102 protein-coding genes and 4 pseudogenes (1 of these 106 cut by a window edge) are annotated in these 113,799 nt (G+C 69.9%); 50 read left to right on the forward strand and 56 right to left on the reverse strand.

Annotation, left to right across the window (positions count from 1 at the left end; genetic code table 11):
- Positions 1 to 353: 353 nt before the first annotated feature.
- Positions 354 to 1,115: an isoprenyl transferase gene (locus tag IEZ15_RS02350; protein WP_114249276.1), complete on the reverse strand. Its 762-nt coding sequence runs from the start codon at positions 1,113 to 1,115 to the stop codon at positions 354 to 356.
- A 200-nt stretch (positions 1,116 to 1,315) separates the two neighbouring features.
- Here IEZ15_RS02350 and mgrA point away from each other — a divergent pair, with 200 nt between their 5' ends.
- Positions 1,316 to 2,356, forward strand: coding sequence for an L-glyceraldehyde 3-phosphate reductase (mgrA, locus tag IEZ15_RS02355; protein WP_114246401.1), 1,041 nt, complete (start codon positions 1,316 to 1,318; stop codon positions 2,354 to 2,356).
- A 224-nt stretch (positions 2,357 to 2,580) separates the two neighbouring features.
- On the opposite strand, the gene IEZ15_RS02360 is transcribed toward mgrA, so the two are convergent.
- Complete coding sequence (locus IEZ15_RS02360) at positions 2,581 to 3,108, reverse strand: hypothetical protein (RefSeq protein ID WP_114246400.1); 528 nt, start codon at positions 3,106 to 3,108, stop codon at positions 2,581 to 2,583.
- A 51-nt stretch (positions 3,109 to 3,159) separates the two neighbouring features.
- Between IEZ15_RS02360 and IEZ15_RS02365 the strand changes: the two genes are divergently transcribed.
- A complete protein-coding gene (locus tag IEZ15_RS02365) occupies positions 3,160 to 4,311 on the forward strand; it encodes a winged helix DNA-binding domain-containing protein (RefSeq protein WP_189273713.1) in 1,152 nt (383 codons plus the stop codon).
- A gap of 99 nt (positions 4,312 to 4,410) precedes the next feature.
- On the opposite strand, the gene IEZ15_RS02370 is transcribed toward IEZ15_RS02365, so the two are convergent.
- The 3 genes from IEZ15_RS02370 to IEZ15_RS02380 form a co-directional block, all read right to left on the reverse strand.
- Positions 4,411 to 4,869, reverse strand: a complete 459-nt coding sequence (locus tag IEZ15_RS02370) for a hypothetical protein (protein ID WP_189273715.1) — start codon at positions 4,867 to 4,869, stop codon at positions 4,411 to 4,413.
- Between the two features lie 67 nt (positions 4,870 to 4,936).
- On the reverse strand, positions 4,937 to 5,740 hold the full coding sequence (locus tag IEZ15_RS02375) for a class I SAM-dependent methyltransferase (RefSeq protein ID WP_189273717.1): 804 nt from the start codon (positions 5,738 to 5,740) through the stop codon (positions 4,937 to 4,939).
- 74 nt (positions 5,741 to 5,814) lie between these two features.
- Positions 5,815 to 6,624 (reverse strand): prepilin peptidase, encoded by an 810-nt coding sequence (locus tag IEZ15_RS02380; RefSeq protein WP_373302481.1) that lies wholly within the window; start codon positions 6,622 to 6,624, stop codon positions 5,815 to 5,817.
- Between the two features lie 103 nt (positions 6,625 to 6,727).
- Here IEZ15_RS02380 and IEZ15_RS02385 point away from each other — a divergent pair, with 103 nt between their 5' ends.
- Positions 6,728 to 7,111 (forward strand): DUF192 domain-containing protein, encoded by a 384-nt coding sequence (locus tag IEZ15_RS02385; RefSeq protein WP_093896779.1) that lies wholly within the window; start codon positions 6,728 to 6,730, stop codon positions 7,109 to 7,111.
- Positions 7,112 to 7,386: 275 nt separating this feature from the next.
- On the opposite strand, the gene IEZ15_RS02395 is transcribed toward IEZ15_RS02385, so the two are convergent.
- Both IEZ15_RS02395 and IEZ15_RS02400 read right to left on the reverse strand, forming a co-directional pair.
- Positions 7,387 to 8,622 carry a putative hexosyltransferase gene (locus IEZ15_RS02395; protein ID WP_114246395.1) on the reverse strand — a complete coding sequence of 412 codons (1,236 nt, stop codon included), beginning with the start codon at positions 8,620 to 8,622 and terminating at the stop codon, positions 7,387 to 7,389.
- 61 nt (positions 8,623 to 8,683) lie between these two features.
- Positions 8,684 to 9,268, reverse strand: coding sequence for a helix-turn-helix domain-containing protein (locus tag IEZ15_RS02400; RefSeq protein WP_229845691.1), 585 nt, complete (start codon positions 9,266 to 9,268; stop codon positions 8,684 to 8,686).
- Positions 9,269 to 9,489: 221 nt separating this feature from the next.
- Between IEZ15_RS02400 and IEZ15_RS02405 the strand changes: the two genes are divergently transcribed.
- The 5 genes from IEZ15_RS02405 to IEZ15_RS02425 all read left to right on the forward strand — a co-directional run bounded on the left by IEZ15_RS02405 (position 9,490) and on the right by IEZ15_RS02425 (position 15,368).
- Positions 9,490 to 10,638: a zinc-binding dehydrogenase gene (locus IEZ15_RS02405; RefSeq protein ID WP_229845692.1), complete on the forward strand. Its 1,149-nt coding sequence runs from the start codon at positions 9,490 to 9,492 to the stop codon at positions 10,636 to 10,638.
- Positions 10,635 to 12,065 (forward strand): APC family permease, encoded by a 1,431-nt coding sequence (locus tag IEZ15_RS02410; protein ID WP_114246393.1) that lies wholly within the window; start codon positions 10,635 to 10,637, stop codon positions 12,063 to 12,065. The genes IEZ15_RS02405 and IEZ15_RS02410 overlap by 4 nt, the downstream gene beginning before the upstream one ends.
- A gap of 189 nt (positions 12,066 to 12,254) precedes the next feature.
- On the forward strand, positions 12,255 to 14,252 hold the full coding sequence (locus IEZ15_RS02415; RefSeq protein WP_189273721.1) for a hypothetical protein: 1,998 nt from the start codon (positions 12,255 to 12,257) through the stop codon (positions 14,250 to 14,252).
- A gap of 61 nt (positions 14,253 to 14,313) precedes the next feature.
- Positions 14,314 to 14,898 carry a hypothetical protein gene (locus IEZ15_RS02420; protein ID WP_373302476.1) on the forward strand — a complete coding sequence of 195 codons (585 nt, stop codon included), beginning with the start codon at positions 14,314 to 14,316 and terminating at the stop codon, positions 14,896 to 14,898.
- Positions 14,899 to 14,918: 20 nt separating this feature from the next.
- The gene (locus IEZ15_RS02425; RefSeq protein ID WP_189273723.1) at positions 14,919 to 15,368 is read left to right on the forward strand and encodes a DUF3592 domain-containing protein; all 450 of its coding nucleotides are present in this window, start codon (positions 14,919 to 14,921) and stop codon (positions 15,366 to 15,368) included.
- Positions 15,369 to 15,382: 14 nt separating this feature from the next.
- Here IEZ15_RS02425 and IEZ15_RS02430 read toward each other — a convergent pair whose 3' ends face one another.
- The 3 genes from IEZ15_RS02430 to IEZ15_RS02440 form a co-directional block, all read right to left on the reverse strand.
- Positions 15,383 to 16,111, reverse strand: coding sequence for a hypothetical protein (locus IEZ15_RS02430; protein ID WP_189273724.1), 729 nt, complete (start codon positions 16,109 to 16,111; stop codon positions 15,383 to 15,385).
- Between the two features lie 57 nt (positions 16,112 to 16,168).
- Positions 16,169 to 18,559: a Tox-REase-5 domain-containing protein gene (locus tag IEZ15_RS02435; protein WP_229845693.1), complete on the reverse strand. Its 2,391-nt coding sequence runs from the start codon at positions 18,557 to 18,559 to the stop codon at positions 16,169 to 16,171.
- A 217-nt stretch (positions 18,560 to 18,776) separates the two neighbouring features.
- On the reverse strand, positions 18,777 to 19,370 hold the full coding sequence (locus IEZ15_RS02440; protein WP_189273728.1) for a hypothetical protein: 594 nt from the start codon (positions 19,368 to 19,370) through the stop codon (positions 18,777 to 18,779).
- 221 nt (positions 19,371 to 19,591) lie between these two features.
- On the opposite strand from IEZ15_RS02440, the gene IEZ15_RS02445 reads away from it, so the two are divergent.
- On the forward strand, positions 19,592 to 20,095 hold the full coding sequence (locus IEZ15_RS02445) for a DinB family protein (RefSeq protein WP_114246388.1): 504 nt from the start codon (positions 19,592 to 19,594) through the stop codon (positions 20,093 to 20,095).
- Positions 20,096 to 20,129: 34 nt separating this feature from the next.
- Here the strand turns inward: IEZ15_RS02445 and IEZ15_RS02450 are convergent, their stop codons facing one another.
- The 3 genes from IEZ15_RS02450 to IEZ15_RS02460 form a co-directional block, all read right to left on the reverse strand.
- Positions 20,130 to 20,948, reverse strand: a complete 819-nt coding sequence (locus IEZ15_RS02450; protein ID WP_189273730.1) for an isocitrate lyase/PEP mutase family protein — start codon at positions 20,946 to 20,948, stop codon at positions 20,130 to 20,132.
- A gap of 67 nt (positions 20,949 to 21,015) precedes the next feature.
- Positions 21,016 to 22,200, reverse strand: coding sequence for a PP2C family protein-serine/threonine phosphatase (locus IEZ15_RS02455; RefSeq protein WP_189273732.1), 1,185 nt, complete (start codon positions 22,198 to 22,200; stop codon positions 21,016 to 21,018).
- Positions 22,201 to 22,462: 262 nt separating this feature from the next.
- Entirely contained in the window at positions 22,463 to 23,332 is an 870-nt protein-coding gene (locus tag IEZ15_RS02460; protein WP_373302478.1) for an LLM class F420-dependent oxidoreductase, read from the reverse strand.
- Positions 23,333 to 23,883: 551 nt separating this feature from the next.
- On the opposite strand from IEZ15_RS02460, the gene IEZ15_RS02465 reads away from it, so the two are divergent.
- From IEZ15_RS02465 to IEZ15_RS02490, 6 genes are all read left to right on the forward strand, one after another.
- Positions 23,884 to 24,402, forward strand: a complete 519-nt coding sequence (locus tag IEZ15_RS02465) for a hypothetical protein (protein WP_189273736.1) — start codon at positions 23,884 to 23,886, stop codon at positions 24,400 to 24,402.
- 82 nt (positions 24,403 to 24,484) lie between these two features.
- Positions 24,485 to 25,327, forward strand: coding sequence for a DUF4097 family beta strand repeat-containing protein (locus IEZ15_RS02470; RefSeq protein WP_189273738.1), 843 nt, complete (start codon positions 24,485 to 24,487; stop codon positions 25,325 to 25,327).
- Between the two features lie 74 nt (positions 25,328 to 25,401).
- Entirely contained in the window at positions 25,402 to 26,472 is a 1,071-nt protein-coding gene (locus IEZ15_RS02475) for an ATP-binding cassette domain-containing protein (protein ID WP_229845694.1), read from the forward strand.
- Positions 26,469 to 27,260, forward strand: coding sequence for an ABC transporter permease (locus tag IEZ15_RS02480; protein WP_189273740.1), 792 nt, complete (start codon positions 26,469 to 26,471; stop codon positions 27,258 to 27,260). Before IEZ15_RS02475 ends, IEZ15_RS02480 begins: the two co-directional genes overlap by 4 nt.
- A gap of 265 nt (positions 27,261 to 27,525) precedes the next feature.
- On the forward strand, positions 27,526 to 30,126 hold the full coding sequence (locus IEZ15_RS02485) for an MDR family MFS transporter (RefSeq protein WP_189273742.1): 2,601 nt from the start codon (positions 27,526 to 27,528) through the stop codon (positions 30,124 to 30,126).
- 275 nt (positions 30,127 to 30,401) lie between these two features.
- Positions 30,402 to 30,983 carry a hypothetical protein gene (locus IEZ15_RS02490; protein ID WP_189273745.1) on the forward strand — a complete coding sequence of 194 codons (582 nt, stop codon included), beginning with the start codon at positions 30,402 to 30,404 and terminating at the stop codon, positions 30,981 to 30,983.
- A gap of 185 nt (positions 30,984 to 31,168) precedes the next feature.
- Here IEZ15_RS02490 and IEZ15_RS46335 read toward each other — a convergent pair whose 3' ends face one another.
- Positions 31,169 to 31,291 carry a hypothetical protein gene (locus IEZ15_RS46335; RefSeq protein WP_268250331.1) on the reverse strand — a complete coding sequence of 41 codons (123 nt, stop codon included), beginning with the start codon at positions 31,289 to 31,291 and terminating at the stop codon, positions 31,169 to 31,171.
- A gap of 27 nt (positions 31,292 to 31,318) precedes the next feature.
- On the opposite strand from IEZ15_RS46335, the gene IEZ15_RS02495 reads away from it, so the two are divergent.
- Complete coding sequence (locus IEZ15_RS02495) at positions 31,319 to 31,504, forward strand: hypothetical protein (RefSeq protein WP_189273746.1); 186 nt, start codon at positions 31,319 to 31,321, stop codon at positions 31,502 to 31,504.
- A 12-nt stretch (positions 31,505 to 31,516) separates the two neighbouring features.
- Here the strand turns inward: IEZ15_RS02495 and IEZ15_RS02500 are convergent, their stop codons facing one another.
- Both IEZ15_RS02500 and IEZ15_RS02505 read right to left on the reverse strand, forming a co-directional pair.
- Positions 31,517 to 31,789 (reverse strand): HNH endonuclease, encoded by a 273-nt coding sequence (locus tag IEZ15_RS02500; protein ID WP_189273756.1) that lies wholly within the window; start codon positions 31,787 to 31,789, stop codon positions 31,517 to 31,519.
- 13 nt (positions 31,790 to 31,802) lie between these two features.
- Entirely contained in the window at positions 31,803 to 32,057 is a 255-nt protein-coding gene (locus IEZ15_RS02505) for a hypothetical protein (protein WP_189273758.1), read from the reverse strand.
- 495 nt (positions 32,058 to 32,552) lie between these two features.
- Between IEZ15_RS02505 and IEZ15_RS02515 the strand changes: the two genes are divergently transcribed.
- Complete coding sequence (locus IEZ15_RS02515; protein WP_189273762.1) at positions 32,553 to 32,741, forward strand: hypothetical protein; 189 nt, start codon at positions 32,553 to 32,555, stop codon at positions 32,739 to 32,741.
- Positions 32,742 to 32,751: 10 nt separating this feature from the next.
- On the opposite strand, the gene IEZ15_RS02520 is transcribed toward IEZ15_RS02515, so the two are convergent.
- The 3 genes from IEZ15_RS02520 to IEZ15_RS46340 form a co-directional block, all read right to left on the reverse strand.
- Positions 32,752 to 33,084 carry an NUDIX domain-containing protein gene (locus IEZ15_RS02520; protein ID WP_189273975.1) on the reverse strand — a complete coding sequence of 111 codons (333 nt, stop codon included), beginning with the start codon at positions 33,082 to 33,084 and terminating at the stop codon, positions 32,752 to 32,754.
- A 370-nt stretch (positions 33,085 to 33,454) separates the two neighbouring features.
- Positions 33,455 to 34,129, reverse strand: coding sequence for a DUF6193 family natural product biosynthesis protein (locus IEZ15_RS02525; protein ID WP_189273764.1), 675 nt, complete (start codon positions 34,127 to 34,129; stop codon positions 33,455 to 33,457).
- A gap of 274 nt (positions 34,130 to 34,403) precedes the next feature.
- Entirely contained in the window at positions 34,404 to 34,526 is a 123-nt protein-coding gene (locus IEZ15_RS46340) for a hypothetical protein (protein ID WP_268250332.1), read from the reverse strand.
- Positions 34,527 to 34,809: 283 nt separating this feature from the next.
- Here IEZ15_RS46340 and IEZ15_RS02535 point away from each other — a divergent pair, with 283 nt between their 5' ends.
- Complete coding sequence (locus IEZ15_RS02535; RefSeq protein ID WP_189273767.1) at positions 34,810 to 35,001, forward strand: hypothetical protein; 192 nt, start codon at positions 34,810 to 34,812, stop codon at positions 34,999 to 35,001.
- A gap of 177 nt (positions 35,002 to 35,178) precedes the next feature.
- On the opposite strand, the gene IEZ15_RS02540 is transcribed toward IEZ15_RS02535, so the two are convergent.
- Positions 35,179 to 35,712: an ATP-binding protein gene (locus IEZ15_RS02540; RefSeq protein ID WP_189273768.1), complete on the reverse strand. Its 534-nt coding sequence runs from the start codon at positions 35,710 to 35,712 to the stop codon at positions 35,179 to 35,181.
- 317 nt (positions 35,713 to 36,029) lie between these two features.
- Here IEZ15_RS02540 and IEZ15_RS02545 point away from each other — a divergent pair, with 317 nt between their 5' ends.
- On the forward strand, positions 36,030 to 36,881 hold the full coding sequence (locus tag IEZ15_RS02545; protein WP_189273770.1) for a helix-turn-helix domain-containing protein: 852 nt from the start codon (positions 36,030 to 36,032) through the stop codon (positions 36,879 to 36,881).
- 11 nt (positions 36,882 to 36,892) lie between these two features.
- Positions 36,893 to 37,084 (forward strand): hypothetical protein, encoded by a 192-nt coding sequence (locus IEZ15_RS02550; RefSeq protein ID WP_189273772.1) that lies wholly within the window; start codon positions 36,893 to 36,895, stop codon positions 37,082 to 37,084.
- Positions 37,085 to 37,141: 57 nt separating this feature from the next.
- On the opposite strand, the gene IEZ15_RS02555 is transcribed toward IEZ15_RS02550, so the two are convergent.
- The 14 genes and pseudogenes from IEZ15_RS02555 to IEZ15_RS02620 all read right to left on the reverse strand — a co-directional run bounded on the left by IEZ15_RS02555 (position 37,142) and on the right by IEZ15_RS02620 (position 49,140).
- Positions 37,142 to 37,792: an OmpA family protein gene (locus IEZ15_RS02555; RefSeq protein ID WP_189273977.1), complete on the reverse strand. Its 651-nt coding sequence runs from the start codon at positions 37,790 to 37,792 to the stop codon at positions 37,142 to 37,144.
- Positions 37,793 to 37,800: 8 nt separating this feature from the next.
- Entirely contained in the window at positions 37,801 to 38,415 is a 615-nt protein-coding gene (locus tag IEZ15_RS02560) for a hypothetical protein (protein ID WP_189273774.1), read from the reverse strand.
- A 31-nt stretch (positions 38,416 to 38,446) separates the two neighbouring features.
- A complete protein-coding gene (locus IEZ15_RS02565; protein WP_189273776.1) occupies positions 38,447 to 39,058 on the reverse strand; it encodes a pilus assembly protein TadG-related protein in 612 nt (203 codons plus the stop codon).
- Positions 39,058 to 39,288, reverse strand: a complete 231-nt coding sequence (locus tag IEZ15_RS02570; protein WP_189273778.1) for a hypothetical protein — start codon at positions 39,286 to 39,288, stop codon at positions 39,058 to 39,060. The genes IEZ15_RS02565 and IEZ15_RS02570 overlap by 1 nt, the downstream gene beginning before the upstream one ends.
- A gap of 245 nt (positions 39,289 to 39,533) precedes the next feature.
- The gene (locus tag IEZ15_RS02575) at positions 39,534 to 40,643 is read right to left on the reverse strand and encodes a response regulator transcription factor (RefSeq protein ID WP_189273780.1); all 1,110 of its coding nucleotides are present in this window, start codon (positions 40,641 to 40,643) and stop codon (positions 39,534 to 39,536) included.
- Between the two features lie 56 nt (positions 40,644 to 40,699).
- Positions 40,700 to 42,022: a sensor histidine kinase gene (locus IEZ15_RS02580; protein ID WP_189273782.1), complete on the reverse strand. Its 1,323-nt coding sequence runs from the start codon at positions 42,020 to 42,022 to the stop codon at positions 40,700 to 40,702.
- Between the two features lie 51 nt (positions 42,023 to 42,073).
- Complete coding sequence (locus IEZ15_RS02585; RefSeq protein WP_189273979.1) at positions 42,074 to 42,961, reverse strand: DUF5936 domain-containing protein; 888 nt, start codon at positions 42,959 to 42,961, stop codon at positions 42,074 to 42,076.
- Between the two features lie 14 nt (positions 42,962 to 42,975).
- Complete coding sequence (locus IEZ15_RS02590; RefSeq protein ID WP_189273784.1) at positions 42,976 to 43,914, reverse strand: type II secretion system F family protein; 939 nt, start codon at positions 43,912 to 43,914, stop codon at positions 42,976 to 42,978.
- A gap of 10 nt (positions 43,915 to 43,924) precedes the next feature.
- Positions 43,925 to 45,224: pseudogene (locus IEZ15_RS02595) on the reverse strand (TadA family conjugal transfer-associated ATPase).
- Positions 45,225 to 45,293: 69 nt separating this feature from the next.
- Positions 45,294 to 45,686: a TadE/TadG family type IV pilus assembly protein gene (locus tag IEZ15_RS02600; RefSeq protein ID WP_229845695.1), complete on the reverse strand. Its 393-nt coding sequence runs from the start codon at positions 45,684 to 45,686 to the stop codon at positions 45,294 to 45,296.
- A 3-nt stretch (positions 45,687 to 45,689) separates the two neighbouring features.
- Positions 45,690 to 46,163 (reverse strand): TadE family protein, encoded by a 474-nt coding sequence (locus IEZ15_RS02605; RefSeq protein WP_189273786.1) that lies wholly within the window; start codon positions 46,161 to 46,163, stop codon positions 45,690 to 45,692.
- A 3-nt stretch (positions 46,164 to 46,166) separates the two neighbouring features.
- Positions 46,167 to 47,483, reverse strand: coding sequence for a CpaE/TadZ family protein (locus tag IEZ15_RS02610; protein WP_189273789.1), 1,317 nt, complete (start codon positions 47,481 to 47,483; stop codon positions 46,167 to 46,169).
- Between the two features lie 7 nt (positions 47,484 to 47,490).
- A complete protein-coding gene (cpaB, locus tag IEZ15_RS02615) occupies positions 47,491 to 48,198 on the reverse strand; it encodes a Flp pilus assembly protein CpaB (protein WP_114246363.1) in 708 nt (235 codons plus the stop codon).
- 75 nt (positions 48,199 to 48,273) lie between these two features.
- Positions 48,274 to 49,140 carry a hypothetical protein gene (locus tag IEZ15_RS02620; RefSeq protein ID WP_189273790.1) on the reverse strand — a complete coding sequence of 289 codons (867 nt, stop codon included), beginning with the start codon at positions 49,138 to 49,140 and terminating at the stop codon, positions 48,274 to 48,276.
- Between the two features lie 764 nt (positions 49,141 to 49,904).
- Between IEZ15_RS02620 and IEZ15_RS02625 the strand changes: the two genes are divergently transcribed.
- The 7 genes from IEZ15_RS02625 (at position 49,905) to IEZ15_RS02655 (ending at position 57,867) form a co-directional block, all read left to right on the forward strand.
- Positions 49,905 to 51,572: a chitinase gene (locus IEZ15_RS02625; protein WP_189273983.1), complete on the forward strand. Its 1,668-nt coding sequence runs from the start codon at positions 49,905 to 49,907 to the stop codon at positions 51,570 to 51,572.
- 174 nt (positions 51,573 to 51,746) lie between these two features.
- Positions 51,747 to 53,831, forward strand: a complete 2,085-nt coding sequence (locus tag IEZ15_RS02630) for a serine/threonine-protein kinase (RefSeq protein ID WP_189273792.1) — start codon at positions 51,747 to 51,749, stop codon at positions 53,829 to 53,831.
- Between the two features lie 73 nt (positions 53,832 to 53,904).
- Complete coding sequence (locus tag IEZ15_RS02635; protein ID WP_189273794.1) at positions 53,905 to 54,168, forward strand: hypothetical protein; 264 nt, start codon at positions 53,905 to 53,907, stop codon at positions 54,166 to 54,168.
- Between the two features lie 171 nt (positions 54,169 to 54,339).
- Positions 54,340 to 54,846, forward strand: a complete 507-nt coding sequence (locus IEZ15_RS02640; protein ID WP_114246358.1) for a SigE family RNA polymerase sigma factor — start codon at positions 54,340 to 54,342, stop codon at positions 54,844 to 54,846.
- A gap of 11 nt (positions 54,847 to 54,857) precedes the next feature.
- Complete coding sequence (locus IEZ15_RS02645; protein ID WP_189273796.1) at positions 54,858 to 55,262, forward strand: cellulase; 405 nt, start codon at positions 54,858 to 54,860, stop codon at positions 55,260 to 55,262.
- A 104-nt stretch (positions 55,263 to 55,366) separates the two neighbouring features.
- Positions 55,367 to 56,590, forward strand: a complete 1,224-nt coding sequence (locus IEZ15_RS02650) for a bifunctional glycosyltransferase family 2/GtrA family protein (protein WP_189273799.1) — start codon at positions 55,367 to 55,369, stop codon at positions 56,588 to 56,590.
- A complete protein-coding gene (locus tag IEZ15_RS02655) occupies positions 56,587 to 57,867 on the forward strand; it encodes a glycosyltransferase family 39 protein (protein ID WP_189273800.1) in 1,281 nt (426 codons plus the stop codon). The genes IEZ15_RS02650 and IEZ15_RS02655 overlap by 4 nt, the downstream gene beginning before the upstream one ends.
- 222 nt (positions 57,868 to 58,089) lie before the next feature.
- Here IEZ15_RS02655 and IEZ15_RS02660 read toward each other — a convergent pair whose 3' ends face one another.
- The 3 genes from IEZ15_RS02660 to IEZ15_RS02670 all read right to left on the reverse strand — a co-directional run bounded on the left by IEZ15_RS02660 (position 58,090) and on the right by IEZ15_RS02670 (position 60,391).
- On the reverse strand, positions 58,090 to 58,500 hold the full coding sequence (locus IEZ15_RS02660; RefSeq protein WP_114246354.1) for a RidA family protein: 411 nt from the start codon (positions 58,498 to 58,500) through the stop codon (positions 58,090 to 58,092).
- A 6-nt stretch (positions 58,501 to 58,506) separates the two neighbouring features.
- Positions 58,507 to 59,265, reverse strand: a complete 759-nt coding sequence (locus tag IEZ15_RS02665) for an IclR family transcriptional regulator (RefSeq protein WP_114246353.1) — start codon at positions 59,263 to 59,265, stop codon at positions 58,507 to 58,509.
- 73 nt (positions 59,266 to 59,338) lie between these two features.
- Entirely contained in the window at positions 59,339 to 60,391 is a 1,053-nt protein-coding gene (locus IEZ15_RS02670; RefSeq protein WP_229845696.1) for a sugar kinase, read from the reverse strand.
- Positions 60,392 to 60,526: 135 nt separating this feature from the next.
- On the opposite strand from IEZ15_RS02670, the gene IEZ15_RS02675 reads away from it, so the two are divergent.
- The 3 genes from IEZ15_RS02675 (at position 60,527) to IEZ15_RS02685 (ending at position 65,314) form a co-directional block, all read left to right on the forward strand.
- The gene (locus IEZ15_RS02675; protein WP_189273804.1) at positions 60,527 to 61,864 is read left to right on the forward strand and encodes an alanine racemase; all 1,338 of its coding nucleotides are present in this window, start codon (positions 60,527 to 60,529) and stop codon (positions 61,862 to 61,864) included.
- Between the two features lie 98 nt (positions 61,865 to 61,962).
- Entirely contained in the window at positions 61,963 to 63,585 is a 1,623-nt protein-coding gene (locus IEZ15_RS02680) for an N-acyl-D-amino-acid deacylase family protein (protein WP_189273806.1), read from the forward strand.
- Between the two features lie 196 nt (positions 63,586 to 63,781).
- On the forward strand, positions 63,782 to 65,314 hold the full coding sequence (locus IEZ15_RS02685; protein WP_189273808.1) for a S8 family serine peptidase: 1,533 nt from the start codon (positions 63,782 to 63,784) through the stop codon (positions 65,312 to 65,314).
- A gap of 89 nt (positions 65,315 to 65,403) precedes the next feature.
- Here IEZ15_RS02685 and IEZ15_RS02690 read toward each other — a convergent pair whose 3' ends face one another.
- From IEZ15_RS02690 to IEZ15_RS02705, 4 genes are read right to left on the reverse strand one after another with little or no spacing between them, the layout of a single operon-like run.
- Positions 65,404 to 69,294: an nSTAND1 domain-containing NTPase gene (locus IEZ15_RS02690; protein WP_189273810.1), complete on the reverse strand. Its 3,891-nt coding sequence runs from the start codon at positions 69,292 to 69,294 to the stop codon at positions 65,404 to 65,406.
- The gene (locus tag IEZ15_RS02695) at positions 69,291 to 69,722 is read right to left on the reverse strand and encodes a hypothetical protein (protein ID WP_189273812.1); all 432 of its coding nucleotides are present in this window, start codon (positions 69,720 to 69,722) and stop codon (positions 69,291 to 69,293) included. The genes IEZ15_RS02690 and IEZ15_RS02695 overlap by 4 nt, the downstream gene beginning before the upstream one ends.
- Positions 69,723 to 69,738: 16 nt before the next feature.
- A complete protein-coding gene (locus IEZ15_RS02700) occupies positions 69,739 to 71,964 on the reverse strand; it encodes an outer membrane protein assembly factor BamB family protein (protein WP_189273814.1) in 2,226 nt (741 codons plus the stop codon).
- A gap of 10 nt (positions 71,965 to 71,974) precedes the next feature.
- Positions 71,975 to 72,583: a toll/interleukin-1 receptor domain-containing protein gene (locus IEZ15_RS02705; protein WP_189273816.1), complete on the reverse strand. Its 609-nt coding sequence runs from the start codon at positions 72,581 to 72,583 to the stop codon at positions 71,975 to 71,977.
- A gap of 178 nt (positions 72,584 to 72,761) precedes the next feature.
- Between IEZ15_RS02705 and IEZ15_RS02710 the strand changes: the two genes are divergently transcribed.
- A complete protein-coding gene (locus IEZ15_RS02710; RefSeq protein WP_189273819.1) occupies positions 72,762 to 73,901 on the forward strand; it encodes a helix-turn-helix domain-containing protein in 1,140 nt (379 codons plus the stop codon).
- Positions 73,902 to 73,919: 18 nt separating this feature from the next.
- Here the strand turns inward: IEZ15_RS02710 and IEZ15_RS02715 are convergent, their stop codons facing one another.
- Positions 73,920 to 74,771 (reverse strand): siderophore-interacting protein, encoded by an 852-nt coding sequence (locus IEZ15_RS02715; RefSeq protein ID WP_189273821.1) that lies wholly within the window; start codon positions 74,769 to 74,771, stop codon positions 73,920 to 73,922.
- Positions 74,772 to 74,855: 84 nt separating this feature from the next.
- Here IEZ15_RS02715 and IEZ15_RS02720 point away from each other — a divergent pair, with 84 nt between their 5' ends.
- Positions 74,856 to 75,677, forward strand: coding sequence for a TetR/AcrR family transcriptional regulator (locus IEZ15_RS02720; RefSeq protein ID WP_189273823.1), 822 nt, complete (start codon positions 74,856 to 74,858; stop codon positions 75,675 to 75,677).
- A gap of 66 nt (positions 75,678 to 75,743) precedes the next feature.
- On the opposite strand, the gene IEZ15_RS02725 is transcribed toward IEZ15_RS02720, so the two are convergent.
- The 4 genes from IEZ15_RS02725 to IEZ15_RS02740 form a co-directional block, all read right to left on the reverse strand.
- On the reverse strand, positions 75,744 to 76,604 hold the full coding sequence (locus IEZ15_RS02725; RefSeq protein ID WP_189273825.1) for a S1 family peptidase: 861 nt from the start codon (positions 76,602 to 76,604) through the stop codon (positions 75,744 to 75,746).
- Positions 76,605 to 76,778: 174 nt separating this feature from the next.
- Positions 76,779 to 77,645: an AraC family transcriptional regulator gene (locus IEZ15_RS02730; RefSeq protein ID WP_189273827.1), complete on the reverse strand. Its 867-nt coding sequence runs from the start codon at positions 77,643 to 77,645 to the stop codon at positions 76,779 to 76,781.
- Between the two features lie 39 nt (positions 77,646 to 77,684).
- Positions 77,685 to 78,293 (reverse strand): DUF3626 domain-containing protein, encoded by a 609-nt coding sequence (locus IEZ15_RS02735; RefSeq protein WP_189273829.1) that lies wholly within the window; start codon positions 78,291 to 78,293, stop codon positions 77,685 to 77,687.
- 60 nt (positions 78,294 to 78,353) lie between these two features.
- Positions 78,354 to 80,267, reverse strand: coding sequence for a SpoIIE family protein phosphatase (locus IEZ15_RS02740; RefSeq protein ID WP_189273831.1), 1,914 nt, complete (start codon positions 80,265 to 80,267; stop codon positions 78,354 to 78,356).
- 120 nt (positions 80,268 to 80,387) lie between these two features.
- Here IEZ15_RS02740 and IEZ15_RS02745 point away from each other — a divergent pair, with 120 nt between their 5' ends.
- The 6 genes and pseudogenes from IEZ15_RS02745 (at position 80,388) to IEZ15_RS02765 (ending at position 88,661) form a co-directional block, all read left to right on the forward strand.
- On the forward strand, positions 80,388 to 84,683 hold the full coding sequence (locus tag IEZ15_RS02745; RefSeq protein ID WP_189273833.1) for a HAMP domain-containing protein: 4,296 nt from the start codon (positions 80,388 to 80,390) through the stop codon (positions 84,681 to 84,683).
- Positions 84,680 to 85,405, forward strand: a complete 726-nt coding sequence (locus IEZ15_RS02750; RefSeq protein ID WP_189273835.1) for a response regulator — start codon at positions 84,680 to 84,682, stop codon at positions 85,403 to 85,405. Before IEZ15_RS02745 ends, IEZ15_RS02750 begins: the two co-directional genes overlap by 4 nt.
- Positions 85,406 to 85,433: 28 nt before the next feature.
- Positions 85,434 to 85,613, forward strand: a pseudogene (locus IEZ15_RS46970) (NAD(P)-dependent oxidoreductase); the annotation flags it as partial.
- Positions 85,614 to 85,796: 183 nt separating this feature from the next.
- The gene (locus tag IEZ15_RS02755) at positions 85,797 to 86,654 is read left to right on the forward strand and encodes an arylamine N-acetyltransferase family protein (RefSeq protein WP_189273984.1); all 858 of its coding nucleotides are present in this window, start codon (positions 85,797 to 85,799) and stop codon (positions 86,652 to 86,654) included.
- 287 nt (positions 86,655 to 86,941) lie between these two features.
- On the forward strand, positions 86,942 to 88,153 hold the full coding sequence (locus tag IEZ15_RS02760; protein WP_114246341.1) for a pyridoxal phosphate-dependent aminotransferase: 1,212 nt from the start codon (positions 86,942 to 86,944) through the stop codon (positions 88,151 to 88,153).
- Positions 88,154 to 88,250: 97 nt separating this feature from the next.
- Entirely contained in the window at positions 88,251 to 88,661 is a 411-nt protein-coding gene (locus IEZ15_RS02765; RefSeq protein ID WP_189273837.1) for an SCO4983 family protein, read from the forward strand.
- Between the two features lie 51 nt (positions 88,662 to 88,712).
- On the opposite strand, the gene IEZ15_RS02770 is transcribed toward IEZ15_RS02765, so the two are convergent.
- Together IEZ15_RS02770 and IEZ15_RS02775 are read right to left on the reverse strand one after the other, a co-directional pair.
- On the reverse strand, positions 88,713 to 90,458 hold the full coding sequence (locus tag IEZ15_RS02770) for a YncE family protein (RefSeq protein ID WP_189273839.1): 1,746 nt from the start codon (positions 90,456 to 90,458) through the stop codon (positions 88,713 to 88,715).
- A gap of 273 nt (positions 90,459 to 90,731) precedes the next feature.
- The gene (locus tag IEZ15_RS02775; RefSeq protein ID WP_189273841.1) at positions 90,732 to 92,582 is read right to left on the reverse strand and encodes a phosphoenolpyruvate carboxykinase (GTP); all 1,851 of its coding nucleotides are present in this window, start codon (positions 92,580 to 92,582) and stop codon (positions 90,732 to 90,734) included.
- A 196-nt stretch (positions 92,583 to 92,778) separates the two neighbouring features.
- Here IEZ15_RS02775 and trhA point away from each other — a divergent pair, with 196 nt between their 5' ends.
- From trhA to IEZ15_RS02790, 3 genes are all read left to right on the forward strand, one after another.
- Positions 92,779 to 93,477, forward strand: coding sequence for a PAQR family membrane homeostasis protein TrhA (gene trhA / locus IEZ15_RS02780; protein WP_114246338.1), 699 nt, complete (start codon positions 92,779 to 92,781; stop codon positions 93,475 to 93,477).
- Between the two features lie 151 nt (positions 93,478 to 93,628).
- Positions 93,629 to 95,146 carry an MFS transporter gene (locus IEZ15_RS02785; protein ID WP_189273843.1) on the forward strand — a complete coding sequence of 506 codons (1,518 nt, stop codon included), beginning with the start codon at positions 93,629 to 93,631 and terminating at the stop codon, positions 95,144 to 95,146.
- A gap of 11 nt (positions 95,147 to 95,157) precedes the next feature.
- Positions 95,158 to 95,790, forward strand: a complete 633-nt coding sequence (locus IEZ15_RS02790) for a TetR/AcrR family transcriptional regulator (protein ID WP_189273845.1) — start codon at positions 95,158 to 95,160, stop codon at positions 95,788 to 95,790.
- A gap of 53 nt (positions 95,791 to 95,843) precedes the next feature.
- On the opposite strand, the gene IEZ15_RS02795 is transcribed toward IEZ15_RS02790, so the two are convergent.
- From IEZ15_RS02795 to IEZ15_RS02805, 3 genes and pseudogenes are all read right to left on the reverse strand, one after another.
- Positions 95,844 to 97,883: a thioredoxin domain-containing protein gene (locus IEZ15_RS02795; RefSeq protein ID WP_189273847.1), complete on the reverse strand. Its 2,040-nt coding sequence runs from the start codon at positions 97,881 to 97,883 to the stop codon at positions 95,844 to 95,846.
- A 473-nt stretch (positions 97,884 to 98,356) separates the two neighbouring features.
- Positions 98,357 to 100,015, reverse strand: a complete 1,659-nt coding sequence (locus IEZ15_RS02800) for a recombinase family protein (protein WP_189273848.1) — start codon at positions 100,013 to 100,015, stop codon at positions 98,357 to 98,359.
- 57 nt (positions 100,016 to 100,072) lie between these two features.
- Positions 100,073 to 100,533, reverse strand: a pseudogene (locus IEZ15_RS02805) (DUF255 domain-containing protein); the annotation flags it as partial.
- Between the two features lie 239 nt (positions 100,534 to 100,772).
- Here IEZ15_RS02805 and IEZ15_RS02810 point away from each other — a divergent pair.
- Positions 100,773 to 104,030 (forward strand): tetratricopeptide repeat protein, encoded by a 3,258-nt coding sequence (locus IEZ15_RS02810; protein ID WP_189273850.1) that lies wholly within the window; start codon positions 100,773 to 100,775, stop codon positions 104,028 to 104,030.
- 108 nt (positions 104,031 to 104,138) lie between these two features.
- Here IEZ15_RS02810 and IEZ15_RS02815 read toward each other — a convergent pair whose 3' ends face one another.
- The gene (locus tag IEZ15_RS02815; RefSeq protein ID WP_189273851.1) at positions 104,139 to 104,378 is read right to left on the reverse strand and encodes a hypothetical protein; all 240 of its coding nucleotides are present in this window, start codon (positions 104,376 to 104,378) and stop codon (positions 104,139 to 104,141) included.
- A gap of 1 nt (position 104,379) precedes the next feature.
- Positions 104,380 to 105,261 (reverse strand): mycothiol conjugate amidase Mca, encoded by an 882-nt coding sequence (mca, locus tag IEZ15_RS02820; RefSeq protein WP_189273853.1) that lies wholly within the window; start codon positions 105,259 to 105,261, stop codon positions 104,380 to 104,382.
- 152 nt (positions 105,262 to 105,413) lie between these two features.
- Between mca and IEZ15_RS02825 the strand changes: the two genes are divergently transcribed.
- Both IEZ15_RS02825 and greA read left to right on the forward strand, forming a co-directional pair.
- Positions 105,414 to 105,830: a DUF4307 domain-containing protein gene (locus tag IEZ15_RS02825; protein WP_114246332.1), complete on the forward strand. Its 417-nt coding sequence runs from the start codon at positions 105,414 to 105,416 to the stop codon at positions 105,828 to 105,830.
- A 183-nt stretch (positions 105,831 to 106,013) separates the two neighbouring features.
- Positions 106,014 to 106,511, forward strand: a complete 498-nt coding sequence (gene greA / locus IEZ15_RS02830; protein ID WP_114246331.1) for a transcription elongation factor GreA — start codon at positions 106,014 to 106,016, stop codon at positions 106,509 to 106,511.
- A gap of 87 nt (positions 106,512 to 106,598) precedes the next feature.
- Here greA and IEZ15_RS44410 read toward each other — a convergent pair.
- Together IEZ15_RS44410 and ilvA are read right to left on the reverse strand one after the other, a co-directional pair.
- Positions 106,599 to 106,823: pseudogene (locus IEZ15_RS44410) on the reverse strand (daunorubicin/doxorubicin resistance ABC transporter ATP-binding protein DrrA); the annotation flags it as partial.
- Between the two features lie 128 nt (positions 106,824 to 106,951).
- Positions 106,952 to 108,181 (reverse strand): threonine ammonia-lyase, encoded by a 1,230-nt coding sequence (gene ilvA / locus IEZ15_RS02840; RefSeq protein ID WP_189273857.1) that lies wholly within the window; start codon positions 108,179 to 108,181, stop codon positions 106,952 to 106,954.
- Positions 108,182 to 108,337: 156 nt separating this feature from the next.
- Here ilvA and IEZ15_RS02845 point away from each other — a divergent pair, with 156 nt between their 5' ends.
- The 4 genes from IEZ15_RS02845 to IEZ15_RS02860 all read left to right on the forward strand — a co-directional run bounded on the left by IEZ15_RS02845 (position 108,338) and on the right by IEZ15_RS02860 (position 109,954).
- Positions 108,338 to 108,868 (forward strand): MarR family winged helix-turn-helix transcriptional regulator, encoded by a 531-nt coding sequence (locus IEZ15_RS02845; protein WP_114246329.1) that lies wholly within the window; start codon positions 108,338 to 108,340, stop codon positions 108,866 to 108,868.
- A gap of 87 nt (positions 108,869 to 108,955) precedes the next feature.
- A complete protein-coding gene (locus IEZ15_RS02850) occupies positions 108,956 to 109,450 on the forward strand; it encodes a sigma factor-like helix-turn-helix DNA-binding protein (RefSeq protein ID WP_114246328.1) in 495 nt (164 codons plus the stop codon).
- Positions 109,447 to 109,698 carry a hypothetical protein gene (locus tag IEZ15_RS02855; protein WP_189273859.1) on the forward strand — a complete coding sequence of 84 codons (252 nt, stop codon included), beginning with the start codon at positions 109,447 to 109,449 and terminating at the stop codon, positions 109,696 to 109,698. The genes IEZ15_RS02850 and IEZ15_RS02855 overlap by 4 nt, the downstream gene beginning before the upstream one ends.
- A 64-nt stretch (positions 109,699 to 109,762) precedes the next feature.
- Complete coding sequence (locus IEZ15_RS02860; protein ID WP_114246326.1) at positions 109,763 to 109,954, forward strand: DUF1059 domain-containing protein; 192 nt, start codon at positions 109,763 to 109,765, stop codon at positions 109,952 to 109,954.
- A gap of 64 nt (positions 109,955 to 110,018) precedes the next feature.
- Here IEZ15_RS02860 and IEZ15_RS02865 read toward each other — a convergent pair whose 3' ends face one another.
- Positions 110,019 to 111,164, reverse strand: a complete 1,146-nt coding sequence (locus IEZ15_RS02865; protein ID WP_093900087.1) for a cystathionine gamma-synthase — start codon at positions 111,162 to 111,164, stop codon at positions 110,019 to 110,021.
- A 68-nt stretch (positions 111,165 to 111,232) separates the two neighbouring features.
- On the opposite strand from IEZ15_RS02865, the gene IEZ15_RS02870 reads away from it, so the two are divergent.
- Together IEZ15_RS02870 and IEZ15_RS02875 are read left to right on the forward strand one after the other, a co-directional pair.
- Complete coding sequence (locus IEZ15_RS02870; protein ID WP_189273860.1) at positions 111,233 to 112,336, forward strand: hypothetical protein; 1,104 nt, start codon at positions 111,233 to 111,235, stop codon at positions 112,334 to 112,336.
- A gap of 407 nt (positions 112,337 to 112,743) precedes the next feature.
- Positions 112,744 to 113,799 carry the 5' portion of a M48 family metallopeptidase gene (locus IEZ15_RS02875; RefSeq protein ID WP_189273861.1) on the forward strand. The gene runs 549 nt beyond the window's last position, so the window shows 1,056 of its 1,605 coding nt (coding positions 1-1,056); its start codon is at positions 112,744 to 112,746; its stop codon lies beyond the right edge, outside the window.

The raw sequence follows: 113,799 nt of genomic DNA on the forward strand, positions 1-113,799 counted from the left end.
GAGGCCTCCCGGGCGAGCGGACTCCATGCCGCTCACTTGGACACGACGTCCGCCTGGTTTGTGACCGGACATCGACCTGTCAGGGGTATTCCCTCGAACACGCGAAGCCATGCCGCCCCGGGGCGGGCGGTGAGCCGGGAGTGGTGGCCCGGGCCTTTGGGTTCGGACACACCACCCGAATGGCTCCGTCCTCGAACGCCGGACGGGCTGGAAAAGGCCGCGGGGGGCGCGGTACCACCACGGGATGACCGACGGCCGGCATCACTCGAGCCCGTCCGGCGATCGCGGACGGAACCGGTACCGCCGGGGACGTCGCCCTCTCCGGGGGACGGGAGCCCCGCAAACAGGCGGTGTCAGCCGCCGTAGCGGCGGTGGCGGGCTGCGTAGTCGCGCAGCGCTCGCAGGAAGTCGACGCGGCGGAAGGCCGGCCAGAAGACCTCGCAGAAGTAATACTCGGAGTGCGCGCTCTGCCAGAGCATGAAACCGGACAGCCGCTGCTCGCCGCTGGTGCGGATCACCAGGTCCGGGTCGGGCTGGCCCCGGGTGTAGAGGTGTTCGGAGATCAGGTCGGTGGAGACGATCTCCGCCAGGTCCTCGAAGGACGTCCCCTTGGCGGAGTGGTCCAGCAGCAGCGAGCGGACCGCGTCCGCGATCTCCTGACGCCCGCCGTAGCCGACGGCGACATTGACCAGTATCCCGTCGATGTCGGCCGTGTCCTGCTCGGCCTCCTTGAGCACGGTCTGGGTGTGGGCGGGCAGCAGATCGAGCGTGCCGACGTGGTGGACCCGCCAGCGCCCGTCCGCCGCGAGGTCGCGCACGGTGTTCTCGATGATGCCGAGGAGCGGCGTCAGCTCGGATTCGGGCCGGTCGAAGTTGTCCGTGGAGAGCAGCCAGAGTGTGACGACTTCCACATCGGTCTCGCTGCACCAGCCGAGCAGCTCCTGGATCTTGTCCGCACCGGCCTGGTGCCCCTGCGCGGCCGTGCCGCCGGACGCCTTCGCCCAGCGCCGGTTGCCGTCGAGGATGACACCGATGTGCTTGGGCACCTGGGTGTGGTCGAGGTGGGCCTCCACCCGGCGCGCGTAGAGCCCGTACACCAGGTCGCGCAAGTTCACTGAGTTCACCTCTCGGTTCCGTGCGGGCCCGCCCGCCCCATTGCCCGGGGTCCGGGGTCGTCCCCCTGGGGATCGCCGCACTGCTCCGCAGAGTCCATCGCCGCGCCGTGCCGTGGCAGTCCCCGAAGCCGCCACATTACTGCGCAGGCGGCGCACCGGCCCAACCCGGCCTGTCGCAAGTCCGTGATAAGGAGAGAAACGTGACTGATTCTCCTCTCTTCTACCGGGCCGCCGGTTCGCGCTATGACTCCATGGAATACCGCCGCACCGGCCGCAGCGGTCTCAAGCTCCCGGCCATTTCCCTCGGCCTCTGGCACAACTTCGGCGACGACCGCACGCTGGACTCCCAGCGGGCGATCCTGCGCCGCGCCTTCGATCTCGGGGTGACCCACTTCGATCTGGCCAACAACTACGGGCCGCCGCCCGGCTCCGCCGAGCTCAATTTCGGCAAGATGTTCCGGCAGGACTTCGTCCCGTACCGGGACGAGCTGATCATCTCCACCAAGGCCGGCTACGACATGCACCCCGGCCCGTACGGCGAGTGGGGCTCCCGCAAGTACCTGCTGTCGTCGCTCGACGCCTCGCTGAAGCGGATGGGGCTCGACTACGTCGACATCTTCTACTCCCACCGCTTCGACCCGGACACTCCGCTGGAGGAGACGATGGGGGCGCTGGCCTCCGCCGTACAGCAGGGCAAGGCGCTGTACGTGGGGGTGTCCTCGTACAACGCCGAGCAGTCCGCCGAGGCGGCCCGGCTGCTCAGGGAGATGGGTGTACCGGCACTGATCCACCAGCCGTCCTACTCGATGATCAACCGCTGGATCGAGGACGACGGGCTGCTCGACACCCTGGAGACGGCCGGCATGGGCTGCATCTCCTTCGTACCGCTCGCCCAGGGCCTGCTCACGAACAAGTATCTGACGGGCATCCCGGAGGGCTCGCGCGCCACCCAGGGCAAGTCCCTGGACCCGGGCCTGCTCTCCGACGAGGTGCTGCGCCGGCTGAACGGGCTGAACGACATCGCCCGGCGGCGCGGACAGTCACTCGCCCAGCTGGCGCTCAACTGGGTGCTGCGGGACAGCCGTATGACATCGGCGCTGATCGGCGCTTCGAGCGTGCGGCAGCTGGAGGAGAACGTCGCGGCGCTTGCCGGGGCGCCGCTGTCCGCCGAGGAGTTGAAGGAGATCGACACCTTCGCCGTGGACACCGCGGGCACCAACATCTGGGCCGGCCGGAGCTGACCGGGGGCGGTCTTCGCGGGGCCGATACGTAGTCGGCACACGGCCGCCACGTGGTCCGCACAGCGGGCCCACAAAAAACGGGCCGGTCCGTGGGGGGGATACGGACCGGCCCGAGGGGGGGTTTCCACCATAACCCTTCGTAAGTGATGCTGCGTGCCACGCCACTCCACAATTACTCTCCGAATTCGCCGGACTCCGGTGCGAGCACGGCATCCGGTGGGGTCTCAGTGGCCTCCGACCGGCTTCACGCAGCCGGTTCCTTCGAGGTAGCGGCCGTGGGCCTCTGCCTTGACGAGCCCGTTGACCATGCCGTCCAGGGCCCCCTCCACACAGATCGGGCCGAGGTCGATGATGAACGTGTTGCGGTGGGGGCCGAAGGTGCCGGTGGAGATGGTCTCGGGGCCGTATCCCAGACCGGCGAGTGCCTCGTGGAGCTGGGACTCGGTGGTCTTGCGGCCCTCCGCGATGCCGGCCAGGCCCGTCTCGACCTTCTTCACTTCGGCATCGCCCTTGGCCCGGTCGGCCGGGGACAGCTCGGCGGTGGACTGGAAGGCGTGGTTCTCCCGGTAGTGCGGCGCGCCGTCGCCGGCGTCCGGTTCGACGTAGGGGGAGGCGCCCACGGCCGGAGAGCTGTATCCCGCACCGGGTCCGGCGTCCCCGGCCCGCTCCGTGCCGCAGCCGGCGAGGGCGGGCGTCAGGAGGAGCACCGACGCGGTGGCGAGAGCCTTGGCTGTACGTCTCGCAGAGGTCATGGGCCGAGTATGGGACAGACCCTGACCTGATGGGCCGCTAGTTTCCGAATCATGACGACACGAACCGCGACCGTGACCTGGGCCGGGGCGAACGCGCGCCGGATGGAACGCCAGGGGCTCGCCGCTCCGGTGCACCTCGCCCCGGCCGATGTGGTCGGCGCGCTGCCGGCCGCGCACGCCCAGGTGCTGTCGGCCGCCGAGCTCTCCGTCGGGCTGCGGACAGCGGGCGCGACCCGTACCGATGTGCGCGAGGCGCTGTGGACCGAGCGCACCCTGGTCAAGACGCACGGGCCGCGCGGCACCGTCCATCTGCTGCCGATGACCGAACTGCCCATGTGGACCGGCGCGTTGTCCGCCGTACCGGCCGGACGCAATCCGCTCCCCGAGGGTGTCCGGATGACGCCGGAGCAGACCGAGGCCGTGCTCGCCGCGATCGCGGACGCGCTGACCGGGGCCGAGCTGACCGTCGACGAGCTCTCGGATGCGGTGGTGGATCGTGCCGGGGCATGGGCCGGGGACCGGGTGATGCCCGCGTTCCAGGACATGTGGCCGCGCTGGCGTCAGGTGATGCATCTCGCGGGTCACCGCGGTGCGCTGTGCTTCGCGCCCGGTCGCGGCCGCAAGGTCACCTACACCCGCCCGGACGCCGTCCCGCTCGACGGTCCAAAGGCGCTCGCCCGTCTCGTACGCCGCTATCTGTACGCGTACGGTCCGGCCACGCCCCAGCACTTCGCGAAGTGGCTCGCGGCGCCGCAGCGTTGGGCGGCGGAGCTGTTCACGGGGATGGCCGCGCGCGGAGAGATCGAGGAGGTGGCGTACGAGGGGGAGCCGGCCTGGCTGGTGGCGGGCGACACCGCTTTTCCGGTGGAGCCGGTGCGCGGGGTGCGGCTGCTCCCCTACTTCGACGCGTATCTCATCGCCTCCCAGCCGCGCAGGAAGCTCTTCCCCGGGGTGGCGTACACCCGTGCGCTGGCGGGTGGTCAGGCGGGAAACTTCCCGGTGCTGCTGATCGACGGGACCGTGGCCGGGGTGTGGCACCAGCGCCGGTCGGGCCGCAGGATCGCGGTGACGGTGGAACCGCTGTCACCGCTCACGGCCGGGCAGCTGCGGGGGCTGGAGGAGCAGGTGGCGCGGGTCGGCGAAGTGCTTGAGGGCAGGCCGGAACTGACGGTGGGGAAGGTGACGGTGGGGCCGCACGCGTAGCGCCTGCCGGCGCGTCCGGTGCTGCGACAGCTTTGGTTCACCGGACCCGTCCGGTCGCCGTTCTGTCCTCGATCACCGGGCGGGCCGGGAATCAGCACATCAGCCCCTCGCCGGTGCGCCCCGGTGGCCGCGGGTGAAGCGGATCGACACGGTGTCACCGCCGATGACCACGAAACGTCCGCCCTCGCACCGGATGACGGCCTCGTGCACCTCGCCCTTCTCGTCCCTGCGCTCCTCGGTGCGGGTGACGGTCCAGCCGCCGTCGGGCGGCTGCGGCAGGCTCGACACGGCGGCGAACTCCCACTGTCCCGACGGTACGCACCAGTCGGGCAGCCTCGGCCAGGCACCGGGGCCGACATGCAGGGTCCAGTCCAAGGCGCAGGTCAGGAGCACCGACTGGCCGTCGGCCAGCAGGAATTCGACGGCTTCCGGCTCCCCCATCCGCCCCTCCGGCCGGTAGAAGACGCCGAGCACTCCGACGATCCGTGCACCTCTGAGCCAGTCGGCCTTCCCCTGCCGCGGGACACGCGGCGCTTCCCCTTCGTTCCCCACCCTCATGGCCGGTTCCCTCCCGTGCGCTCACCGTCCAGGGTCGCATCCTCCGGGCGAAAGCAGGGGGCACCGCCTACTCCGGTTTACGGGCCTCGGTCTTGCGGGCCTCGATCAGGAATCGGGTGGTGTGGGCCACGAACGGCCCCTCGGTCTCGATCCGGTGGTGCAGCGCGGCCAGTTTCGGCCGGTACTCCTCGACGGTGAAGCCGGGCACCATCCAGATCACTTTCCGCAGGAAGTAGACGACGGCGCCGATGTCGAAGAATTCGGTACGCAGCTTCTCCATCCGCAGATCGACGACTTCGAGGCCGGCCGCCTCGGCTTCGGCCCGTGCCTTCTCCGGGTCGCGGGCGCCGCGTGTCCCGGGCGGCTGCGGGCCGAGGAAGTACTCGACGAGTTCGAAGACGCTGGCCGGCCCGACCTGCTGCGAGAAGTACGTGCCCCCGGGGGTCAGCACCCGTGCGATCTCCGCCCACCAGGTGGTCACCGGATGCCGGCTGACCACCAGGTCGAAGGCGTTGTCGCCGAACGGCAGCGGCGGCTCGTCCGCATCGGCGACCACGGCCGCACCGAGCGGGTGCAGGAGTGCGGTGGCGCGGGCGATGTTCGGTGGCCAGGACTCGGTGGCGACGGTGAGCGGCGGCAGCTTCGGCACGGAGGCGAGGACCTCGCCGCCGCCGGTCTGGATGTCCAGCGCGGCCCTGGCCCGTCCCATCCGGTCCGCCATGGCGCGGGCGTAGCCCCAGGAGGGGCGCTGTTCGGTGGCCCGGCCGTCGAGCCAGGAGAAGTCCCAGCCGTCGACACAGACGGCGGCGGCCTCGGCGACGAGGGCGTCGAACCGTGCGTGTTCCGCTGCTTGTGCGGGTGTTGTGGCCATACGGGAATGGTGTCAGCCGGGCGCTGATCCGCGCGACCTCAATACGACGGGGCGGACCGCAGGCCGAGCAGCGGTCAGGCGGCCAGTCCGCCGAGCAGGATGCCCAGCAGCGCGCCCGTGATCATGAAAGGCCCGAACGGGATGCCGGTCTTGCGCCCGGCCCGCTTCAGGACCATCAGCCCGAACCCGTACACCGCGCCGAGCAGGAACCCGGCGAAGCCACCGGCGAACACCACGGCCCAGCCGTACCAGCCGAGGGCCACACCCAGCGACAGGGCGAGCTTGACGTCTCCGAAGCCCATTCCGTTCGGGTTGATGAGGAAGAGCAGGAAGTAGAAGGCGCCGAGGGCCGCACCGCCGAGCAGGGCGGACAGCCAGGATCCGCCGTGCTCCGGGAGCAGCGCCGCAACGCCCAGAAGTACGACGACCGCCCCCGCGGCGGGCAGGGTCAGCCGGTCGGGCAGGCGGTGGACGCGGCGGTCGATGGTCGCGAGGAGCACGCCGACAGGGGCCAGCAGCAGCCAGACGGCGAGCTCGGGCCGGAGTCCGGTGGCCGCTGCGAGCGCGGCGCAGGCGAGCGCGGTGACGACGGGGACGAGGGCACCGGGGGCGTAGCGGGCCGCGGGCCGCGCGGTGTCTTCCCCACCGCTCCGGTCTCCCGGCTCGGCGCCCGGAGCGGCGGGGACCGGCACCGCCGCCGCGCACATGGCGCACCGGGTGGAGCCGAGCCAGCCGCGGGCGGCACCGGTCAGGGCGTGGCCCGCGGGGCAGGTGTCCCGCCAGGCGTCCTCCGGTTCGACGGAGAACCGGTAGGCGGCGCGCGGGACCAGCAGTCCGGTCGCTGCGCCCCAGAGTGCGGCGAGCACTGTCAGCATGACGTACACGGAGCAGACCCTAGGCGGGTGCCGGGCACGGGTCATGGGTCCTGGGGCCCACTGCGCACCGTTGTGGACCCAGCGGCCGTCACCGGACGCTACCGTCTTGGCCATGGCTCAATGGCGCAATGGGAATGGGACGTTGACGGTCACCGATCCACAGGGAGGGCAGGAGCCGGAGATACCGCTGCGGATCGCGGCCACGTACCGGACCAGGAGCCGCGGGCTGCTCGGGCAGGACGGGATCGACGGCGCCCTGCTGATCACCCCGTGCGGGAGTGTGCACACCTTCCGGATGCGGTTCACCATCGATGTGGCGTACCTGGACCGGAAGTTCAACGTGGTCGCCGTGCACACGATGAAGCCGGGCCGGCTCGGGATGCCGCGACTGCGGGCCCGTCATGTGATCGAGTCGGAGGCCGGAGCGATGGAGAAGTGGGGACTGCGGCCGGGGGCACGGGTGCGGATCGTCCAGACGCAGGAGGGCCGGGGCTGAGGCGTGGGCGGACGGGCTGCCCCGACGTACCGGGCAGCCGGGCCGCTCTCGCGCGCAACCTCCTGGTCGTCGTCCGGCTCCGCGGCCTGAACGCCATCGGCCCGTTCGAGATGCTGCCGGCGGAACGCTTCCCGATGCCGGAGGTCAAGGACCGCACGGTGGCGCCGCATTCGCCCAAGCGCATGGGCCGGCTCCTGGACACCCAGGGGCGCGCGACCCGCCGTGTCCCCTTCGACCTGCCCCGGCCCTGACCGGGCTCACGCTCCGGCTCGCGCTCACGGCGGGCCGGAGCCGAGCAGCGTCCACGCCCCGTAGGCCGCCGAAGCCACCGCGAGCACGGCGACGACCGTCACCGTGCGGGCCGTGGTGCGCAGCCGCAGCAGCGCCACGGCAGGCGGGAGGAGCAGCGGGAACGCGGGCATCATCAGCCGCGGCCTGGACCCGAAGTACCCGGAGCCGATCAGCGCGATGACGACGACGGCGATGCAGTAGGCGAGTACGGGGAGCGGCTGGCGCTGCCGTACGCACAGGAACACCACCCATCCCAGGCCCACCAGCGCCGCGCACAGCCCGAGCGCGCCGGGCAGCGGCAGCCCGAGGATGAACGAGGCGAGCGCCACGCCTCCGTCGATGCTGTTGCCCCACTGTGCCTGGACGTCGAAGTACGCGAAGGGGCTGCCCTCCCGTACGGCGACGAACACCACGTACGCGAGCCAGCCCAGCGGCGCGAGTGCGGTACCCGTCAGCATCCGTGCGTTGCGGCGGACGATGCCGTCCGCCCGGCCGGCCCGGCACTCCCGCACGAGCGTGACCGCGGCGGTGATCGCGAGGGCGGCGATGAGCGCGGCCGCGGAGGGCCTGGTCAGCCCGGCGAGTACGCACAGGGCGCCCGCGACGATCCAGCGCCGGGTCAGTACGGCGTAGAGCGCCCAGGCGGCGAACGCGGTGAACAGTGTTTCGGTGTACGCCATCGACTGGACGAACGCCGTCGGGTACACGCCCCACAACGCGGCCAGCACCACCCCTGCCCGACGCCCGTACAGATGCGCCCCGACGGCGTAGATCCCCCAGGCGGCGAAGAGCGCGGCGACCCAGGCGACCAGTAGTCCGGCGCCCGCGAGGGAGAGCGGGGTCAGCTCGGCGATACCGCGTTCCAGGGCGGGCAGCAGGGGGAAGAAGGCCAGGTCGGAGTGGACGCCGCCGTTCGGGAGGGTGACGGTGTAGCCGTAGCCGTTCTCGGCGATCCGCTGGTACCACACGGAGTCCCAGCGCTCGCCGAGGAGGTGGAGGGCGCTCTTGTCGGCGCCTGACGCGGCGGCGGCGAGGACGACGAGACCGATCAGACGCACGGCCGCGTACGCCCCGAGCGCCGGTGCCGCCGCCGCGAGGGCCGTGGCGAGGCGACCACGGACGGGGGGATGCGGCGGTTGCGGCTGCGTTCGGCGGCTGCGTCGGCGCACGAGCTGCTGTCCGGGGGCGGTGGCCTGAGCGGCCGGATCGTCGTCGGGCATGCTGCCGATTATCTCCGCAGCGGGTGGCCCCGCCCGCCACGGGCCGGGCAGCGGCGACCGGCTACGGGCGGAGCTTGGTGCGGGAGAGCGGCAGGGCGGGGGCGATCGACCAGAGGACCTCGGCCTCGTCCTCGCCCGGGTTGTCCCAGGCGTGTGCGGCGCGGGCCGAGAAGGTCGTCGAGTCACCGGCCTCCAGGAACCTGGGCTCGCCGTCCACGCTGAGGCGCAGCGTGCCGCGGACCAGGTAGGCGAAGACGGTCTCGGCCTCCAGGCTGTACGCGCCGCCCGAGCCGCCGCCGGGCCGCAGGATCGTCCGCATGACCTGGACGTGACGTTCCTCGGCGGGCGTGAGCAGGAACTCCTCGATGCCGTGCCCGCCCATCTCCAGCTTGGCGCCCAGGCCGCCCTTCACGACGTCCTGGTCCGGATAGTCGAAGAGTGCGGCGATGCCGGTGCCCAGTGCCTCGCAGATACGGATCAGCGTCGGGACGGAGACCGAGGTCTTGCCGCGCTCGGCGAGGCTGACGAACCCCTTGGTCACGCCTGCGGATTCGGCGACCTGAGCAAGCGTCAGCCCCTGTGCCAGGCGGAGCTCACGCAGCCGCGGACCGATCGTGGACATGTGGCTGTCAGGGGCTTCGGGCATGGCGGACACGCTACCTGTCGAGGAAGTCACGGGGAGTGGCCGGGGAGAAATGCAGGTCACAAGGGTCTTTACCCATCGAGTTTAGTGCTGTAAAACATTGACGAAAGTTTAATGGCGCTAAACAAGGCGCCGGGCGAGGCACCGGACAAGGCCTCCTGGTGAGCTGCCGTGCCGCCCCTCCCCCCTCCCTGCCCGTCCCGCACCACCCGAGGAGTAAGCCGATGAGCTCCCCGTCCTACCGAGCGAGCACCGCACGCACCGTGCGCGGCGTCGTCTTCCGCTCCCCTGGGCAGGAGGTGACCGTCACCGACGTCACTCTGGCCCCGCCCGGCCCCGGAGAGGTCGAGGTCGCCGTCGCGGCGGCCGGTGTCTGCCACTCCGACCTGCATGTCATCCGCGGCGAGTGGGACCACCCCACCCCGGTCGTGATGGGACACGAGGGCTCGGGCGTGGTCACCGCGCTCGGCGAGGGCGTCACCGGTCTCGTACCCGGCGACCATGTCGTCCTGTCCTGGGTCCCGTCCTGCGGCACCTGCCGCTTCTGCGTCTCCGGGCGCCCGGCCGCGTGCAGCCTGGTCGCCGAGGTCGTGGCGCCCGGCGGGGTGCTGTACGACGGCACCAGCCGGCTCTCGGTCGACGGCGAGCGGGCCCACCACTACCTGGGCGTCTCCTCGTTCGCCGAGCGCGTCGTGGTCCCCGCCTCCGGCGCCGTCAAGGTGCGCAGGGACGCACCCCTCGATGTGATCGCCCTGGTCGGCTGCGCCATCGCCACCGGTGTCGGCGCGGTCCGCAACACCGCGGGCGTCGAGGCCGGGGCCACCGTCGCCGTCATCGGCTGCGGCGGCGTGGGCCTGTCCTGTGTGCAGGGCGCCCGGCTGGCGAAGGCCGGCCGCATCGTCGCCGTCGACGTCGTCCCCGAGAAGCTGGAGCTGGCCCGCCGGCTCGGTGCGACGGACGCGGTCGACGCGCGTGACGGCGATGTCGTCGAGGCGCTGCGGGCCCTGGTCCCGGAGGGCCTCGACTACGTGTTCGACGCCATCGGCAAGATCGAGACCACTGAGCAGTCCATCGCGGCGCTCGGCCAGGGCGGTGCCGCCGTCATCGTCGGTCTGCCGCCGACCGGCCGCACCGCACGCTTCGACCCGCTCGCGCTCGCCGAGGCCGACCAGCGCATTCTCGGCTCGAACTACGGCTCGGTCGACGCCGCTCGCGACATCCCGGATCTGGTGGACCTCGTGGTGTCGGGTGAACTCGACGTGGAATCGATGATCTCGGCACGGCGCCCGCTGGACGAGGCGGCCGACGCACTGGCCGACCTCGCCGCCGGGCACGCCCTGCGTCAGCTGCTGATGATGGAGGACCGGACATGAGCACCGCCGGAAAGCAGGCCGCGCCCAAAAAACCTGCCGACGGGCTGGCCCACCGCTCCGTCTCCACGTTCGAGGTCGGCGCGCAGAGCGTCGCGAATGTCGCGCCCAGCGCCGTCATCGCGTTCGCCCCCGCCAGCATGGCGGCGTCCGCGGGCAACGGCGCCTGGTTCTCGTTCTTCCTGGCCATGGCCGCCGTCCTCGCCATCGCCTACTGCATCTGTGTCTTCGCCCGCAGGCGCGCCGGGGTCGGTTCGCTGTACGCCTTCTCCCGGCTCTCGCTCGGGGCGCCCGGCTCCTTCGTGACCGGCTGGGCCCTGCTCATCGGCGCGGTGTGCATCGGCTCGGGTTCGCTCGCGGGCGCCGGTTACTACACGGCGCGCGCCCTCGACCAGATCGGCATCGGGCTCTTCACCGGGATCCCCGGCCAGATCCTGCTCGATGTGCTGCTGGCCGCCGTCGCGATCCGGCTGACGATCGCCAGTGTGCGGACGGCGGCACGCGTCGCCTCCGTACTGGAGGTCGTGTCGATCGTCCTCATCGTCGTCGTGCTGGTCCCCGCCTTCTTCAAGAGCGGGAACATCATCGACACCGAGCAGCTGAGCCTGAGCGGTTCCACCTTCGACGGTGTCGTCTTCGCCGTGGTGCTGGGTGTGCTCGGCTTCGTCGGTTTCGAGGGGGCCGCATCGCTCGGGGCCGAGGCCACCGACCCGTACAGGGCGATCCCCCGCTCGGTGATGGGCAGTGCGGTGCTGGCCGGGGTGCTCTACATGTTCGCCACGTACGCGCAGGTTGCCGGGTTCGGTGGGGCGGACGCCCTGGCGAGGAGTTCCGACCCGATGGACGAGCTGGCGGAGCTGTCGGGTCTCGGCTTCCTGAAGTTCTTCCTGCACGCGGGCTTCGCGGCCTCGTTCGTGGCCGTGGTGATGGCCTGCATCACCGTCGCCGCCCGCCTGCTGTTCGGGATGGCGAAGGAAGGTGTGATGCCCGCCCGGCTCGGTGTCGCCCACCCCCGCCACCGGACCCCGTCCGTGGCGATCTGGGCCGTCGCCCCGTTCGTGGCCCTGCCCGCGGTGTTCGTGGTCGGCGCCGGGACCGAGCCGCTGAACGCGACGTCGTACATCGACACGATCGGCGTCTTCGGCTACATGCTCAGCTACACCCTGGTGTGTCTGGCCGCGCCGTTGTTCGTGCGCCGGATCGGGGCCCGCGGTCTGCTCGTCACGTGGGGCCTGGGACTGATCGGCGCCGCCGCGATGATCTACGTCTTCTACCGCAACCTGTGGCCCGTCCCGGCCTGGCCGCTGAACGTGCTGCCGTATGTGTTCGTGGGCGCGCTGGTCGTCGGTGTCGTCGGCTTCGCCGTGCTGCGGGTGCGGAAGCCGGAAGTCGCCGAACGCGCGGGAACGTTCGCGGACGATCTGGACTGATCCCGGACCGCCTCTCCCCGATGCCCGGCCCCCCGCACCCCGCGGGCGGCGCCGGGCATCGCTCGTTGGGCCCGACTTTGGGGCCAAGGGCCCAGGTCACCCGGCCTGTAGACCCGTACGCTCACGCCCACACCCGAATGCAGAACTGCGGGCACAGGCATGGCAAGTGAGCGTCGGAGAGGAAGAACCGTGACTGGTGGCGGGGGCTGGGGAAGCGGAAGCGCGGGCCACATACCACCGGGGGGCGGGGGTGGTGGTTCCGGCGCGAGCGGGGGCGCTTTCTTCGCACTGACCCGTAGTTGGGCCGCCGGTGCCCTGGTCTACATCGCCGCCGGATATCTGGTGTCGCGCGGACTCGTCGAGATGCTCGCCACCGACGAACGGCTCACGTCCTTCGGCTGGCGCCTCGCCCTGCTGCACGTACCGAACGTCATCACGACCGTGCTCACGGTCCTGGCATCGGCCCGCGTCCTGCCCGACGAACAGCGCGAGTCCCGCCTTCTGACACTGCTCGCCTCTCTGGGTGTTCCGCTGGCCGCGCTCGCCTACGGATTCGCCGTGTCCTGGCATCTCGTGGGCTTCGAGGGCACGTTGATGCCGCTCGTCTCGCTCGTGACCGGTTCGGCCGTGGGGCTGGCCGTCGACCGGCTGCTGGACGACCGCGAGGAACAGGCACCCGCGCCGTACCACCCGTACTCCTGGCGGGACGGCGGAGCCACCGCGATGGAGTACCTCGGGGTGATCGTCCTCGTCGTCACGATGATCGGCGCGATGGCGATGGCGGGTGTCGGCGGGCAGATCGGGGAACGCATCCGCTGTGCGATCAATTCGATGGGCGGCGGCGGTGCCGGCTGCTCCACCGGCGGCGGGGACACCACCGCGAAGCCGAAGACGGACGCCGACTACGAGCCCAAGATGTGCCAGGTCTCCAGCATCTCCGACACCGTCGGCGACAAGGTCAAGATCGGCTGGTTCGAGTGGGGCAACGAGTACGGCTTCCAGCAGAAGGTCAGCCAGGCCAAGACGGACGTGAACGAGGACGGCAAGGTCGATGAGAACGACAAGCTGGTCTACATGACGTTCACGGACGCCGCCTCGGCGGGCGCCACCGCCAGCACCCCCGGCGTCAAGCTCGGCAAACTGGGCAAGGCCGATGTGGACGTCGGCGGCGGCATCAAGATCACCAACGGTGACACCTGGGTCTTCAAGAGCGAGGAGGACGCCAAGAAGATGCGGGACGACATCGAGGAAATGAAGATGTGGGAGACCTCCACCAAGTACAGCGGCGGCTACGGCGGCGGCTGGTACTCCGGGATGAAGTGGGCCGACAAGAAGAAGGACGTCGAGAGCAAGATCGGTGACAAGAAGATCTCGTACTCGACCGTCGGCCTCAATGTGTACGCGGACGGCGGCCTCTCCATCAGCGCGGGCGACGAGACCAAACTCGGTGCCAAGCTCGGCGGCAAGGCCAAGTTCTCCCCCGAGGTGACCATCACCAAGGACGACGTCAACGGCAACGAGTCGTACACGTACACCGCCAAGCTCGAACTGGAGGGCAAGGTCGGCGGTTCGGCCGGTCCGCTCGGCGGCACGGCCGCCGCGAAGGACAGCCGGACCGGGGCGATCACCGTCACCCGCGACCAGAAGACCGGCAAGATCGTCCGCATCGACATGACCCAGACCGTCGAGGGCGGCTCCACGTCCGACAAGGGCGACATCAGCGGCGACAACGGCAAGAAGGACGGCGACAAGCGCGGCGGCAAGGTCAGCGGCACCGACTCCTCCGGCGAGACCGGCATCGAGGTCCTGACGAACTCGATCGTCTTCGGCAAGGACACCGACAAGGCCACCGAGGACAAGCGGGCCGTCGCCGAGCAGTGGCTGGACGGCTCCGGCAACAACACCGCCCCGTTCGAGTACATGTTCGGCGACCACTCCATGCAGCAGAAGCCCTCCGGAACCGACCCGTTCGACCAGCTGATGTTCCAGGACGGCCTGTCGAGCACCATGAAGTACCACGGTGAGACGGACGCCCAGGAGTTCGGCTTCGAGGTCTCGCTCGGCATGAGTCTCGGATTCTCCATCTCGGACGAGCACAAGAAGGAGACACTGACCGACGCGCAGTTCCTCGGGGCTCCGCAGGGCGACAAGCGCTCGTACCTTCCGTACAGCTACTGCGCGAAGTAGTTCGTACATCAAGTACGGCTACGGTACGCAGCAACCACGCACGACGACGAGGCGATAGGCGATGACGACGACGATGAAGATGTCCCGGGCAATCGGCGCAGCTGCTGCCGCCGCCATCGGCCTCGCCCTGCTCACCGGCTGCGGCGCCGACGCCGCCGCGGTCCCGGAGGGCTGGGGCAAGCTCGACACCAAGAGCCTCTCCGTCGGCTACCCCGAGAACAAGGGCTACAAGGAGCAGCCCGCCTCCGACCGCGCCAAGGCCAACGCCGCCGTCGCGCTGAAGGAGGAGGGCGGGCTGCGCACCGGCATGGTCTCCGTGCAGCTCGACTTCGCCACGGGCGTGGACGACGCCGGTGAGGCGGCGGCTGCGGCGGGTGCCGGTATCGGTCTCGGGGCGACCCGCAAGGAGACCTCGGACGTGCGACTGGCGGGTGCGGAGAGCGCCCGCGAGGCGCGCAGGATCGACTACGAGTTCACGTCCAGTGGCAAGGAGCAGACCCCGGCGCCGGGCACCGAGATGACGGGCGTCGTGGTGGCGGGCGTCGATTCGAAGGACGTGCCGTTCGCGGTCCGGATCAATGCGGTGAAGGGCTCGCTGAGCCGGCAGGACCTCGACGCCTTCGTCGAGTCGATCACCGTCAAGTAGCGGATCAGGGGCGCTCGTTCATGCAGATCCTGCCCGGCGGCACGGCCACGTTCGTGCTTCTGTCCGGCCTGTTCCTCGGCGCGTTCGCCGTCCGCTCGGCGCTGCGTCTGCATCGGGTGCTGCGGCTGGTCCGGCACGGCGAACACGCCGAGGGCCGGTGCGCGGACCGCCGGACGGTCGACCGGGGGCCGGGCATGGACCGGAGTTACGTCACCGAGTACGTCTTCGCGTTCCGTACCCGCGACGGCCGCGACATCGAATTCACCGACCATGCCCCGGGGCCGTTCGGCTTCGAGGTCGGGGCGCCGGTGCGGGTCAGCTACGACCCGGCGGCCCCGTCGAAGCACGCCACGGTGGCGGGCCCGGGGGCGTGGGGGCCGGTGGTGATGCCCGCGGTGTTCGCGGTCGTGCTGGGGGTGTTCGCCGTGGGGCTGCTGGTCGGGTTCGCGGCGATGCGGGGGTGGCTCTGACGGGCGTGCCGGCGTCAGAACCTGTCCCGGTCGTACGGCTCCGGGATCGGCTCCAGTGCCCCGGCCGCCCGCAGTTCCCTGTTGGCCTCGACGATCGCCTCGACGCTCGGCGCGGCCGTACCGCCCCGGGTGAGGTCGATGACCAGGCCGCCCGCCGCGGTACGGGTGTACGTGCCGTCGAGCCCTTCGGGTGCCGACGCGGCCCGCCCGGCGGAGAGATAGACCGCCCGGCCGCAGCGAGGATGGGAATTCTCGAGGTCGAACTCATCGGACACGGCCCGGTACTCGGACTTGTTGTACACCTGGCCGGCGTCGATGTCCCAGGCCTCGGCAATGACGCGAAGCATCTCGGGGGTGCGCCGGATCACCTCTGCCGATTCCTCCACCTCGCGGGAGCGGAAGGTGACCGCGAGGGAGTTCGTGACCCACTGGGAAGTGCCACCTGCGTGAACGGCCACGGTCACACGCGGCATCCCCGGGTTCTGCGCCCAGAGTGAGGACGTCATTCCGATCACGCCGATGTCCGGTGCCACGTTCTTCCGCTCGATGTAGGCGGTCAGAGTATCGACCGAAGGTTCCAGAACGGGGTCCGAAGCAACCCCGTCCTCCGCCTCGTGCCACCCGTCGAACGTCGGACCGTCAATACCCTTGAGTCCGTTCAAAGTAGTGAGCCAGCGTCCGGCAATCGCTGATGTGCTCTCTTCGCGGACGCCCCACAGGCCGTTGGCCACGACGTACAACACGGCTTTCCCTTCAGCCTTGCTTCCCGTTCCGCTTGCCCGGTCCTCGGCCGCCCGTACTCAGCCCGTCACATCACCAGGCGTGTGAATCACCTTAACCTTGATGCCCCGGGACTCGAACATTTCCCTGGCCGCCTCCGCGACGTCCGGATCGGACAGGTGCCATTCGACCGGCTTCCCACGCGCCGCATCCACTTGCCGGGTGGCCTGATCCGCCCACCGATCCGCAACCTTCGGGGTGAGTTCCCCGGTCTCGGCGTTGTAGAAGTCCTTGCCCTTGTACCCGTACTTCGCCTCCAGGTAGGTGCCGCGCGAGGCGTCCCAGCCATCGAAGTCGACCGGCTTCCCCGTGAGCTTGTCCAGCGGAACCCGGTACTCCTTTCCGCGGCCCACCTTGGAGATCTGCTCCTGATAACGGGCCCCCATTTCGGTCGGGTAGTTCCAGACGCCCGGCTTGATTTCCTGCCAGTTGCCCTCCCCGCCGTCCTTGGCCCCGGCCGGCGGGTCCTTCAGGTCCTTGTACCAGGCCGGCTTCGGTTCGTTCTGAGCACGCTCCAGGTTCTGCCGCCGCTTGGCCGCGTCAGCCGCCTTCTTCGCCTCGTCGGCCAGCCTCTGGGCCTCGTCGGCGGCCGCCTTCTTCTCCGGGTCGACCTCGTCGCACTTCCCGGTGAGGAACCCGACGGGTACGGATGCGCGGGCCGCGGCCAGGACGCCGGTGCCGGAGCCGGGCAGTCCCACGCCCGCATCGTTGCCGTACGGGACTCGTACGCGGCCGCCCATGCCGACCGTGCAGCCCTTGAGGCCGGCCTGATCGGCCGCATCATCGGCGTGCTGCTGCGCTTCCTTCGCGGCTTTCTCGGCGCCCGCGACATCGCCCGCCTTGGCGGCCTTCTTCGCCTTGGACGCGGCCTCCGAGGCCTTCTCGGCCACTTCGCCGAGCTTGCCGAGTTTCCCGAGCTTGCCCAGCTTTCCGAACTTGCCGACGAGCTTGGCCTCGCCGTAGCCGGGGATGAACAGCGAGCCGATGTTCCACAGGCCGGTGCCGATCGCCTGGCCCTCGTCGCCCCTCTTCCACATGTCGCGGACGTCGTCGCCGATGAACATGTCGTCCAGGACCTTCAGCCCGGTGCCGCCGGACGCCTTGGTCCAGTCCCAGACCGCACCGAGGTAGTCGCCCTTGGACCACTTGTCCCCGGCGTCCTTGGAGTCCTGGCTCCACTTGTCGCCGAGGCTCTTGCCGTAGTCCTTCAGGCCGTTCCACGCCTTGACGGGGTGGATGATCGTGTCGAAGGTGCCGGTGATGTCGCCCCACAGCCCGTCGCCGATCAGGCCCTCGAAGAAGCCACCGGTCTGGTGTGCGGCGCAGGAGAAGAACGCGCCGACGCCGGAGGTGCAGCTCTCGCCGGGCTTCTCGTCGCCGCCGTTGCCTCCGTCGTCCACATCGTCGCCACCGTCCGGTTCCCCGGAGGTGTCCATGTCGTCGCCGCCGTCGTCGACCTGGGTGGCGGTGTCGCCCCCGCCGGAGCTGCCGGAACCGGAGCCGCCGGCGGCGTCGGAACCACCGGCCGCATTGGAGCCACCGGCCGCATTGGAACCACCGGCCGCGTCGGAACCACCTGCCGCATTGGAACCACCAGCCGCGTCGGAACCACCTGCCGCATGGGAACCACCGGCCGCGTCGGAGCCACCTGCCGCGTCCGCCCCTCCGGAGTCCGTACCACCGGACGCAACCGCGCCACCGGAGTCCGGTCCGCCCGAGCCCGAGCCGGAGCCGGACCCGCCGGATTCCGTACCCCCGGATTCCGTACCCCCGGAATGCCCCCCGTCCCCCGCCACCACATCGCCCCCGGGCGCAGGGCACGCGCTTCCGGTCAGCTGGCAGATCGCGTTCCGCATCTGACCGGTCAGCTGGGCGCCGATGCCCGTGGCGATGAGTCCGCCGATGAGAGCCACGACCACCAGGACCATGCCCAGGTATTCCATCGCGGTCTGACCGCCGTCGTCGCGGCGCCATCTGATCATCCGCGCGATACTGAACCGCCGGTGCGGCAACCGCTGTTCGAGGGGAAGCTCGAACCAGTCACGCGAGCTCGGCCGGAACAGCATGATGACAACGGCGACGGGCATGACCAGCTGCGTCACGCCCCGCCCGCCGCCGTCCCCGCCGAGGGTCGCCAGCGCGCCGAGGGTGAGCCAGACGTGTACGGCCAGGAGTCCGCGCCAGATCCAGATGCCGCCGGTCCGCAGATACAGCGAGAGCACGAATGCGGCCACGCTCGGCAGCGCCGCGTACAGCAGCAGCCCGAGCAGTTGGCCGTCGACCTCATTGACCGCCGACGCCACCGTCAGCACACCGGCGCCGCCCAGGACCGCGGCCGCGAAGAGGACCCGGACGAGGATCAGCACCGCCTGCAACGGGCGCGGCAACGGCTGCCTGCCCTGCTGAGCCACGGCAGCACCCCCACCGGCGCCACCCGAAACCGCAAATCCGCCTATGCCAGACACGACGAGTCCCCCAGCTTGCCGGTGTGCAGCCACAGTTCAGCCACTCCACGCATCCGACCACATCGGCACCCATCGGGCATGGGCCTCAGGACCCAATGTGAGGCTCAAAGTCGCCGATTTCGCCCGGAGTTGCGGATACGCAGAAGGTCAGGGAACCGCCCCGCTACCGGCTGGGGACCTCGCTCCCGAACAGCATCCACGGCGACTGGTCGAACGACGCCACTCCGGACAACTGCGGCTGCATCGCAGCGATTTCATGCCGCACAGCGAGCGTGTCCGGCCAACTGTCGAAGAATGCCGTGCCGTTGATGACGACACCACTCCAGTCGGTCGCCGCGGAAGCGCCCTCCCGGTCGACGACGAAGCCGATGCAGAGCACGGAAGCCCGCCCTATCGCCTCCCTGATCGCCCGCGCGGCCACCTCCTGCTCGTCGGGCGTCAGCCGCCCGAATCCGAATTCGAGCGCGACGACTCCGTCCCCCATCCGCCGGATGCGCGCCGGAACTTCGGCTCCGCTGTTCACCCACAGCAGGAAGTCGACTCTGTCGAGCCGCTGCAGGCCGGCCAGGAGCACGAGTTGCTCCCTGGTCACCCACGAAGGAGTGCCCCATGGGTCCGGCCCCGGGCCGAGGAGCGTGACCCGCCTCGTGACGGGGTGTCTGAGCCGCAGTCCTGCCGCGTCGAGATCACCGAAGAGCGACTCGGCATCCGGGCGGCTCCAGCCGAGGTGGTACGAGTAGAAGAAACCGTCACTCATCAACACATCACCCCAAGAAGTGGTGGAGCGTGAAGATCCAGGTGCGCATGGGCACCCCGGGCAGGCGCTCATGACGGGCGCCTGGCCAGGTGGGCTCATGGTTGGTCGCGTACGAGCGTAATGAGCTCCGCCCGCCCGGGCTTGGGCCCACGGACCCAGGGGCGGGCCCCAATGAACAAAGCGATGGACAGGGAGCCGGGGATCGCAGATCGTGTACGCCGATGACACGCACCGATATGCCTCCCGCATGGGACGAGCGCACCCAGCTGGCCACCTTCCTCGACTACGCCCGCGACACCGCACGCGCGAAATGCGAGGGAATCTCGCCGGAGGATGCCCGCCGGGCGCCGCTGCCCGGCTCGCCCCTGATGACGATCTCCGGGCTGATCAACCACCTCAGCTGGGTCGAGTACTACTGGTTCGAAGTGGCCTTCCTCGGCGGCGAGGACGAAGGGCCGTGGACGGACGAGGACCCCGACCGCGAGATGCGCATCGCGGTGGACATGCCGCTCGCCGATCTGCTGTCGGAGTACGAGGCCCGGACCACCCGCTATCGCGCACTGGTCGCCTCCACGGACCTGGACACGCCGTCCAAACGGCCGCAGCGCGACGACCGGTACCCCGATCTGCGCTGGGTTCTGCTGCACCTGATCGAGGAGACCGCGCGGCACAACGGCCACCTCGACATGATCCGGGAGATCGTCGACGGCACCACCGGCGTCTAGCCGGCCAAGCCGGCACGGTAGTTGTATGGGCCGGTCAGTGGGTCCCGGAGAACAGCGCGTCGAGTTCCGGGAAGGCGATGCCGCCGGCGAGGGACCCGTAGTCACCGGTCTCGAAGAGCTCCCGCGCGGCGCGGCGGGCGGCAGCGTACGCGGCCTGCGCCACGCCCGAGCCGAGACTGACGCGGGCCACTCCGAGGGCGCCCAGCTCGGCGACGGTCGGGGCGCCCGGTTCGGCCATGACGTTCAGTGGTACGGCGATGTCCTCGGCCAGCGCCGCGATCACGGTGGTGTCGGTGACACCGGGGACGAAGATGCCGTCCGCGCCGGCGTCGACGTACATGCGCGCCCGGGACAGGGTTTCCGCCAGTCGGGTGTCCGGGTCCCCGAGCCCGAACAGGTACGTGTCGATACGGGCGTTGAGGAAGAGGTCCGCGCCCGCCCGGTCGGCAGCCTGCCGGGCGACGGCCAGCCGCGTCGCGAGTTCGCCCGGGGGCCGGGTGCCGTCCTCGATGTTGACGCCGACGGCGCCTGCCGCGAGTACCCCGGTAACGGTCTCGGCGATGTCCGCCGCATCCTGCCCGTACCCGCCCTCGATGTCGGCGGTGACCGGAACCGCGACAGCGGCGGTGATTCGGGAGATCAGTTCCAGTGCCTGTTCGCGGGCGAGGGCGTCGCCGTCCGGGGAGCCCAGCGACCAGGCGACACCGGCGCTGGTGGTGGCGATCGCGGGGGCGCCCGCGGACTCGATGACACGGGCGCTTGCGACGTCCCAGGCGTTGGCGAGCGCGAGAGGTCCGGCGAGGGTGTGCAGGGAGCGGAAGAGGCGGGCTTTGTCCAGCTGCGTGGTGGTCATGCGGGCAGTCAAACATTGGCCGTCGGTCGTCCGCTGGCGAGAATCCGACATCGGCGTCGACCCGGATCTACGTGCGGGCTCCCTCGGGGTGGTGCCGGTGGTGGCCGTCGGTGGGACGGGACGTGAGATGCGGCCGGTGAGAAGGAGTGCGTTCGATGACCAGGAGGGCGACGTCGTCGGCGGGGTGGCCGCCGATGTGGGCGAGCAGATCGCGGTGGATGTGGTGCAGAAGAGTATCGGGGTTGGTGGCGGGGAAGGAGGCGACCCGTTCGGCGAGCGGGTAGAACGCTCCGGACGGCGAGCGGGCTTCGATGACACCGTCGGTGTAGAGGACGAGCATGTCACCGCATGTGAGGGTGAACGGGTCGATGCGGTCGTCGTCCTCGATGGGTCGTTCACGCACGCCCAGCGGAGGCAGGGGCTGTCGGGCGTGCAGGACGGTGACCCGCTGATCGTGCACCAGCAGAGGCGGGGGGTGCCCGCAGTTGATCATCTCGGCGTCCGGCAGGGCGTCGTCGGGGATCTCCAGGACGAGGCAGGTGATGAAGTGCTCGCCGGGGTCGTGCTCGGTGTCCGCCACGTCCTCCAGGTTCCGGGAGACGCTGTCTCCGAGGGCAGTCACCAGCCCGGGGAGGGCGTCATACCGGTGAGCGCCCTCCCGGAATGCCCCCAGCACCAGCGAGGCCTCACCGATGGCGGCCAGCCCGTTGCCCCGGACATCACCGATGACCACCCGGGTCGCGGCATGCGCGGCGCGGGCGAACGCAAACAGATCACCCCCGATCTCGGCCTCGTCCTGCGGGGACATGTACAGCCATGCCACCTGCAGCGGCCCGATCCGGCGTGGCGGAGGCCGAAGCAGAGCCCGCTGAGCCGTCTCCGCCACAGAGCGTGCCAGACTCAGCGCCCGGTCGCGCCGCTCCCGCGCAAACCGCATGAGAACCACCAGAGCGGAGAGCACGGTCAGCGCGATGATCTGCGCCGTGCGGTTGGACGTGGTCAGTCCGCCGAGGAGGACGGCGATGAGCACCTGGGCCGCCACTGCCAGGACCCCGGCGAGAGCGGTGAGCCGTGGCCCGGCGAGGGAGGCGGTGAGAGCGGGCGCGATGACCAGCAGTGGGCCCAGCTGGACATGGCGCCCGGTGTACACATCCAGCACGGTGATCGTCACAATCAGCACGAACGGGATCGCCACCAGCCCACCGCCGACTGGATGCTCCCTGAAGTGATCCCACAGACGTCGCACACCCATATGACCCTCAGCACCTCCTGGGCGCCCGCCGCCGCACCTCACCGGGATCCGTCCGAGGGTCGCCAAGCGCTCGGGGTGAGGCGCCATCGCCCTCGTCTCCCATGATGACCGCGCCGCGCCACCCGTGCCTCACCAGCCCGAGGCAACCCGCCCATCGCCCGCGTCGACAATGCTGCGGCCAATACGCCCGGTCGGGCGGTGCGGTGCCAGGGGCGCCGGAACGGTGAACAACCCCGGCCGCCCGGAGTTCTGCCCTGTCCGGCTACTCCATCGCGGCAATGCCAGGTGCGATGTGCTCGGCGACCTGGTGGGTGAAGCTGACCGGGTGCCGGTCGGGCAGCACCTGGATCTCGCTGATGCCCAGGCTCGCGTACGCCTCCGCTTCCGCGAGGAACGCGTCCGGCCTGGCCAGCACCGGGCCGTTGTACATCACGGTCTTCGCGATGGCGTCGTAGTCACGGTCCTCCGCGGCGCAGTGGGCGCGCAGCACATCGAGCTTGTGGGCCACTTCTTCCTGGTCGGTGGCGAACAGATTGCAGGCGTCCGCGTAGCGGGCGGCCAGGAGCAGGGTCTTCTTCTCGCCCCCGCCGCCGATCATGATCGGCGGGCGCTCACCGATCGGCTCGGGCACGCACAGCGTCTCGGCGAGCTGGTAGTGATGGCCCCGGAACGGGCCGTTGTCGTCGCTCCACATCTGCAGGCAGATCAGGATCGTCTCCTCCAGCCGTTCGAACCGCTCGGCGACCGGTACCACCGGCACTCCTAGCCCGTACTGCTCCCGCTCGTACCAGGAGGCGCCGATGCCCAGCCTGGCCCTGCCGCGCGACAGCACATCGAGGCTGGTGACGATCTTCGCCAGCAGCCCGGGGTGCCGGTACATCACACCCGTGACCATCAGGCCGAGCGTCATGCGCTCGCTCAGCGCCGCCACGTAGCCGAGCGTGGTGTACCCCTCCAGCATCGGGTCGTCGGCGACGGTCTGCCCGGTCTCCATCTGGAAGTAGTGATCCATCACGGTGAACGACGAGATCCCCGCCTGTTCGGCGATCCGCACCGACTCCGCGAGCGTCGGCGCGATGAGAGCGGGGTCGGCCGGTGTCGAGTAGTTCCAGTAGTGCAAGCCGAGATTCACGTCCGACCTCCGCAGGTCAAGGGAGAGCAGGCCGGGACGACATCGCCGCCCCGGCCGGGGTGGTCGGCCGGATTCGTGCTCCGGGCCCGCCGGCGTTCCACCTCCTGACCACGCGCCCCACAGCCACCGTCCGTAGCCGGTAGTCACGCTACGCGCCCATGCAACAGTCGGCATTTCGGTACGCCCTCCCGCCGATGCCGGGCGCGACCTCCACCGGATGGGGCGGCCTGATCGCGCCGCCTCGGGTGGGCTCGACCCAGCGGCAGCCGCGAGGCGGGGTCGGACCACCCTCTTGCGAGATCGCATGGCACCACATGGCATCGAGCGGCACAGCTTGGCACCACCCGACGCCATCCAGTGCCACCCGGCGCCACTCGGCGCCACACGGCGCCATTCCGCGCCCTCAAGAGCGCATGAGCACGCATGGAGCCACAATCACTCAGGTAGGCGCCAGGATGTTTTCGCAGGTCAGGGCGATTACGTCGACGACCGATCCCAAGATGCCCCTCCATGGCTTGCGCATGGCGCCATCGTGATGCCATGATGGCGTCATGGACCTCACCCCGTATGTCGACACCCTCCGCCGCGAACTCGCGGTGGCCGCCGAAGCCGGCGGCGACGAAGCCCGCGAGCTGGCAGAGAGGCTCACCGCTCCCCTGGAGTCGGCGACCCGGCTGACCATGCTCAACGTGCTCTCCGCCGCGATGGACGAGATCACCCGCGAACTCGCCCCCGGCTCGGTCGACGTACGGCTGCGCGGGCTCGACCCCGACTTCGTGGTGACACTGCCGCCCACCGACGGCGGCACCATGGAAACGGCCGCCGCGCCCGTCGAACCGTTCAAGACCGCGGCCCCGGCCGACGGCGACGAGGGCGGCACCGCCCGCGTCAACCTGCGTCTGCCGGCCCACCTCAAGGCGCGCGCCGAGGAGGCCGCGGGCCGCGAGGGCCTGTCGGTCAACGCGTGGCTGGTGCGGGCCGTGTCGGCCGCGGTCGACGGCGGCACCCGGCCGCGTACGACGCAGAAGACCCACACCATCGGACAGAGCATCACGGGCTGGGTGCGCTAGCCGCGCCCCCGCCCGCACCACCTCACCCACACCACGTCCCACCAGCGGGGACGCCCCAAGGACTCAAGAGGACGGGACAGCCATGCCTTCTTTCGACACTCCCGAAGCGATCTCGGTCACCGCACGCGTGGAAGCAGGTTCCATCCAGTTCACCGCGGGCGACCGCCTCGACACCGTCGTCGAGATGCGGCCCCGCAACCCGAAGAAGGACCTGGACGTGCGGACCGCCGAGCAGACCGAGGTCACGTACGCGGGCGGTGTACTGACCGTCAGGACGCCCAAGTCCAATCTGTTCGGCCGCACCGGCATCGTCGACGTGACGGTCGAACTGCCCACCGGCTCACGCATCGACATGACCGGCGCCTGGACCCAGGTACTCGGCGAGGGCCGGCTCGGCGAGGTCCGCGTGAAGACCTCGTCCGGCGACGTCCGCCTCGACACGACCGGCCCGCTGAAGCTGACCGCGTCGCACGGCTCGATCACCGTGGACCGGGTCGAGGGCACGGCCGAGATCACCACCAGCTCCGGCAGCCTGCGCGTCGGCCTCGTCGACGGCCCCGCCGTCCTGAAGAACTCGCACGGCACCACGACCGTCGGCGCCGCGACCGGCGAGCTGCGGGTGAGCGGCGCCAACGGCGACATCGAGATCCGGCGCGCCGAGGACTCGATCACCGCCACCACCGCTCACGGCACCCTGCGCGTGGGCGAAGTGGCCTGCGGAACCGTCCAGTTGGAGACGTCCTACGGTGCCATCGAGGTCGGCGTCCGCGAGGGCACCGCCGCCTGGCTCGATGTCACCTCGGGCTCCGGCCAGGTGCGCAACACACTCACCGCGTCCGAGGCCCCGGAGGAGACCGAGGACACCGTCAAGATCCGCGCCCGCACCCGGCACGGCAACATCGACATCCGCCGCGCCAGGGCCTGAACGCCTCCATACCCCGCACCACCCCCAACCCGCCCACTCCCCCTGCCACTTCATCCTTCGAACGGGAGGACTCCATGCCTTCTTCTGTCATGCCCACGTCCAGGCGAGGTGACGGTCACCCGGCTCCGGCCGCCGTCTCCACCGCCGGCCTGCGCAAGTCGTACGGCGACAAGACCGTCCTCGACGGCATCGACCTGCACATCCCGGCCGGGTCCGTGTTCGCACTGCTCGGACCCAACGGCGCCGGCAAGACCACCGCCGTGCAGATCCTGTCCACGCTCATCACCGCCGACGGCGGTCAGGCCCAGGTCGCGGGCCACGACGTCGCCACGTCACCGGACGGGGTGCGCGCCGCGATCGGCGTCACCGGGCAGTTCTCCGCCGTGGACGGGCTGATCACCGGTGAGGAGAACATGTTCCTCATGGCGGACCTGCACCACCTCTCCAAGCGCGAGGGGCGGCGGGTCACCGCCGAGCTGCTGGAGCGCTTCGACCTCGTCGAAGCCGCGAAGAAGCCCGCCTCCACCTACTCCGGCGGCATGAAGCGGCGCCTGGACATCGCCATGACCCTGGTCGGCAACCCCAGGATCATCTTCCTCGACGAGCCCACCACCGGCCTCGACCCCCGCTCCCGCCACAACATGTGGGGCATCATCCGGGAACTGGTCACGGGCGGCGTCACCGTCTTCCTCACCACCCAGTACCTGGATGAGGCCGACGAGCTCGCCGACCAGATCGCCGTCCTCAACAACGGCAAGATCGCCGCCCAGGGCACCGCCGACGAGCTCAAGCGGCTCATCCCGGGCGGGCATGTACGGCTCCGCTTCTCCGACCCGTCCGCCTACCAGGCCGCCACAGTCGCGCTGCGCGAAATCACCCGGGACGACGAGTCCCTCACCCTGCAGATCCCCAGCGACGGCAGCCAGCGCGAGCTGCGCTCCATCCTCGACTGGCTGGACTCCGCCGGCATCGAGGCCGACGAACTCACCGTGCACACCCCCGACCTCGACGACGTGTTCTTCGCTCTGACCGGCTCCACCGTGCCCAAACAGCCCAGCCAGCCCAGCCAGCCCAGCCAGCCCAGCCAGCCCAGCCAGCCCAGCCAGCCCAGCCAGCCCAGCCAGCCCAAGGAGGATGTCCGATGAGCTCCCTGTCCCTCGCCGTACGCGACTCATCCACAATGCTGCGCCGCAACCTCCTGCACGCGCGGCGCTACCCGTCCCTCACCCTGAACCTGCTGCTCACGCCGATCATGCTGCTGCTGCTCTTCGTCTACATCTTCGGCGACGTGATGAGCGCCGGCCTCGGCGGCGGCGGCGCCGACCGCTCCGAGTACATCGCCTACCTCGTGCCGGGCCTCCTGCTGATGACCATCGGCAGCACCACGATCGGCACCGCGGTGTCCGTCTCCAACGACATGACCGAGGGCATCATCGCCCGCTTCCGCACGATGGCGATCCACCGCGGCTCGGTGATCATCGGGCACGTCATCGGCAGCGTGCTGCAGTCAGTCATGAGCGTGGTCCTCGTCGGCGCCGTCGGCGTGGCCATCGGCTTCCGCTCCACCGACGCCACCGCCCTGGAATGGATCGCGGCATTCGGGCTGCTCACACTGTTCGCCCTGGCGCTCACCTGGATCGCGGTCGGGATGGGCATGGTCAGCCCGAACGCCGAGGCCGCCAGCAACAACGCGATGCCGCTGATCTTCCTCCCACTCATCTCCAGCACCTTCGTCCCGGTCGACGCGATGCCGGGCTGGTTCCAGCCCATCGCCGAGTACCAGCCGTTCACCCCGGCCATCGAGACCCTGCGCGGCCTCCTGCTCGGCACCGAGATCGGCAACAACGGATGGCTCGCGGTCGCCTGGTGCCTGGGACTGGCCACGCTCGGCTACTTCTGGTCGAAGGCGGTTTTCAACCGCGACCCCAAATAGCCGAGACGACCCGCGCGAGCCCGGCTCCCGCAACTCGTTCCGCCCGGGGCGGCGTACACCGACACCACGTCGGCGTACGCCGCCCCGTCCGCGCGTTCCTCGCGCGGGCTGCCGGCCGCCGCGGCGTTCGCGGTACAGCTCGTCGAGAGGAGGCAGGCCTGCCCTGCCTCCTTGACCAACACCGACTGCATGGCGTTCACACACCGCATAGATGATTCACCGTGATTCGACACCGAGGTCCGCGCTCCTCAACTACCTTGCTGCCGTGGACCAATTGATCACCGAAGATCCGACGAGCATCGGCCCGTATCGCCTGATAGCCCGTCTGGGCGCGGGCGGTATGGGCCTGGTGTACCTGGGACGCTCGGAAGCCGGACGAACCGTGGCTGTGAAGGTGGTGCAGGCCGAGCACGCCCAGCACCCGGAATTCCGCAGGCGGTTCGCACGCGAGGTGGCGGCTGCCCGGCGGGTGGGCGGGACCTGGACGGCAGCCGTGCTCGACGCCGACACCGAGGCCCCGGTGCCCTGGGTGGCGACCCAGTACATCCCCGGGCCCGATCTGACCACCGTGGTCGCCAAGGACTTCGGGCCGCTGCCCGAGCACTCGGTCCGCACCCTCGCCAACCGCCTGGCAGTGGCTCTGCAGTCGGTCCACGGGGCGGGCCTGATCCACCGCGACCTCAAACCGTCCAACGTACTGGTGACGGTGGACGGCCCGCGCGTGATCGACTTCGGTATCGCACGGGCCATGGACAGCCTCGCCGGGGACAGCCTGCACACCCGCACCGGGATGCTCATCGGATCCCCCGGCTTCATGTCGCCCGAGCAGGTGCGCGGCCTCGAACTCACCCCGGCCAGCGATGTGTTCTGCCTGGGTGCCGTCCTCGTCTACGCCGCCACCGGCCGCCTCCTCTTCGGCGCCACGGAAACCGGCCTGAACGCGCACCTCTTCCGGATCGCGGAGGAGGAAGCGGACCTGACCGGCGTACCGGACTCACTCGTCGGTCTCGTACGCGCATGCCTGCACAAGGACCCGGCACAGCGGCCCACGCCCGCCGACGTGGCCGCCCGTACGGCCACCGACCAGGGCGGCGAATGGCTGCCCGGCTCGGTACTCGCCCAACTCGGGCGCCACGCGGCCCAGTTGCTGGACTTCGCCCCGGAGACAAGGACCGCGCAGCCGGACCCCCGCATCCCTGCCCAGGCCAATCGTCCCCCGCAGCCCCAGCCGCTTCCCCCACCTCCCGCCTACACCCCGACGACCCCGGCGGACCTCCACCCGGCGCCGCCGGGGTTCGCGCCATCCGCGGGCCCGGTGCCGGGTGCCTGGCCTCCGTCACCGGCCCCGGCCGACGTCCGTGGTCCGCACCCCAGGCGCTGGTGGGGACTGGCTGTGGCCGTGCTGGCGCAACTGCTGGTGCTGATCGGCACGACGACCACGAACATGGCACTGCCGTCCATCTACGCCGATCTGGGCCTCGGTGCCGACGACCTGGACTCGTTGCCCCTCGCCTCTGCACTGGCATTCGGCGCACTGCTGCTGCTCGGCGGACACATCACTGATCTCATCGGCCGCAAACGGACGTTGATCACCGGTCTGGTCGGCTACGCGGTGGCGGGCGTGATCGGCGGCTTGTCCCCTTCTTTCGGCGTGCTCATCGGGGCCAACGTCCTGCAGGGCGCGTCCGCCGCGCTGCTCTCATCGGCCGTGCTGGCCCTGGTATCGGCCGGCTTCACCGATCCGAAGGAGCGAGGCAGGGCTTTCGGGATCTATGCGGCGATCGCCGGCGGCGGAACGGCGATCGGCCTGTTCGCGGGCGGATGGCTGATCGACAGTCTGAGCTGGCGCTGGTGCTTCTACGCCGGCGTCCCGCTCGCCGTGACAGCGGCGATCGGTGCGGCCGCCCTGGTGCACGACGGCCCGGTCCGCTCCCCTGCCCGCCTCGACGTTCCGGGCCTGCTGCTCGGCTCCGTCGGGCTTGCCGCCCTCGTCTACGGCTTCGGCCGGGCCGAGCCGCGCGGCAAGATGGATCTCCTGGTCGTGGTCCTCCTCGTGGGCGGGCTCGCCCTGCTCCTGGTCTTCGCCTGGTGGCAGACCAGGACGACCAACCCGCTCCTGCCGCCGTACGTCTTCAAGGACCGCAACCGCGTCGGCTCCTGCCTCGCCCTGGCCTTCTTCGGCATGGGCATGCTCGTCCAGCACCTGGTACTGACCAGGTACCTGCAGGGTGCCCTCGGCTATACCCCGTCCCAGATCGGTGTGGCCCTGCTGCCCATGGCCGGTGCGGTCGTCATCGCCTCCACCCAGGTCTCCGCCCGCCTGTACCGCCGGCTGGCGCCCCGCGGCCTCATCGTGCCGGGCCTGGTCCTGGCGGCGATCGGCCTGGCACTCCTGACCGGCCTCGACTCCGACAGTGCGTACGCCACCCAGGTGCTGCCCGGCACTCTCCTCATCGGCTTCGGTCTCGGCCTGGCCTTCGTGCCGCTCTTCGCCACCGCGACCGGCGGGATCGCCCCGCAGGACTCCGGCGGGACCTCGGCGATGGTCAACACGGCCCAGCAGTCGGGCGGCTGGGCGGCCATGCCCCTGTTCGGCGGCATCCTCGCCTCGGCGGTCTCCGCCCGCCTGGATCACACATCAGGCGCTCCTGAGGGCTTGACCGAAGCGGCCGAGCAAGGCTTCCTGCTCAGCCAACAGAACCTTCCGGCGTCACTGCCCAGTGTCGTCAGGGAGGCCGACAGGGCGGTCCTGGGCGGCTACTCCGTCATCCTTTGGTGGGCGGTCGGCCTCACGCTGCTCGCGGGCCTGCTCGCCGGCCTGCTGGTCACGGCCAAGGCTCCGAGTGGTGACGCCGGCTCCCGTTGATCCCGTGCCCCGGCCGATTCGCCGGCCCGGCAGGGTGCGGGCACTCCATGACGATGTACGGGACGCCGATCGAGCAGCGTGAAGCTCAGCCGGAGGCCGTACGTCTCCTGCCGCACGGCCTGCACATACGAGCCAGAGATAGACCCTTTCCGGACGCGATTGCGCCACGCCGCTGACGTCGAGGTCACCGAAGACATCCTCGATCTCGACCGTTCATGCGCCTTCGACGCCGCCGAAGCCTCCGGCGTCTCCGGCGCCCCCGGAGGAGGAAACACGTGCACGCACGCCGGTCACGTATACGCGCCCTCGCCGCGACTTTGACCGCGACGGTGATCGCGGGTGCCGCCGCGGCATCGGCGGCTTCCGTTCCCCGAACGCTCGCAGTGGCGGACCGGGCCGAGCTGTCCCGGCTCGCACAGAGCTATCTGCAACAGCGCGCCGACCTGGTCACCCGGCCCGCCGCGCAGTCCCCCGTCCCCGAACCTCCGACCACCGCCACCCCGTCGATGCGCGCCGGTCTGCGGATGGAATTCGCCGCGCTGGTCCGTCGGGGCCGCGCCTACCAGCAGGCCGACGGCGGGTACATCCGCGCCATGGTCGAGGTGAAGGTGAACGACACGGCCGTGAACGGGCGCACCGTGTCCCTGCACATCACGGAGGACGCCCGCCTCTACCACCCGTTGACACCCGCTCAAGTGACCGAGGGTGCTCCGGAATACGAGGAGTACGCGCTTCCCCACACACTGACCTTCACCCGCACCCCTTCAGGAGCCTGGCTGCTCGCCTCGGACAGGCCCGAACTGAACGACGGGGACCTCGCGCCGAGCACCCAGGTCACCACGCCCCGCACGGCATGAGCGTCTTGACGTTCCGCCTCACAACGAACGCATGCACGCGGAAGCGCAGCTGACCAAGTACCGAGCACATCTCGACTGGATGGAGGGCGCCTCGCTTCCTTCCGACGAGTCCCGGGACTTCATTCACGCTGTCTCACTCCAACTTCAAGGAAGTTCAGGATGCCCGAGGTCAACTGGGAAGAGCCTCACTGCGGTGAGGGAAACAACTGCTTCAGGCTCGGCACAGACACAGAAGGCAACGGCTTGGCGTGGGCCTTGATGTAGCTGGACTTGCCTGCGCCGGGCGGACCGGTGATGACGTACAGCATGTAGATACCCTTCACGCAGGGGGTGCCGTGAGCGGTCGCGAAGACTGGCATGACGACAGCGAGTACGAGGCATTGGCCGCGGATGGTGAGCGCCGAGCAGCTACTGCCCTGAAGGGCATGTTTGCCGCGGTGGCGCTGGCTGCTGCGGCATTGATCGCGGCGGTAGTCGCTTTGATTGTCTGGGTGTTTCTGGTTCTGCTTGAGAGAGGCTAAGCCCGTCTCCGTTCACCACCTCCGTGACGTCTTGAGCGGCTGCGGGCCGATGCGCGCGCCCTTCTGCGAGTTGCACCGCCTGTGCATGGACCCGGCGTTGGCCGGGTCGAGGGGGCTGCCGCCCTTGGACAGCGGCATGATGTGGTCGAGGGTGAACGACAGCGGGTGCCGCGGGTCGAGGTTCGGGTCGATGTTGTGGCCGCACCGCCAGCACGGGTGGCCGAGGACCTTCAGCTCGGCGACGAGGCGGCGGTAGGGGCGCCCGTTGCGCGGGGTGCCGGCCACGGGCGCCACCTCCTTACAGGTCGTCGCCGAGGACCTCGCGTCGGGCAGCGAGTGCCTTGCGGTTGAGGGCATTGCTCATGCGGATCGCCACGAAGGTGAGCAGGAAGAAGCAGACCGTGAACAGGATCTGGGTGATGGTGCTGACGACACTGATGTCGCGAGTGGCACCAGCGGTGATCAGCATGATCGCGTTGCCGGAGAGCCAGGCGAACCAGATGCGGAACTTCTCGACCCGCACGGCCTTCTGTACGTCGCTGTAGCTGGGCATTGCGTCCCCCCAGGGATGTGCTGTGGAGGGGGCAGTGTGGCATGTGCGTGCGCACGGCGTGGAGGAAATGCGAAGACCAGCCATCAGCATCCTCAACTCCGTCAGGCGGCGTTCGCGACTTCGGGCAGCGGCGGCGGCTCGCCGGGGGTGATGAGCTCTCGCGTCCACTCGTCGCGCTCGGCTTTGTTCAACTCGAAGACTCTGTATCGGACGTTGCCCCTGCCGGACCCATGCCGCCGAATCCGCCCTTCATGAGCCCAGCGTCGGATCGTCACGCCAGGCCGGCCCGCGTAGTAGGCGGCATCCTTCTCGCTGACGAGTCCACGAACAGCGGCCATGTTCACCTCCGCCGGGTACGGCTGAGGGCCACCCCGTGGGGTGACCCTCAACGACACACGTGTCCAGTGAGGCAGACGATACGTTCGCCCACGTCATCACGTCAAGCTATGGCCGTTTCTCCCGCGATAGGGGCCCACTATCCACCAGACTGACCTCATGCCTACGGTCTTCATGGTGCAGGCGGATTCGCAGGAGGAGTGCGCCGCCGAACTGGCCCGCATGTACGCGGCTTTCAATCTGCGGCCACTGCTGCCGCTCACCCGCAGCACAGGGACCGAGCGGTGGCTGGCACGGGCCGCGGCAAAGGCCCCAAACCATGAGGTCCGGGGCCTTGCTGGGCTCTAGCTGTGGCGTCTCAGGCGGTTGATCCCACGGCCACGCTACTGAGGATGTCGGCGTGGTCGAACGCCAGCGGCGGCAGGCCGTCTACGGGCCACCAGCGGGCGGTGCGAGCGTCGTCCGCGGCGACAATCGGGGTGTCGGCAGGGACGACGGTGAGGTACGCGGCCGTGACGTACCGGCCGCGCGGGTCGCGGTCGGGCTGGTCCCAGACGCCGACCTGGTGCAGATCGGCGGCGGCCACGTGGACGCCGGTCTCCTCCAACAGCTCTCGGACGGCTGCGGCGCGGCTGGTCTCCCCAGGGTCCACGTGGCCGCCAGGCAGCGCCCAGTGCCCCGGTATGCCAATCCGGACCCTGAGCTGCGTGAGGTGCCGGTCGAGGCGTACTGCCGAATGCCCCCACGCAACAGTTGCGTCATCTCGTCTCGCCCCCCCTGTTCGGCACTCATCATCGGGGACAGGGCCGAAGCTGTCTGCTGCTCAGGATCTCGGCCTTCCCACTCCAAGACTGGAAGCACAGCGGTGAGGCCGAAGCTATTGCGTACTCGTCAAGGCGGCGGGCGTCGTGGGCTCGCTGCCTTTCACCAAGGGGTGCCGCCGGCCGGCGGGCTCGGTGCACGTCCTTGAAACTCGACATGCCGGGTCACCACGCCTACGGCATCGGCCTCGAAGCAGAACCGGATGTCTTCTTCACCCCGTGGGCTTCCCGTCGTGCGCGTCAGCCGTCTGGATTGAAAGTTCCCGCGACGGCGGGCCCAAGGTCAGCGGGGAGGTGAGCAACCGCGAGGGCGATTGCCTCCTCCACTGTGACGGCTTCGGCGATGACACCGCCGTGAGGGAACTTCTGGACGCGATAGGGGTTGCCCTCGTTCGACGGGGCGATGGCGACCTCGGGTGGGCAGGGCATGCCGGTGCGGGCGTTGAAGCCGATCGTCCAGTGGCTGGAGAACGGGTACAGCTGCCGCAACCGCGGTTCCGCATGGACCGCCTCCACGAGCAGGCCGAACTCAGGGAAGTCCGGCGCGTCAGCCGCCTCTTTCCGAATCAGACGCCATCGCACCTCAACCGCCGGGGCCGGACCGCGTTCGTGGGCCTCGGCGAGCTCAGCGAAATGCACGAACGGCAGCAACTCCTGCAGTTCCCGCAGGCTCCTTCCTTCTCCCCATGCCACGCCTGCCCACACGACATCTTCGAGGACTGATGTCGCTCCGGTAATGAGCTCGACGCCTCGGCTCCAGCCGGAGAAGCCGAACCAGCGGCACTCGGCCCCGATGTGCACGGACAGCGGCTCGCGCTCGGGAACCGAGGCCGCGATGCCGGCCGAAACCAGTGATCCCCAGTCGCCGGGCACCGTCACGAGTTCGACACCGAGAACGACCGCCGCCCGCTCCACCGCGGCGACCAGGCTGCCCGCAGCAGCGAGACCGGGATAGAGGTCGGAGTCCACTTTCGCAGTGTGCCGCACAGAGCCACGATTGAGACAGCAGGCAATGCACCGGGTCAGTAAGGCGGCCTCGCCGGGGGCGGGCCCTTGTTCTGCAACGTGACACCCGGCCCTTAAAGTGTCACGTCCGTTCGCAACCCCCTACGGCCCGGTGGAGATTCATGAGGCACCCGGTCGACGCATCCTCGGGGTTCGACGGGGCACAGTATCTTGCTCGGGAATGTCAACGGGGCACCACCATCAGGGACTTGGCGCCCTGGTGCGGCGGGCCTGCCTCGCGGGCACCCCACTCCCCGCCCCAGTCGCCCGCGACAGCGGCCAGCAGCCAGAGCGCCCGCTCGACCACCTGCTGAAGAAGCCCGAACAGGCGAATGTGACGCTTCAGGTCATCCCCTTCGAGGCAGGAGCTTTCCCCGGCGCCGGGCAGACCGTCCTGTACGCAGAGGACCGGTGCCTCAGCTCGACACCGTGCAGATCGACAACTCGCTCGGACCGCTCTTCGTCCACACGGACGTGCAACTGCTCAAGTACCGGGCCAACTTGGACTGAATGGAGGGCATCGCACTGTCGCCGGACGAGTCGCGGGACTTCACACACAACATCGCACGCCAACTCTGAGGAGATGACCGATGCCGGACGTCAACTGGGAAGACTCATTCTGCGGAGAAGGCAACTCCTGCTTCCGGATCGGAAGCGACGAACAGGGCAACAGCTACATCGCTGTCGCGGGTGCGGAGGAACACTTCCTCACCGACAGCCGCGAAGCGCTTCAGCAGATGATCCGCGACATCAAGGCCGGCAAGGCCGACCACCTGCTGTAACAGCAAGGGCCCGGCACCGCGACGCGCTCGCGATGCCGGGCCCCTGTGTGCGCAGGCGCCTCAGGAAGAGGTATCGCGCGGGACAACCCGTCGCAGGACGTCACCACCTGCATGCCGCAGCGAGGGCGGATTCTGCATCCACCGCCGTCAGACATGCCACCAATGAGATCGCGAACGTCAACGGGGCAGCACGACCAAAGACTTGGTGCCACGCAGCGGCGGAGAGGCCTGGCAGGAATCCCACTCCCCACCCCAGTCGTCCACAACAGCGGCCAGCAGCCAGAGCGCCTGCCGACGCCGCGTCTCGCAGAGTGTGGTCATGTCCGGTTCGGGGTGGTGGGGATGTTGGTCCCAGACGAGGAGGCGGAGCGCGTCGTACCGGTGGCGCAGGGATACGTACAGCTCCTTGCCCGGGCTCATCCTGGCGGTCACGGTGATGAGTTCGGCGACCGCGAGCGTGGCCGGCCAGATGTACGGGGCGAGCCCGTGCGTCTTGAGAGCGGCGGCGATCGCGGTACGGCCGATGAGCGCGCTGCGGATGTCGCCGGGGAGGGTGAAACTCAGCGCGAGCCCACGTGCGGAGCGCCCCTTGGAGCGCAGGTAGGGCTGCGGGTTGGGATGCGGGCTGCCGGGATGCGGATACGGATACGGGACCGGCGTACGCGTCTCGGCGACGGCCGGGCAGAGTGCGGCGAGTGGAGATGAGTGCATGAACTGACTCCCCTTGCAAGGGTGGCGAGTTGGCGGCGTCTCTCTTTCGCGTGGGTGCGCACAAGTGGCTCACACGGTTGCGTTATGGACGAGCAGTGGCTTGTCTCCCTGGCGCGGGACTGCCCCTCCCAGGGCGGGAGGTTGCGGGCAGGACCGCGCGATGCACTTCCGGCTCGTCGCGTGAGCGGTGCATCACTTAAAGTAGCGCAACATTGGCACTATTGCCGCGGGATTGGAGGCAATTGCCTCTCTCTCGTTGGACTGGGCTCCCACTGCAGCGGCAGACTGTGTCCACAGTCCGTTGGAAGAGAGGGCCCATGCCGAGCAGTTCCACTCCAACAGAGCGCCAGAAGCGACTCGGCGCCGAACTGCGCAAGATGCGCGTCGCAGCAGAGGCGAGCACCGTCTACGCGGCGGGCTTGCTGGGCATCGACCGTACGAAGATCTCCAACATGGAGGTCGGTGTGCGCCCGATCGCGCCCTCGCGCGTCCGCACCTTGGCCTGCAACTACGCCTGCGCCGACCCCCAATACGTCGACGCACTCGCGGAGATGGCCGAGCAGCGCGAACGTGGTTGGTGGGAGCAGTACAGGGGCACGCTCCCACCGGGCCTGCTGGATATCGCCGAGCTCGAATGGCACGCGACTCGTATCCGCACAGCGCAGACCGTCCATCTTCCTGGCCTGCTCCATACCGACGAATACGCCCGTGCGGTGTTCGGCGCCGTGCTGCCCGAGCTGTCCCGTCTGGAGATCGAGTTGCGGGTTGCGCACCGGATGGAGAGGCAACAGGTACTCGACCGGGAATCGCCCATCGACTACGTGGGTTACGTCCACGAGGCCGCCCTGCGCATGCAGTTCGGCGGCCGGGACGCCACGCAGGCGCAGCTGGTCCATCTCTGCGAGATGTCAGAGCGTGAGCACATCGAGGTGCGGGTCATTCCAGTTGATCGGGGCGCGTTCCCCGGCGCCGGACACGCGCTCCTCTATGCCCATGGCGTCGTGCCCCAGCTCGATACCGTGCAGCTCGATTCGGCTCACGGCCCTGAATTCATGCATGCCGACGCTCAACTGACGAAATACCGCGCACACCTGGACTGGATGGAGGACGCTTCACTGTCCACTGCCGCGTCCAGGGACTTCATTCACGCGATCTCCAGCCAAATCTAAGGAAGTTCGCCATGTCCGACATCCATTGGGAAGAGCCGTACTGCGGCGAAGGAAACAACTGCTTCAGGCTCGGCACAGACTCCGAAGGCAACGGATTCATCGCGATCCGGGGTGAGGAGGATCGTTACCTCACCGACAGCCGCGAAGCGCTTCAGCAGATGATCCGCGACATCAAGGCCGGCAAGGCCGACCACCTGCTGTAACAGCCAGGGGCCCGGCACCGCGACGCGCTCGCGGTGCCGGGCCCCTGTGCGGGTGCCTCAGGAAGTCGTGCCGCGCGGGAAGGAGACCTCCACGCGGCGATTCTTCTTGCGGCCCTCTTCCGTGCTGTTGTCGGCGATCGGGTATTGCTCGCCGTAGCCACGGATCTCGAAGGTCACGGTCGACCCCAGATCCTTCACCAGCACCGCCTGCACGGCGTTGGCGCGCTGCTTGGACAGCACGTCACCGTGGGCGGAGGAGCCGAGGTTGTCGGTGAAGCCGAAGACGCGCACCTTGGTGGCGTTCTGCTTCTTGATCTCGGTCGCGATCGCAGCGATACGGGAGTTGGCGGCAGAGCTCAGCTTGGCACTGTCCTTGCCGAAGAGGACCTCGGCCTGAAGCGCGAACTTGACGTTCGCGTTACTGTCCTCGCGACGCTCTTCGCCGCCCTCGTCCTCGATCACCTGGACGATGTCGAGCACTTTGGCGGGGGCGAGTGTGCCGCCCTCGGGCATCTTCAGGTCTGGGTCATTGGGATCGAGCTTCACAGGAGGCACTGACGTCGCCTCGGTGCCGGGCGGCACGCTTGGGCCGTCGTCAGCAGAGGCGTTCGAAGCTCCGAGAACGGTGACGCTCGCCATCAGCAGCGCAGCCGCGACGGCCTGTCCCGCGAGACGCGGGGGCCTGCGATGAGTACGGACGTGGTTCATGTCAGCCGTCACCCGGAGATCTTCAGCGAGGTGGTGGCGAAGGTCGGCAGCATGAAGTCGACCTCGGTCGTGGTGCTGGGCGGCGCCGGGAACTGCATGAATACCGGTGTCGATCCGCCGGGCTGGAGCGGCAGGATTCCTGTGGTGCAGAGACAGCGGTTGTCTGTGTCCCGGAGAACGTAGTAGCGCTTCTTCCCCGCCTTGTCGATCAGCGCGGCGCCTGCGACCGAGTTGGGGTTCTTCTCCACGATGAGGTTCTCGGTACCCGCCCAGCCGCTTGTGGGCTGGTTCGTGTCGCTCCCGTTCTTGACTTCGCCTTGCACCGTGACGAAGCCACCGGAGTCCCGCTTCACCTGATTGATGACGAGTGTGATTCCGCGCTGGCCCCTGATTTCGGCAAGCTTCACATTCGGGTCCACATTCTCCCCGGCAGCGGTGTCCTCCTGCTTCGCCCCCTTGTCCCCGTCGGAGGACTCAGAAGGCGTGGAGGAGGACGGCGAACCAGTGTCCTTCGCCTTGCCACCGTCATCAGCACCGCAACCGGCGACGGCCAAGGCCATGGCCGCCGTCAGTGAGACGGCTGCCACTACCCTTCGGGACTTCGTGGAGCGCCGAATGCTCATGGGTTCGGAATCCTTTACTCGTTGTTCGCTGTCAATTGTCGACCAGGTGCACGTCGTAGAGAATCTTGCTCACCTGGGACCAGGGCGGGGGACTGCTCGGCGCGATTTCGACCATCCCGGCGTCCCCGCACGTGAAGATGTACAAGTCCTGGACACCGTCATCGTTGAAGTCCAGGGCCTTCCAGCCGGGGCAACGGAACTCGACAATGGCAGTGGCCGTGGCCTTCGCGACCTTTTCCTCCGTACCGGGAATCACCGACGAGTCCACCGGTTTACGGCCCTCGACCTCAACCTTGATCCGGTCTCGATAGCCACCAATCGGCGGCGGCTGGCAGTAGTTGACATCCGCCTGATTCGCTGCGGCAAGTGCCTGAGCCGCTGGGCACCCAGTGACCGCGTGGGTCCGCAGGAACTGCTCCAACATGTTCCCGGGGAGCGACGCGAGGAATGGCGCCTCAAAGTCCTCACGAGTCTGTTGAGCGGCGGCCAGTGCAGCGGCGTCCGCCGCACCCTGGGCTCCATTGCGCAAGGCCGATGCCTTGCCGACGGCAAAGAACGCGAACACGAGGAAGAGCAGGCCCGCCACCATCACTACATAGATGGGGAAGGCCTGCCCTGCATCGCGCCGTTTGCGGCCGATCATCAGCCCGCGGTGATGGAGCTCACGAGACCCGAGATCCGACCCGAGATGGCGCCACCGATACCCGTAGCCATGATCGCACCGATGATCGCCACGACCACCAGGATGATGCCCAGGTACTCGAACGCCGTCTGGCCGCGGTCCTTGGCCTCGTAACGCTTCTGGATCGCGCTGACCGCGGTGTTGGCCCAGCCGTTGACGCGGACGGCGGTCTTCAGGGTGATGTTCGACATGATGTTCCCCTCCGGGTTCGGCCGACCGGTAGCCGGCCGACTCGCACGTTTCCTGGGTGCCGCCCGCGGTTCCGGCTTCCTCCTGGCCGGACCCGCTGGCGACATGAGAAACATACGGCGGCACACCCTGCTCGCCGGAGGGTCCCAGGGCCCATTCCCGGGCCCAAAGCGTCAGTTGGGCCTGTGACTCCGGTACGTGCCGGGCCCCACGCCCCGCACGTACCACGACAGTCCTGCTCTCCCGCTCAGCCACGATGTCCACCGCCCCCGCGCGCCCCTGGTCCCGCCGTGGGAGCCGTACCGAGCCAGCGGGCGATGGCCTCGCTGCGAGTGGTGCTGTGCAACTTCGTGAAGATGCGATTGATGTGGTTCTTGACCGTCTTCTCGCTGATGAAGCAGGTGGCGGCGATCTGCTGATTGCTCATGCCGGACGCGATCAGCTCCATGACCTCCACCTCCCGCGAACTCAGTCCGTATTGCTGCCGGTTGAGAGCCACACCTGGCCCCCTGGTCATGGAAGACTGTGCCACAACTGGTTGCAGTTGCGAAAGACCCTGTGCTTTATGGGCTGGTCGCGCCGCAGGTGGAGCCGGTTCAGGCTTCGGCGCATGTGCAGGCGCACCGTGTTGCTGGACCGGAGTCGGGCCGTGGCCGTCGTAGCCGAGGCCCTGGTAGGGAACACCCGTGGTCAGAGCGGCGCCGAGTCCTTCCGGGAGCGGCCGTCCCTGCGGTCCGGGGCCCTGACGCATATGGGCGAGGAGGGCATTGGCCGCGGTGGCGGTGAAGTGGGCGCGGCCGTCTCTGGTGTCGCGCACGGCCTGCACCAGCTGGTCGGCCGTGAACTCGCCGTGGACCAGATAGCCGCTCGCACCCAGGCGGAGCGCCTCGTGGACGATCTCACTCTCACGGCTGTAGGTCAGCATCATGACAGGTGCGACCTGAACGAGGTGGGGCAGGGCGGATATGCCGTCCACGCCGGGCATGCGGACGTCGAGCAGAACGACGTCCGGGCGGTGTGTGACGGCCTTGTCGTATGCCTGACGGCCGTCCGTGGCCTCGGCCACGACCTCGATGTCGTCTCGGCCGGAGAGCAGGACGCCCAGGCCGGCCCGGACCACTGGGTTGTCGTCGGCGACGACGACCCGAAGGGCGCCGGGGACGGGCGCGGGCGGCGGCCCCGGGAAGGGAGGCAGGGACTCGGATGCCGCGGACTGCTGGGAGACGGGAGCGGGAACCGGGAACGCGTGGGAGCTGGGTTCCGAGTTGAGCGGGGTGACGTGCGAGGACGTGTGCTGGGAGGCGTGATTCTGTGCGGCCCAGTTCTGGCCCGACGCGCGGGAGACATCGTCCGGCATCTGCGACCTCCTCTCAGGGTTCTATGGGGGGTGAGGGTGGGGTGGTACTGAGCTGATCAGTTCACTCGTAGTGCGTCTGGAGCGGGAGCAGTACTGAGAGCGGCGATCGGGAGTTCCAGGCGTACTTCGGTGCCCTTGGCCGCCTGGCCCTTTCCGATACGGATGCGGGCGCCGATGGACGCCGCCCGTTCGACCATGCCGACGAGGCCGAAGTGCCCGGCGTGCCGAAGGTCGTCGAGCGTGGTGCCTGCGGGCAGGCCGCGCCCGTCGTCGTACACGCTGACGCGCAGGACATCGCCCTTCACGCCGACCAGTACGACGAGGTAGGTGGGTTGGGCATGGCGGTGGGCGTTCTCCATCGCTTCGGAGGCGACGGTGAGCAGCTGGCGCGCGACCGCCTGCGGGACGTTGGGGACCGGTGTCTCGTTGAGAAGGCGGAAAGTGGCCGTGAGCGCGTGACGTCGCGTGAAGTCGTCCGCGCGGGCCTGTAGTTCGCGTACGACGTCCACTCCGCCGTCCAGCCCGGACTCGCGTCGCAGGTCCGAGAGGAGTTCCCGGGATTCGGCGGCGGCGCGGCGGGCGGCGCGGGCGACCAGTTCGGCCTGGTGTTTGACGGTGAGCGGGTCCATGCGGTCGGACGAGCCGGCCAGGCCGTCGGCGGCCAGCGCCAGGCCGTGCAGGGTCTTGGCGACCGAATCGTGCATCTCCCGAGCGAGGCGGGTGCGTTCGCCCTCCACGGCCTCGCTGACCGCGAGACGGGCCCGGGTCTCCGTGAGGGCTTGGCTGGCCGTACCGAAGCGGAGAAGCAGGTTGCGCAGGGTGACTCCGACGGCGCCCGCGATGATGCAGAAGCCGGGGAGGAGGACCGCCGTGGCATCGGCGGGTTGCAGCTTCGGGTCGGTGTTGTACACGCCGAGGACGATGACGGTCTGGAGCGCAGCGAACACCGCCGCGCCTCGCCAGCCGGAGACGAGTCCGGCCAGCAGCGGGGTGCACACGGTGACGTACGCGAGGGTGGACTCGGGGCCGGCGGTGATCAGCAGCAGGGCGCCGAAGAAGGCGTCTATGCCGAGCAGCCAGGGGTGGCGCAGCAGGACGGGACCGAAGCGTTCCCAGTCGCGGAACAGGACGTACGAGCCCATGAATGTGACGAGGATGGCGGACCCGATCAGCCAGGAGGCCAGGCCCGAGGCGGTGTGGCCGAGTGCGAACGGGGTGGCGATGGCGATCATGGCGAGCCGGAACCCGAAGACCTGCCGGCACATCGCCTGGAGCGCGTTCAGCTGGATCGCGAACGCCGGGCGCGAACCGGGATCGGCTATCGCCTGACGCACCTCTGCGTTCAGTCCACTGTGGATGCTGCCGAGTTGGAACGACACGAGCCTGTCACCTCCCTTCGCCTGTCTTGCCCACCGTCCAACGCGTTCACATCACTGGCCCGTGAGGAAGCCGAAGTCGATGTTGGCTCCATAGACAAAGCCGACCGTCAGCAGTACCAGGGTTCCGGGGAGAAGGAAGGTGGTGACCGCAAAGGTCGCCTTGGGGACGGCCCGGGCCGCCTTCCGGCGGGCGTTCTGGGCGTCGGTGCGCCGCATGTCGTTGGCGATCTGGATCAGCGTCTCGACGATCGGCGCACCCAGCTCCTCGCCCTGCTGGAGCGTGGTCACGAACATGGCGACCTGCTCCGAGTCATTGCGCTTGCGCAGCTGCTCGAAGGCTTCGCGGCGGCTGACACCCATGTCCATCTGGCGCAGGGTGATGCGGAGTTCGTCGGCCCAGGGACCCTCGTACTTCTCGGCGACACGTCCCAGCGCCTGGCGGAAGCCGAGGCCCGCCGAGACGACGACAGCCAGGACGTCGAGGAAGTCCGGGAGTGTCCGGTCGATGTGGTCGCGCCGGACACGGACCGCCGACCAGATGCCGACCTCGACCCAGAAGAGGCCGAAGGCGATCAGCAGCAGCGCAAGGAAAATCTGGCCACGCATGAGCATCGTGAAAGCGCCGAGCGCGCCGAGGCCGCCGTAGACGGCACGGCGTGCGGCGTAGCGGTCGATGGTCAGACCGCCCGGGTTGCCTGCCAGGTCGATCTGGCGGCGCTTCTTGTTGACGGCCTTGGGCCCCATCATCCGCAGCACCATGGGGGCCCAGCGCATGCCGAGTCGGTCGATGCCGGAGCCGACCGCGCTGGTCCGGGTGGAGCCGACCTCCAGGGCAATCGCGAGGTCCCCGGGAAGCTTTACGTCGCGCCGGTACATGCGGATACCGGCGATGGCTCCGTAGACCGCCAGACCCATGACCCCGGCGAGCAGCAGGTCCATGTACGCCCCGCCCATCAGACGTCGATCCGGGACATGCGGCGGATCACGATGAATCCGATCGCGTACAAGGCGATGGAGATGACCACCGCGACCTGACCGATGAAGGCACCTGTCATGCGGTCGAGTGCGCCGGGCATGACCGCGTTCATCAGGAGCATGGCGCCCAGGCCGAACATCGGGACGGCGTAGGCGGTGACGGTGACCTGGGAGAGCTGGGTCTTGACCTCGCGCCGGGTCTCCTTGCGCTCCTCCAAAGTCTCGGTGAGGTTGCGCAGCGAGCTGACGACCGTACCGCCGGCCCGGTTGGACAGGACGAGGGTCGTGACGAGAACGACGAGTTCACGGGACGGCAGCCGGTCAGTCAGTTCACTCATCGCGTCTTCGAGGGGTTCGCCGACGGCGAGGCGTCGGGAAACCCGGGCCAGTTCCTCGCCCGCCGGGTCCTCCATCTCGTCGGCCGCCATGCTGATGGACGTACGCAGCGCGAGGCCGGCTTGGGTGGCGTTGGCGAGGATACGGGCGAGCTCGGGCAGCTGGTTGATGAAGCGCTCGGTGCGTTTGGTCCGCTGCCAGTTCAGGAAGGCGTTGGTGCCCCAGAGACCGATGAGGGCGGCGACCGGGCCGAAGAAGCTGGCGAGCAGGGACGAGGCGATCATCCAGAGGGCGGCCATGGCGGCAAGCGCGTAGACGAAGAACTCGCCCGGTGTGATGTCGAGGCCGGTGGCGGCCAGCTTCAGTTCGAGTTTGCGGCCCAGGCCAGTCTTGCGCAGCCTGCTGTCGAGCCCTCGGAAGCGGCGGCGGCGCCCGGTTTCCGGGATGTGGCCGGTGTGCGAAAGGCGGTCCACCAGGGCGTCCCGGTCGGCCTTGCCTCCGGAGTAGGCGTGCAGGCCGGCGACGCCCGTGACGCCGGCGAGCAGCGTGACGCCGATCGTGAGAAGGGGGAGATTCGTCATGGCACGGTACCTAGTTGGCCTCTCGGGTGGCGAGCTGTTCGGCGGATTCGGCGACCCCGAAGGCCTGCGGGATGGGCTGGCTGGCCATGTAGAGACGCTCGGCAATCTTGCGCGGGAGCGGGAGGTAGTTGAACTCGCCGTTGATCCGCCCCTCGGCGTCCATCGGCTGGGCGTCGAACCGGGCGACGGTCACGATGCGGTAGGGATCGCGGCCGTGCGAGTCGAGGACGGCGATCTCGGTGATCTTGCGGGAGCCGTCGGCGTGCCGGGTGAGCTGGACGATGACGTCGACCGCGCTGTTGATCTGGTCGTGCAGTGCTTCGAACGGGATCTTGATCTCTGACATCGAGGCCAGAGTCTGCAGACGCATGAGCGCGTCCTCGGCGTTGTTGGCGTGGACGGTGGCGAGCGAGCCGTCGTGACCGGTCGACATCGCCTGGAGCATGTCGAGCGATTCACCACCACGGGGAGTTGCGGACCAGGTCACGGATGGTGATCTGGCCCTTCCCCTCCACGTTCGCCGGGCGGGACTCCAACCGGATCACATGGCTCTGCTGGAGCTGGAGCTCGGCGGAGTCCTCGATGGTGACGATGCGCTCGCTGTCCGGGATGAGGCCGGAAAGCGCGTTGAGGAGCGTCGTCTTCCCGGTACCGGTGGCGCCGGAGACGATGACGTTGAGCTTGGCCTGGACGAGGCCGGCGAGCAGGATCAGCATCTGCTCGTCGAGCGACCCGACGTTGATCATCTCCTGGAGCGTGAAGGCCCTCGGGAACCGTCGGATGGTGAGCGTCGCACCGCTCAGCGACAGCGGCGGGATGATCACGTTGACACGCTCACCACTGGGTAGACGCGCGTCAACCATGGGGTTCGACTCGTCGACTCGGCGGTTGACGGTCGACACGATGCGCTCGATGGTCTGCATCAGCTGCTCGTGCGAACTGAAACGCATCGGGAGCTGTTCGACCTTGCCGCTGCGCTCGACGAAGATCTGGTCCGGTCCGTTCACCATGATTTCGGTGATGGACGCATCTTCGAGGAGTGGTTCCAGAATGCCGAGACCGAGGGCCTCGTCGACCACCCGACGGATCAACTGGGTGCGTTCGACAGTCGAGAGGACCGGTCCCTCACGACTGATGATGTGGCTGAGCACGCGCTCCAGCCGGGCCCGCCGGTCTGCGGCGGCGAGCGAGGACATCTCCGCCAGGTCGATCTCTTCGAGCAGCTTGGCGCGGTAGGTGGCCACCATGTGGCTGTCCTCCCGCCCCCCGCCGCTCTTCTCGGGGGCGGTCATGCGTGCCCGCAGACTCATTGCGTAACTCCTCGTTCCCACTTGCTTGTTGATCCGCCGGTGAGGCAGCGGTGCCGTGCTCCGCGGCGGTCAGGTGCGGGGCATCGTGGAGCTTCGTTCGGCCGTGCTCCAGATGTTGATGCCCGGAAGGATGTCGGGCACTTCGACGTGGGCGGTGCAGGTGACTTCGTCGAGGGAGGAAGACTCGTTGTCGATGTCGGCCCGTTCGGCGGTCCAGCCACTCATCGCGTCCTTGCCCGCCTGCTCGTCGCAGTCGCCCGACGACATGCTGGCCATGCGGGCTGCCGCGCGGGCCCCGGTCCCTGCCTGGTTGGCGGCGTACGCGGCTAGGCCCGCCTGGATCGCGAGGAGACCGACCAGGAGCAGCAGGGGGATGAAGCCCAGGTACTCGATGGCGACCTGGCCGCGGTCGCGGCGGGTGGCGTCGGCTGTCCCGCCTGGTGTGTGCGTGCGCATGCTCATCGCTCAGCCCTCCAGCGGGAACGCCGCGTTGCCGGTGACCGGGTACTTCCAGTTGAGGATGCCGGGCACCAGGACCGGCACCTGCAGCTTGACCTCGGCCGTGTACATGCCGGACTTGGAACGGCACTTCGTCTGCTTCATCGACTTCCGCCAGGCCTTCGGCAGGTGCTCCTTGGCCGCGTGCCGGCATTCCTGCACCCGCAGGCCCTCCGTGATGGCCCCCTGGTGCGCCGCCTTGTCCGCCGCGTTCCCCGCCAGGGAGAACGTGTAGCCGATCAGCGCGCACTGCCAGAGCGCGATCATCAGCAGGATGATCAGCGGTGTGACACCCAGGAATTCGATCGCGGTCTGGCCGCGGTCGCGCTTGCGGCCGAGCAGGCGGCCGTACATCCGGTCACGCGTCAGGCCCCGCGCCGGGGACGGATCACCGTAACGCCTTCCCCGTATCTCCGTGTCTGTCGTCTCGGTAACTGCCATTGGTCAACTTGCCCCCTTGGTCGTCGCCCGGTTCCGGGCGTCGCCGTCGCGTCGGCCGACGCGTGGGCGCCCGATCGAGCCTCGGTCGTTCTTGAACATTCCGCCGGCCTTCGCACCGCTCTTCGCGGCGCTCTTCTCCGCCTTGTCAGGAACCTTCACGATGCCCACCTCGCCCGCAAGGGCCCAGAGGGCCTGTTTGACGGTGCTCTTGGAATCGAGTTCGTGCAGCCGGCCCGCGTCGACGACGCTCTGGAGTTCCTTGAAGTTCGCGGGAACGGCTGTGTTCGCCGTCCGGGTCCCGGTGATCTTCTCGATCAGCTGCGGCTGGATCTCGGTGTTGCGGATGAACCGGTTGACGACGGTGACCGTTTCCTCCGCCTTGCGGATCTGGAGCCGCTCCCACATGCGTACGAGGCGCTTGGCACCGCGCACCGCGATCACATCCGGTGTGGTGACCAGCAGCGCCGTGTCGGCCATCTCGATGGCCGCGGCGCTCGCTCCCTGCAGCTGACTGCCGCAGTCGATGACCACGACCTCATAGCGCGAACGCAAGGCGCTGACGATCTGCCGGGCCGACCGGTCGCTGACCTCCTCGGCGCTCTCGCCCTCACCGGGTGCCAGGAGCAGCGAGAGGCCGGAGCCGTGGGTGAACACGGCATCGGACAGGACACGCGGCGAGATGTCGGTAATGGTCGACAGGTCGACGATGGAGCGCCGGAACTGCACATCGAGGTACGAGCCGATGTCGCCGGCCTGGAGGTCCATGTCGACCAGGGCGACGGTACGTCCGGACGCCTGCGCCGCCAGGGCGAGTTGTACGGCTGTGACGGTGGCGCCGACGCCGCCCTTGGCGCCGCTGACCGTGATGACGGTACCGCCGGGGCCGGTGAAGACATCGGCCCCGGTGCTCAGGTGACGGCGGACGCCGACGGACCACTGGGCGGCGGACTGGATCCGGTTGGCCAGTTCCTCGTAGCTCAGGGGCAGGGTGATGACACCTCGCGCCCCCGACTCCATTGCGGACGCGAACAGGCCGGGGGTGACGTCGGCGGTGATCAGCACGACCCCGATGGCGGGGAAGCGCAGGGAGACCTCCCGGATCAGTTCCAGCGCGGGCACCGGACCGATCCGCTCGTGGACCAGCACGACCTCGGGCAGTTCGTCGAGCGATTCGCCCGCGAGCCGGGCGAGGGTGTCGATGAGCTGGGTCGAGTCGGTGACCGGAGCGGCCGGTTCCGCGTCGGGGAGCTGGCTGAGCAGGGTGGTGACGGATCTGGCCGCGTCGACGTCACCGACGGCCGGGAGGATCCTGGTGGTCATGCGATCCTCACTTGTCCTTGTCGATCGTGTAGGTGCGGTCGCCCGGGCGGATGGTGCTGTCGCTGCCGGAGGCCAGGAGCGCGAGGCGTACGTGCTCCGCGAAGGACTCGGCGTAGGCGATGCGCTGGGTGTCGAGCGTGTTGAGCGCGAAGGTGATCGGGACGGCCTCGGTGCCCATGTTGGACTTGCCGTCGCGGTTCGGCTCCAGGGCGGTCAGCTTGCCGACGTCCAGCACCTTGGCGTTGGAGACGATGACCTTGGACTGGGAGGGGTCGCCGTCGCGCTCACCGGCGAAGGTGGCGTAGATGTTGACCGTGGCACCGGGGGTGATCTTGCCCGCGACGCCGGTCGCGGCGTCGATCATGATGGCGATCTCCTGCTCCCCGGGCTGCAGTTCGGGGCGCTTCTGCATCATGTCGGACTGGAGCAGCGAGCCCTTGCGCAGCTGGGTGACGGCGATCTTGCCGTTCACCTCGGAGAGGTCGGTCACCGCGTTGGTGGAGAGCCAGCGCTTCGGCATCGAGATCTTCTCGAACTGACCGGACGACAGGGCGGTATAGGGCGCTACGTCGGACTTCAGCTGATAGGCCGAGACCTCGGGGCCGACCTTGGTGTTGACGTCGCTGATCACCGAGAGCACGCCGGCGAAGGCGCCGAAGGCGCACAGAACCGACAAAAGCAGGAGTATCACGCCGCGGCGCTGGCGGGAGTTCATGGGCCGGACAACCTCGTTCGAATCGGATGCGTGGGGCAGCGGACAGGAGGGCGTCTACGGAGGAAAGCGGAAGCGCTAGGACTGCGGTGGTGCGGGCGCTCCCTGGCTGAGGACACCGGCGGAGTGCATTCGGCTCTCGGCTGCGGGTAGCGGGGAGGAGCAGAACCCGCAGCGGTCACCGATGAGGTCCATTCCGCACCAGTGGCAGTTCTCGCGACGTACGGAGGACACCAGCTGGTACAGGATGGAGATGTCTGGAAGATAGGCGGCGAATTCAACCAGTTTTCCGGTTCCCCACCATGCCGGGGAATCCGAAGGAAGCGCGGCCTCGTGAATGGACTGGACCTGCCACGCGGGTGCCAGGGTCTGCTTCACCCACTCGGACTGCGACTGCCCTTTGGCGATCATCAGATGTGTGGCGAATTCCGGGCCGGTCGGTGGGTCCGCCTTCGGGCCGACCTTGACGAGCTGCGGTTCCGGCCCCGCGACCACGGCGAACTGGGAGCCCGGCACCCACGACTTGGCGTGCGTCCTGAGGTCGACCGGGACCCGGTCGAACTTGGTGACGGAGTTCAGCAGGGCGCCCGCGTGGATGTAGTGGGACAACAGCCGGGCGGCGGAGGCGACCACTCCCGGGCTGAAGTCACAGATGGACAACTGGCGGAGCTGCCTTACGAGTACGGCGACGCCCAAGGGGGGGAGGTCCACCTTGAGCAGAGCGATGCGGTCGCTCTCCAGCACGGACCGTACGGAGTAGAGCCGGCGTTCGTGGGCGGGCGCGATGCCGGTCGGGTAGACGGCGACGACGTAGCCGTGCTGTTCGAGCAGCACGTGCATGTCACCGATGGCCATCTCCAACGCCTGGGCGTCGGGAGCCTGCAGCAGGGCCGCTGTCGGCGTCTGCTGGTCGGTCGGAGGTAGTACCAAATCAGCACTGGTCACTGCTATTGCGGTCGGCACGCTGTTCCCCGTTTCGGCTCCGGCCAAACGACGGTCATGACGTCGGCCGCAATCGCTCCTGCTCCGCGGTTCTGCCTCAGCACTTTATCCACGTCCTACCTGGCAGAGAACACTTTTCGGAGGCCAGTACGACAACCTGTGCGGGTCGCCTGCACAACATCTCCATGCTAAATCGGATCAAATCGAAAATCGTTAACTCCTGTACCACTGCGGAGTGTTACGAATCCACCTTCCGATTACCTGTCGTCGAAGATTCATCTCCGCACGTCAGGCCGGATGCGGAACCTGCCGCACAGGGCTCCAGTGGGGCCGGATCGTCACTGTCCGAGCATCTGGGCCACGTCACCCGCACGAGGGGCACGCGAGCTCAACAAATCGTCAATTTGTTGGGGAGCCACGGCCGTTGCGGAACCTCTGAACGGCCGTTCGGGGGTGGCTGACGGGGCGGCCACGGAGTACCCCGGCAGGCACAGCGCGCACAGCCGGCATCGCCAGAGGTCTTGACAACTTGATTGGTCTGGACCAGTTTATCGGCCAGCGGTGACCACCGTCGTTCAACTGCACTCCCCCTTCATCTTTGCGCCACCCCCCGGACAGCCCGGGTACCGCCGGTCGACCCCACCGGCTCAGTCCAGGTACCCGGTCCGGCATCCCCAACTCCCCCACGGAGGCAGCAAGTGGAACCTTCCCCCGTCAGCGGTCACAGAATCCGCAGGCGTCACACCCGGCCGCTCCTCGGCGGAGCCATGGCCGTCCTCGCGGCAGGCGCGCTGACCGCCACCGGTCTCGTCAGCAACGCCGAGGCCGCCGATGTCAACGTCGCCAAGAACGCGGGCTTCGAGTCGGGGCTCGCCAACTGGACCTGTTCCGGCGGCAGCGGCACCACCGTCTCCTCCCCCGTGCACGGTGGCACCGCCGCCCTCAAGGCCACCCCGGCCGGCCAGGACAACGCGAAGTGCACTCAGACCGTGGCCGTGAAGCCCGACTCGACGTACACACTCAGCTCCTGGGTGCAGGGCGGGTACGCGTACATCGGCGCGAGCGGTACCGGAACCACCGACGTGTCGACCTGGTCCCCCGGCTCCAGCAGCTGGACCCAGCTCACCACCAGCTTCAAGACCGGCCCGAGCACCACCTCGGTCACGGTGTACACGCACGGCTGGTACGGGCAGGCCGCCTACCTGGCTGACGACATCTCGGTCAGCGGCCCCGACGGCGGTGGCGGCACCGACCCAGGGCCGGAGATCCCCTCAGCGCCCGCCGGTCTCACCGTCGGCGCGACCACACCCTCCTCCATCGCCCTGTCTTGGAACGCGGTGTCCGGCGCGACCGGCTACACCGTCTACAAGGACGGTGCGAAGGCCACCACGTCCACCGGGACCTCCGCCACGATCACGGGGCTGGCCGCCGACACGGCGTACCAGTTCACGGTGACCGCCACCAACGCGGCCGGTGAGTCCGTCAAGTCCGCGGCGGTCAGCGGGCGTACGGCCCAGTCGGGCGGCGGCAACCCCAACCCCGGCACCTCGGTGCCGAGGCACGCGGTGACCGGCTACTGGCAGAACTTCAACAACGGCGCGACCGTGCAGAAGCTCAGTGACGTGCCCGCGAACTACGACATCATCGCGGTCTCCTTCGCCGACGCCACGACCACGCCGGGTGCCGTCACCTTCAACCTGGACACGGCGGGCCTGAACGGCTACACCGTCGACCAGTTCAAGGCCGACATCAAGGCGAAGCAGGCAGCCGGGAAGAACGTCATCATCTCGGTCGGCGGTGAGAAGGGGTCCGTCTCGGTCAACAGTGACGCCTCCGCCACCAACTTCGCCAACTCGGTCTACTCGCTCATCCAGGAGTACGGCTTCAACGGCGTCGACATCGACCTGGAGAACGGTCTCAACTCCACATACATGACGAAGGCGCTGCGCTCGCTGTCGCAGAAGGCGGGCTCCGGCCTCGTCATCACGATGGCGCCGCAGACCATCGACATGCAGTCCACCTCGGGTGAGTACTTCAAGACGGCGCTCGGCATCAAGGACATCCTGACCGTCGTCAACACGCAGTACTACAACAGCGGTTCGATGCTCGGCTGCGACGGCAAGGTCTACTCGCAGGGCTCGGTGGACTTCCTGACCGCGCTCGCCTGCATCCAGCTGGAGGGTGGCCTCGACCCGTCCCAGGTCGGCCTCGGTGTCCCCGCCTCCACCAGCGGCGCGGGCAGCGGCTACGTCTCTCCGTCGGTCGTGAACGCGGCCCTGGACTGCCTGGCCGTCGGCACCAACTGCGGCACGTTCAAGCCCGCGAAGACCTACCCGGGTCTCCGCGGCGCGATGACCTGGTCGACCAACTGGGACGCCAAGTCGGGCAACGCCTGGTCGAACGCGGTGGCCCCGCACGTGCACGGCCTGCCGTAACACCGTCCGGCATCACTGACCAGCAGCGCCGCCGCTCCCCCGGCGGCGCTGCTGCATGTGTCCCGGGCCTGTCCCGGATCCGGGCGCGCTGTCCGGGACAGGTCCGACCCATGGCCTCGTGGGCGCCCGCGTGCCACCGTGGTGGGGGTGCGGTGGCGCGACAGGGGGAGTGACATGGCGGGGGCGCGGGTTCAGGCGCTGGGCGCGGACGATCCGGCGGTGCTCGGGCCCTACCGGCTGATCGGGCGGCTGGCCTCCGGCGGCATGGGGCGGATCTACTTGGCCCGGAGCGAGGGCGGGCAGGGCCCCGAGGAGCCCGGCCCGGGAGCCGAGGGCGCCGGTGGGCTCGTCGCGGTGAAGACGCTGCTCGCCGAGGGGGACGTCAGCGATGTCGACCGGCGGCGGTTCGCCCGGGAGGTGACTCTCGCGCAACGGGTCGACAGCGCGCACACCGCGCGGGTACGGGACGCCGACCCGGGCGCCGAGCGGCCCTGGATGGCCATCGACTACATCGCCGCTCCCCCGCTCTCCGAACTGGTGCGCACCTGCGGGGTGTTGCCCGCATCGGCCGTGCGATGGGCGGCGGCCGGCACCGCGGAGGCACTGGTCACCCTCCACCGGGAGGGCATCGTGCATCGGGACGTGAAGCCGCAGAACGTTCTGCTGCCGCTCGACGGCCCCCGGCTGATCGACTTCGGCATTTCGCATGCCAGCGACCTCACCCGCACCAGTCTCACCCTGGGCACCATCGCGTTCACCTCGCCCGAGCAGGCGCGCGGCGAGCCGTCCACGGCCGCCTCGGACGTGTACTCGCTGGGCGCGACCCTGTTCCTGTTGGCCACCGGGCGGCCGCCGTACCGCGCGGACGGCGACACCCTGCGCCTGCTCACCCGGGTCCAGCGCGGCGAACTCGACCTCGGCGGGCTGCCGAAGGAACTCGTCCCGACGATCCGCCCCTGCCTGGCCACCGACCCGGCCCAACGCCCCACGCCCGCGGATCTGCTCGGCCGGTTCCGGGCGGACCAGGCCGGGATGCCGGCGACGCACAGCGGCAGTCGCTGGCTGCCGCCGCGCTGGACGGCGCTGATCGGGGAGTACGCGGCCCAGGGCCGGGACCTCGCGCGCACGAACCGGATCGAACCGGAAGCTCCGACCGTCGACCAGCGCACGAGCGTGGTGCCGCCGCCGAACACCACCCGGATGTACACCGAGGAGCGCGAGGCGCACCTGCGGCGGCTGCGGGAACGCGAGCGGGTCCTGCGGGAACGGGAGCGCGCCGCCGAGGAGCACGAGAGGGCCGAACGGGAACGGGCGGAGAAGCGCGCCGCGCGGGAACGGCAGCGCGCCGCCGAGGAGCACGAGAGAGCCGAACGGGAACGGGCGGAGAAGCGCGCCGCGCGGGAACGGCAGCGCGCCGCCGAGGAGCACGAGAGAGCCGAACGGGAACGCGCCGCGCGGCGTGCCCGTGCCTCGTCAGCACGGCCGCCGTCGTCCTCGTCGTCGTCCGCGTCGGCACCTCGCCGCACACCCACACCGACACCGACACCGACACCGACGACACCAACAACACCGGTGGCGAAGAAGTCCTCCGGCAGCGGCTGGCTGCTCATCCCGGTCCTCTTCTTCGTACTCGTGATCTGGCGGCCCTGGGAGTCCTCGGGCACGGACAGCACCACGGGCAGCACCAGCAGCACCGCGTCCGGCGGGAGTGCCTACGGTTCCACTGCGAGACAGACCCCGACACCCACCCCCACGCCCACCCCCGACGCCACGGACCTGGCGTTCCGCGCCGTGCGTTCCGGCGACTGCCTCAACGTCTACGACGACGGGCACGGGAGGTGGAGCGCCTCGGTACCCATCCGGGTCGGCTGCGATTCCGCCAACGCCTATGTCTATGTCACCAGCGCCACCTCCACCTCCGGTTCCCCCTACGACTGCGGCAGCGGAAACGGCCGCGGCGAGTGGCACCACTCGGCGGACGACGGGTTCGACACGACCCTCTGTCTGTCGCGTCAGTTCCGTAAGGGCCAATGCTTTCCCGCCGACCTGAAGGGGAGCGTCCAGGCCGATCTGATGGTGGTCTGGAACTGCAACTCCGACCGTGTGCCGCTCGCGGGCTACTCGATCGTGCAGATCACCGGCTACTTCCGGGCACCCAAGTCGTACAGCGGCCAGATCTGTCCGTCGGATGCCGGGCAGCCGTACTGGTACTGGAAGGTGGACGGCGACAAGAACATCGTCTGCACCCGCCAGTCCTGACCCGGCACCCGGCGTGGGCCGACCGCGCTCTTCTGGTCGAACGTGAGCCCCTACGGCACCTTCCGTCCGGTACATGGGCGCCCGGCTCGACCTGGGGCCGGCCGTGGCCGTGGCCGTGGCCGTGCCCCCGCACCTCGGCAGATGCCGCCCCAACCCGTCCCGCCCCAGGGCGGCGTACCCCGACACCGCGTCGGCGCACGCCGCCCCGTCGGCGTTCTCGGCCATCCGCCGGGCCCACTGCGCCGGCATCGTCGGCCGGCACTCCCTCAGCACCCCGAGCCGTTCGGCCGGTGCGACGACGTCAGCGGCGACCACCCGTCTCCGCCCAGCACGCTGAAGTCCACGTCGAAGCGGGTGTCGCAGTCGCCCGGGGACGGGACAAAGGAGCCTCTCGCGCTTGTCGTCGACATGTCATGTGATTCAGATCACGGGCCGCAGGTGCATCGTGGGCCGCGTGCCAGTGCCTTCTACAGGGTGTAGGCAACCGGCGAGAACAGGGACAGTGCGGATGGAGCAGAGTCGAGCCCGTGCGTTCGACGAGTTCGTGGCTGCCCGCTGGTCGGCGCTGCTCCACCTGGCCCGTCTGCTCGTGGGAGGCGATCGGCATCGGGCCGAGGACTTGTTGCAGGAGTCCTTGGTCAAGCTCTGGTTCGTCTGGCCCAAGGTCGCGGATGAGGCACCGGAGCCGTACGTCCGCAAGGTGATGATGCGTGCGGCGGCACGCTCGGGGCAGCGGCGTTGGTGGGGTGAACGCCCCGTCGAACAGCTGCCCGAGGCGGCGGTGGTCGGCGATGTGTCCGCGGACGTGGTGGAGCGTTCTCGGCTGGAGGCCGCGCTGGCCCAGTTGTCGCCGAAGCAGAGGGTGGCGGTGGTGCTGCGCTACTACCAGGACCTGCCCGAGGGGCAGGTGGCGGAGGCACTCGGGTGCCCCGTGGGCACGGCTCGGTCCCATGCCGCACGCGGAGTGGCGCAGCTGAGGCAGCTCCTGGGCCATGTGAACGAGCCGGTGCAGTGAAGGAGAACCCCATGGATCACTTCGAGCGGCAGCTGGCACAGATGATGCGCGACACCGAGGCGCCCGCACCGTTCGAGCCGAAGCACCGGGAACGTCTCTGGGCAGGGGTGCGTGTCCGCTCCCGGAGACGGGCCGCGCAGAGGGCAGTCGGCTCCGTCCTGGCAATCGTCGGCCTCAGTGTCGGGCTGTTCCTGCTGCCCGGCCGTACGACCCCGGTCGAGCCCAGCCACCCCGGCCCACAGCCCGCGACGAGCCCGTCGCCCTCCGCCTCGCCCGCGACACCCGACGCGTCCCTGAGCGCGCCCCCCTCCTCGGACACCTCCACCGCCCCCGCGGCCCCGGACGGGAACGCCACAATCATGCCGCCACCCTCGACCTCGGCCCCGCCTTCGGGTACGGCGACCGCGCGGAACTAGCCGTCGAACGCCTCGTCCTCGCTCGTCACCCCGTAACGCGGCAGCACACCGTCGCCCCGAGTTTCTTCGGCCTGCCCCGTACCAGGTCACAAAAAGGATAAAACATGAGAAGTCAAGGGTCACTTGCCCTGAAGGACCTGAGCCGGCTGCCGCACCGCACACCGGTGGCGACGCATCACCCGGAGCCCGTCCTGGACGTGGTCGTCCCCGTGTTCAATGAGGAGAGAGATCTGGAGCCGAGCGTGCGACGGCTCCACGCACACCTGTGCGAGACCTTCCCCTATCCGTTCCGTATCACCATCGCCGACAACGCCAGCACGGACAGCACCCCGCAGATCGCCGCTCGGCTGGCGGACGAACTGCCCGAAGCACAGTGGCTTCGGCTGGCCGAGAAGGGGCGCGGCCGGGCGCTGCGTACCGCCTGGTCGCTCTCGTCGGCCCCCGTACTCGCGTACATGGACGTGGACCTGTCCACGGAACTGACGGCGTTGCTGCCGCTCGTGGCCCCGCTGCTCTCCGGCCACTCCGATATCGCCATCGGCACTCGCCTGGCCCCCGGTTCCCGGGTGGTGCGCGGCCCCAAGCGAGAGATCACCTCTCGTTGCTACAACGCCCTCCTGCGCTCCGTCCTCGCCGTGGGCTTCTCCGACGCGCAGTGCGGATTCAAGGCGGTGCGGCGTGATGTGGCCGAGCGACTGCTGCCCCTCATACAGGACTCGGAGTGGTTCTTCGACACCGAACTGCTGGTGATCGCCGAGCGTGCCGGGCTGCGCATCCATGAGGTGCCGGTCGACTGGGTGGACGATCCCGACACCCGGGTCGACATCCTCGCCACGGCACTGGCCGATCTGCGCGGCATCGCCAGGATCGGCGGGGCACTGGCGCGGGGCACGCTGCCGCCGGGCGGGTCGCTCCGCGCCGGTGGCGCCGACGCACCGGGCAGGCTCGCCACCCAACTCGTGTGCTTCGCCGCCGTAGGAGCCGTCAGCACCCTCGCATACCTGCTCCTCTACGCGGCGCTGCGCCCGGCGGCCGGATCCCAGGCCGCCAACGCACTCGCGCTGCTGGTCTGCGCCGTCGCCAACACGGCCGTGAACAGGCGGCTCACCTTCGGCCTCCGTGGCCGCGGCGGTGTGCTGCGCCACCAGAGCAGGGGCCTGGTCGTCCTCCTGATCGGCCTGGCGCTCACCGGCGGATCGCTCGCCGCCCTGCACCACGCGGTGCCCTCGGCCGGGCAGGCCATCGAACTCGCCGTACTCCTCGCCGCCAACCTGGCCGCGACACTGCTGCGGTTCCTGTGCTTCCGAGTGTGGGTGTTCCGCGCATGATCAGGACCACCGCCCGTACGACCGCGAACGCCACCCCGATCTGGAACGCGAGGCTGTCGCAGCAGCCCGCCACCACGGGCCCCGACCGCCGGCGCCGGTTGCGCCGCACAGCCGAGCGCTACGGTCCCGTACTGGCCGTCTACGGCACGCTCAAGTTCATCGGCTTCGCCGCCTTCATGTGGCTGCTGCACTCCGCCGGGGACTACCGCACGAAGCACCCGCGCTTCGGCGGCGGCGCCCACCCGTGGGACGTCCTGGCCAGCTGGGACGGCTGGTGGTACCAGCAGATCGCCGCGCACGGGTACGACCCTCGGCTGGTCCCGATCCCCGGCGCCACCGGCCCGATCACCCTCGAAGGGAACTCGGCGGCGTTCTTCCCGCTCTACCCGGCGCTGATGCGGCTGGTCTCCGAGCTCACCGGCCTCGGCGTGTACGGCGCCGGCCTGCTGGTCTCCGTCGTCGCCTCCCTGGCCGCCGCCCTGGGCATCTACGCCGTCATCGAACGCCTCGGCGGCAGACGGGCCGGGCTGGCCGCGGCCGGACTCTGGGCCGTCTGGCCCGGTTCCGGCGTGGAGTGGGCGGTCTACTCCGACTCCCTCTACGTGGCCCTGGCCGTCTGGGCCTGCCATGCCGTCCTGAGCCGCCGCTGGCTCACCGCCGGTCTCCTCACCTGCGTGGCAGGGCTCAACCGGCCCACCGCCGTGGCGCTGATAGCCGCCGTCGCCGTCGCGGCCCTGCTCGCGCTCCACCGTCGCCGGGACGGCATCCTGCGTCCGGTGGTCGCGATGGCCGTCGCCCCGCTCGGCCTCCTCGCCTATCTCGGCTGGGTGGGTCACCAAATGGGCGACTACGGCGGCTACTTCAAGCTCCAGTCCGGCGCCTGGGCCCACGAGTGGGACTACGGCCGGCACACCCTTGACGTCCTCACATCCGTCCCGGTGGGCCACTCCGACTATCTCTCCGCCTGGCCCTTCGCGGACCTGATCGGCGTCGGTGTCGTCCTGCTCGCGCTCGCCCTGCTCACGCTGCTGATCCGGCTGCGTCCCCCGGCCGTCCTGATCGTCTACACCGTCCTCACCCTCGTCCTCGTCCTGGGCAGCCAGCAGATATTCGGCAACGTCTCCCGCTATCTGCTCCCCCTCTTCCCGCTCTTCCTCCCGCTCGCCCTCGCCCTGCGCCGCCTCAGCCCGACCCACCAGCTGATGCTCCTCGGCGTCGCGGCCCTGGCTTCCGGCTCGTACGCGGGCTACGGCCTTTTCGAACTCGGCGTCCCGTAACCGACGGCCCCAGGAATGGATGCCCGATGACCACGACCCTGCCCACCGCCGTGTGGGGTGGTGTCTCGGCCGGGTGTGGGGTGGCGGCGAGCAGCATGGGTGACTCCGTTGCCGGAGAGGGCTTTTGGGCAGGGGGAGCGCGGCACGGCGCTCCCGTGGTGCGGGGCGCCGTGCCGTGCGCGGTGGTGCGGTGGTGCGGGTGCGGCAAGTGGATCGGCTGGTTCAGCCGAGGACCGCGAGCGCGTCGATCTCGATCAGCAGGCCCTTGGGGAGACCGACGTAGACCGTCGTACGGGCGGCCGGGGCCGCCTTGAGGTTCTGCTCGCCGAAGTAGGCGTTGTAGATCTCGTTCATCTCGGCGAAGTGGTCCACGTCCGTGAGGTAGACGCGCATCATCATCACGTCGTCCCAGCTCGCGCCGCCCTCCTCCAGGATCGCCTTGACGTTGGCGAAGGTCTGGAGGGTCTGCTCGCGCAGCGTCGGACCGGCGGGGGTGGGCGCCTGGCCCTCGATGGCGGGGAGGAAGCCGACCTGGCCGGCGACCTGGAGGATGTTCCCCTTCTTCACGCCGTGCGAGAACTTCGCGGGCGGCGTGGTGTGGGTGCTCGGGGTGAGGGCGATCTTCTCGGTCATGGCTGTTCAGGCTTTCTTGGGTTGGTTGGTGCCGGAGTACTCCCGGCTGATGGTGTCGGCGGTGCGGCGCACCAGGGGGAGCAGGGTGAGGAGTTCCTCGGCCGTCACGACGACATTGGGTGCGGAGACCGACATCGCGGCGACGACCCGCCCGTCCGCACCCCGGATGGGAGCGCCGATGCAGTTGATGGACTCCTCGTGGCCGCCGAGGTCGGTGGCCCAGCCCTGTTCACGGACGGCGGCGAGCTCCTTGAGGAAGGCGCCGGCGTTCGGGGTCGAACGGGACGTGTACATGGGGTAGTCGAGCTTCTCGGCGACGGCGCGCCGCTCGGGCTCGGTGAGATCGGCGAGGAGCAGCTTCGCGACGGCGGCGACGGTGATCGCGACGGGCTTGCCGATCCGCGAGTACATCCGGACCGGGTAGCGGCTCTCGACCTTGTCGATGTAGAGGACCTCGTGCTCCTCGTACACCGCGAGATGCACGGTGTGGCCGCAGCTCTCGTTGAGTTCGACGAGGTGGGGGTGGGCGATCTCCCGTACGTCGAGGTTCTCGACGGCCTCCTGCGCGAGCGCGAAGAGGCGGGCACCGAGGCGGTAGCGCTGGTCCTGCTGGCGGTAGACGAGTCCGTGCTCGTGGAGCGTACGGAGCAGGCGCAGCGCGGTGGACTTGTGGACGCCGAGCCGCTCCGCGACCTGCCCGAGGTCGGCGGGCCCCTCTGCGAGCAGCGGCAGGATGCTCAGCGCCCTGTCGACGGTCTGACTCATACGCGTGCCTCGCTGCCCTCGGCCCGGTCTTCGCCCGGGACGCCCCTCTTGTCCGTTCGCTCGCTGCGCTCGCTCACGTCGTACGTACCTCCTGGTCGTGCCCCGTCCACCCGGGGCCGAGACGAAGTGTCCCCCAGGCCTCGTCGTCCAGTGCGGCAAGGGCGTCGGCATGAGCGCGGGCCGGAGGGGCGGTGAGGTCGCCGGGGACGGTGAGGACGGCGGCGGCCATGAGGTGGCCGTGCCGGACGCGGTCGCGCACGGGGAGTTCGCGGAGGGTGGCGGAGAGGAACCCGGCGGCGAAGGCGTCACCGGCGCCGACGGGGGCGACGACGTCGACCCGCAGGGCGGGGACCGCGGTGACGTCGTCGGCCTCGCCCGCGCCCGAGAAGACCGTCGCCCCGTCGGACCCGCGCTTCACGACCAGCACCCCCGGCTCCGGCAACGCCGCGCGAATCGCCTCCGCGCCCTTCACCCCCCACGCCTCCTCCGCCTCGTCCTCGCCGACGAAGACCAGGTCGGAGCGGCGGGCCAGGTCCAGGAGCACCTCGGGGGCCGCGTCGGCGTCGCGCCACAGGCCCGGCCGGTGGTTGACGTCGAAGGAGATCAGCGGGCGACCGGGCCGGGGGGCGGTCAGGTCGTGGAGCAGGGCCAGGCAGCCGGCGGAGAGCGCCGCCGTGATGCCGGACAGATGCAGGACGCGGCCCGCGAACAGCGCCTCGTACGGGACGTTGTCCGGGGACATCGCGGAGGCGGCGGACCCGGCCCGGTAGTACGCGACCTCGTGCACATCGGTGGCCCGGTCCGTCGCCGTACGGAAGTAGATCCCGGTGGGCCGCACCGGATCGCGCTGCACGGCACAGGTGTCGACCCCGTAGCCGGCGACCGCCTCGACGAGGTGGTCCCCGAACCCGTCCGCACCGACCCTGCTGACCCAGGCCGCCCGGTGCCCGGCGGCGGCGAGCGCGCAGGCGACGTTGGACTCGGCGCCGCCGATACCGCGACCGAAGGAGGGTACGTCGGCGAGGCGTCCGGGCTGCGACGGCAGGAACGTCACCATGGACTCGCCGAGGCACACGACTTCGGCGGTCGTGGCGGCGTCGGCGGTCCTGGCCGGGGTTCCGGACACTCGGGGCTCCTCGCGGGGTCGGCTGGTTCGGTGATTCGGCGGATATGGCGGGGCAGCGGTGCGGCGCCGGCTGCCGGCTTTCGGCATTGACCCGGCGTCGGCTCGGATGTTAGACAGCGTTAAGCGATATGCGCAATGGGTGTTGCATATCCTGCAACGAATACTTCGATCGAGGAGGCCCCCTTGGCCGCCGACCGTCCTGTGGCCGGACTTGCCGACGAGCTGGTCGACCACCGCTTCAAGGCGCTCCCGCCCGACGCGGAGGGGCTGACCGTCGGCGCCCTCGCCGCCGAGCGACGCAATCTCTTCACGGGCGGTTTCACCACCCCGGTGCTCGCCCTGTCCGCCGAGTCGGTCGAGCACAATCTCGCCCTTCTGGAGACGTACGCGGAGCACCACGGGCTCGCCTTCGCCCCGCACGGCAAGACCTCCATGTCTCCGCAGCTCTTCGCCCGCCAGCTGGAGCACGGCGCCTGGGGCATCACCGCGGCCGTGCCGCACCAGGCGCGGGTCTACCGGGCGTACGGAATCCGGCGGATCTTCCTCGCCAACGAGCTCGTCGACGCCGTGGCCCTGCGCTGGCTGGCCGGTGAGCTGGACTCCGATCCGGACTTCCGCTTCATCTGTTACGTGGACTCGGTGCGCGGCGTGGAGCTGATGGACGAGGCGCTGCGGGCGGCGGGCGCCTCCCGCCCCGTGGACGTCGTCGTGGAGCTGGGCGCGGGCGAGGGTGCGCGTACGGGTGCCCGTACCGAGGCCGAGTGCGCGGCGGTCGCCGATGCGGTGGCCGCGGCCTCGACGCTGCGGCTGGTGGGCGTGGCCGGTTACGAGGCCGAGGTGCCGGACGCGTCCGGCGAGCGGGTACGGGAGTGGCTGAGCCGGCTCGTCGCGCTGGCCGTCGACTTCGACCGCGCGGGCCGGTTCGCGGCGTCGGCGGCCGACGAGGGGATCGTGATCAGCGCGGGCGGCAGCGCGTGGTTCGACGCGGTGGCGGACGTGTTCGCCCAGATCCCGGAACTCTCCGGTCCGGTGCTCAAGCTGCTGCGCTCGGGGGCGTATGTCTCGCACGACGACGGCCACTACCGCCACCTGACCCCGTTCAACCGTGTCCCGGAGGAGGGGGCCCTGCAGCCCGCCTTCCGGCTCTGGGCCCAGGTCGTCTCCCGCCCCTCGCCCGAGCAGGCGTTCCTCAACGCGGGCAAGCGGGATGCCGCGTACGACCTCGACCTCCCGCAGGCACAGGTCGTACGGTCCGGCCGCGACGGCTCGGTCCGGCCCGCGAAGGGTCTCGCGGTCAGCGGTCTGTCGGACCAGCACACGTGGGTGCGTACGGAGCCGGGCGCGGAGCTGGAGGTGGGTGACTGGGTGGGGATGGGTCTGTCGCACCCGTGCACGAGCTTCGACAAGTGGCAGCTGATTCCTCTGGTGGAGGCGGACGGCACGGTCACGGATTACATCCGCACGTTCTTCTGACCTCTGCCCGTCCCTCCCCGGGTCCGGGGGCTCCGCCCCCGGACCCCCGCTCCTCGATCGCCGGAGGGGCTTGATCCTGGCGAAAGGCGGCCCACCAAATGGACGTGGTCATCCGTAACGCACACGTCATCGACGGCACCGGCACCCCCGCCCACCGCGCAGACGTGGCCATCGGGGACGGCCGGATCGTCGAGATCCACCCCGAACACGCCCCCGGCCCGCGCCCCACCGGCCGCCGTACCCTCGACGCCGACGGACTCGCGCTCTCCCCCGGCTTCATCGACATGCACGCGCACAGCGATCTCGCGCTGCTCCGCGACCCCGACCACAGCGCCAAGGCCGCACAGGGCGTCACGCTCGAAGTCCTCGGTCAGGACGGCCTGTCGTACGCCCCGGTCGACGACCGCACGCTCGCCGAGGTACGCAGGACGATCACCGGCTGGAACGGCGACGGTTCGGACCTCGACTTCGACTGGCGCACGGTCGGCGAGTACCTGGACCGCCTGGACCGCAACTTCGACGGCCGGGGCATCGCGGTCAACGCCGCCTACCTCATCCCGCAGGGCACGGTCCGGATGTACGCGATGGGCTGGGAGGACCGCCCGGCCACCGACGCCGAACTGACCCGGATGAAGGAGCTCGTCGCCCAGGGCATGGCGGACGGCGCGGTCGGCATGTCCTCCGGCCTCACGTACACACCCGGCATGTACGCGAACGACGCCGAACTCACCGAACTGTGCCGGGTGGTGGCCGGGTACGGCGGCTACTACTGCCCGCACCACCGCTCGTACGGGGCGGGCGCGCTCGGCGCGTACGAGGAGATGGTGCAGCTCACCAGGAACGCGGGCTGCGCCCTCCACCTCGCCCACGCCACCATGAACTTCGGCGTGAACAAGGGAAAGGCACCGGACCTCCTCGCCCTGCTCGACGACGCCCTCGACGCGGGCGCGGACATCTCCCTCGACACCTACCCGTACACGCCGGGCTGCACGACCCTCGTCGCGATGCTGCCGGGCTGGGCGAGCGAGGGCGGACCCGAGTCGATCCTCACCCGCCTCGCGGACGACAGGGTGGCGGAGCGGATCCGGCACCACATGGAGGCACTGGGCTCGGACGGCTGCCACGGCGTGCCGATCGAGTGGGACACGATCGAGATCTCGGGCGTCGGCGTCCCCCGCCTCGCCGGCCATGTCGGCCGTACGGTCGCCGAGTCCGCCCGCCTGCGCGGGGAGGCCCCCTGGGTGACCGCACGCCGGCTGCTCATCGAGGACCGGCTCGGCTCCACGATCCTCCAGCACGTGGGCCACGAGGAGAACGTCCAGCAGATCATGCGCCACCGGGTACACACCGGCGGCAGCGACGGCATCCTCCAGGGCGACAAGCCGCATCCGCGCGCGTACGGCACGTTCCCGCAGTATCTCGGCCGGTACGTACGGGAGTTGGGCATCCTGTCACTGGAGGAGTGCGTCGCCCACCTCACCTCCCGCCCGGCGAAGCGACTGCGTCTGACCGACCGGGGACACGTACGCGAGGGCTACCGCGCGGATTTGGTCCTCTTCGACCCGGCGACGGTGGCGGCGGGCTCCACGTTCGAGGAACCGCGTACGTTGCCGGCCGGCATCCCGCATGTGCTGATCGACGGCCGCTTCGTCATCGAGGACGGCCGCCGGACCCAGGTGCTGGCGGGCCGAGCGGTACGGGGAGCGGACCGCACCCGCTGATCCGGGCCGAAGAACCCCTACGACCACAACCGCGACGGGGTCGTGGACGCGACCTGCACGGGTGGCGAGCGCGTGAAGGGGTTCCATGGCTCGGCATCGTCAACGCCCTGCGAACAGTCAAGTGACCCCGTCGATCAACTTGTTGAGTCTCCACACGCGTCATACCACCCGTACCGCGAACCAACTGGAGACCTCTATGACAGCGCCGCGCACGTGCTCCCGTCGCCTCGTCGCCCTTCCGCTGGGGATGGTCATGGCGACCGCCCTCGCAATCCTGCCCAACGTCACGGCGTCGGCGGCCGACGCGGTCCCGACGGCCACGACGGCCACGACGGCCGACGCGACCTCCCTCAGCTACATCGTCAACGTCGCTACCGGACGAGGCCCGTCCACGACGGTGAAGAAGGCCATCGCCGACGCGGGCGGCACCATCGTGATCTCGTACGACCGGATCGGCGTGATCGTCGTCCACTCCTCGAACCGCGACTTCGCCCGGACCGTCCGCAGGGTTCCGGGCGTGCAGTCGGCCGGCGTCACCCGCAACGCGCCCCTTGCCGCGCAGTCGACGACCGAGGTCGGCGCGACGCGGGTGCTCAGCGCCCAGGAGGTCGCGAGCGCTCAGTCGGCCGAAGGCCAGGACCCCCTGGAGTCGTCGCAGTGGGACTTGCCCGCCATCAAGGCGGACAAGGCACACGAGAAGACGCTCGGCAGCCGCGACGTCACGGTCGCCGTCATCGACACCGGCGTGGACGACACCCATCCCGACCTCGCCCCGAACTTCGACCGTGAGGCGTCCGTCAACTGCGCCTCGGGCAAGCCGGACACCGCGGACGGGGCCTGGCGGCCGAGCACGTCGGAGGGCGCCGCCCACGGTACTCATGTCGCGGGTGAGATCGCGGCAGCCAAGAACGGCATCGGCATGACCGGCGTCGCGCCCGGCGTGCGGGTCGCCGGCATCAAGGTGTCCACCCCGGCGGACTACATCTACACCGAGGCCGTGGTCTGCGGCTTCGTCTGGGCGGCCGAACACCACGTGGACGTCACCAACAACAGCTATTACACCGACCCCTGGAACTTCAACTGCCTCGACGACCCGGACCAGAGAGCACTCGTCGACGCCACCACCCGGGCCTCGCGGTACGCGGAGCGCAAGGGCACGGTCAACGTCGCGGCCGCGGGCAACGAGCGCCGCGACCTGGACGCGGACTCCCTCACCGACCCCGCCTCCCCGAACGACGGCATGCCGGGCGACCGCGTGATCGACCCGCACAAGTGCCTGGTCATACCGCCCCAGCTGCCCGGTGTGGTGACCGTGGCCGCGACCGGCGCGAAGGGCATCAAGTCGTCGTTCTCCAACTACGGTCTGAACGTCATTGACGTCGCCGCGCCCGGAGGCGACTCCATCCTCTACCAGCCCCCGGCCGCGCCGGCCGGCGATGCTGGGATCCTCGGCACGATGCCCGGCGGCACGTGGGCCTTCAAGTCGGGCACGTCGATGGCGTCCCCGCACGTCGCTGGGGTGGCCGCCCTCATCAAGTCGACGCACCCGCACGCCACCGCCGGCCAGGTGAAGGCCCTGCTGTACTCCGAGGCCGACGCCACGCCGTGCACGGATCCGTACGACATCGACTCCGACGGCGAGATCGACGCCGTGTGCAAGGGGCCGAAGAACCACAACGGTTTCTACGGGCGGGGGATCGTGAACGCGTTGAACGCTGTGACGAAGTAAGGGCTCGGTTACTCCTCGCGGCCTGGACCGCGCCTGCCCCATCTGTCACCGCAACATGCCAGAGCCGATATCGACCTGACCAGGCCCTACTAGGTGGTCACACAGGGTGGGTCGTACGGCAGTTCGGGAACGTATCGGCTCCATTGCTGTCGGCTCAGGGCGCCGGAGCTTCCGGCGCAGATGCGACTGATGGCGGTCTCGACCTTCAGGTCCCAGAGCGTGGCCACGCCGTCGTCGGTGGTGGCAGCCAGGGTGTGACCGTCCGGGCTGAACGCCAGAACGGCCACGAATCCCGTATCCACGGTCAGCGGCCGGCCGATGGCGGTGGGGTGGTCGGGATCGGTGACGTTCCACAGGTTGATGGTGCCGTTGTCGGTGTGGCCGGCCGCTGCGAGGGTGTGCCCGTCCGGGCTGAACGCCACCGACCACAGGCTGCCGCCGGGCACAGTAAGGGGACTGCCCCTGCGCGTGAGGTGGTTGGGGTCGGTGGCATTCCACAGGGTGACGGTGCCGCGGCTGTTCCCGGTGGCGAGGGTGCGGCCGTCCGGGCTGAACGCCACCCAGGTGCTGGTGGCGATCGGCTGGTCGATCGGCTCCCCGATACGGACCCCCGGGTCCGTCGTACTCCACAGTCCGACTTGCCGGTTGCTGCCGTCGCCGCCGGCCGCCAGCATCGTGCCGTCGCGGCTGAACGCCAGGGATTCGACGGACCTCGTGTCTGAATTGGAGATGCCGGGTTGGGTGACGGGCTTTGCGGGGTCGCTGACGTCCCACAGGGCGATGCTGCCGAACTTGTCGTCGCCGGCCGCGGCCAGGGTGTTGCCGTCGGGGCTGAACGCCAGGGAGAAGATGAGCCCGTTCGCCCCGGTGAGGGTCTCAGGGAGGCGAACGGGATGGCTGGGGTCGGCGGTGTTCCACAGCGTGACGGTGCCGCCACTGTCGCCTGCGGCCAGGGTGCGCCCGTCCGGGCTGAACGCCACGGCGTCGACCGCGTCCTCGGGGCCGGTGAGCGGATCACCGCGGGGAGCGGGGTTGTTGGGGTCGGCGGTGTTCCACAGTGAGACGGTCTTGTTCTGGTTTCCTGCGGCCAGGGTGCGCCCGTCGGGGCTGAACGCCACGGACACCACATTGCCGCCGGCGCCGATGATCCGGGTCGGCGGCAGACTCCACAGATCGACGTTGCCGTCGCTGTTTCCGGCGGCGAGGGTGCGGCTGTCGGGGCTGAACACCACGTCGGTGACCGAGTTGCCCGGACCGGTCAGCGGCCGGCCCAGAGGACCGATGGCCCCGGGGCGGGTGACGTTCCACAGATGGATGGCGCGGTCGGCACTGCCGGCCGCCAGGGTGTGACCGTCGGGGCTGAACGCCACCGACATGACGGGCTGGGCGGGACCCGTCAGCGGCTTGCCCAGAGAGGTGGGGTGGCCGGGGTCGGCGACCTTCCACAGGTGGACCTTGCTGTCGGTGGATCCGGCGGCCAGGGTGCGGCCGTCGGGGCTGAACGCCAGGGAGTTGACGGGATGCCCGGTCTTCAGGGAACGGCCGCGGACGGGGTGGGCCGGGTCGGTGGTGTCCCACAGGCTGATGGTGCCGGCGTCGTCGTCGCATGCGGCGGCCAGGGTGTGACCGTCGGGGCTGAACGCGACACGATGGGAGAAGACGTCGGGGCAGTCGAGGTACAGGGGCGCTTTCGCGGGCTTGACGTCGTCGGGGTGGGTGACGTTCCACAGGCTGACGAATCCGGCGTGCCATACGGCGGCCAGGGTACGGCCGTCGGGACTGAACGCCAGCGATTCGACGGAGCTCAAGGCGTCCCAGCCCTGAATGCCGGGACTCTCCGGCCGGCCGAGCAGGACGGGGTGGCTGGGGCTGGTCAGGCTCCACAGGTCGACGAATCCGCCGGAACCGTCGTCGCCGTTGTGGCTCGTGTGGCCGCCGACGGCCAGCACCTGGCCGTCCGGGCTGAACTCGAGCGACAGGATCGAATTGACGGAACGGTCCACGGGCACGGGTCGGCCCAGCGCCACCGGACGGCCGGGATCGGAGACGTCCCACAGCCGGACGAGGTTCTGGTCGATGCTCCCGGCCGCCAGCATGTGCCCGTCGGGGCTGTAGGCCACGGTGTACACCGCGCCGCGCGGGCCGGGAAGCCGGGTGGCCAGCGGGGTGTTCTGGGTCGTGATGAGCCGGGACGCCGCATCCGGGTTCGGGTCCATACGGTAGGCGGTCAGCGCGAGCTGGGCGGACAGCGAGGGATCGGTCGGGCCCAGTTGCACGGAAGCGGAGGTGACGGCGGCGTTGATGGCCTGGTCGCGGGATTGCAGGGCCTTGGTGGCGAATTCCCGGGCGTTGGCCTCCTGCCGGAAGGCGAACACTGCGGCCAGCGAGGCGACCACGGCCAGGGCGGTGATGGTCGCGACCGCGGCGCGCCGGAGCCGTTGCCCGCGCCGCTGGTGGTGGCGGGCGGCCGCCAGAAAGGCCCGGGCGACGCCGCTGAGTTCCGCCCCGCGCGTCTCGGCCCAGGCGAGGGCGGTCTCCAGGCGGTTGCCGCGGTACAGCGCGGCTGCCTCCCGGCCGGCCTGTTCCCAGAGCGCGGCCGCGTCTTCCAGATCCTGTCGTACGAGGTTCCCGGTGCGGTCGTGCTCGATCCAGTCCCGCAGCCGGGGCCAGGCACGGATGAGCACCTCATGGGTCATCACCACCGTGTCCTGGTCCAGGGTCAGCAGTCGGCCTTCGGTGAAGTCGTCCAGGACTCTGGCGGCCGCATCCCGGTCGGGCGCGTCACGCAGCAGCTCCTCGGACCGGACGCGCCGGCGGGTGTCGTCGGCGTCGCGTCCCACGATGACGAGCCGCAGGAACACCCACCGTGCGGCCTCCTGGCAGGGCGGCGGCAGGGTGTCGTAGAGCCTGTTCGCCGTCATGGCGATGGCGCCCTGGATGCCGCCGGTGACGCGGTACCCGTCCACGGTGAGCGTGTGGCCGTGGCGCTGCTGCCAGGTGGCCCGCAGCGCGTGTGCGAGCAGCGGCAGTCGGCCCGTGGTACTCGCCCCGACGGATCCGCCGACCGTGCCCAGCTCCGTCAGCAGCACCTCGACCAGGCCGTCTTCGACGTCCAGTCCCACGCTGCCTGCCGGGCGGCGGATCGCGTCCTTGAGTTCGCCCTCCGTCATCGGCTCCAGCAGGACCGGCCCGGCCCGGAGCGCCGCCCGGAGCTGCGGATGGGCCGTGCACGCGGCATAGAAGTCCGCGCGTACTCCCAGCACCACGACCGCCCCGCCCGAGGGCCGGGCCAGACGGTCGAGCACGTCGATGAGCCACTGCCGTTCGGTCTCGTCGCCGCAGGCCGTGAAGATCTCCTCGAACTGGTCGACCACGACGACCAGGCCCGCGGAGGGGGACTCCCCGGCGGGCGCCGGATCGCCGGCTCCGGTGATCTCGCGCAGCTCGGCAAGGCACCTTGCGGGATCGGCCCGCCACGCCGGTGCCGTGCGCCGGGCGGTCTCGGCGTCGAGCCCGGCGGCGGCCGCCAGTGCCAGGGCCGGGGATGCCGTCGGGGTCAGCAGCAGCCGCGGCCAGGTGCTCGACCCCGCCACCGGAAGCCGGCCGTCGTCCAGGGCCGGCAGTACCCCGGCCGCGAGCAGGGACGACTTCCCTGCCCCCGAGGGGCCGATCAGCACCAGCGGGCCGCCCTCACGCATCCGGGCGTCCATCCGCTCGCACACGAGGTGGACCATGCGCTCACGGCCGTAGAACCACTGCTTGTGTTCGTCGTCGAACGGGACCAAGCCCGGGTACGGGCACGGCACTTGGTCGGCGCCGGGGCCGGGCACGGTTCTGCGTCCCTCGTCGCCGAGGCGGACGTGGAGGTCGCGGCCGGCCATGAAGGCGCTGCCGCCGCCGGTCACGCGCGCCTCCTGCCGTCTCGGCTGCCAGAGGGGCGGCTCGTCGGGGGGCGATGCCTCGGTGCTGCGTTCGGTCACGCCTGTCCGTCCCTGGTGACGGTCATGTCCCGGCCGGCCAGGAACGCGTCGCCGCCGGAGACGTGTGCCTCCAGCGTCATCGAGCCCGTGATCTGCTGTTCCGGGGTTCCGGCAGCGCGCGGTTCCCCGCCGAACAGCGCGCGCAGCTCGTCGACGACGTCCGGCCGCGTGGCCATGAGCCGGATGATGCGGGCCTGCCACTCGGCGACCAGCAGCCCCTGGAGCTCCTCGCCGTCGCCCGTCTGCCGTGCCTGAAGCAACTCGCCGCGCGCATCGGTGAGTTCCTCCTCGACGCGCTCCGGGTGAGCGGACCGCCACAGCGCCAGGACCAAGGACTTGGCCGCGCCCCAGCCGTCCGTCGCCAGCAGATCGATCAGGCGCGCCGCGGCTGCCGATGCCAGGCCGGCGAGTTCCACACTCGTCTCCATGTCTTCTCCTTGTCCCTTACCGCCCGTGGGCCGCGATGGCGGTCATGGTCAGGTGGGAGGCGATGAACACGTGGTCGCCGCCCACCGTCCACATGAACCCCACGTCCGGCTGCCCGGGGTCGCTGTATCTCCACCGGGCCCTGCCGGTGGCCGCGTCGATGGCCCAGAGCGTCTTGGCGCCGTCGGTGGCGAAGACGGTGTCGGCCGAACACTGCGCGCTCTTGCCGCCCATCGCGAGGGAGGCGTTGAACTGGTTGGAACCGCCCATGTCGTTGGCGCCGTCGAGCGTCGCGACCCACTGGATCGTGCCGTCGGCCGTGGCCAGGGCGGCCAGGTCACTGCCGACCGGTACGTAGACGGTCGCGCCGTCCGGGCTGGAGAACGGGGTGCCGATCTTGACCTGGTCCCCGTTCTTCGCATCGAAGCGCCGATGCCACTTCTCGTTGCCCGTGGCCGCGTCCACGGCGAACAGCGTGTCGCCATTGCCGCCGGCGAACAGGAACAGCCCGGCGGCGTAGCACGTCAGCGGCCAGCCGGTGTTGAAGTAGTACGACTTGTACGGGATGGATACCTTCCAGCCGCGGGCACCTTTCCTGCCTGCGTCGATCATCTGGACGCGGCCGGGTTTCTTGGCCGGAACGGCCGAGGCAGCCAGCAGGTGGGAACCGGTTGGCGGCACGAGCACGTTGTTGATGTCCGTGCCCTTGACCTGCCACAGCCCCTTGCCGGTCGCGGCGTTGAACGCACGGATGTAGCCGGTGGTCGGAGACTCGGCCGAGTACTTCCCGCCTTTCTGGCGCACCTGTCCGCATACATAGACCGCGTCCCCCGCGACTGCCACATAGTTACTCGGGTACATCGACACCAACGTGGGGCCGCCGGGGTCGTAGGCGGCAAGGTTGGTCGCCCACTTCACCTTCCCGCTGGCGGCGTCGAACGCCGCCAGCAGGCCTGGCTGACTCGGTGTGTCGCAGAGCAGGTAGAACACTCCGTCCGCGTACGCCGTCCGGTACTCGAAGCTGCTCGTGCGGAACATGTTGGTCGTGTTCAGTGGGTGGAACACGGATTTTCCGGTCGCGGCGTCCAGGAACGACGTAGCCTTGGCCGTGACCACCATGACCACCTTGTCGGACGCTTCCAAGCAGGTGGGGGCGTGCTTTCCGGCCTCCGACCATGCCTTGACGGCGTCGGGTCCGGCCAGAACGATCTGTTCCGGCCCGTCCGTCGAGGACGGCGACGCGGAGGAGGCGGACGTGGATCGCGCGCCCGACGGAGAGGTCGGCCGCGCAGTGGGCCCGGGCCCGCCGGCCCGGCCGTCGGGTGCCGGTGACGAGTCGCCGGAGAAAGCGAGTGCTGCCGCGGTCCCGCCGAGTACGGCCGCGCCCCCGGCCAGAGCGGTGATCAGCTTCCGGCGGCTGACACCCGCGCCGACAGCGATCTCCGGCGGCGGAGGAAGCGGGCCCAGGCCGCCACCCCCGGCGGACACCGATCCCACCGCCGCGGTTGCGGCGGCCATGTCGGCGGTCACCGTCGGCGGCAGCCAACTGCCCGCCAGGGCAGGCAGGTTCTGATGCCTCAGGTAGGCGATGAGTTGCTCCGCGGTGGGACGGTCCGACGGTTCCGGGTACAGGCAGCCGCCGATCACGTCACGCAGCGACACCGGGAGTGCGTCCGTGTCCGGCTCGCCTCCGGAAGCCGCGAACAGCACGGTCGACCCGAGGTCGAACATGTCGTCCGTCGGTGAGGGTGCCGGACTTCCGGTGGCTCCCACCATCCCCAGTGCGGTGATGCGGGGCCCGTCCATGGTCAGCAGCACCGAGTCCGGGTTCACCTCGCCGTGGACCGTACCGGCCGCGTGGAGTGCGGCCAGCGCCCGGGCGAGGCCGTCGGCGAGCACCCGCAGAGCCGGTTCGGACAGCGGGCCGTGCCGGTCCACCGCCTGCCGGAGCGGCAGTCCGGCGGTGAACCGGGTCGCCAGCCAGGGAACCGGCGCGTCGGCGTCGGCATCCACCACCGGTATGAGGAAGGCACCGGACAGCGTCCGTGCCGCCCCGACGGCGGCTCGGAACCGCTCCCGGAACCCCGGGTCCGCGGCGAGTTCGGGCCCCACGACCGTGACCGTGACGAGGAGCCCCTCGTCCGAGCGGGCCGCGAAGACTTCGCTCCCGCCGGCGGTGCTCTGTCTTCCGAGCAGCGCATACGGCCCGATCCGACGAGCACCGTCTGCTCCGGGATGATCCATCCTCAGCCCCTCACGCCAGCCTGATCGTCTGATCACGGGCCGCCTGGTAAGCGCTGCCGCCGCCGGACACATGGGCCGTCATGGTGATTGATGGCTCCGGATCGGCGGCCGGCTCCGTGCCGTGCCCGGGTTCGACAGCGGGGTCGGTATCGGTATCGGACAGGAGAGCGGTCACCGCGTCGCCCAAGTGCTCCAGCCCGTCCGGCAGATGGGTCTCCGGAACGCGGAGGAACTGCAGGCGCGCCAGCTCCGCGATCTCGGCCGGCAGCGCCGAGGCGTCGGGCAGCATCGTCGCGTCACCCAGAAGTACCGGGACGACGCGGTTTCCCGCCCGCAGCGCTGTCGCGATCTCCAGCCGGACCCAGTCGTGAGCCCGGTCCAGGAGCCGCACCCCGTCCTCGCTCCGCGCGTCGAGCCACCCTGGCCCGATCAGTACGCACATGAGCTCGCACTCGGCGGCCTGCCTCCGCAGGATCTCGGCGAAATCGGCCCCGGGCGGTATCGACCGGCCCGACTTGAAGATCTCGTCGGCACCCAAGCGGTCGGACAGCGCGCGGTAGACGCGATTTCGCATCCACCGGGAGTCCGGTTTGCGAAAGCTGAGGAAGATGCGCGGCACAATTGCCCCCTCTCTGGCAAGCCTTGACGTCAGGGATCGTGCTCACCCTAGGGGCGCCGTACTCGCCCGGTGGCTATTCGCCGGGGATTGAATAGCGGCCGCAGGGCTCCGTACGCTGGCGGGTATGGATCCGGCGGACAGCTCGGCAGGGACGGTCCCGGCAGGGAGATCGCCCAGCATGCGTCTGCCGCCGGGCGACTTCGGCGTCGTCCTGGCCACACTCCGGGCACGTCGGGGGTGGAGCGTGCGCGAGTTCGCCCGGCGTGCGAACGTGTCCGAAGGGCAGATCTGCAATCTGGAGAGCGGGCTGCGCAACCCGACGCCCGCTGTGGCGGCGGCATGCGACGCGGCCTTCGGCACCGGCGGGGAACTCGTCGAGCTGGCCGGGGCCGGCCGCCGCGGCGCCCGGGCCGAGGGCGTCGTCGAGGCCGGCCCCGTGGTCGCCGGATACGAGCGGGTCCTGTGGGAGCTGAAGGACATCGGCAGATCCACCGGACCGAGGTTCGTCACCGCTTCGATGAAGTCGATCACGCGGATCCTGACGGACGCCGGTCCGCACGCCGTTGGCGAGCAGCGTGCCGAGATCTGGCTGCTGGCCTCGAGGTTCGCCGAATACACGGGGTGGATGGCACAAGAGGCGGGAAATCCCGCGGAGGCGTTGCGCTGGACGAATCTCGCTGTCCGCTGGGGCGCACACGGCGGGGACGAAACGGTGGCCGCGTATGCCCTGGTCCGCAAGGCGTTCATCGCCCAGCACCGCGGTGACACCTATGCGGCGATCGGATTCGCCGACCAGGCGGCCGGGCACCCGGCGGCCAACCCGGTGATCCGTGCGCACGCCGCGCGCCGCGCGGCCCAGGGGCATGCGCGCCGTGGCGATGCGGGGGCCTGCCGGGAGGCACTGGAGCGGTTCAGAAGCCACGCCGCCGAGGCCATCGGCGACCGGAGCCCTCACTGGGGCCCTCGCACCGAGAACGGCAGCCCTCGGCTCATCGAGGCGTCCTGCATGCTCAGCCTCCGTCGCTTCGAGGTGGCCGCCGACCTTTTCGCCACCGAGCGCCGGCGTCGGCCGACCGTCCCGGCGGACAGCAACTCCCTGGCCCGCTTCGCGGTTCGGCAGGCGACAGCCCTGGCCGGTGTCGGCCGCCTCGACGACGCCTGTCAGATCGTCGAGGCCACGCTGCCCGTGATCAAGCGCATCGATTCGGCCACCGTCCGCGCGGAGCTGGGCCGTTTCGTGGAACAGGCCCGGACCCGGAGAGCCAGCCCGGGCCAACTCGCCCTCATCGACGCATCGTCCGCCCTCGCGATCGGCTGACGGTACGGACAGATCTGGCTAGGACGGGTCCCGGTCCTCCGCCGCACGCTCCTTCGCCCAGGCCAGGTCCTCCTCCGTCGGGGCGTCGTCCTGGGTGAGGCTCATCCGCCAGTAGCCGCTGAACTCCACGGCGGCCCTGGGCAGTCCGCGCTCCTCGACCAGATGGCGGCGCAGGGCCCGCACCGCCCCGGCCTCGCCGGCCAGCCACGCCGCACCGGACCCGGCGGGCAGTTCGGCGCCCCTCACCGCGTCCGTCAATGTCTCGCCCCGGTCCCGGTGCACCCAGTGGACGCTCACCTCGCCGGGCGAGTCGAGCACCTGCTCCTCCGCCTCGTCGGCCACCTCGGCGTACACCACCGCCCGCGCCCCGGCCGGGAGGGACTCCAGGAGCGTCCCGATCGCCGGGAGCGCCGTCTCGTCCCCGGCCAGCAGCAGCCAGTCGGCGGTGGGCAGCGGCCGGGCGTACATCGACGACGGGCCGACCATGCCGAGGACGTCCCCGGGGCGCGCGTCCCGGCCCCAGCGGGCGGCGGGTCCTTCGTCGCCGTGGAGCACGAAGTCGACGGCCATCAGGCCGAGCCGCCGGTCGTACGCGCGAACCGTGAAGCTCCGCATCAGCGGACGTTCGGACTCGGGGATCGCGAGGTACGCCTCGTACCACCGCATGCCGTACGTGTCGTCGGCGTCCGGCTCCGGCAGCCGCGGCACCTCCTGCCCGTCCCTCGGGAAGCAGAGCTTCATCTGCTGGTCGGGCCGGTCCTCCATGAGCTCCGCCGGCGCGTCCCCGGCGAAGGTGATGCGTGCCGTCCGCGGGGTGATCCGCTCCACGCCCACGACCCGTACGTACGACACGGGCAATGCCTGCCCCATCGCGGCACCCACTCTCTGCGACTGATAGTTTATGCCGTAAGGAATTACCTCGGCGAAGTTACTTTATGACGTAAGGAGTCGCAAGTGGTGGTCTTTGCCGGACAGGGCGACGCCCGCCGTTCGATGTCCCTGCTCTGGCGCACCGAACAGCCGGCGCAGCGGCGCCGCGGCCCCGGGCCGGGCCCCAGGCCGGGGCTGAGCGCGGACGCGATCGTGACCGCTGCGATCGCCGTCGCCGACGAGGACGGCATGGCCGCGCTCTCGATGCGCGCGGTGGGCGAGCGGCTGGGACGTACGGCGATGGCGCTCTACACCTACGTCCCCAGCAAGAGCGAGCTGCTGGACCTGATGTACGACGCCGTCCACGCCGAGTTGCCCACCCGGTACGCCGGCATCGACAACTGGCGTACGGGACTGACCGATTGGGCACACGACACGCTCGCGTTCCTCCTCCGCCACCCTTGGGTGCTCCAGGTCTCCCAGGCCCGCCCGGTCCTCGGCCCGCACGAGTACGCCGGCCTGGACACGCTCGTACGCCTGCTGAACGGAACCGGGCTCGACGCGTCGCTCCGGCGGCGGCTGGTCGGCACGCTGACCCACTTCGTCCGCGGCTGCGCCGGGACGGTCGCCGAGGCGCGGCAGGCCGCGGCGGTGACGGGCGAGTCGGACGAGGAGTGGTGGTTCGCCCGCTCGGCGCTGCTGGGCGAGGTGGCGCCCGACTTCGCGGACCGCTATCCGAGCCTGAGCGCGATGGAGAGCGAGGGCACCCCGCAGCAGCCGCCCTCCGCCCCCGGCGAGGAGGCGATGCCGTACCTGGAGCGCGAGGCGCGCGAGACGTTCGCCGTCGGACTCGACGTGATGCTCGACGGGATCGACGCGGCGATCCGGCGCATGGGCACTCCGTGACCCCACGAGCGCGCGTCGCCGCCGCGGTGCCCGGTCGGCATCGCGGCGGCGACGTGGCTCACGAACTCACGGCTTGGGCAGGGCACATCCCGGCCGGTTGAGGTCGAACTTGTTGCCGGTACCGATGCACGGCACGATGCCGTAGGTCTCCTGGGCGTAGTTGATGCCCTGGCGCACCGTCACATTGCCGCTCTCGTCGACCTCGCACGGGTTGTTGTCCGTGCACTGCTGTCCGTCCTCGTTGCCGGTGTTGTTGACGGCGACGACCTTGCCGGTCGCGTTGTCGATCACCGGGGAGCCGGACGTGCCGCCGATGGTCTGGCAGGCGGAGGTGTAGCGGACCGAGTCCTTCCAGGTCCACTCGCCCTCCTTGAGACGGTAGACGAAACCGTCCACATTGCAGGCGTACGTGCGCTTCCAGTAGCCGGAGACCACCGTGATCGCGGTGCCCTGGACCGGGTGCGCGGTGTTGAGCTCCAGCGCCTTGATGCCGTAGCTGCTCTCGATCTGGGCGTAGGTGCGGGTGAGTTGGTACACCGATATGTCGGTGTCGGTCATCGTCCCGTACGCGATCTTGCTCGCCCGCAGGGTGCCGACTCCGCTGCCCGAGGCGTTCAGCAGGGTGAAGCTACGGGTGGACGGCTGGTTGAACACGACCTCGCCCGGCCCCGGGAATCCCGACTCCATGCAGTGCCCGTTGGAGAGCACGAGCGCGGGGTCGGAGGGCTGGGAGCTGGGCGTACGGACGACGGAGCCGGAACAGTTGCTGAGCGCGACGGTCCCGGCGAAGTTGACCGCCTTGGGGCTGAGCTTCGTCTTGACGGTGTCGGTCGCTGCCGCGTCGTGGCCGGTGGCCGCGGTCGCGGGTGCGATTCCCGCCCCGAGCAGCAGAACGGTGAAGAGCGCGCCGACGAGAGGCTTCTTCATGTGGGGGTCCCCTCCAGTGACCTGTGCAGGGCCCAAATGGCCCCTGCGGCCGAAGTTCCTTCGGTTTTGACATGCGCATGTTGGCGCACGGCAAGGGCCCCCACAAGGGGCGGTTTCAAGCCGTCGGGTATCGGGCCGTTCGGTCTCAGGCCGTCGGGCCCGTGCCGGCCGGTCTCAGACCGCGGTCCGCTCCACCGGGATCCAGAGCTCCGCCTCGGCCTGTCCGGCGTCCTGCGACACCCGGGTGCGCAGGATCTCGGGACCGGGCCTGCTCCGGTACGGATTGGACGAGAACCACTGGGTGAACACATCCCGCCACAGATACTGAAGTGCCTGCGGGAAGGGCCCGGAGTTCTCGAAGACGGCCCACGCGCCCGCCGGGACCACCAGTGCGTCCAGGTCCTCGGGCACGGCCCCACCGGTCACCACGGCGTGGTAGTAGTCGAGTTCGGTCCCCTCCGCCCGGCTGTCGGCGAGGTTGTCGCTGACCGAGACGACTCCCTCCGGTTCCTGGTCGGACAGTTCCGCGATGCGCCGCACCGTCTCCTGTCCGATGCCCCGGATGAATTCGGCGATGGCCGGATTCATCCCTTCGTGCACGAGCGGAACCCGCGCCTTCTTCCCGACCACACGGAACTCCTCCTTCTCCACGATCCGGTACCGCATGCTGCCGCTCCCTTCGACCACGAGGTGGAAGGACATCCGGGGCTGGGACCGCAGAGCCGCACCGGTCCGTCTGGCCTCGCCGGGACCGACACCGTGCATGGCCCGGAACGCCCGCGCGAACGCCTCCCCCGAGCTGTACCCGTAGCGCACCGCGATCTCCAGCAGCGTCCGCTCCCCTGCCAGCACCTCGGCGCCCGCGAAGGTCAGCCGCCGACGCCGGATGTATTCCGTCAGGGGCATCCCGGCCAACGCCGAAAACATCCGCCGGAAGTGGTACTCCGACGTCAGCGCGATACGCGCCGCCTCGGCCGCATCGATCCGCTGACCGAGGCGGCCCTCGATGTGCTCCATGGCCTGGTTCAGCCGCTCCAGCACCCCGGACTCCTTCCCTTACGGGCACTCACGTCAGGAAGCTCACACCCCGGCGGACCCGACATTCCGTGCCCGGATCGGCCGGGTCGGGTGCGGCGGTGCGCCGAAGCGCGCGAGGCAGTGCCAGACCATCTTGAGCGACTGCGGCTCGTACCGGCCGGTGCGGGCCGCGTCTGCGATGATGCGGGGATCGAGCATGCCGTCCTGTGCGATCTCGGCGCCGAGATCCACGAACTCCGCACCCCGGTAGTCGGGGTGACGCCGCAACTGCTCGACGGTCAGCCGGAAGTGCGCGGAACCGAACCTCGGAGCCGCGCCGACGGCTCTGCGACGGAAGTTCAACGCCCCGTACACCGGCCGCTGTTCGGCGGGCGCATCGTCATACGCACCGTCGAAGATCCGGCTCTCCCAGCGCCACCGGTCACCGCCCGGACGCGCGGTCAGGCCGCCGTTGCCGGTGCCGGTGACGAACTGCGAACGGTAGACACCGTCCTCGGCCAGCCGGACCAGGATCGGCCGGCCGCCCGCCATCCGGTCGGGATGGAAGTTCAGCGTCAGGGGCAGTGCGGGGTCGAGCGGCCTGCCCGCGGACCGGGACTCGACATGGCTCAGAGCCCGCACCTGCGGCGACGGGTACGGGGCTGCGTTCACCGGCACAGTGTGCCGGAGTGCGGTTCACCGCCGCACCCGGATTGCGGCCGGCCGCCGGTATCAGGCCCTGTCCGCCCGGGTCGACGTTCGGGTCCGCCGCTCACAGGAGCCCCCCGCCTCCGCTTGCAGCACCAGTACCGAGAGGTCGTCCTCGACCGGCCCCACCCCGAAGTCGTGCGCCGCGCGCCGTACGTGCTCCGCAAGCGCCTTCGCCCCCAGCCCCATGCCCTGCCGGAGCACATCGGCCAGGCCATCGTTGTCGTCCAACTGCCAGTTGCCACAGCGGCGTTCGGTGACGCCGTCGGTCACACACAACAACGTCTCACCGGGCGCGAGGTCGAAGGTGCCGGCCCGGAACTCGGCGCCCTCATCGACGCCGAGCAGCATCTGGGGTTCGGAGGCCGGTTCCACCCTGCCGTCGGCGAACAGATGCAGCGGCGGGGGATGACCTGCGGTGGCGACCGTGCAGCGGGCTCCGGCCACGCACGGGTCGACCGTCAGTTCCCCGTACAAGAGGCTCAGAAAGCGGGAGCCCGTCTGCTCGGCGCCGAGCGCGAATGCCTCGGCGCTCTCCTCCGCCATCGCGACGTTCAGCCGGCCGAGCACCGACTCGACGCCATGGCCCTCGCGCGCCAGCAGCCTCACCAGGTGCCGGGCGAGGCCGGTGACGGACATCGCCTCCGGGTCCTTTCCCTGCACGTCCCCGAGCAGGAAGCACCAGTGGTCCTCGCCCATCGGGAAGATGTCGTAGAAGTCGCCGCCGACGGTCTGGCCCTCGCCGTGCGGCTCGTAGACGATCGCCGTGTCGACGCCGGCGATCGTGGCCAGCGTCGCCGGCAGCTGCCTGCGCTGGAGCGCGGCGCTGATCCTGCGCTGCCGGGTGTACTGGCGGGCGGTGAACACGGCCTGCGCGACCCTGCGGGCCACGTCCTGCACCATCCGCACCACGGTGTCGGTCATCTGCCGCTGCCCGGCCCGGCCGAGCAGCAGTACGCCCTGGTCGCTGTCGCGGGCGACGAGCGGGAAGGCGAACGCCGACCCGCCCGCACGGTCGGCGCCGGCACTCTCCGGCCACGGCCAGGGCGTACCCCCGGCGCGGAGCGCGGTGGGCGGCGGAAACCGTTCCAGTTCCTCCCGCAGCGGAGTCATGCGCTGCTCGTCGGCGTGCCAGACCCGGGACAGTTGCAGGCCCCTCCCCGGCGTGCTGAGCCAGATGCCGCACCAGTCCGCGAGCCGGGGTACGAGCATCTGGGCGGCGAGCGCGGTGACCATGGCCTCGTCGAGCTGGCCCGCCAGGAGTTCACTGGTCTCGGCGAGGAACGACGGGCCGCCGCGGTCGGCCCACTCGAGGGCGTGCCCGTGGGCTTGCGCCGGATGTGCGGGGGGCCCTGCGTCACGGGACCGTGCGCCGCTGCCGGGCTCGGTGGTACCGGGCCGGGAGGAGGCCGGATCTTTCGCAGGTGTCTCTCTCTCCGCGACCTCCAGCCGGAACCAGACCCGCTTCTCCGCCCGCCGGTAGGTCACGCCCCAGGACTCCGAGAGCGCGTTCACCAGCTGGAGGCCGTAGCCGGGCTCACCGTGCCGGGTGTCCACTCCGCCGCGTACCCCTCTGGAGGGGTGACGGTCCACGACCTCCACGACGACGCCCACCCGGGTGGCCGGGTTCCGCTCCAGGCGGCAGACCACGTCGATATCGGTGCCGGCGTACATGACGGCGTTGGTGACCAGTTCGCTGACGAGCAGGACGGCGTCGTCGACGAGCCCCTCGAACTCCTCGGGGACCGGCACCGGAGCGGGGACCGCGCCCGCATCGGTGGCCGACGCCTCTCCCCCGTGCCCGTCCGCGAGCGCCGCCGTCCACCCGTGGAGCGCCGCACACACGAATTCCCGCGCCCGGGCGGCCGCCAGCTGGTTCGCCGACAGCCCCTTCCTGGACACGGACTGGCTCGCGTGTACGGACAACGGGATCACCATTCCTCCCGTATGCACCAAATACGCACGAGAAAGAGTACTTTCGTGCGCTTTATACTATGACATGCGTGACTAAAGGAACCTCTGGCGAGCACCAATGGATCTTGGGCGGAGGGTGTTTCCATGGCACTGGCCCCGGCCCGGCCCGGCGCGGAACAAGACGGGCAGTGGGTTCGTACGAGCGATCTGCGCCCGTTGCTCGCCGCGATGAAGGCCCTGTGCGACGGTGATTTCACGGCGCGAGTGGAGGACTCGGAGGAACGGGGCGGGGCCACCCTGCCCGACGGGGTGCCGGCCGAAATGGCCGGGGTGTTCCAGCAGATCGTCGCACGGAACGCGCATCTCGCCTCGGAGCTCCAGCGGGTACGCCACGAGATCATCCGACAGGGACGGCTGGACGAGCGGATCTCGGCGAGTCCCGGCTCGGGGACCTGGACGACGAACACCGAGGCCGCCAATACGGTGCTCGAAGCGCTCGTGGTGCCCGTCGCCAAGGCCACCCGGGTGCTCGACGCCGTCGCGGACGGTGATCTGACCCAGCACGTCGATCTGCACGACGGGAGCCGCCAGCTCCGCGGCGACCTGCGGCGCCTGGGCATCGGTGTGAACCGCATGGTGGACCAGCTCTCCCTCTTCACCGGCGAGGTGACCCGGGTCGCCCGCGAGGTCGGCACCGAGGGCCGTCTCGGCGGCCGGGCGAAGGCGCAGGGGCTGTCGGGCGACTGGCTCCATGTGACCGAAGCGGTCAATACGATGGCGTCCCGGCTTACGGCGCAGGTGCGGGACATCGCGGTCGTGACGACGGCGGTGGCCCGCGGCGACCTGACGCAGCAGGTGACGGTCGAAGCCACCGGCGAGCTGCTGGAGCTGAAGCTCACGGTCAACACCATGGTCGACCAGCTGCGTGCGTTCGCCGACGAGGTGACCAGGGTCGCCCGCGAGGTCGGCACCGAGGGCCAGCTCGGCGGCCGCGCCCAGGTCAGGGGCGTGTCCGGGGTCTGGAAGGACCTCACCGACAACGTCAACTTCATGGCGTCCAACCTGACGTCCCAGGTCCGCAACATCGCCCAGGTGACCACCGCCGTCGCCAACGGCGACCTCAGTCAGAAGATCACCGTCGACGCGCGGGGCGAGATCCTGCAGCTGAAGTCGACGATCAACACCATGGTCGACCAGCTCTCCGCCTTCGCCGACGAGGTCACCCGCGTCGCCCGCGAGGTCGGCACCGAGGGCCAGCTCGGCGGCCGCGCCCAGGTCAGGGGCGTGTCCGGGGTCTGGAAGGACCTCACCGACAACGTCAACTTCATGGCCGACAACCTCACCTCCCAGGTCCGCAACATCGCCCAGGTCGCCACCGCCGTCGCGGAGGGCGACCTCGGCAAGACGATCACCGTGGAGGCCAAGGGGGAGATCCTGGAGCTGAAGTCGACGATCAACACCATGGTCGACCAGCTCTCCGCCTTCGCCGACGAGGTGACCAGGGTCGCCCGCGAGGTCGGTACCGAGGGCAACCTGGGCGGTCAGGCGCAGGTCAGGGGCGCTTCCGGGGTCTGGAAGGACCTCACGGACAACGTCAACAGCATGGCGCTCAATCTGACCTCTCAGGTCCGCAACATCGCCCAGGTGACCACCGCAGTCGCCAACGGCGACCTGTCGAAGAAGATCGACGTCGACGCGCGCGGCGAGATCCTGGAGCTGAAGGACACCGTCAACACGATGGTCCAGCAGTTGCGGGCGTTCGCGGACGAGGTGACCAGGGTGGCCCGCGAGGTCGGCACCGAGGGGCGGCTCGGCGGCCAGGCCCAGGTACACGGCGTCTCGGGGGTCTGGAAGAACCTCACCGACAACGTCAACTTCATGGCCGACAACCTCACCTCCCAGGTCCGCAACATCGCCCAGGTCGCCACCGCCGTCGCGGAGGGCGACCTGTCGAAGAAGATCGACGTGGACGCGCGCGGCGAGATCCTGGAACTGAAGTCCACGATCAACACGATGGTCGACACGCTCTCCGCGTTCGCCTCCGAGGTGACCAGGGTGGCCCGCGAGGTGGGCAGCGAGGGGCAGCTGGGCGGCCAGGCCCGGGTGGAGGGCGTCTACGGGACATGGAAGGGCCTGACCACCAGCGTCAATGAGCTGGCACTGAACCTGACCACCCAGGTGCGCGCGATCGCCGAGGTCGCCAGCGCGGTCACGCAGGGCGACATGTCCGGTTCCATCTCGGTGGAGGCCCAGGGCGAGGTCGCCGCCCTGAAGAACAACATCAACCTCATGGTGGCGAACCTCCGTGAGACCACCCGCGCCAAGGACTGGCTCGAGTCCAACCTGACCCGTATCGCCGGACTCATGCAGGGCCACCGCGACCTGGTCGAGGTCGCCGACCTGATCCTGCGCGAGCTGACCCCTCTGGTGAACGCCCAGTACGGCGCGTTCTTCCTGGCCGAGGCGGGTGCGGCATCCGGCGAGGACCTCGAGCTCCTGGCCGGTTACGGCATCGGACAGCCCGAAGGCCGGCGGCGTACCCGGATGAGCCTCGACTCCCCCGGCTGGGGTCTGATCACCCAGGCCGCCATGGAGAAACGGCGGATCCTCATCGAGTCGGTCCCCACGGAATACATCACCATCAGTTCCGGCCTCGGCGCAGCGCCCCCGGCCAGCGTCGTCATCCTGCCGATCCTCTTCGAGGACCGGGTGCTCGGAGTCATCGAACTGGCCTCGTTCAGCCGCTTCAGCGAGGTCCACCTCGCCTTTGTCGACCAGTTCGTGAACACGATCGGTGTCTCCATCAACACCATCATCGCCAACTCCCGTACCGAGTCGCTCCTCTCGGAATCCCAGCGCCTGACCGCCGAACTGCGCAAGCGCTCCGACGAGTTGCAGCTCACCAACGCCGAGCTGGAGGAGAAGGCGGCGCTGCTGGCCACGTCCTCCCAGTACAAGTCGGAATTCCTGGCGAACATGTCGCACGAGTTGCGCACCCCGCTCAACTCGCTCCTCGTGCTGTCCCGGCTGCTCGCCGACAACCCCGACGGCCACCTCTCCCCACAGGAGGTGGAGTTCGCCGTCACCATCCACCGGGCGGGCTCCGACCTGCTGCAACTGATCAACGACATCCTCGATCTGTCGAAGATCGAAGCAGGCCGGATGGATGTGCATCCCAAGACGCTGCCGCTGATCAAGCTGCTCGACTACGTACGGGCGACGTTCCAGCCGCTCTCGCTGGACCGCGGCCTGTCGTTCGACATCAAGGTCGGCGAGAACGTACCCCTCGAACTCTTCTCCGACGAGCAGCGTCTCCAGCAGATCCTCCGCAACCTCCTCTCCAACGCGATGAAGTTCACCTTGTCCGGCGGAGTGCAACTGCTCGTCGAACGCGCGACGCCCTCGGACTTCGAGGAGGAGACGCTGCGCAACGCCGACGCCGTCATCGCCCTGAGCGTCAAGGACACCGGAATCGGTATCCCGCCGGAGAAGCTCGACGGGATCTTCGAGGCGTTCCAGCAGTCCGACGGCACCACCAACCGCAAATACGGCGGCACCGGGCTCGGTCTCTCCATCAGCCGGGAAATGGCGGGCCTGCTCGGCGGCCGGATCATCGCCGAGAGCGAGCCGGACGTCGGCTCCACCTTCACCCTCTTCGTCCCCGCGCACTACACAAGTCCGCCCTCCGACGCCGTCCCCGCGGTCGAACCGCGCCCCGCGAGCGGCGCCACCCGAGCCATCACCGGCCCGACCCGCCTGGCCGGCCGGCCCGCGGCCCGGCCCGGAGCCGCGCAGGCCGATGCGCTCAGCACCCCGGATTCCTTGTCCCGTACCGGAACCCGGCCCGACGGCGGCGACGACGTCAGCTGGCCGGAGACGACCCGGCTGAAGGACTGGCTGAGCGGCCGCGCCGCCGGCGTGCTGGCCAACCGTCGCATCCTCATCGTCGACGACGACATCCGGAACGTCTTCGCACTGACGCATGTGCTGGGCCGCGTCGGCATCAGCGTCAAGTACGCGGAGAACGGCCGCGAGGGCCTTGAGGTCCTCGATCGGACACCTGACGTATCACTGGTGCTGATGGACATCATGATGCCCGAAATGGATGGATACGAGATGATCGCGGCGATCCGCCGCACACCTCGTTTCGCGGGCCTGCCGGTCATCGCGCTCACCGCGAAGGCCATGCCCGGTGACCGTGAGAAAGCCATCGAGAGCGGCGCGAACGACTACGTCCCCAAGCCGGTGGACGTCGACCGCCTGCTGTCCGTGATCTGCCGGCTCCTCGACCCGCAGTGCACTTCACCGGAGCCACGGCCCGATCCCTCCGACAACGCCCGCTCCACGGACCGGGACCGGAACGGCACCCTCCCGGACCAGGAAGATGGCACCCCGGCCGGCGGGGACGACGACAACGACGCAACAGGGCGGCCGTCATGACGGCGACACGGGAAGCAGCATCGGAGACCTCCAGCATCCTCATCGTCGACGACATGGAGGAGAATCTGGTGGCTCTCGAAGCCGTACTCGGCTCGCTGGCCCAAGTGGTCCGCGCACAATCGGGCGAGGAAGCCCTCAAGGCGATGCTGCGCCAGGAATTCGCGGTCGTGCTCATCGACGTGATGATGCCGGGCATGAACGGCTTCGAGACCGCCGCCAACATCAAGGGGCTCGACCAGACGAAGGACGTCCCGATCATCCTTCTGACCGGTGCCGCAGTCGATCCGAACTACGCCTACCGCGGCTATACGGTCGGCGCCGCCGATTTCCTGATCAAGCCGTTCGACCCCTGGCTGCTGCGGACCAAGGTCAACGTCTTCCTGGACCTGCACCGCAAGAACCGCCAACTCGTCGACCAGGCCGAACAGTTGAAGCGCCTCCTGACGGCCGACGGCGGCCACCCCGGGATCCCGTCGGCCGCCCCTGACGCTCACGCATCCGCCGAGCCGTCGTACGGTACGGACCACACGGACCCTACGGACCCCGCGGAACACCCGGCACCCCCGAAAGTGCCCGACCGGCTCGCCGAGGTCGCCGGCCGACTCGCCCAGGCGGAACTCCTGCTACGAGATGCCGACAGCCCTGGCCGGGCCGACCTCGCCGACCGCATCGTCGAACTGGAACAGGCCGTGGAACGGCTGATGGCGGCACGCGAGACATAGGAGCGCGCCCGGACGTGATTCATCACGCGTGATTCATCGCTCGCACGCGTTCACCCTGATCCGCAAGGAGAACATCGAGCCCACGGCCTTCGCCCCGCTGCTCGCCGACCGGCTCGTCGCCATGACGTCCTCCGTGCACGCGGCCGCCGCCCAACTGGCCGACGGGGACTGCACGCGCGGGGTGGTGTCCAACCTCGCCATGCAGATCGCGGGCAACGCCACCCTGCTGCGCACGGCCGAGGAGCAGGGGGTCAGCGCCGAACTGCTGACTCCGTACTCCGTACCCGGCCCTGATGGAACGTCTCCTCGCGGACGGGCGCGGCAACGAGAGCACGACGGGTGTGGTCGGCCTGCCGGCACTGTGACCCACCCGATTGCGTACGGTCGGCGCATGACATCCGACCGCGAAGCCGACCACGGCCACCGCACCGCCCCCGGCCTCGACCTCGACGCCTATCTCGCCCGCATCGGCTGGACCGGGGAGCGCCGGCCCACCGCGGAGGTGCTGCGCTCCGTGCATCGTGCCCACGCACTGGGCATCCCGTTCGAGAACCTGGACCCCGTTCTGGGCAACGCGCCCTCGCTCGCGCTCGCGGACCTGGAGGCGAAGCTCGTACGGGGTGGGCGCGGCGGGTACTGCTACGAGCAGAACACCCTGCTCGCCGCCGCGCTGACCGCGCTCGGGTTCAGGATCACGCTGCTCTGCGCACGGGTCGTGCTGGGGGCCGGGCCCGGGGACGTACGGCCGCGCACCCACATGCTGATGCGGGCCGAGGTGCCGGGCGAGCCGACCCCGTATCTGGCCGATGTCGGCTTCGGCGCCACCGGCTCGCTGCTGGAGCCGATCCCCCTGGTCGCGGACGCGGAGCTGCACGACTCCCCGCGCCGCCACCGGCTCGTGAACACTCCGCACGACGGGCCGCTGGAGCAGTGGGAGCTCCAGGCGCAGACCGCCGACGGGAGGTGGGTGGCCCAGTACGCCTTCACACTGGAACCGTTCGAGGCGCCGGACTACGAAGTCATCAACTGGCACATCGCGACCAACCCGCGCTCCCCGTTCCAGCACCAGGTGTACGTCCAGCGCACCACCCCGGACACCCACCTGTCCCTCACCGGCCGCACACTCGCGGTCACGGCGAACGACGGCACCCGTGAGGAACGGGAGCTGGCGGACGGCGCCGAGGTGCTCCGGGTGCTGGCAGCCGACTTCGGCATCCATCTCCCCCGGGGTACACGGCTGCCGGAGTGATGGCGGGGAAGCACCCTCGCGCCCCCAACGCCCCGCCCCCGCGCCCCTCACGCCCCTCACGCCCCGAACACTGCCGCTCACGTGGCGCATCTCACCCGTTCGCATCCGTCACGCCCCCGTTCCGGCCCATTCCAAGCCCCGCCCCGCCCCGGACCGGCGTTCCCACGGTCCGGGGGCGGTGGGCGCATGGCTATGGAAGACGGAGCGGGGCGCCGGGGTTACCCGGGTGGGGCAACCGGAGGGGAAAGCCCGGGCGGCGCGTGAAACGCAGTCGTAAGCTCCCAGACATGCAGGTCATCCAGTCCACGAAGCTCGCCAATGTCTGTTACGAAATCCGGGGCCCCGTGCTCGAGGAGGCGATGCGGCTGGAAGCAGCCGGTCACCGCATCCTCAAGCTGAACACCGGCAACCCTGCCGCGTTCGGGTTCGAGTGCCCGCCCGAGATTCTCGAGGACATACTGCGCAACCTCTCCGGGGCGCACGGTTACGGCGATGCGAAGGGGCTGCTGTCCGCGCGTCGGGCGGTGATGCAGCACTACCAGACCAAGGGGATCGACCTCGACGTCGAGGACATCTACCTGGGCAACGGCGTCTCCGAGCTGATCCAGATGTCGATGCAGGCATTGCTGGACGACGGCGACGAGGTCCTCGTACCGGCTCCGGACTATCCGCTGTGGACCGCCTCGGTGTCGCTGGCCGGCGGTACGGCCGTGCACTACCTGTGCGATGAGCAGGCCGACTGGATGCCGGACCTCGCCGACATCGAGCGGAAGATCACCGACCGCACCAAGGCGCTCGTGATCATCAACCCGAACAATCCGACGGGTGCGGTGTACGACGACGAGATGCTGCGCGGGCTGACGGAGATCGCCCGGCGCCACAATCTGGTCGTCTGCTCCGACGAGATCTACGACCGGATCCTGTACGACGGAGCGACCCACACCCCGACCGCGACGATCGCGCCCGATCTGATGGTGCTCACCTTCAACGGACTCTCCAAGAACTACCGGGTGGCCGGATACCGCTCGGGGTGGATGGCGGTCTGTGGTCCGAAGGCGCACGCCTCCTCGTACATCGAGGGGCTGACGATCCTCGCCAATATGCGGCTGTGCGCCAATATGCCGTCGCAGCACGCCGTGGCCACCGCGCTCGGCGGGCGGCAGTCGATCAACGATCTGGTGCTGCCGGGCGGGCGGATCCTGGAGCAGCGGGATGTCGCATACGACCTGCTGACCCGGATCCCCGGCGTGACCTGCGTGAAGCCGAAGGGGGCGCTGTATCTCTTCCCGCGCCTCGACCCCAAGGTCTACAAGATCAAGGACGACCGGCAGATGGTCCTCGACCTGCTGCGGGCCGAGAAGATCATGGTCGTGCACGGTACCGGGTTCAACTGGCCGGAGCCCGATCACTTCCGTGTCGTGACGCTGCCCTCGACCGAGGACCTGACGGACGCGGTGACCCGGATCGCGCACTTCCTGGACGGATACGGCCAGCCTTAGCGGACGGCCGTCCTCCCTCCACCCCGACATCGATTGCAGATAACTTTAGACTGAATCCAATGTAGGATGGTTCCACAGCAACACCAGGAGGCCATCCATGTACGAACCGATCCGCACCAAATCGGTCCACACACCGGCCGACCACGCCGACGACTTCCCGCACCGTTCCCGCGAGGAAGAGCTGGACATCCAGCTCGCCGGACACCTGGCCGCACTTCTCGCGGTCACCGACGAGCTGGATCTCGGCGCGGCGGGCGACCGCATCGCCGAGCAGGTGGCCAGGCTGCGCGGCGCGCCGCCCGCCCGGCACGCCGGTCTGACCGATGCACCCGCACTCGCGCTGCACCGCCGGGCCCATGCCCTCGCGGGCCGCGCACTGGTGGTGGCCGCGTCCCGCGCCGACACGGCCGTCGCGATTCTCGCGGCCGAGCGCATGGACGCCCACACGGCGGCGATCGCCGCTGCCACCGCCCCCGCCGCCCCCTCGCGACTGGTCGGCGCCCTCTGACGGCCCCGGTCCACGGGCCGCCGAGGCGCGTGGACCGGGTGCCACCCGTTGCTAGTTGCGGACCCGTACCGTCGCCGACGCCGTCGATGCGCTGTGCAGGTCGTCACCCGAGTAGCCGACCTCGTACGTCACCTGGCCGGCGGCCCGGGGCAGGTCGTTGACCGTGAAGGTGCCGTCGGGCGCGACTGCTGCCGATGTCAGCGTGCCGGTGCCCTTTCTGTCGGTGCGCTGCACGGACAGGGTGATCCCGGCGGGGAGCGAACGTCCCTGACCGGTCAGGGTGCCGGTGATCGTCAGGCCCGCGCTCTTCGTCGCCTCCGCGGGGGCCGTGAGCGTGATGGCGGTCGGGGCCTTGGCGACCGCGACGGAGAGCGCGATGTCCTCGGCCGGACGGTGGGTGATGTCACCGGTGAAGGAGACGCTGTAGGTGGCGTCGCCGACCAGCGACGGGACGTCGAGAACGGTGAACGAACCGTCGGCGTCGACCTCGACGGGGGCCAGCTTGCGGTCGCCGTTCGCGTCGTGGCGTACCGCGGTCACCCTGACCGGCTCGGCGGGCGCGGGCCCGTCCAGCTCCAGCCGGCCCCGGATACCGAGGGGTTCGCCGACCACGGGCTTCCCCGGGGTGGTGGAGAGAGTGCCGGTGAAACGGGAGTCGTACTGGGCGGCCGGGGGCTGGATGATGTGCAGCCAGAACTCGTTGCCGGACGTGCTGGCGGTGACGGCGAACAGGCGCGCCCCGTCCTTCGACCAGCCGAGCCCGCGCGGAGCGATCCGGTCCCCGTCGAGCGCGCCCTCGAAGGCGAACTCCAGCGGAGCCGTACCGTCTGCCGGGTCCGCGGGCTGCACCAGCAGGTCGGCCGTGGACCCGGTCGCCGCGGCGCCCCGGGCGATGTACTTGCCGTCGCCGCTGAAGGCGACCGCGGACGCCTTGGCCTCCTCGGGCAGCGGCTGGTACGCGGTCGGCGCGTCGGACAGGTCCGCGGCGTCCAGGAGCCGGGTGCCCGCGCCGTAGGCGGCGTCGGCGACGGCGATCCGCCGGCCGTCGGCGGACTGGGCGACGTCCTTCATGTCGAGCGCGCCCTGGCCCTCACTGTCCGCGAACCGGCGCTCCGGGCCGCGCACGAGCGTCTCGCCGCTCGCGTCGAACGTGGCGAGGAACGGGTTCGGCTCCCCCGTGCTGCGGGCCTGCGCCATGACCAGACGGTCGGGCGCCTCGGGGCCGCTCGCCAGCCGCAGCCGGCCCGCGGCGTTCCAGCCGGTGTTGACGGACTGGGTGCCGTTCGTGCCGTACAGCCAGGTCCGGTACGTGTCGCAGCCGGAGTAGGTCGGCGTCTCGGTGTGCCACTCCTTGCCGCCGACGAAGGCGACATCGCGCGGGCAGCCCACGTCGGCGGTGGTGAAGGCGAAGCCGGTGCGCTCCTGTGTCACGGTGTCGAACGCGAGGATTCCCGAGGACTGCGCGACATAGAGCGTCCCGCTGTCCGTACTGAGGGCCATCCCGGACGGCGCGGTACCGGTGGGCAGCGAACCGACCTTCTGCCCCTCGAAGTTGTAGACGTGAACTTGGTTCGCGACCCGTTCCCTGCGGTCGTCCGTGATGTAGACCCGTTCGTGCACGGAGTCGACGACCATGGCCGAGTACGACGAGATCGGCAGCTTGGCCACGGTGTCGCCGGCCACGGGGCCGCCGGCCGCATGCGCGGCGGGCGGGGCGAGGGCGGTGAGTCCCGCGGTACTGAGTGTCAGCGCGGCCAGCGTCGCCGCGATGCGTCCATGATGCCGGATCTTGTTCAACTGAGTCCCCCACAGGCCAGGTTGACCCCCGGCCGGCTCGACCGGAGGCGATGTGAAGGAACATCGAAGCGTTGTGGAGGTGTTGTGTGCAAGCTTATGGCGATGCTTGGACGTTCTTTATAAAAGGGGCAGGAAAGGGCGACCCCCGGAACCGTAAGGGGATTCCGGGGGCCGTACCGCGGCGGGCCATTGACCCCACAGGTCAGGGCGGATGTCCGGAGACCCGGCCGCGGGGTGTGGGGGGCGCATCCGCGCGGGGTGCGCCCGGGGGCGTCAGCCCAGGCGCTGGACCAGCGCGCGGTACTCGTCCCACAGCTCCTTCGGCGTGTGGTCACCGAAGGTGTTGAGGTGCTCGGGGATCAGCCCCGCCTCCTCGCGCCAGACTTCCTTGTCGACGTCGAGCAGGAAGTCCAGGTCGGAGTCGGAGAGGTCCAGGCCTTCGGTGTCCAGGGCGCCCTTGGCGGGCAGGACGCCGATCGGCGTCTCGACGCCCTCGGCCTTGCCCTCCAGGCGCTCGACGATCCACTTCAGGACGCGGCTGTTCTCGCCGAAGCCGGGCCACACGAACTTGCCCGCGTCGTTCTTGCGGAACCAGTTCACGTAGTAGATCTTCGGGAGCTTCGACTGGTCCGGCTTGTCCGCGCCGACCTTGATCCAGTGGTTCATGTAGTCGCCCATGTTGTAGCCGCAGAACGGCAGCATGGCGAACGGGTCGCGGCGCAGCTCGCCGACCTTGCCCTCGGCTGCGGCGGTCTTCTCGGAGGCGACGTTGGCTCCGAGGAAGACGCCGTGCTGCCAGTTGAAGGACTCGGTGACCAGCGGTACGGCCGAGGCGCGGCGGCCACCGAAGAGGATGGCCGAGATCGGCACGCCCTTCGGGTCCTCCCACTCGGGCGCGATGATCGGGCACTGGCCGGCCGGGACGGTGAAGCGGGCGTTGGGGTGGGCGGCGGGCGTGTCGGACGCGGGCGTCCAGTCGTTGCCCTTCCAGTCCGTGAGGTGGGCGGGGGCGGTCTCGGTCATACCCTCCCACCAGACGTCACCGTCGTCGGTGAGCGCGACGTTGGTGAAGACGGAGTTGCCCCACATGGTCTTCATGGCGTTGGCGTTGGTGTGCTCGCCGGTGCCGGGCGCGACGCCGAAGAAACCGGCCTCGGGGTTGATCGCGTAGAGGCGGCCGTCCTCGCCGAACCGCATCCAGGCGATGTCGTCACCGATGGTCTCGACGGTCCAGCCGGAGATCGTGGGCTCCAGCATGGCGAGGTTGGTCTTGCCGCAGGCACTCGGGAACGCGGCGGCAACGTACTTCGGCTCACCCTGCGGCGGCGTGAGCTTGAGGATCAGCATGTGCTCGGCGAGCCAGCCCTCGTCGCGCGCCATGACGGAGGCGATGCGCAGCGCGTAGCACTTCTTGCCGAGCAGGGCGTTGCCGCCGTAGCCGGAGCCGTACGACCAGATCTCGCGGTCCTCGGGGAAGTGCGAGATGTACTTGGTGGTGTTGCACGGCCACGGAACGTCCTCCTGGCCCTCTTCCAGGGGTGCGCCCAGCGTGTGGACGGCCTTGACGAAGAAGCCGTCGGTGCCGAGCTCGTCGAGGACGGCCTGTCCCATGCGCGTCATGGTGCGCATCGAGACGGCGACGTACGCGGAGTCGGTGATCTCGACGCCGATCGCGGAGAGCGGGGAGCCGACGGGGCCCATGCAGAACGGGACGACGTACATCGTGCGACCGCGCATGGAACCGCGGAAGACACCCTTCTCACCGGTGAAGCTGTTTCCCTCTTCCCCCGTGAAGATGGCCCGCATCTCGGCGGGGGCCTTCCAGTGGTTCGTCGGGCCCGCGTCCTCCTCCTTCTCGGAGCAGATGAAGGTGCGGTCCTCGACGCGCGCGACGTCACTGGGGTCGGACGCGGCGTAGTAGGAGTTCGGGCGCTTGATCTCGTCCAGCTTCGTGAACGTGCCCTTGGCCACGAGCTCCCCGCACAGGCGCTCGTACTCGGCCTCGGAGCCGTCGCACCAGACCACCCGGTCCGGCTCGGTGATGGCTGCGATCTCATTCACCCAGGAAACGAGCTCCTGGTGGTCGGTGGGGGCAGTGAGGGGAGCCGCGATGTCGCGCGCCACGATCGCTCCTTGATGAGGGTGTCTGTTTGGTAGTTGCCCCGTGGGGGCCGCGACCCGGATGCTTCGTAGCCGCTCATCCGGTGCCGAACGCACTCATTTGATCATCCGACCGATTCGCCCATATGTCCAGGGGGCCGCCCACGTGAGCATCGCCACTCGCATTCGTTACCTACGGTTGCGTAGGTACGATGCGGGAATGACTGCTGCCGCCGCCGCGCCCGAGCCAGCCGGGCTGGAAACAGCCGAGTCCGACGCCGTCCCGGTGAAACCACGGATGCGTGGCTGGCTGCACGCCGGAATGTTTCCCGCCGTGATCGTCGCGGGGATCGTGCTGATCGCGCTGACGGACAGCGTCCGCGGCCGGATCGCCTGCGGCATCTACGTCCTGACCGCGTGCCTGCTGTTCGGCGTGAGCGCGCTCTACCACCGCGGCACCTGGGGTCCGCGCGGCGAGGCGGTGCTCCGCCGGCTCGACCACGCCAACATTTTCCTGATCATCGCGGGCACCTACACCCCACTGACCCTGCTCCTGCTCCCCGAGTCGACCGGGACGCCGCTCCTGTGGGCGGTCTGGGCGGCGGCGACCGCGGGCATAGCCTTCCGGGTGTTCTGGGTCGGCGCCCCGCGCTGGCTCTACACGCCCTGTTACATAGCGATGGGCTGGGCCGCGGTCTTCTTCCTGCCGGACTTCATGCGGACCGGCGGGATCGCCGTGCTGGTGCTGGTCGTCGTCGGCGGGCTGCTCTACAGCGCCGGCGGTGTCATCTACGGCATCAAGCGGCCCAATCCGTCACCGCGGTGGTTCGGCTTCCATGAGGTGTTCCATTCGCTGACCCTGGCGGCCTTCGTCGTGCACTACGTCGGCATCTCACTGGTGGCCTACAACCACAGCTGAGCACTCCCTTCCACCTCCTCCCCCGCAATGGCCGTGGCTCGAAAGCCGCGGCCATTCGTCATTCCCGGGCCCGGACAGGCGATACACATTGACACTCACCATCTTTTGAGAGTTACTTTCACTTGACTGTGACTCTCGAAGGAGTTTTCCCATGAACCGACGCTGGTGGGCCCTGGGCGCGCTGGTCGCGAGCACGCTCGTCCTCGGATTCGACATGACGATCCTCAACGTGGCGCTGCCGACCATGGCCGAACAGCTCAGCGCGACCACCGGCGAGCAGCAGTGGATGGCGGATGCATACGTCGTGGTCTTCGCCGCTCTGATGCTCCCGGCCGGGCTGCTCGGTGACCGGTTCGGCCGTCGCCGGATGCTCATCACCGGCCTCGGCATCTTTCTGATCGGCTCGCTCATCGGCTCGCTCGCCGACGCCGTGCCCGCCGTCGTGACCGCCCGCTGCGTGATGGGCATCGGCGCGGCGCTCGTGATGCCGCTCGCGCTGGCGGTGCTGCCGTCGCTGTTCGGCGCGCCCGAGGACCGGGTCAAGGCCATCGGCATCGTCTCGGCCGCGTCCGCGCTCGGGCTGCCTCTCGGCCCGATCCTGGGCGGCTGGCTGCTGGACCACTTCTGGTGGGGCTCGATCTTCCTGATCAACATCCCGATGGTGGCGATCGGTATCGCCGCCTGCGCGTTCCTGCTCCCGGAGACCAGCGACCCGGCCTCCCCGAAGGTCGATGCCGTCTCCACCGCCCTGACCGCGACCGGTCTCGGCGTGCTGATCTACGCGATCATCGAGGCGCCCGGGCGCGGCTGGGGCGACCCGCTGGTGCTGGGCATGTCGGCCGCCGGTGTCGTGCTGATCGCCGCGCTCGTCGTACGGGAACGCGGCGCCGAGCGTCCGATGCTCGACATGTCGCTGCTGCGGCAGCGCCCGTTCCTGCTGAGCGCGCTCGCCGCGACCCTGGTGATGTTCGTGATGTCGGGGCTGATGTTCATCCTGCCCGGCTACCTCCAGGCGGCCCTGGGCCACGACGCGTTCGGTACGGGGCTGCGGATGCTGCCGATGATGGGCGGGCTGATCCTCGCCGCGAAGACGGGCGCCCCCGTCACCCGGCGGTTCGGGGCGCGCGCCACGATGACGGCGGGCCTGGTCGTGCTCGCCTTCGCCGCGCTCCTGGGCAGCCGTACGACGGTCGACAGCGGTTACGGCTTCACGGCGCTGTGGCTCTCCGTCGCCGGGGTCGGCTTCGGCTTCGCCGTCGTCCCCGCGATGGACGCCGCGCTGGCCGCCCTGCCCGCGGACCGTGCGGGCAGCGGGTCGGGGCTGCTGATGACCGTACGGCAGACGGGCAGCGCCCTCGGGATCGCGCTGCTGGGCAGCCTGCTCGCCGGTGCGTACAGCAGCCGGCTCGACACCACCGGCGTACCGGACGCCGCCGCGGACACGGCCGGGGACTCGGTCGTCGCCGCCCATGTCGTCGCGGCGAAGCTCGGCGCGCAGCGGCTGGCCGACTCCGCGGACGCGGCGTATCTCCACGGCATGAGCGTGGTGCTTCTCGTCATCGCTGTCACGGCCCTGGTGTCGGCGCTGCTGGTCGGGGCGTTCCTGACGAACCTCCGAACCCCCTCGCAGGAGCGGACGGACGTGGCCCCCACGCCCGCCGATGCCTGACAATGGCGACCATGGCCGCCACCTCTCGTCCCCCTTCCGTTTCCGCCCCCGGAACACCGCCCCCACTGGGGTTGCGCGAGCGGAAGAAGCTCAGGACCAGGATCGCGATCCGCCGGGCGACCTATCGGCTGATCTCCGAGCAGGGGTACGACGCGACGACGATCGAGCAGATCGCGGAGGCGGCCGAGGTGTCGCCGAGCACCGTCTTCCGGTACTTCGCGACCAAGGAGGACATCGTCCTCACCGACGAGTACGACCCGATCATGGAGGCCGAGCTGCGCAACCGGCCGGCCGACGAACCGCCGCTGGAATCGCTGCGGTTCATCATGGCCAAGGCACTGACTGCGTTCCTCGCGAGCGAGGAGGAGGAACTGCGGCAGCGCACCCGGCTGATGGTGGAGGTCCCCGCCATCCGGGCGCGGATGACGGAGACCATGTCGGACACGGCGAAGGTGCTGGCCCGCGCGCTCGCCGACCGCAGCGGCCGCAGCCCCGACGACCTGGAGGTCAGGGTGTTCATCGCGGCAGTGCTGGGGGCGCTGCGCGAGGTGACGCTGTACTGGGGCGAGCACGGTCAGGAGGGCGACCTGATCACGATGATCAACCAGGCGCTGGACACGCTCGAAGGCGGGCTGAAGCTGTAACCGGGGCTTCGCCCTCAGCCCCCCGGCGGCTCCGTCCTCGGTCGGCTCCGCCCTCAGTCGCCGGACGGGCTTGATCCGAGGCTCCGCGCCAGCGCCTCCCGGTCCGTCGTCGGCGCATCGCAGACGAAGTGCCTGCACACATACGCCGTCGGCGCCCCGCCCACCATCGGCCGGTCCGCCAGCAGTGGGAACTCCGTCCCGGCCGTCTCACCCGCCGCCACCACCGCACCGGGCGCCCGCCCCAGCAGCGCCGTACGGTGCAGTGCGCCGCCGACCGGTCCGGCGACCGCGACCTCGCGCGGCCCGTCGAGCAGCGCCTCGGCGACGGCGAGCCCCCAGCCGATGAACCGGGGAACCCGCGGGCCGAGCGCCTTCACCACGCCCAACGCGCCCTCCGCTGCGGTGCGATGGGCCTTGGAGCCGGTGTATGCGGCGTACGAGAGCAGCGCACCGGCCGCCGCCGTCCAGCCCGCCGGGGTCGCGCTGTCGGTGGGGTCCTGCGGGCGGCGGATGAGCTTCTCGGCGTCGTCCGCCGTGTCGTACAGCTGCCCGCCCTCGCCGGTGAAGTGCTGGAGCACGATGTCGAGCAGGAAGCCGGCGAACTCCAGCCAGACGCCCTCGCCGGTGACCGCGGCCAGGGCGAGGAAACCCTCCGCGACATCGCCGTAGTCCTCCAGGACCCCGGCGTGCCCGCCGGTCCGTCCGTCCTTCGACGTACGGGTCAGCCGGGCCACGTCGCCCATGTGCACCCGTACCAGCAGATCCGCCGCCTCGGTGGCGCGCTCGATCAGATCGGGCCGGCCGAAGTACGCCCCCGTCTCGGCGAGCGCGGCGATCGCCAGGCCGTTCCAGGCGGCGACCACCTTGTCGTCCCGCCCGGGGCGCGGGCGCAGCTCACGGGCGGCCAGCAGCTTGGCCCGTACGTCGGCGGCCCGGCCCGCGTCCACCACGGTGCCCGTCCGCGCGAGCCGGAGGACCGAGGCGCCCTCCTCGAACGTGCCCTGCTCGGTCACCCCGAAGTGCTCGGCGGCGAAGGCCGCGTCCTGATCGCCGAGGACCTCCCTCAGCTGCTCGGGCGTCCATACGTAGTACGCGCCCTCGACATGCCGGCCGGCCCCGTCCTCGCTGTCGGCGTCGAGTGCGGAGGCGAAGCCGCCCTCCGGCGTGCGCAGCTCGCGCACCATGAAGTCGGCGGTCTCCAGAGCGACCCGGCGGGCCAGTTCCGAGCCCGTCGACCGCCACAGGTGTGCGTACGCCCGGCAGAGCAGCGCGTTGTCGTAGAGCATCTTCTCGAAGTGCGGTACCAAAGGTCCACCAGTCCTCGGCGTGAGTACGTACCGGTGGAACCCGCCTCCCACCTGGTCGTACAGGCTCGAACGAGCCATCGCGCCGCACAGCCCTTCCGCCATCTCCAGCGCGGCCACGGAGCCGGCCCGCGCGTGGTGGCGCAACAGGAACTCGATCACCATCGACGGCGGGAACTTGGTGTCTCCCCTGAACCAGCCGCTCGCGGAGTCGATGTCCCTGGTCAGTTGGAAGAGGGCCAAGGCCTGCGTCTCCTCTGTGGGCGTCTCGGCATCCCCGATACTCAGCTCACGCTCGGCAAGGTCCCGAGTGATCTTCCCCGCGACTTCTCCCACCTCGTCCCGTCGGCTCGTCCAAGCGTTGTGCACGCCTTCGAGCACCTGACGGAAGGACGCCATGCCATGGCGAGCCTCGGGCGGGAAGTAGGTGCCGAAGTAGAAGGGCTCCCCGTCCGGCGTCATGAACACGGACATGGGCCAGCCACCCTGCCCAGTGGCGGCCTGCACGGCCTCCATGTAGACCGCGTCCACATCGGGCCGCTCCTCACGGTCGACCTTGACGGACACGAAGTGCTCGTTCATGTACGCGGCGGTGTCGTCGTCCTCGAAGGACTCGTGCGCCATGACGTGACACCAGTGACAGGCGCTGTAGCCGACGCTCAAGAACACGGGGACATCGCGCCGCCGGGCTTCTTCGAACGCGTCGGTCTCCCAGGGCCACCAGTCAACGGGGTTGTCCGCGTGCTGGAGGAGGTACGGGGACGTGGCCTGCGCGAGTCGGTTGGGCATACCCCCATCCTTGCGCACCGGCCTCCGTCCCGCCCATGCGCCACGGGGGCAGCGCACGAACGGGACGGAGGGGTGCCGGCTCAGTGCTCGCGCGGCCGAACCGGGGGCAGGAGCGGCAACGGGTCGCCATCCACAGGTGGGCGTCTCCGCTGAGCGGGGCACGGCCATCGGGCCCGATCCTCGTCACGGCGGACCTCCCGGTGGGAGCACAAAGAAGCCCCGGACGGACAGCCGGGGCAGCGCGTGAGCGGCGGGAATCGCGGGCGGTGACGAAGTGATGAAATGGCCCTGTTGTCCGGGTTGCCCCTTATGGATGGCGTTTTGGTTCTATACACGGAACAGAACTAAACGTCATTCCGTCACTTCGTCACTACGTAGGGGCCAGCGGGCGCGTCCACGCTGCCCCAACGCACTCACGCGGTGCGCGACAAATGAGCAAGGCCGGGTCCGATGCCCGACCTTGCGCTTCGAACTCACTTCTTGGTGGTCGTGTCCTTCTTCGACAGCCAGTCGAACTCAAGCCGTTCCAAGATCGGGGTGTGATCCCCCTGCCGTGCTGCGGGCTTGACCCTGATGCCCTTCTTTCCAAGGGCGCACTTCAGGAGCATCCGCTTGTCCGCCATGTCCGCCGCTTCCCATGCCTCACGCAGGGTGTCGATGTGGGTGAGGGGCGATAGGTCTGCCTCCGCATCCAACGCCTCAAGGGTCGCGGCGGTGCTCTCGATAACGGCGCGCTGCCCTTCGCTCAGTTCCTCGAAGCGCTCTTCGTCCATCTTCCCGTACACGTAGAAGTCGTCTTCGAGCTTCTTCACACGCCACTGGGCGGCCTCAAGGGCCTTCTGGGCCTCTTCCTTCTTCGCCTGCGTTTCGGGGTCCGCGAAGGCTAGCCACCGGCGGGCTATCTCGATGACCACCGGGTCACCCGGCTCAAGGGCCGTGATGTGGTGGATCCAAGCCTGTCCCACCGCGTGGTCGATGCGGTCGGCGAGGGTCACCACTCCCTCGCAGATCGACTTGCCCCGCGTCTGCCGGACCTCGCACCGGTAGCGTCCGCCTCGGTGGCTCATCGAGCCGCCACACGGTTCAAGCTCGCCCGTGCCCTTCTTGTCCCGCATCTGCCCGCACCGGTAGCTCCCCGTCCCCAGGTACTTCGCTTCCGGCTTCCCCTTCGCCCACCGTTCATCGGTCCGTTCGGCGATTAGGGCCTTGATCTTGAACCACTCGCCCGGCGCCACAACCCCCTTGCCGCACATGACGACTTCGCCCTTCTCGTTGCGCAGGGGCTCGCCGTACCCCTCCCAACTGTCCAAGGGGTTGCCGTGCTCGTCCGTCTTGCGCCGCCGGACCGGGACCATGCCCGCGAAGAGCGGGGACTGAGCCAGCTTGCTCACCGCCGTGGGCGACCAAGTGGCACCGCTCCGGGTCCGGTACCCCTCCACATTGAGTTGGTGGGCCGTGTCCTTCGTCGTCTTCTTGTCGAGCAAGAGATCCGCCAGCCTGCGAGCTGTGCCGTACTCGTCGGGATGGGGTTCGACCTTGCCGCTTCCGGGGGCGCTGTAGAGACCGAACGGTGGCCTGCCCGTTCCTCTTCGGCCTTCCGCCTTGTGCGAGTCATGGCCGATCTTCACGCGCTTCGCTATGTCCTTCGCTTCCTCCCTGGCGCGTTCGCTCAGAATCGCGAAGACCATGCGGCCGCCCTGTGATGAGTCCAGCCCTTCGGACACGGAGACGAGTCGCGATTGCCGGCGGTCGAACTCGTCGAGCATCCGGCCCACCGCCCCCATACCGCGCCGGTCGAAGCGGTCCGTCTTCCACACACCGAGCGTCTTGGACTTGCCGTCCATGATCGCTTGTGTGGCCTTCTCGAACTCCCTGCGTCGTACGTAGGTCTTGGAAGCCGAGAGTTGTTCAAACCAGACGTGCCGGATCTGAAGCCCGTTCGCCTGCGCCCAGCGCACCACGTCTCGCAGATGCCCCCGCAGCGTGGCCAGATCTTCCTTCCTGTTGCTGCGTCGCAGGTAGGCATCCATGAGCCCGGACGGGTCCGCCGTCGCAGGCTTGTCCAATCCCAGGGTTTCCAGTTCCTCAGGGCTGAGCCCCAACCCGACGAGCGTCGCGTGATCCTCGCGCACCACAACCCCCCTCTGTTCTCAGGGGAAATGGTACGGAAATGGTGGACCTTAGACCGCTACTTTCTCGAAGTGCGGTACGACCCACTCCCGGTCCACCGAGTAGCGGGCGAAACCCCCGCCGAGCTGGTCGTACATCCCGCCCATGGCCATCGCCGCACAGGTGTCGGCGGCCATGTCGAGGGCGCCTTCCGCCCCGGTGCGGGCGTGATGGCGCAGCAGGAACTCGATGATCATGGACGGCGGGAACTTGGGCGCGCCGCCGAACCCGCCGTGCCGAAGCAGAAGGGCTCGGCGTCGGCGGTCAGGAAGACGGTCATCGGCCAGCCGCCCTGGCCGGTCGCCGCCTGCACCGCCTCCATGTACACGGCGTCCACGTCGGGACGCTCCTCGCGGTCGACCTTCACCGGGACGAAGTGTTCGTTCAGATAGGCCGCGACCCGGTCGTCCTCGAACGATTCGTGCGCCATCACATGACACCAGTGGCAGCTCGCGTAGCCGACGCCGAGCAGCACCGGCACATTCCGACTGCGTGCCTCCTCGAAAGCCTCGGGCGACCAGGGCTACCAGTCGACCGGATTGTCGGCATGCTGGAGGAGGTACGGGGAAGTCTCACGGTCCAGGCGATTCGACATACCCGCATCCGCTCTCAGGCCCGGTTGATCGCATCGCTCTCTCGCGCTGACGCGCCGTACCCAGCACACTGGGCGGCGATGACAGCAGGGGCAGTTGCAATCGTCGCATCCGGAGGGGGACGCACATGCGGGACAGCCATCGGGCTGAAGCCGAACGGCTGTTGGTACGCGCCGTCGAGGAGGAGGTACGGCGGTCGGGTGGCCGGGCGGACGCCGGTGCGCTGACGGCACGCGGGCGGGCCGCGCTCGACTCCCTGGCGGCCGGGGCTGCCGACGAGTACGCCGCGTACCTCCAGGCGCTGGACGCGGCGGAGGCCGGACAGCAACCTCTGTCGCAGCGGTTCAGCCGATCGGCCATGGGAACTCCCCTGCTGGTGACCGGAGTTGCCGCGGTCGCCGCCTTCGGCGCGGATGTCGCGTTCGGTACGGCGGCCGGGCCGGCCCTCGGCGCGGGCGCCGTCGTCGCGGTCGCGGGGGCCACGGCGACCGTCGCCAGGATCACCGCATCGCACTGGCCCGCCGCCCACCGGCGCGCAGGTGCGCTCGGGCAGCCCGGCGGCGCCGAACAGCTGCGGCTGCAGTGGCTGGCGGCGCTGGAGGTCCGGGGCATCCGTCCGTTCCTCGACCAGCAGCGGATGCTTAACCCCTCGTCCCGCACACCGGCGAAGAAGGTCCCCGCGCAGTCGCGCACCGCACCGTCGCTGCGCGGCGGGGACCGCAGCGCAGCGGCCCGTATGCGCGCGATCCTTGAGCAGTCGTTCGGCCATCTGCCCGCATCCGAGGGGCCGTTCGCCGGGCGGCGGGCCGAGCTGGCGCAGATCGCGCAGTGGGTGCGGGAGGCCCGTGCGTCGACGGAGACCAAGCCGACCGTCGTCGTCCTGCACGGTGCGCCCGGCGCCGGGCGCACCACGCTCGCGGTACGGGCGGCGCACAGCCTGAAGGACCAGTTCCGGGGCGCCTGCGTGGTGGACCTGCGCGGCGACGTGGCCGGGGAGGCACCGCTGCCGACACGTGACGCGCTGCTGCATCTGCTGAACCGGCTGGGCGCGCCCCGCGAGCAGCTGCTGTTCCGAGAGGGGGTCTCCCCCGGTCGAGCGGAGTCGGAAACCCGGGGAAGGGGCTCCGCCGAGCAGCAGGTGCGGCGGCTGAGCGAGCTGTACCACCAGCATCTGACCGGCACCCCGGTGACGATCGTCCTCGACGACGCCGGCGACGCGGCCCAGGTCCGCACGCTGCTCCCCGAGCGTTCCGACAGCCTCGTCCTCGTCACCGCCCGCGAGCCCCTGGAGCTGCCCGCCGACCTTCCGGCCCGGGTCCATCAGCTGCCGGTCGGCGCACTGGGCGCGGCAGGCGCGGAGGAGCTGCTGCGCGAGGCGGCCGAGGCGGCGGAGCAGGGGCCGTACGACTCCCGGTCGACGGACACGGTCGTCGAGCTGTGCGGTGGGCTGCCGCTGGCGCTGCGCATAGCGGGCTCCTCGCTCGGTCCACGCACCCGGAGCGCGCTCGCCACCGATCTCGCCGCGTACGGACCGGTCGCACCGGTCGAGCGGGCGCTGTGGCTGCGCTACACCGACCAGTCCGAGCAGGCGCGGCGGCTGCTGCGGCGGCTCGCGCTGGCCGGGCGGGCCAGCCTGGGCGCCGCGGCGGCGGCCGCGCTGCTCTCGGCCGACGAGCAGGAGGCCGAGCGGCTGCTGACGGCTCTGGCCGGGGCCGGGCTCCTGGACCATGTGCGGGGCTCGCGCTACCGGCTGCACGACCTCGTACGGGGCTTCGCCCTGGCCCGGCTGCGGGACGAGGAGGAGGTGGCGGACCGTACCGCGGCCCAGGAGCGGCTGATCCAGAACTACGCGGAGCTGGCCGGTGCCGTGATCCGCATGGTGGACGGCAAGATGTCCACCCGGGCCGGGCAGTTCGGCTCGCACGGGTTCGGTTCGCTGGACTCGGCGCTGCGCTGGCTGGACGACGAGTCGAGTTTCATCACCTCGGCGCTGCGGCACGCCGAGGGCGTCGACCAGGGGGCCGTACTGGATCTCCTGGGCGCACTGTGCGACTACTGCCTGCTGCGCGGCGACCTCTACCGGCTGGGCGAGATCAGCGAGTTGACGCAGGCCGTGGACAAGGGGCTGCTGGAGCGGTCCGTGCAGTGGCGTACCGGCATCGCGGCCCGTCAGCTCGGCGAGCTGGACAAGGCGCGCACCACGCTGTCGTCGGTCGTCGGGCTGTACCGCGAGGCGCAGAACGAGGCGGGCACGGCGCTGGCGCTCTGCTCGCTCGGCATCACCCTGCACCACCAGGGCAATCTGACCGAGGCGTCGGCGCGGCTGCGCGAGGCGATCGAGCTGCAGTCCTCCGAGGAGCAGGCCGAGGACCGGGCCTGGTCGCTGCACGCCCTGGCCGCCGTGGAACGCGACCGGGCCCATGTCGCGGAGGCGCTGAATCTCCTGGACACCGCGCTGGCCCTGCACCGGGAGGGCGAGTCGCTGCACGGCGAGGCGTGGACGCAGTTCCAGCTGGGCCAGACCCTGCTGCGGATGGGCAACGTGGAGCGGGCGGAGGAGGCGCTGCACACGGCCCTGGACCTGTACGGCCGCACCCGCGACGAGCGCGGCGAGGCGTGGGCGCTGACCCAGCTGGCCCGCGCGCGGCTGCTGGACGGCGACCCGGCCCCGGCCGTCGAGCAGCTGGACCGGGCCCTGGCCCGCCACCGCGACAACGAGGACGCGCGCGGCGAGGCGTGGACGCTGTACTACCTGGGCCAGGCGCTGGAGGAGAACGGCGACACGGACCAGGCGGTGCGGCAGCTGGAGCGGGCGCGCACGATGTTCTCCCGGATGCGGGACACGTACGGGCTGGCGTGTGCCCGGCACCACTCGGGCCGGGTCACCCGCGACCAGCGGGCCGCCCAGACCGGGAACCTCCGCAACTCCGGCTTCGCCCGCCAGCTCCTGGCCGACGCCCGGGCCGACTTCCGGCGCATCGGGGTCGCTCACGGCGAGGCCTGGACGTGCCTGGAGCTGGCCCTGATCGACGCGGGCAACAACCGCGCCCCGCAGGCGCTGGAGCTGTGCGGCGAGGCGGCGGAGCTGTTCCGTTCCTACGGCGACACACGGGGCGCGGACTGGGCCCGCTTCCTGCGCTGCACGCTGCTGCCGTACGCGTCACCGGGCGGCAGCGAGGTGGGCACGGTGGTGGCCCAGCAGGAACTGGCCGACCTGCTCCTGGCCGGCCACCCGACGCGCGACAGCAAGCTGGAGGACTGCGCGGAGGCGTTCACCGTGGTGCTGAACCGCGGTGTGGACCTGGAGGACGGCTGGCAGGCGTGGCGCCTGGGCATGACGCCCACACGCCACGCACGGGAGGTCATGGGGGTACCTGTCCCATGACCGGCCCGTGGGGCGTTCGAGGACGTCTTCGACCCCGGCCGGGCACAACCGTCCCGTCCGGCGCCAGGGGAACGGGGCGGTACCGGACACCCCGGTACCGCCCCGCGCCTACTTCCGCTTCGCGGACCCCGCACCCGCGGCAACGGCGACACCGGACGTCGCCTCCGGGTCCGGGGCCTCCTCGAAGTCGACCTTGCCCATGTGCCGGTTCATGGACTTCATCAGCAGCCACACGCCCGCGGCGAGCGCCGCGAAGACGAGGAAGCCGAGAACGCCGGGGGTCACCTTGTTCTTGTCGAGCTCATCGGCAAGCGGAACGAGGTCGGTCAGTGCCTGGGTCGCGTACATATCAGGCATTGTCGCGGATGCCCGCGAAGAGGTCGCTCTCGGGGAGGGAGGTATCGACGAGAGACTTCGCCAGCTCGTACTCCTCGGTCGGCCAGACCTCCTTCTGGATGTCCATCGGGACGCGGAACCAGCCGCCGTCGGGGTCGATCTGCGTCGCGTGCGCGATCAGCGCCTTGTCGCGGATCTCGAAGAAGTCCGCGCACGGAACATGCGTGGTCAGCGTGCGTTCATCGCGCTCGAACTCCTTCCAGCGCTTCAGCCACTCGCCGTACGGGGACTCCAGGCCCCGGGCCAGCAGCGCCTCGTGGAGCGCCACCGTGCGCGGCCGGTTGAAGCCCTGGTTGTAGTAGAGCTTCTGCGGCTGCCAGGCCGTACCGAACTCCGACTCGGGGAACGTCTCGGTGTCCGACGCGCCGTCGAACGCGATCATCGTGATCTTGTGGGTCATGATGTGGTCGGGGTGCGGGTACCCGCCGTTCTCGTCGTACGTCGTGACGACCTGCGGCCGGAACGCACGGATGCTGCGGACGAGACGCCCCGCGGCCTTCTCCTCGTCCTCCAGCGCGAAGCAGCCCTCGGGCAGCGGCGGCAGCGGGTCGCCCTCGGGCAGACCCGAGTCGACGAAGCCGAGCCACTCCTGCTTGACGCCCAGGATCTCCCGGGCCTCGTCCATCTCCTTCTTGCGCACCTCGTGGATGTTCTCCTCGATGTACGCGTCGCCCTGGAGCTTCGGGTTGAGGATGGAGCCGCGCTCGCCTCCCGTGCAGGTCACGACCAGCACGTCCACCCCCTCGGACACATACTTGGCCATGGTGGCCGCGCCCTTGCTCGACTCGTCGTCGGGGTGGGCGTGAACGGCCATCAGTCGCAGCTGCTCAGTCAAGACTCGATCCTCGTTGATTGGACGCCATGGAGAGGTGTCGTCCCGAAGGGACGTCGGTTCGGGGTGGCGGTCGGGGGGCGGGTGGCGGGCTTCTATAGTGACCGAACCGGGGGGTGGAAAATTCCTCGATCCCCGGTACGGGAGGAACGATCATGACTGCGGTGCGCGAAGCGCTTCCGGAGAACCGCTACGGCCGCTCCGCGGACCAGCGCGCGGACCGCAAGCTCAAGATCATCGGTTCGGTGCTGGGCGTCGCCCTCCTCGGCGTGATCGGCTGGATCGGATACGACTACATCGCCGGCCAGGGCATCAGCGCCGAGGTGATCAAGTTCAAGGTCGTCTCGGACCAGCGGGTCGATGTGCACCTGGAGGTGCGCAAGGGCACCGACACCAAGGGCTACTGCACGCTCCGCTCGCAGCACGAGGACGGCAGCGACGTGGCCCGCAAGGACTTCCGCTTCGACGGCCGCACGGACCGTATCGACCGCGTCCTGTCGTTGCGTACGACAGCCAGGGCGACCAGCGTCGAGCTGCTGGGCTGTACCGACGACGGCGGGGCGGCACAGTGACCGCCGCACGCCGACGCTGAATCACTGTTGTAGCCGCTGACCTGCACATACGCAGTCCTGACGGTTTACCTTCTCCCCCTTTTCCTGCGGAATTGTTAGGCTCGTGGTTTCGCCCACCCGTGGAGGCACATGCTTACGGGTAGGGCGATGCTTTGTATTCCCAGTACCGACGAGGAGCACCCTGTGACCCAGACCAGCGAAAACGTCACCTGGCTCACGCAGGAGGCGTACAACCAGCTCAAGGCCGAGCTGGAGTACCTGTCTGGTCCCGCGCGCACGGAAATCTCCGTAAAGATCGCGGCGGCCCGTGAGGAGGGTGACCTCCGGGAAAATGGCGGGTACCACGCGGCCAAGGAGGAGCAGGGCAAGATGGAGTTGCGGGTGCGCCAGCTCACCCAGCTCCTGGAGCACGCGAAGGTCGGCGAGGCACCTGCCGACGACGGCGTGGTCGAGCCCGGCATGGTTGTGACGATCGCCTTCGACGACGACCCGGACGACACGATGACCTTCCTGCTCGCCTCGCGCGAGTACGCGAGCTCGAACATCGAGACGTACTCCCCGCAGTCGCCGCTCGGCACCGGCGTGAACGGCAAGAAGATGGGCGAGGACGCCGAGTACGAGCTGCCGAACGGCAAGACGGCCACCGTGAAGATTCTCGCGGCGAAGCCCTACACGGGCTGATCCCGCACCACTGATACGGGGAGCCTCCGGCCCGTCGGGCCGGAGGCTCCCCGTATGTGCGGCCGTCTCCGTACCGGCCGGGGCGGCCTCGCCGGTCGTCCCCGGCCCGTTCCCGTCGCCGGTCTCCGCCTCGGCGGAGTGTCCGACGAGGGAGAGGAGGACGTCGTCGAGGGTGGGGCGGCGCAGTCCGATGCCGTCGATCTCCACGCCGCGGGCGTCGAGGTCGCGGATGGCCTCGGCCGGCAGCTCGGCTCCGCCGGAGACCGGGACGGTCAGCTTGCCCGTGTGCTCGACGACGGTGACCTCACCTTGCCGAGCTGGACGAGGACGGCCCGGGCCGGGTCGAGGTCTTTCCGCGCCCGGTGACCGCGTACGGCGAACACGCCTGCGGCCACCTGGCGACGCCGCACCATAACGCGATACATCGCGACACACAAGCGTCAGCTCATCACCAGATAGCCCGCGTCGTGCAGCGCCGCCGAGACCTCCTCGCAGTGCTCCGGCCCCTTCGTCTCCAGCTGCAGTTCCACCTCGACCTCGGTGAGCCCGAGCCGGGGATCGGTCCGCACATGGCCGATGTCGAGGACGTTGGCGTCGACCACCGAGAGCACGGTCAGCAGCGTGGCCAGCGCGCCGGGCCGGTCGGTCAGCCGCAACCGCAGGCTCAGATAGCGGCCTGCCGCCACCATGCCGTGGGTCAGGATGCGCTGCATCAGCAGCGGGTCCACATTGCCGCCCGACAGCAGCGCGACCACCGGCCCGCGAAACGACTTCGGATCGCTCAGCAGCGCCGCCACCGGGCTCGCACCGGCCGGTTCCACCACCAGCTTCGCCCGCTCCAGACAGAGCAGCAGCGCACTGGACAATTCGTCCTCGGAGACCGTACGGACCTCGTCGACCAGCTCCCTGACCAGCTCGAACGGGACATCACCGGGGCGCCCCACCTTGATGCCGTCCGCCATCGTGTTCAGCGTGCCGATCGACACCGGGTGCCCCGCGGCCAGCGACGGCGGATAGCAGGCCGCGCCCGCCGCCTGCACGCCGACGATCCGCACATCGGGCCGGACCGACTTGACCGCCACCGCGATGCCCGCGGCGAGACCGCCGCCGCCGATCCCGACCACGATGGTGCGCACCTCGGGGCACTGCTCAAGGATCTCCAGGCCCACCGTGCCCTGGCCGGCGATGATGTCGGGGTGGTCGAAGGGGTGGATGAAGACCGCACCCGTCTCCCGCGCGTACTCCTGGGCGGCGGCCAGCGTCTCGTCGACGACATGGCCGTGCAGCCGGACCTGTGCCCCGTACTGGCGGGTGGCGGCCACCTTCGGCAGCGGCGCCCCGACCGGCATGAAGACCGTCGACCGTACGCCGAGCAGAGCAGAGGCGAGTGCGACACCCTGCGCATGGTTTCCGGCGCTCGCGGCTACGACTCCGGCCGCCCGCTCCACCGGGGACAGGCCCGCGATCCGTACATAGGCGCCACGCAGTTTGAACGAACCGGTCCGCTGCAGGTTCTCGCACTTGAAGTGGACCGGCGCGCCCACGAGCTCGGTCAGATGGCGGCTGCCTTCCATGGCGGTCACTCTGGCCACGCCGGAAAGCATCTTCTGCGCCCCGCGGATGTCGTCGAGGATCAGTGGGGGAAAATGGCCGGGCGCGGGGAAGTTCATACAGTAAGTCTTGCAGCTCGGCGGGGCGCCGGATGCCTTGTGCGGTCCCGTCCTGAGCCGTTGTCCACAGGTTTGTGCAGCACTGGTACGCGTTGCCCCGTGGCCGCGTACTCTGTCCCCCACCCATCCGACACCGCACGAAGAGAGCCCCCGGCCATGCCCCCTCAGGACATGACGACAGCTGCGTCTCCTTCCGGGGGCGCCACCCCCGAACCCACGGGTTCCGACCACGTCCTCGATGCGCTGCAGCACCAGGTCGCGGTATTCGCCCGCCGTGCCGAGCAGACCCGCCTCGGCGGTGTCGGCCAGGTGCGTAATTCCATGGACCGGGCCGCCTATCTGCTGCTCAACCGGCTGGACCGGGAAGGCCCGATGGGCGTCAAGGCACTGGCCGCAGGCATGGGGATCGACTCCTCGACCGTGACCCGGCAGGTCGCACCCCTCGTCGACACCGGTCTGGTCAAGCGCACCTCGCACCCGGAGGACGGCCGTGCCGTCGTGCTCCAGCTGTCGCCGCGCGGCCAGGCACGGCTGGACGAGGTCCGTGAATCCCGGCGCGAGCTCATGACACAGGTGACGGACGACTGGACGGCCGAGGAGCGCGAGACGTTCTGCACGCTGCTCACCCGGTTCAATCTGGCACTGGCCGCCCGCCAGACCTCGCCCCAGGCGCCCCCGGCCGGCTAGCGGGAGCGACAGCACCCGACGGTGCTGCGCAGACTGTCGGGCGCACACCTCTTGACCATGAGCCCGGCAACGGCTCGGATGAGGACTGTGCGAGAGCGCCAGGCGGGCCGGGAGCGGCGCCGCGCCCAGGAGTTCGAGACCTTCGTGGCGGGCGCGGCCGGCCGACTGCTGCACACGGCCACGCTGCTGACCACCGAGCCCATGCAGCCGCCCGGAGCGAACCCCCGGGCCCAGCGGATGCTCACGGCCGCGCTGGCACGCACGTACGCACAGTGGGGACGGCTGCGCGGCGAGGACCCGTACGACCGCACCCGGCGGGAGCTGGCCATCCGGTTCGCCCACGAGGTCTGGCGGCACCACCGGCCGCGCGGCGGGCTGCTGGACCGGCTGACGCCGCAGGAGCGTCTCGTTCTCGTGCTGCGGCTGTACGAGGGCGTCGCGGAGGAGCAGGCCGCGGCGCTGCTCGGGGTTCCGGTGGAGCGGATCCGGGCGATCTGCAACCGTTCGGTGGCCACGATGCGCGGCACTCGCCGGCCCACGGCGCGGTGGGGGTTGCAACGGCCGCTGGGGGTCTCGCCATGAGCCGCAGCAGCAACCGCGAGGACGAGGTCCGGCGCATGCTGGACGGTCCGCATCCGCAGGTGCCCGCCGATCTGGCACAGCGGGCGACGGAGCGCGGCGGCCGGCTGCTGCGCCGGCGTCGTTTCGCCCGCAGGCTGGTGCAGCTGGTGGCGCTCGCCGCGGTGGTCGCCTTCACGGTGTGGGCGGTGGCGGCGCAGCCGTGGCAACCGCCTCCCACCGAGACGACACCGCCGCTGGGCGGCTGGTGAGGGCCGGTCCGGGGCGAACTATCCTGGAACGAGGCGTCACGGGGAACCGGCCGAGGAGGCTGTGATGACCAGGAAAGTCGCCGACTGCCGCAAGTATCCGAGCGTCACGAACTGCTCGCTCACCATCTCCGGCGAGGAAGAGGAAGTCGTGAGGGCCGCGGCGGAGCACGCGGTTTCCGTGCATGAACACACCGACAGCCCGGAACTGCGCGAACAGATCCGGGCGTCGCTGGACGACGAGAAGGCCGGCGTCTGAGGTTCCGAGGGCGGCCGGGCCCGAACGATCGAGCCCGCCCGCCTCTGTCCGGCCCCGAGAGCCTCTAGCCGAGCGCCTGCGTCAGATCGGCGATCAGGTCGTCGGCGGACTCGATGCCGACGGAGAGCCGGACGAGGTCGGCGGGCACCTCGAGCGGGGAGCCGGCCGCCGAGGCGTGCGTCATGCGGCCGGGGTGCTCCACGAGGGACTCGACGCCGCCCAGGGACTCACCGAGGGTGAACAGCTTCGCCCGGTTGCAGACGTGGACCGCCGCGTCCTCGCCGCCCACGACGCGGAAGGACACCATGCCGCCGAAGGCCTTCATCTGCTTGGCGGCGACCTCGTGGCCCGGGTGCTCGGGCAGCCCCGGGTAGAGGACCTGGGTGACCTTGGGGTGCCGGGTCAGCAGATCGGCGATCTTCGTGGCGTTCTCGCTGTGCCGGTCCATGCGGACCGCGAGGGTCTTGATGCCGCGCAGCACCAGCCAGGCGTCGAACGGTCCGGCGACCGCGCCCATCGCGTTCTGGTGGTACGCCAACTCCTCGGCCAGTTCCGGGTCGTTGACGATCAGCGCACCGCCGACGACGTCCGAGTGGCCGCCCATGTACTTCGTGGTGGAGTGCACCACGACATCGGCGCCCAGGGCGAGGGGCTGCTGGAGGTAGGGGCTGGCGAAGGTGTTGTCGACGACCAGTCGCGCACCCGCCGCGCGGGCCACACCGGCGATCGCGGCGATGTCGGTGATGCCGAGCAGCGGGTTGGACGGGGTCTCCACCCAGATCGCCTTGGTGCGCGGAGTGATCGCCGCCCGTACCGCCGTCACGTCCGAGGTGTCGGCGACGGAGAAGTCGACGCCCCACCGCGAGACGACCTTCGCGAACAGCCGGAACGTGCCGCCGTAGGCGTCGTTCGGGATGACCACATGGTCGCCGGGGGTGAGCAGCGTACGGAGCAGGCAGTCCTCGGCGGCGAGGCCGGAGGCGAAGGCGAGTCCGCGGCGGCCGCCCTCCAGGGCCGCGAGGTTGTCCTCCAGGGCGGTACGGGTCGGGTTGGCGCTGCGGCTGTACTCGTAGCCGCCGCGCAGTCCGCCCACGCCGTCCTGCTTGTACGTGGACACCTGATAGATGGGCGGAACAACGGCGCCGGTGAGGGGATCGGCGGTGTTTCCCGCGTGGATCGCGAGAGTCTCGAAGCTGTGCTGGTCGCTCATGGGGCCCGAGCGTAGTTCGTCGCGAGGGCGCCCACAGGGCTACCGGGCCGTCCGGTGACAATGGGGGTATGGAGATTCTCTGGTTCCTGATCGCACTGTGCATGCTCGCCGCGGTCATCGGCCCCTTCGTGCTGCGCCGCCGCGGCGGTATCCGTCAGGTCGCTCCCGGATCTCCGGACGCCGCCGATCCGGACACCTACGGCTTCGTGCGCCAGGAGGAGCTGGACATCCGGCTGCCGGGCCCGGACCAGGATCTTCTCGATGTGCTCGATGTCGTGCAGCGTTCCCAGGACTGGCGGGCGGCTTCGCAGTTGCTGGCCGGTACGCCCAAGGAGGGCGAGGTGCGGTGGCAGCGGGTGCAGGCGTTCGCCGGCGCCGCCTCGCTGGAGCTGGCGCAGCAGCCCGGTGTCGGTGGTTCGTGGCTGCGCAAGTGGCGGGCCGATGCGCCGAAGGACGCGGGCGGTGCGGCGGTGCACGCCGAATTCCTGGTGCAGCAGGCGTGGCGTTCGTCGACCGCGGGGACGGACGACTTCCGGATCATCCTGGAGGAGGCGCGTACGGTCTGCGGCGAGGCGGCCCTGCTGGCACCGGGCGACCCCGTTCCGTACCTCGTCGAGCTGGCGGTCGCCCGTGGACTCGGTTACTCGCACGAGGAGTTCGACCGGCTCTGGGCGAAGGTGATCGACCGGGCCCCGGCGCACATGGGCGCGCACATCGCCGCGCTGCACTACTGGTGCGAGAAGTGGCACGGCTCCCGCGAGGAGGCCGACCGCTTCGCCACCACGGCCGCCGCCCGCGCCCCGCAGGGCTCACTGCTGGCCGCGCTGCCGCTCTTCGCGGTGTACGAGCATCTGCCCGAGGTCAATCTCGTGCAGGGCTTCTACCGGAGCGCGGTGGTGACCAAGGCGGTCGAGGGCGCACTGTTCGCGGTGCACGCGGCCCGCGCCGACGATCCGATGCTCGCGCACGTGCGCCATCTGCTGGTGCTGTTCCTGGTCCGGATGGAGCGCTGGTCGGAGGCGATGAACCAGCTCGTCCACATCGACGGCCATGTGGGCGCGCTGCCGTGGACCCAGAGCCCCGACCCGGCCGCCGAGTACACGGTCTACCGGGCACTGGCCGTCGCCGGCTACGAGGCGAACGGCGGCAGCCCGGCGACGCTGCCGCGGTAGTCCTGAGCCCCGGGGCCCGGCACTCGCTGTCGGCGAACGACAGAGTCCCGCCACGCGCTGCCGCGGTGGCCGCGAGCCCCGGCACCCGCTGCCGAGGCGCTGCCCGGGCGACCGCCCGACGGCCCACGGCTGCCCGGCGGCGGACCGGTGACACCGCCGGGGCAGCGGCCCGGTGACACCGGAGCGGCATAGCGGTGACGTCGGGGGCAGCGGACCGGTGACACCACCGGGGCGGTCGCCCGTCGCCCGTCGCCCGTTCTCCGGGCGACGGCCAGGGCGACACGGCCCCGGTCCCGGGCTGCCCGCATATCGCGTTGCCGCGCCCGACCGCGGGACGCCATACTCCGATTCCCCACGCGCACCACCATCACCGCCACCCGTCCCCTTCCCGTGGGGGAATCCGTCCGATGAGCCCAACTCTGCGTGCCCTCCGCGCCATTGCTCTGTTCGCCGGCTTCTACCTGCTGGGCATCCTCCTGCTCTCCGTCCTCTGCGTCCTCGACTGGGCCGCGTTCCGCTGGACGTGGATCCCCGTCGCCGTGATGGTTCTCGCACGCACCTCCGTGCTGGCGCTCCCGATCGTGCGAGGCATGTTCGTACCGCGCATACCGAAGGACGACGATGTGCGTGGACTGCACGTCGACGACACCCGGCAACCCCGGCTCTGGGCCATGGTCCGCGACCTCGCCGACCGGGTCGGCACCCGCACACCCGACGAGATCGTGCTCACCGACCAGGTGGACGCCTCGGCCGTCGAGGACACCAGGTTCCTCGGTCTGTTCGCCGGCCGACGCCGACTCCTCGTCGGGCTGCCGCTGATGGCCGGCCTGTCCGAGGCCCAGCTGCGTTCCGTGCTCGCGCACGAGATCAGCCATTTCGCCAACTCCGACACCCGCCTCACCGCAATCAACACACGCGGCCGGATCCAGACCGCCCGCACCATCACCCACTTCCAGGAGTGGGTGGGCAAGGCCGTCGCCACGGAGCGGGCACGCCAGGAGAAGAAGGCCGCCAAGGCGCTCGCCAAGGGCAAGAAGGCCAAGAAGATCGACCCGAGCGACGCCGGTACCTCGCTCCGCAGGATGGCGGCGCTGTACCAGCGGTACGCGCTTTTCTCCAGGCGCATCACTCTGTCCGACACCCGCTGCGCGGAGTTCGCGGCCGACGCCGCCGCGGTGCGGATCGCGGGCCGTGACGTGACCGCGTCCGCACTGCTCGAAACCCAGGTCCTCCTCGACATGCACGAGGACTACATGGACACCTACGCCACGCTCGGCGTGGCGGCCGGGATGCTGCCCCCGCCCGGCCAGGTCCTCGGCGGCCTACGGCATGTGCTGGCCGCGCGCAAGGACGAGCTGGAGGAGATGCGCGACTCCATGCCGTTCGAACCGTCCGCCCCTTACACGCATCCGTCGGTCACGGAACGTATCGCCCGGATCGAGGCGCTGCCGGACGACGGGCGC

It is taken from the genome of Streptomyces atratus (genome assembly GCF_014648655.1).
In the GTDB taxonomy this organism is placed as follows: domain Bacteria; phylum Actinomycetota; class Actinomycetes; order Streptomycetales; family Streptomycetaceae; genus Streptomyces; species Streptomyces atratus.

Coding starts and splice junctions, on each gene's coding strand:
- IEZ15_RS02360 (WP_114246400.1), bottom strand. CDS start 3,108: ATGACCTCTGCGAGACGTACAGCCAAGGCTCTCGCCACCGCGTCGGTG.
- IEZ15_RS02365 (WP_189273713.1), top strand. CDS start 3,160: ATGACGACACGAACCGCGACCGTGACCTGGGCCGGGGCGAACGCGCGC.
- IEZ15_RS02370 (WP_189273715.1), bottom strand. CDS start 4,869: ATGAGGGTGGGGAACGAAGGGGAAGCGCCGCGTGTCCCGCGGCAGGGG.
- IEZ15_RS02375 (WP_189273717.1), bottom strand. CDS start 5,740: ATGGCCACAACACCCGCACAAGCAGCGGAACACGCACGGTTCGACGCC.
- IEZ15_RS02385 (WP_093896779.1), top strand. CDS start 6,728: ATGGCTCAATGGCGCAATGGGAATGGGACGTTGACGGTCACCGATCCA.
- IEZ15_RS02395 (WP_114246395.1), bottom strand. CDS start 8,622: ATGCCCGACGACGATCCGGCCGCTCAGGCCACCGCCCCCGGACAGCAG.
- IEZ15_RS02400 (WP_229845691.1), bottom strand. CDS start 9,268: ATGCCCGAAGCCCCTGACAGCCACATGTCCACGATCGGTCCGCGGCTG.
- IEZ15_RS02405 (WP_229845692.1), top strand. CDS start 9,490: ATGAGCTCCCCGTCCTACCGAGCGAGCACCGCACGCACCGTGCGCGGC.
- IEZ15_RS02410 (WP_114246393.1), top strand. CDS start 10,635: ATGAGCACCGCCGGAAAGCAGGCCGCGCCCAAAAAACCTGCCGACGGG.
- IEZ15_RS02420 (WP_373302476.1), top strand. CDS start 14,314: ATGACGACGACGATGAAGATGTCCCGGGCAATCGGCGCAGCTGCTGCC.
- IEZ15_RS02425 (WP_189273723.1), top strand. CDS start 14,919: ATGCAGATCCTGCCCGGCGGCACGGCCACGTTCGTGCTTCTGTCCGGC.
- IEZ15_RS02440 (WP_189273728.1), bottom strand. CDS start 19,370: ATGAGTGACGGTTTCTTCTACTCGTACCACCTCGGCTGGAGCCGCCCG.
- IEZ15_RS02445 (WP_114246388.1), top strand. CDS start 19,592: ATGACACGCACCGATATGCCTCCCGCATGGGACGAGCGCACCCAGCTG.
- IEZ15_RS02450 (WP_189273730.1), bottom strand. CDS start 20,948: ATGACCACCACGCAGCTGGACAAAGCCCGCCTCTTCCGCTCCCTGCAC.
- IEZ15_RS02455 (WP_189273732.1), bottom strand. CDS start 22,200: ATGGGTGTGCGACGTCTGTGGGATCACTTCAGGGAGCATCCAGTCGGC.
- IEZ15_RS02465 (WP_189273736.1), top strand. CDS start 23,884: ATGGACCTCACCCCGTATGTCGACACCCTCCGCCGCGAACTCGCGGTG.
- IEZ15_RS02470 (WP_189273738.1), top strand. CDS start 24,485: ATGCCTTCTTTCGACACTCCCGAAGCGATCTCGGTCACCGCACGCGTG.
- IEZ15_RS02475 (WP_229845694.1), top strand. CDS start 25,402: ATGCCTTCTTCTGTCATGCCCACGTCCAGGCGAGGTGACGGTCACCCG.
- IEZ15_RS02480 (WP_189273740.1), top strand. CDS start 26,469: ATGAGCTCCCTGTCCCTCGCCGTACGCGACTCATCCACAATGCTGCGC.
- IEZ15_RS46335 (WP_268250331.1), bottom strand. CDS start 31,291: ATGCTGTACGTCATCACCGGTCCGCCCGGCGCAGGCAAGTCCAGCTAC.
- IEZ15_RS02505 (WP_189273758.1), bottom strand. CDS start 32,057: ATGCCCAGCTACAGCGACGTACAGAAGGCCGTGCGGGTCGAGAAGTTC.
- IEZ15_RS02515 (WP_189273762.1), top strand. CDS start 32,553: ATGCCTACGGTCTTCATGGTGCAGGCGGATTCGCAGGAGGAGTGCGCC.
- IEZ15_RS02535 (WP_189273767.1), top strand. CDS start 34,810: ATGCCGGACGTCAACTGGGAAGACTCATTCTGCGGAGAAGGCAACTCC.
- IEZ15_RS02540 (WP_189273768.1), bottom strand. CDS start 35,712: ATGCACTCATCTCCACTCGCCGCACTCTGCCCGGCCGTCGCCGAGACG.
- IEZ15_RS02545 (WP_189273770.1), top strand. CDS start 36,030: ATGCCGAGCAGTTCCACTCCAACAGAGCGCCAGAAGCGACTCGGCGCC.
- IEZ15_RS02550 (WP_189273772.1), top strand. CDS start 36,893: ATGTCCGACATCCATTGGGAAGAGCCGTACTGCGGCGAAGGAAACAAC.
- IEZ15_RS02555 (WP_189273977.1), bottom strand. CDS start 37,792: ATGAACCACGTCCGTACTCATCGCAGGCCCCCGCGTCTCGCGGGACAG.
- IEZ15_RS02560 (WP_189273774.1), bottom strand. CDS start 38,415: ATGAGCATTCGGCGCTCCACGAAGTCCCGAAGGGTAGTGGCAGCCGTC.
- IEZ15_RS02565 (WP_189273776.1), bottom strand. CDS start 39,058: ATGATCGGCCGCAAACGGCGCGATGCAGGGCAGGCCTTCCCCATCTAT.
- IEZ15_RS02570 (WP_189273778.1), bottom strand. CDS start 39,288: ATGTCGAACATCACCCTGAAGACCGCCGTCCGCGTCAACGGCTGGGCC.
- IEZ15_RS02575 (WP_189273780.1), bottom strand. CDS start 40,643: ATGCCGGACGATGTCTCCCGCGCGTCGGGCCAGAACTGGGCCGCACAG.
- IEZ15_RS02585 (WP_189273979.1), bottom strand. CDS start 42,961: ATGGACCTGCTGCTCGCCGGGGTCATGGGTCTGGCGGTCTACGGAGCC.
- IEZ15_RS02590 (WP_189273784.1), bottom strand. CDS start 43,914: ATGACGAATCTCCCCCTTCTCACGATCGGCGTCACGCTGCTCGCCGGC.
- IEZ15_RS02600 (WP_229845695.1), bottom strand. CDS start 45,686: ATGAGCATGCGCACGCACACACCAGGCGGGACAGCCGACGCCACCCGC.
- IEZ15_RS02605 (WP_189273786.1), bottom strand. CDS start 46,163: ATGGCAGTTACCGAGACGACAGACACGGAGATACGGGGAAGGCGTTAC.
- IEZ15_RS02610 (WP_189273789.1), bottom strand. CDS start 47,483: ATGACCACCAGGATCCTCCCGGCCGTCGGTGACGTCGACGCGGCCAGA.
- cpaB (WP_114246363.1), bottom strand. CDS start 48,198: ATGAACTCCCGCCAGCGCCGCGGCGTGATACTCCTGCTTTTGTCGGTT.
- IEZ15_RS02625 (WP_189273983.1), top strand. CDS start 49,905: ATGGCCGTCCTCGCGGCAGGCGCGCTGACCGCCACCGGTCTCGTCAGC.
- IEZ15_RS02630 (WP_189273792.1), top strand. CDS start 51,747: ATGGCGGGGGCGCGGGTTCAGGCGCTGGGCGCGGACGATCCGGCGGTG.
- IEZ15_RS02635 (WP_189273794.1), top strand. CDS start 53,905: ATGGGCGCCCGGCTCGACCTGGGGCCGGCCGTGGCCGTGGCCGTGGCC.
- IEZ15_RS02640 (WP_114246358.1), top strand. CDS start 54,340: ATGGAGCAGAGTCGAGCCCGTGCGTTCGACGAGTTCGTGGCTGCCCGC.
- IEZ15_RS02645 (WP_189273796.1), top strand. CDS start 54,858: ATGGATCACTTCGAGCGGCAGCTGGCACAGATGATGCGCGACACCGAG.
- IEZ15_RS02650 (WP_189273799.1), top strand. CDS start 55,367: ATGAGAAGTCAAGGGTCACTTGCCCTGAAGGACCTGAGCCGGCTGCCG.
- IEZ15_RS02655 (WP_189273800.1), top strand. CDS start 56,587: ATGATCAGGACCACCGCCCGTACGACCGCGAACGCCACCCCGATCTGG.
- IEZ15_RS02660 (WP_114246354.1), bottom strand. CDS start 58,500: ATGACCGAGAAGATCGCCCTCACCCCGAGCACCCACACCACGCCGCCC.
- IEZ15_RS02665 (WP_114246353.1), bottom strand. CDS start 59,265: ATGAGTCAGACCGTCGACAGGGCGCTGAGCATCCTGCCGCTGCTCGCA.
- IEZ15_RS02675 (WP_189273804.1), top strand. CDS start 60,527: ATGGGTGTTGCATATCCTGCAACGAATACTTCGATCGAGGAGGCCCCC.
- IEZ15_RS02680 (WP_189273806.1), top strand. CDS start 61,963: ATGGACGTGGTCATCCGTAACGCACACGTCATCGACGGCACCGGCACC.
- IEZ15_RS02685 (WP_189273808.1), top strand. CDS start 63,782: ATGACAGCGCCGCGCACGTGCTCCCGTCGCCTCGTCGCCCTTCCGCTG.
- IEZ15_RS02695 (WP_189273812.1), bottom strand. CDS start 69,722: ATGGAGACGAGTGTGGAACTCGCCGGCCTGGCATCGGCAGCCGCGGCG.
- IEZ15_RS02700 (WP_189273814.1), bottom strand. CDS start 71,964: ATGGATCATCCCGGAGCAGACGGTGCTCGTCGGATCGGGCCGTATGCG.
- IEZ15_RS02710 (WP_189273819.1), top strand. CDS start 72,762: ATGCGTCTGCCGCCGGGCGACTTCGGCGTCGTCCTGGCCACACTCCGG.
- IEZ15_RS02715 (WP_189273821.1), bottom strand. CDS start 74,771: ATGGGGCAGGCATTGCCCGTGTCGTACGTACGGGTCGTGGGCGTGGAG.
- IEZ15_RS02725 (WP_189273825.1), bottom strand. CDS start 76,604: ATGAAGAAGCCTCTCGTCGGCGCGCTCTTCACCGTTCTGCTGCTCGGG.
- IEZ15_RS02740 (WP_189273831.1), bottom strand. CDS start 80,267: ATGGTGATCCCGTTGTCCGTACACGCGAGCCAGTCCGTGTCCAGGAAG.
- IEZ15_RS02745 (WP_189273833.1), top strand. CDS start 80,388: ATGGCACTGGCCCCGGCCCGGCCCGGCGCGGAACAAGACGGGCAGTGG.
- IEZ15_RS02750 (WP_189273835.1), top strand. CDS start 84,680: ATGACGGCGACACGGGAAGCAGCATCGGAGACCTCCAGCATCCTCATC.
- IEZ15_RS02755 (WP_189273984.1), top strand. CDS start 85,797: ATGACATCCGACCGCGAAGCCGACCACGGCCACCGCACCGCCCCCGGC.
- IEZ15_RS02760 (WP_114246341.1), top strand. CDS start 86,942: ATGCAGGTCATCCAGTCCACGAAGCTCGCCAATGTCTGTTACGAAATC.
- IEZ15_RS02765 (WP_189273837.1), top strand. CDS start 88,251: ATGTACGAACCGATCCGCACCAAATCGGTCCACACACCGGCCGACCAC.
- trhA (WP_114246338.1), top strand. CDS start 92,779: ATGACTGCTGCCGCCGCCGCGCCCGAGCCAGCCGGGCTGGAAACAGCC.
- IEZ15_RS02785 (WP_189273843.1), top strand. CDS start 93,629: ATGAACCGACGCTGGTGGGCCCTGGGCGCGCTGGTCGCGAGCACGCTC.
- IEZ15_RS02790 (WP_189273845.1), top strand. CDS start 95,158: ATGGCCGCCACCTCTCGTCCCCCTTCCGTTTCCGCCCCCGGAACACCG.
- IEZ15_RS02795 (WP_189273847.1), bottom strand. CDS start 97,883: ATGCCCAACCGACTCGCGCAGGCCACGTCCCCGTACCTCCTCCAGCAC.
- IEZ15_RS02810 (WP_189273850.1), top strand. CDS start 100,773: ATGCGGGACAGCCATCGGGCTGAAGCCGAACGGCTGTTGGTACGCGCC.
- IEZ15_RS02815 (WP_189273851.1), bottom strand. CDS start 104,378: ATGTACGCGACCCAGGCACTGACCGACCTCGTTCCGCTTGCCGATGAG.
- IEZ15_RS02825 (WP_114246332.1), top strand. CDS start 105,414: ATGACTGCGGTGCGCGAAGCGCTTCCGGAGAACCGCTACGGCCGCTCC.
- ilvA (WP_189273857.1), bottom strand. CDS start 108,181: ATGAACTTCCCCGCGCCCGGCCATTTTCCCCCACTGATCCTCGACGAC.
- IEZ15_RS02845 (WP_114246329.1), top strand. CDS start 108,338: ATGCCCCCTCAGGACATGACGACAGCTGCGTCTCCTTCCGGGGGCGCC.
- IEZ15_RS02855 (WP_189273859.1), top strand. CDS start 109,447: ATGAGCCGCAGCAGCAACCGCGAGGACGAGGTCCGGCGCATGCTGGAC.
- IEZ15_RS02860 (WP_114246326.1), top strand. CDS start 109,763: ATGACCAGGAAAGTCGCCGACTGCCGCAAGTATCCGAGCGTCACGAAC.
- IEZ15_RS02865 (WP_093900087.1), bottom strand. CDS start 111,164: ATGAGCGACCAGCACAGCTTCGAGACTCTCGCGATCCACGCGGGAAAC.
- IEZ15_RS02870 (WP_189273860.1), top strand. CDS start 111,233: ATGGAGATTCTCTGGTTCCTGATCGCACTGTGCATGCTCGCCGCGGTC.